This is a genomic window from Breoghania sp. (assembly GCF_030066895.1).
In the GTDB taxonomy this organism is placed as follows: domain Bacteria; phylum Pseudomonadota; class Alphaproteobacteria; order Rhizobiales; family Stappiaceae; genus Breoghania.
On the sequence record NZ_JASJAV010000030.1, the window covers coordinates 1 to 111,740 of the forward strand.

The 111,740-nt window shown below is 60.6% G+C and carries 117 protein-coding genes, 2 tRNA genes and 19 pseudogenes (1 of these 138 running past the window's edge); 59 read left to right on the forward strand and 79 right to left on the reverse strand.

Translation table 11 applies throughout. The features are described 5' to 3' along the window. Positions 1–608: 608 nt before the first annotated feature. From QNJ43_RS22805 to QNJ43_RS22815, 3 genes are read right to left on the reverse strand one after another with little or no spacing between them, the layout of a single operon-like run. On the reverse strand, positions 609–953 hold the full coding sequence (locus QNJ43_RS22805; RefSeq protein WP_300473441.1) for a GGDEF domain-containing protein: 345 nt from the start codon (positions 951–953) through the stop codon (positions 609–611). After that, a complete protein-coding gene (locus tag QNJ43_RS22810) occupies positions 839–1,591 on the reverse strand; it encodes a HAMP domain-containing protein (protein WP_300473444.1) in 753 nt (250 codons plus the stop codon). The genes QNJ43_RS22805 and QNJ43_RS22810 overlap by 115 nt, the downstream gene beginning before the upstream one ends. After that, positions 1,584–2,012: a hypothetical protein gene (locus QNJ43_RS22815; protein ID WP_300473446.1), complete on the reverse strand. Its 429-nt coding sequence runs from the start codon at positions 2,010–2,012 to the stop codon at positions 1,584–1,586. The genes QNJ43_RS22810 and QNJ43_RS22815 overlap by 8 nt, the downstream gene beginning before the upstream one ends. A gap of 276 nt (positions 2,013–2,288) precedes the next feature. Between QNJ43_RS22815 and QNJ43_RS22820 the strand changes: the two genes are divergently transcribed. Then, complete coding sequence (locus QNJ43_RS22820; RefSeq protein ID WP_300473449.1) at positions 2,289–4,373, forward strand: S9 family peptidase; 2,085 nt, start codon at positions 2,289–2,291, stop codon at positions 4,371–4,373. A 241-nt stretch (positions 4,374–4,614) separates the two neighbouring features. Here QNJ43_RS22820 and QNJ43_RS22825 read toward each other — a convergent pair whose 3' ends face one another. Beyond that, entirely contained in the window at positions 4,615–5,244 is a 630-nt protein-coding gene (locus QNJ43_RS22825; RefSeq protein WP_300473451.1) for a glutathione S-transferase N-terminal domain-containing protein, read from the reverse strand. Positions 5,245–5,279: 35 nt separating this feature from the next. Beyond that, a pseudogene (locus tag QNJ43_RS22830) lies at positions 5,280–5,670 on the reverse strand (carboxymuconolactone decarboxylase family protein). Between the two features lie 379 nt (positions 5,671–6,049). On the opposite strand from QNJ43_RS22830, the gene QNJ43_RS22835 reads away from it, so the two are divergent. The 4 genes from QNJ43_RS22835 (at position 6,050) to QNJ43_RS22850 (ending at position 7,927) form a co-directional block, all read left to right on the forward strand. Further along, positions 6,050–6,592 (forward strand): YceI family protein, encoded by a 543-nt coding sequence (locus QNJ43_RS22835; protein WP_300473452.1) that lies wholly within the window; start codon positions 6,050–6,052, stop codon positions 6,590–6,592. Between the two features lie 111 nt (positions 6,593–6,703). Next, the gene (locus QNJ43_RS22840; protein WP_300473455.1) at positions 6,704–7,282 is read left to right on the forward strand and encodes a cytochrome b; all 579 of its coding nucleotides are present in this window, start codon (positions 6,704–6,706) and stop codon (positions 7,280–7,282) included. A gap of 51 nt (positions 7,283–7,333) precedes the next feature. Next, the gene (locus tag QNJ43_RS22845) at positions 7,334–7,513 is read left to right on the forward strand and encodes a hypothetical protein (protein WP_300473458.1); all 180 of its coding nucleotides are present in this window, start codon (positions 7,334–7,336) and stop codon (positions 7,511–7,513) included. 24 nt (positions 7,514–7,537) lie between these two features. Next, on the forward strand, positions 7,538–7,927 hold the full coding sequence (locus tag QNJ43_RS22850; protein WP_300473810.1) for a YceI family protein: 390 nt from the start codon (positions 7,538–7,540) through the stop codon (positions 7,925–7,927). 204 nt (positions 7,928–8,131) lie between these two features. Here the strand turns inward: QNJ43_RS22850 and QNJ43_RS22855 are convergent, their stop codons facing one another. Then, positions 8,132–8,737, reverse strand: coding sequence for a J domain-containing protein (locus tag QNJ43_RS22855; protein ID WP_300473461.1), 606 nt, complete (start codon positions 8,735–8,737; stop codon positions 8,132–8,134). Between the two features lie 150 nt (positions 8,738–8,887). Here QNJ43_RS22855 and QNJ43_RS22860 point away from each other — a divergent pair, with 150 nt between their 5' ends. After that, positions 8,888–9,148, forward strand: coding sequence for a BolA family protein (locus QNJ43_RS22860; protein ID WP_300473464.1), 261 nt, complete (start codon positions 8,888–8,890; stop codon positions 9,146–9,148). A gap of 223 nt (positions 9,149–9,371) precedes the next feature. Here the strand turns inward: QNJ43_RS22860 and QNJ43_RS22865 are convergent, their stop codons facing one another. From QNJ43_RS22865 to QNJ43_RS22875, 3 genes are read right to left on the reverse strand one after another with little or no spacing between them, the layout of a single operon-like run. Then, complete coding sequence (locus QNJ43_RS22865) at positions 9,372–10,697, reverse strand: HlyC/CorC family transporter (RefSeq protein ID WP_300473466.1); 1,326 nt, start codon at positions 10,695–10,697, stop codon at positions 9,372–9,374. Then, the gene (gene aroB, locus QNJ43_RS22870) at positions 10,697–11,854 is read right to left on the reverse strand and encodes a 3-dehydroquinate synthase (RefSeq protein ID WP_300473468.1); all 1,158 of its coding nucleotides are present in this window, start codon (positions 11,852–11,854) and stop codon (positions 10,697–10,699) included. Before aroB ends, QNJ43_RS22865 begins: the two co-directional genes overlap by 1 nt. Before the next feature lie 19 nt (positions 11,855–11,873). Beyond that, a complete protein-coding gene (locus QNJ43_RS22875; RefSeq protein WP_300473812.1) occupies positions 11,874–12,437 on the reverse strand; it encodes a shikimate kinase in 564 nt (187 codons plus the stop codon). A gap of 391 nt (positions 12,438–12,828) precedes the next feature. Between QNJ43_RS22875 and QNJ43_RS22880 the strand changes: the two genes are divergently transcribed. From QNJ43_RS22880 to QNJ43_RS22900, 5 genes are all read left to right on the forward strand, one after another. Beyond that, positions 12,829–12,981, forward strand: a complete 153-nt coding sequence (locus tag QNJ43_RS22880; protein WP_300473470.1) for a hypothetical protein — start codon at positions 12,829–12,831, stop codon at positions 12,979–12,981. Positions 12,982–13,039: 58 nt separating this feature from the next. Then, on the forward strand, positions 13,040–14,008 hold the full coding sequence (locus QNJ43_RS22885; RefSeq protein WP_300473473.1) for a site-specific tyrosine recombinase XerD: 969 nt from the start codon (positions 13,040–13,042) through the stop codon (positions 14,006–14,008). Positions 14,009–14,132: 124 nt separating this feature from the next. Continuing rightward, positions 14,133–14,339 (forward strand): hypothetical protein, encoded by a 207-nt coding sequence (locus QNJ43_RS22890; RefSeq protein ID WP_300473476.1) that lies wholly within the window; start codon positions 14,133–14,135, stop codon positions 14,337–14,339. Further along, positions 14,336–14,788 (forward strand): NAD-dependent epimerase/dehydratase family protein, encoded by a 453-nt coding sequence (locus tag QNJ43_RS22895; protein ID WP_300473478.1) that lies wholly within the window; start codon positions 14,336–14,338, stop codon positions 14,786–14,788. The genes QNJ43_RS22890 and QNJ43_RS22895 overlap by 4 nt, the downstream gene beginning before the upstream one ends. A 111-nt stretch (positions 14,789–14,899) precedes the next feature. Continuing rightward, positions 14,900–15,313: a hypothetical protein gene (locus QNJ43_RS22900; RefSeq protein WP_300473480.1), complete on the forward strand. Its 414-nt coding sequence runs from the start codon at positions 14,900–14,902 to the stop codon at positions 15,311–15,313. 228 nt (positions 15,314–15,541) lie between these two features. On the opposite strand, the pseudogene QNJ43_RS22905 reads toward QNJ43_RS22900, so the two are convergent. The 3 genes and pseudogenes from QNJ43_RS22905 to QNJ43_RS22915 all read right to left on the reverse strand — a co-directional run bounded on the left by QNJ43_RS22905 (position 15,542) and on the right by QNJ43_RS22915 (position 18,348). Further along, a pseudogene (locus tag QNJ43_RS22905) lies at positions 15,542–16,321 on the reverse strand (DUF2332 domain-containing protein). 40 nt (positions 16,322–16,361) lie between these two features. Further along, positions 16,362–16,715, reverse strand: coding sequence for a DUF2332 family protein (locus QNJ43_RS22910; protein ID WP_300473483.1), 354 nt, complete (start codon positions 16,713–16,715; stop codon positions 16,362–16,364). Next, positions 16,708–18,348 (reverse strand): fumarate hydratase, encoded by a 1,641-nt coding sequence (locus QNJ43_RS22915; RefSeq protein ID WP_300473485.1) that lies wholly within the window; start codon positions 18,346–18,348, stop codon positions 16,708–16,710. The genes QNJ43_RS22910 and QNJ43_RS22915 overlap by 8 nt, the downstream gene beginning before the upstream one ends. A gap of 240 nt (positions 18,349–18,588) precedes the next feature. Here QNJ43_RS22915 and QNJ43_RS22920 point away from each other — a divergent pair, with 240 nt between their 5' ends. From QNJ43_RS22920 to QNJ43_RS22940, 5 genes are all read left to right on the forward strand, one after another. Further along, on the forward strand, positions 18,589–19,536 hold the full coding sequence (locus QNJ43_RS22920) for a DUF4405 domain-containing protein (protein ID WP_300473488.1): 948 nt from the start codon (positions 18,589–18,591) through the stop codon (positions 19,534–19,536). A gap of 85 nt (positions 19,537–19,621) precedes the next feature. Beyond that, positions 19,622–20,608 (forward strand): cobaltochelatase subunit CobS, encoded by a 987-nt coding sequence (gene cobS / locus QNJ43_RS22925; protein WP_300473490.1) that lies wholly within the window; start codon positions 19,622–19,624, stop codon positions 20,606–20,608. Positions 20,609–20,631: 23 nt separating this feature from the next. Continuing rightward, positions 20,632–22,530: a cobaltochelatase subunit CobT gene (gene cobT, locus QNJ43_RS22930; RefSeq protein ID WP_300473493.1), complete on the forward strand. Its 1,899-nt coding sequence runs from the start codon at positions 20,632–20,634 to the stop codon at positions 22,528–22,530. After that, entirely contained in the window at positions 22,527–23,555 is a 1,029-nt protein-coding gene (locus QNJ43_RS22935) for an esterase-like activity of phytase family protein (RefSeq protein ID WP_300473495.1), read from the forward strand. Before cobT ends, QNJ43_RS22935 begins: the two co-directional genes overlap by 4 nt. Positions 23,556–24,036: 481 nt before the next feature. Then, positions 24,037–25,374 (forward strand): DUF2778 domain-containing protein, encoded by a 1,338-nt coding sequence (locus QNJ43_RS22940; protein ID WP_300473497.1) that lies wholly within the window; start codon positions 24,037–24,039, stop codon positions 25,372–25,374. 195 nt (positions 25,375–25,569) lie between these two features. Here QNJ43_RS22940 and QNJ43_RS22945 read toward each other — a convergent pair whose 3' ends face one another. Both QNJ43_RS22945 and QNJ43_RS22950 read right to left on the reverse strand, forming a co-directional pair. Continuing rightward, positions 25,570–26,193 carry a LysR substrate-binding domain-containing protein gene (locus QNJ43_RS22945; RefSeq protein ID WP_300473500.1) on the reverse strand — a complete coding sequence of 208 codons (624 nt, stop codon included), beginning with the start codon at positions 26,191–26,193 and terminating at the stop codon, positions 25,570–25,572. Further along, complete coding sequence (locus tag QNJ43_RS22950) at positions 26,151–26,483, reverse strand: LysR family transcriptional regulator (protein ID WP_300473503.1); 333 nt, start codon at positions 26,481–26,483, stop codon at positions 26,151–26,153. The genes QNJ43_RS22945 and QNJ43_RS22950 overlap by 43 nt, the downstream gene beginning before the upstream one ends. 135 nt (positions 26,484–26,618) lie before the next feature. Between QNJ43_RS22950 and pcaH the strand changes: the two are divergent. From pcaH to QNJ43_RS22965, 3 genes and pseudogenes are all read left to right on the forward strand, one after another. Continuing rightward, positions 26,619–27,319, forward strand: a pseudogene (pcaH, locus tag QNJ43_RS22955) (protocatechuate 3,4-dioxygenase subunit beta). Positions 27,320–27,324: 5 nt separating this feature from the next. Then, entirely contained in the window at positions 27,325–27,648 is a 324-nt protein-coding gene (locus tag QNJ43_RS22960) for a hypothetical protein (RefSeq protein ID WP_300473506.1), read from the forward strand. Positions 27,649–27,657: 9 nt separating this feature from the next. After that, positions 27,658–27,900 carry a hypothetical protein gene (locus QNJ43_RS22965; RefSeq protein WP_300473508.1) on the forward strand — a complete coding sequence of 81 codons (243 nt, stop codon included), beginning with the start codon at positions 27,658–27,660 and terminating at the stop codon, positions 27,898–27,900. A 99-nt stretch (positions 27,901–27,999) separates the two neighbouring features. On the opposite strand, the gene QNJ43_RS22970 is transcribed toward QNJ43_RS22965, so the two are convergent. Further along, positions 28,000–28,416: a hypothetical protein gene (locus QNJ43_RS22970; protein ID WP_300473511.1), complete on the reverse strand. Its 417-nt coding sequence runs from the start codon at positions 28,414–28,416 to the stop codon at positions 28,000–28,002. 393 nt (positions 28,417–28,809) lie between these two features. On the opposite strand from QNJ43_RS22970, the gene QNJ43_RS22975 reads away from it, so the two are divergent. After that, positions 28,810–28,980 carry a hypothetical protein gene (locus QNJ43_RS22975; protein WP_300473513.1) on the forward strand — a complete coding sequence of 57 codons (171 nt, stop codon included), beginning with the start codon at positions 28,810–28,812 and terminating at the stop codon, positions 28,978–28,980. Positions 28,981–29,843: 863 nt separating this feature from the next. On the opposite strand, the gene QNJ43_RS22980 is transcribed toward QNJ43_RS22975, so the two are convergent. Then, complete coding sequence (locus QNJ43_RS22980; protein ID WP_300473815.1) at positions 29,844–30,425, reverse strand: TIGR00730 family Rossman fold protein; 582 nt, start codon at positions 30,423–30,425, stop codon at positions 29,844–29,846. Between the two features lie 45 nt (positions 30,426–30,470). After that, positions 30,471–31,834: pseudogene (locus QNJ43_RS22985) on the reverse strand (M20/M25/M40 family metallo-hydrolase). A 97-nt stretch (positions 31,835–31,931) separates the two neighbouring features. On the opposite strand from QNJ43_RS22985, the gene QNJ43_RS22990 reads away from it, so the two are divergent. From QNJ43_RS22990 to QNJ43_RS23000, 3 genes are all read left to right on the forward strand, one after another. Then, entirely contained in the window at positions 31,932–32,501 is a 570-nt protein-coding gene (locus tag QNJ43_RS22990; RefSeq protein WP_300473515.1) for a hypothetical protein, read from the forward strand. Continuing rightward, positions 32,482–32,868 carry a hypothetical protein gene (locus QNJ43_RS22995; RefSeq protein WP_300473817.1) on the forward strand — a complete coding sequence of 129 codons (387 nt, stop codon included), beginning with the start codon at positions 32,482–32,484 and terminating at the stop codon, positions 32,866–32,868. Before QNJ43_RS22990 ends, QNJ43_RS22995 begins: the two co-directional genes overlap by 20 nt. A gap of 489 nt (positions 32,869–33,357) precedes the next feature. Next, on the forward strand, positions 33,358–33,657 hold the full coding sequence (locus QNJ43_RS23000) for a hypothetical protein (protein WP_300473518.1): 300 nt from the start codon (positions 33,358–33,360) through the stop codon (positions 33,655–33,657). A gap of 431 nt (positions 33,658–34,088) precedes the next feature. Here the strand turns inward: QNJ43_RS23000 and scpA are convergent, their stop codons facing one another. Together scpA and QNJ43_RS23010 are read right to left on the reverse strand one after the other, a co-directional pair. Beyond that, positions 34,089–36,251, reverse strand: a complete 2,163-nt coding sequence (gene scpA, locus QNJ43_RS23005; RefSeq protein ID WP_300473521.1) for a methylmalonyl-CoA mutase — start codon at positions 36,249–36,251, stop codon at positions 34,089–34,091. A gap of 82 nt (positions 36,252–36,333) precedes the next feature. Beyond that, the gene (locus QNJ43_RS23010; RefSeq protein ID WP_300473524.1) at positions 36,334–38,379 is read right to left on the reverse strand and encodes a methylmalonyl-CoA mutase family protein; all 2,046 of its coding nucleotides are present in this window, start codon (positions 38,377–38,379) and stop codon (positions 36,334–36,336) included. A gap of 333 nt (positions 38,380–38,712) precedes the next feature. Here QNJ43_RS23010 and QNJ43_RS23015 point away from each other — a divergent pair, with 333 nt between their 5' ends. The 4 genes and pseudogenes from QNJ43_RS23015 to QNJ43_RS23030 all read left to right on the forward strand — a co-directional run bounded on the left by QNJ43_RS23015 (position 38,713) and on the right by QNJ43_RS23030 (position 42,291). Next, entirely contained in the window at positions 38,713–39,423 is a 711-nt protein-coding gene (locus QNJ43_RS23015; RefSeq protein ID WP_300473525.1) for a helix-turn-helix transcriptional regulator, read from the forward strand. Between the two features lie 199 nt (positions 39,424–39,622). Then, a pseudogene (locus QNJ43_RS23020) lies at positions 39,623–40,666 on the forward strand (TIGR03808 family TAT-translocated repetitive protein). Positions 40,667–40,691: 25 nt separating this feature from the next. Further along, on the forward strand, positions 40,692–40,970 hold the full coding sequence (locus QNJ43_RS23025) for a hypothetical protein (protein WP_300473527.1): 279 nt from the start codon (positions 40,692–40,694) through the stop codon (positions 40,968–40,970). Between the two features lie 398 nt (positions 40,971–41,368). Continuing rightward, positions 41,369–42,291: pseudogene (locus tag QNJ43_RS23030) on the forward strand (pirin family protein). 95 nt (positions 42,292–42,386) lie between these two features. Here the strand turns inward: QNJ43_RS23030 and QNJ43_RS23035 are convergent. Together QNJ43_RS23035 and QNJ43_RS23040 are read right to left on the reverse strand one after the other, a co-directional pair. Next, positions 42,387–43,572: pseudogene (locus QNJ43_RS23035) on the reverse strand (aminotransferase). Positions 43,573–43,666: 94 nt separating this feature from the next. After that, positions 43,667–44,521, reverse strand: coding sequence for a class I SAM-dependent methyltransferase (locus tag QNJ43_RS23040; protein ID WP_300473529.1), 855 nt, complete (start codon positions 44,519–44,521; stop codon positions 43,667–43,669). Between the two features lie 140 nt (positions 44,522–44,661). On the opposite strand from QNJ43_RS23040, the gene QNJ43_RS23045 reads away from it, so the two are divergent. The 6 genes from QNJ43_RS23045 (at position 44,662) to QNJ43_RS23070 (ending at position 47,424) form a co-directional block, all read left to right on the forward strand. Beyond that, positions 44,662–44,871, forward strand: a complete 210-nt coding sequence (locus QNJ43_RS23045; RefSeq protein ID WP_300473531.1) for a glycosyltransferase family 2 protein — start codon at positions 44,662–44,664, stop codon at positions 44,869–44,871. 373 nt (positions 44,872–45,244) lie between these two features. Then, on the forward strand, positions 45,245–45,559 hold the full coding sequence (locus QNJ43_RS23050) for a hypothetical protein (protein WP_300473534.1): 315 nt from the start codon (positions 45,245–45,247) through the stop codon (positions 45,557–45,559). A 60-nt stretch (positions 45,560–45,619) separates the two neighbouring features. Next, entirely contained in the window at positions 45,620–46,150 is a 531-nt protein-coding gene (locus tag QNJ43_RS23055; RefSeq protein WP_300473536.1) for a sulfotransferase, read from the forward strand. A 129-nt stretch (positions 46,151–46,279) separates the two neighbouring features. Beyond that, positions 46,280–46,471, forward strand: coding sequence for a hypothetical protein (locus QNJ43_RS23060; RefSeq protein ID WP_300473539.1), 192 nt, complete (start codon positions 46,280–46,282; stop codon positions 46,469–46,471). A 446-nt stretch (positions 46,472–46,917) separates the two neighbouring features. After that, positions 46,918–47,187, forward strand: a complete 270-nt coding sequence (locus QNJ43_RS23065) for a hypothetical protein (protein ID WP_300473542.1) — start codon at positions 46,918–46,920, stop codon at positions 47,185–47,187. Positions 47,188–47,244: 57 nt separating this feature from the next. After that, the gene (locus QNJ43_RS23070) at positions 47,245–47,424 is read left to right on the forward strand and encodes a hypothetical protein (RefSeq protein WP_300473545.1); all 180 of its coding nucleotides are present in this window, start codon (positions 47,245–47,247) and stop codon (positions 47,422–47,424) included. A 125-nt stretch (positions 47,425–47,549) separates the two neighbouring features. On the opposite strand, the gene QNJ43_RS23075 is transcribed toward QNJ43_RS23070, so the two are convergent. The 15 genes and pseudogenes from QNJ43_RS23075 to QNJ43_RS23145 form a co-directional block, all read right to left on the reverse strand. After that, positions 47,550–48,506 (reverse strand): tail fiber domain-containing protein, encoded by a 957-nt coding sequence (locus QNJ43_RS23075; protein ID WP_300473548.1) that lies wholly within the window; start codon positions 48,504–48,506, stop codon positions 47,550–47,552. Further along, the gene (locus tag QNJ43_RS23080; protein ID WP_300473550.1) at positions 48,439–48,705 is read right to left on the reverse strand and encodes a hypothetical protein; all 267 of its coding nucleotides are present in this window, start codon (positions 48,703–48,705) and stop codon (positions 48,439–48,441) included. Before QNJ43_RS23080 ends, QNJ43_RS23075 begins: the two co-directional genes overlap by 68 nt. Then, positions 48,702–48,872, reverse strand: a complete 171-nt coding sequence (locus QNJ43_RS23085) for a hypothetical protein (protein ID WP_300473553.1) — start codon at positions 48,870–48,872, stop codon at positions 48,702–48,704. Before QNJ43_RS23085 ends, QNJ43_RS23080 begins: the two co-directional genes overlap by 4 nt. Before the next feature lie 168 nt (positions 48,873–49,040). Continuing rightward, complete coding sequence (locus QNJ43_RS23090) at positions 49,041–49,484, reverse strand: hypothetical protein (RefSeq protein WP_300473556.1); 444 nt, start codon at positions 49,482–49,484, stop codon at positions 49,041–49,043. A gap of 415 nt (positions 49,485–49,899) precedes the next feature. Beyond that, entirely contained in the window at positions 49,900–50,748 is an 849-nt protein-coding gene (locus QNJ43_RS23095; RefSeq protein ID WP_300473819.1) for a tetratricopeptide repeat protein, read from the reverse strand. A gap of 3 nt (positions 50,749–50,751) precedes the next feature. Further along, positions 50,752–51,168, reverse strand: coding sequence for a tetratricopeptide repeat protein (locus tag QNJ43_RS23100; RefSeq protein ID WP_300473559.1), 417 nt, complete (start codon positions 51,166–51,168; stop codon positions 50,752–50,754). A gap of 311 nt (positions 51,169–51,479) precedes the next feature. After that, positions 51,480–51,701 carry a hypothetical protein gene (locus tag QNJ43_RS23105; protein ID WP_300473561.1) on the reverse strand — a complete coding sequence of 74 codons (222 nt, stop codon included), beginning with the start codon at positions 51,699–51,701 and terminating at the stop codon, positions 51,480–51,482. A 42-nt stretch (positions 51,702–51,743) separates the two neighbouring features. Further along, positions 51,744–52,097 carry a tetratricopeptide repeat protein gene (locus QNJ43_RS23110; protein WP_300473564.1) on the reverse strand — a complete coding sequence of 118 codons (354 nt, stop codon included), beginning with the start codon at positions 52,095–52,097 and terminating at the stop codon, positions 51,744–51,746. Beyond that, positions 52,074–52,142: pseudogene (locus QNJ43_RS23115) on the reverse strand (hypothetical protein); the annotation flags it as partial. The pseudogene QNJ43_RS23115 and the gene QNJ43_RS23110, both read right to left, overlap by 24 nt. Positions 52,143–52,265: 123 nt before the next feature. After that, positions 52,266–52,763: a tetratricopeptide repeat protein gene (locus tag QNJ43_RS23120; protein ID WP_300473567.1), complete on the reverse strand. Its 498-nt coding sequence runs from the start codon at positions 52,761–52,763 to the stop codon at positions 52,266–52,268. Positions 52,764–53,097: 334 nt separating this feature from the next. Then, positions 53,098–53,280, reverse strand: a complete 183-nt coding sequence (locus QNJ43_RS23125; protein WP_300473822.1) for an ASPIC/UnbV domain-containing protein — start codon at positions 53,278–53,280, stop codon at positions 53,098–53,100. A gap of 9 nt (positions 53,281–53,289) precedes the next feature. Beyond that, positions 53,290–53,655: a VCBS repeat-containing protein gene (locus tag QNJ43_RS23130; protein ID WP_300473824.1), complete on the reverse strand. Its 366-nt coding sequence runs from the start codon at positions 53,653–53,655 to the stop codon at positions 53,290–53,292. Between the two features lies 1 nt (position 53,656). After that, the gene (locus QNJ43_RS23135) at positions 53,657–54,151 is read right to left on the reverse strand and encodes a hypothetical protein (RefSeq protein ID WP_300473569.1); all 495 of its coding nucleotides are present in this window, start codon (positions 54,149–54,151) and stop codon (positions 53,657–53,659) included. Between the two features lie 2 nt (positions 54,152–54,153). Continuing rightward, positions 54,154–54,666, reverse strand: coding sequence for a VCBS repeat-containing protein (locus tag QNJ43_RS23140; RefSeq protein ID WP_300473572.1), 513 nt, complete (start codon positions 54,664–54,666; stop codon positions 54,154–54,156). After that, entirely contained in the window at positions 54,626–55,294 is a 669-nt protein-coding gene (locus QNJ43_RS23145) for an FG-GAP repeat protein (RefSeq protein ID WP_300473575.1), read from the reverse strand. Before QNJ43_RS23145 ends, QNJ43_RS23140 begins: the two co-directional genes overlap by 41 nt. Positions 55,295–55,476: 182 nt before the next feature. On the opposite strand from QNJ43_RS23145, the gene QNJ43_RS23150 reads away from it, so the two are divergent. Further along, complete coding sequence (locus QNJ43_RS23150; protein ID WP_300473577.1) at positions 55,477–55,827, forward strand: acyl carrier protein; 351 nt, start codon at positions 55,477–55,479, stop codon at positions 55,825–55,827. 50 nt (positions 55,828–55,877) lie between these two features. After that, complete coding sequence (locus QNJ43_RS23155) at positions 55,878–56,891, forward strand: chlorinating enzyme (RefSeq protein WP_300473579.1); 1,014 nt, start codon at positions 55,878–55,880, stop codon at positions 56,889–56,891. A gap of 931 nt (positions 56,892–57,822) precedes the next feature. Here QNJ43_RS23155 and QNJ43_RS23160 read toward each other — a convergent pair. Further along, positions 57,823–58,164, reverse strand: coding sequence for a hypothetical protein (locus QNJ43_RS23160; protein WP_300473581.1), 342 nt, complete (start codon positions 58,162–58,164; stop codon positions 57,823–57,825). 316 nt (positions 58,165–58,480) lie between these two features. Here QNJ43_RS23160 and QNJ43_RS23165 point away from each other — a divergent pair, with 316 nt between their 5' ends. Continuing rightward, positions 58,481–58,792, forward strand: a complete 312-nt coding sequence (locus QNJ43_RS23165) for a hypothetical protein (protein WP_300473584.1) — start codon at positions 58,481–58,483, stop codon at positions 58,790–58,792. Between the two features lie 219 nt (positions 58,793–59,011). Here the strand turns inward: QNJ43_RS23165 and QNJ43_RS23170 are convergent, their stop codons facing one another. The 4 genes from QNJ43_RS23170 to QNJ43_RS23185 all read right to left on the reverse strand — a co-directional run bounded on the left by QNJ43_RS23170 (position 59,012) and on the right by QNJ43_RS23185 (position 61,490). After that, entirely contained in the window at positions 59,012–59,911 is a 900-nt protein-coding gene (locus QNJ43_RS23170; RefSeq protein WP_300473586.1) for a hypothetical protein, read from the reverse strand. A 46-nt stretch (positions 59,912–59,957) separates the two neighbouring features. After that, positions 59,958–60,623 carry a hypothetical protein gene (locus tag QNJ43_RS23175; protein ID WP_300473589.1) on the reverse strand — a complete coding sequence of 222 codons (666 nt, stop codon included), beginning with the start codon at positions 60,621–60,623 and terminating at the stop codon, positions 59,958–59,960. A 98-nt stretch (positions 60,624–60,721) separates the two neighbouring features. Next, positions 60,722–60,871, reverse strand: coding sequence for a hypothetical protein (locus QNJ43_RS23180; protein WP_300473591.1), 150 nt, complete (start codon positions 60,869–60,871; stop codon positions 60,722–60,724). A gap of 28 nt (positions 60,872–60,899) precedes the next feature. Then, positions 60,900–61,490 (reverse strand): hypothetical protein, encoded by a 591-nt coding sequence (locus QNJ43_RS23185; RefSeq protein WP_300473593.1) that lies wholly within the window; start codon positions 61,488–61,490, stop codon positions 60,900–60,902. A gap of 31 nt (positions 61,491–61,521) precedes the next feature. Between QNJ43_RS23185 and QNJ43_RS23190 the strand changes: the two genes are divergently transcribed. Further along, positions 61,522–61,683 carry a hypothetical protein gene (locus QNJ43_RS23190; RefSeq protein ID WP_300473596.1) on the forward strand — a complete coding sequence of 54 codons (162 nt, stop codon included), beginning with the start codon at positions 61,522–61,524 and terminating at the stop codon, positions 61,681–61,683. Positions 61,684–61,760: 77 nt separating this feature from the next. Here the strand turns inward: QNJ43_RS23190 and QNJ43_RS23195 are convergent, their stop codons facing one another. From QNJ43_RS23195 to QNJ43_RS23220, 6 genes are all read right to left on the reverse strand, one after another. Then, entirely contained in the window at positions 61,761–62,390 is a 630-nt protein-coding gene (locus QNJ43_RS23195) for an SIS domain-containing protein (protein ID WP_300473598.1), read from the reverse strand. Between the two features lie 83 nt (positions 62,391–62,473). Continuing rightward, positions 62,474–62,755 (reverse strand): hypothetical protein, encoded by a 282-nt coding sequence (locus tag QNJ43_RS23200; RefSeq protein ID WP_300473600.1) that lies wholly within the window; start codon positions 62,753–62,755, stop codon positions 62,474–62,476. Between the two features lie 94 nt (positions 62,756–62,849). Next, positions 62,850–63,224, reverse strand: a complete 375-nt coding sequence (locus QNJ43_RS23205) for a hypothetical protein (RefSeq protein WP_300473603.1) — start codon at positions 63,222–63,224, stop codon at positions 62,850–62,852. 116 nt (positions 63,225–63,340) lie between these two features. Further along, on the reverse strand, positions 63,341–64,231 hold the full coding sequence (locus QNJ43_RS23210; protein WP_300473605.1) for an HAD-IIIA family hydrolase: 891 nt from the start codon (positions 64,229–64,231) through the stop codon (positions 63,341–63,343). Next, entirely contained in the window at positions 64,201–64,656 is a 456-nt protein-coding gene (locus QNJ43_RS23215; protein WP_300473608.1) for a nucleotidyltransferase family protein, read from the reverse strand. Before QNJ43_RS23215 ends, QNJ43_RS23210 begins: the two co-directional genes overlap by 31 nt. 559 nt (positions 64,657–65,215) lie before the next feature. Continuing rightward, positions 65,216–66,331 (reverse strand): M10 family metallopeptidase C-terminal domain-containing protein, encoded by a 1,116-nt coding sequence (locus QNJ43_RS23220; protein ID WP_300473611.1) that lies wholly within the window; start codon positions 66,329–66,331, stop codon positions 65,216–65,218. Between the two features lie 222 nt (positions 66,332–66,553). Here QNJ43_RS23220 and QNJ43_RS23225 point away from each other — a divergent pair, with 222 nt between their 5' ends. Both QNJ43_RS23225 and rfbA read left to right on the forward strand, forming a co-directional pair. After that, entirely contained in the window at positions 66,554–66,691 is a 138-nt protein-coding gene (locus QNJ43_RS23225) for a hypothetical protein (RefSeq protein ID WP_300473613.1), read from the forward strand. Between the two features lie 522 nt (positions 66,692–67,213). After that, a pseudogene (gene rfbA / locus QNJ43_RS23230) lies at positions 67,214–68,066 on the forward strand (glucose-1-phosphate thymidylyltransferase RfbA); the annotation flags it as partial. 477 nt (positions 68,067–68,543) lie between these two features. Here rfbA and rfbD read toward each other — a convergent pair. From rfbD to QNJ43_RS23260, 6 genes and pseudogenes are all read right to left on the reverse strand, one after another. Further along, a complete protein-coding gene (rfbD, locus tag QNJ43_RS23235; RefSeq protein ID WP_300473616.1) occupies positions 68,544–69,410 on the reverse strand; it encodes a dTDP-4-dehydrorhamnose reductase in 867 nt (288 codons plus the stop codon). After that, complete coding sequence (locus QNJ43_RS23240) at positions 69,407–70,429, reverse strand: SDR family oxidoreductase (protein WP_300473619.1); 1,023 nt, start codon at positions 70,427–70,429, stop codon at positions 69,407–69,409. Before QNJ43_RS23240 ends, rfbD begins: the two co-directional genes overlap by 4 nt. A 65-nt stretch (positions 70,430–70,494) precedes the next feature. Continuing rightward, a pseudogene (gene rfbC, locus QNJ43_RS23245) lies at positions 70,495–71,052 on the reverse strand (dTDP-4-dehydrorhamnose 3,5-epimerase). 198 nt (positions 71,053–71,250) lie between these two features. Further along, entirely contained in the window at positions 71,251–71,580 is a 330-nt protein-coding gene (locus QNJ43_RS23250; protein WP_300473622.1) for a hypothetical protein, read from the reverse strand. Beyond that, on the reverse strand, positions 71,544–72,041 hold the full coding sequence (locus tag QNJ43_RS23255; RefSeq protein WP_300473623.1) for a hypothetical protein: 498 nt from the start codon (positions 72,039–72,041) through the stop codon (positions 71,544–71,546). Before QNJ43_RS23255 ends, QNJ43_RS23250 begins: the two co-directional genes overlap by 37 nt. 376 nt (positions 72,042–72,417) lie before the next feature. Beyond that, positions 72,418–73,305: a cation diffusion facilitator family transporter gene (locus tag QNJ43_RS23260; protein WP_300473626.1), complete on the reverse strand. Its 888-nt coding sequence runs from the start codon at positions 73,303–73,305 to the stop codon at positions 72,418–72,420. 83 nt (positions 73,306–73,388) lie between these two features. On the opposite strand from QNJ43_RS23260, the gene QNJ43_RS23265 reads away from it, so the two are divergent. The 3 genes from QNJ43_RS23265 to QNJ43_RS23275 all read left to right on the forward strand — a co-directional run bounded on the left by QNJ43_RS23265 (position 73,389) and on the right by QNJ43_RS23275 (position 74,771). Beyond that, positions 73,389–73,748 carry a hypothetical protein gene (locus QNJ43_RS23265; RefSeq protein ID WP_300473628.1) on the forward strand — a complete coding sequence of 120 codons (360 nt, stop codon included), beginning with the start codon at positions 73,389–73,391 and terminating at the stop codon, positions 73,746–73,748. A 123-nt stretch (positions 73,749–73,871) separates the two neighbouring features. Continuing rightward, positions 73,872–74,504 (forward strand): EamA family transporter, encoded by a 633-nt coding sequence (locus QNJ43_RS23270; protein WP_300473632.1) that lies wholly within the window; start codon positions 73,872–73,874, stop codon positions 74,502–74,504. A gap of 6 nt (positions 74,505–74,510) precedes the next feature. Next, positions 74,511–74,771, forward strand: a complete 261-nt coding sequence (locus QNJ43_RS23275) for a hypothetical protein (protein ID WP_300473635.1) — start codon at positions 74,511–74,513, stop codon at positions 74,769–74,771. Positions 74,772–75,024: 253 nt separating this feature from the next. Here QNJ43_RS23275 and QNJ43_RS23280 read toward each other — a convergent pair. Beyond that, positions 75,025–77,457 (reverse strand): annotated as a pseudogene (locus tag QNJ43_RS23280) (Tex family protein). Between the two features lie 454 nt (positions 77,458–77,911). On the opposite strand from QNJ43_RS23280, the gene QNJ43_RS23285 reads away from it, so the two are divergent. Then, on the forward strand, positions 77,912–78,196 hold the full coding sequence (locus tag QNJ43_RS23285; RefSeq protein WP_300473637.1) for a hypothetical protein: 285 nt from the start codon (positions 77,912–77,914) through the stop codon (positions 78,194–78,196). A 106-nt stretch (positions 78,197–78,302) separates the two neighbouring features. Here QNJ43_RS23285 and QNJ43_RS23290 read toward each other — a convergent pair whose 3' ends face one another. Both QNJ43_RS23290 and QNJ43_RS23295 read right to left on the reverse strand, forming a co-directional pair. Next, a complete protein-coding gene (locus tag QNJ43_RS23290; protein WP_300473639.1) occupies positions 78,303–79,538 on the reverse strand; it encodes a hypothetical protein in 1,236 nt (411 codons plus the stop codon). A gap of 319 nt (positions 79,539–79,857) precedes the next feature. Further along, positions 79,858–80,682, reverse strand: a complete 825-nt coding sequence (locus QNJ43_RS23295) for a phosphate ABC transporter ATP-binding protein (RefSeq protein ID WP_300473640.1) — start codon at positions 80,680–80,682, stop codon at positions 79,858–79,860. A 352-nt stretch (positions 80,683–81,034) separates the two neighbouring features. On the opposite strand from QNJ43_RS23295, the pseudogene QNJ43_RS23300 reads away from it, so the two are divergent. From QNJ43_RS23300 to QNJ43_RS23315, 4 genes and pseudogenes are all read left to right on the forward strand, one after another. Further along, a pseudogene (locus QNJ43_RS23300) lies at positions 81,035–81,821 on the forward strand (L,D-transpeptidase). 605 nt (positions 81,822–82,426) lie between these two features. Next, positions 82,427–83,293, forward strand: coding sequence for a hypothetical protein (locus tag QNJ43_RS23305; protein ID WP_300473645.1), 867 nt, complete (start codon positions 82,427–82,429; stop codon positions 83,291–83,293). Positions 83,294–83,588: 295 nt separating this feature from the next. Beyond that, the gene (locus QNJ43_RS23310) at positions 83,589–84,119 is read left to right on the forward strand and encodes a hypothetical protein (RefSeq protein WP_300473648.1); all 531 of its coding nucleotides are present in this window, start codon (positions 83,589–83,591) and stop codon (positions 84,117–84,119) included. After that, positions 84,025–84,789, forward strand: a complete 765-nt coding sequence (locus QNJ43_RS23315; protein ID WP_300473650.1) for a methyl-accepting chemotaxis protein — start codon at positions 84,025–84,027, stop codon at positions 84,787–84,789. Before QNJ43_RS23310 ends, QNJ43_RS23315 begins: the two co-directional genes overlap by 95 nt. 331 nt (positions 84,790–85,120) lie before the next feature. On the opposite strand, the gene QNJ43_RS23320 is transcribed toward QNJ43_RS23315, so the two are convergent. The 3 genes from QNJ43_RS23320 to QNJ43_RS23330 all read right to left on the reverse strand — a co-directional run bounded on the left by QNJ43_RS23320 (position 85,121) and on the right by QNJ43_RS23330 (position 86,784). Then, complete coding sequence (locus QNJ43_RS23320) at positions 85,121–85,480, reverse strand: hypothetical protein (protein WP_300473652.1); 360 nt, start codon at positions 85,478–85,480, stop codon at positions 85,121–85,123. Positions 85,481–85,720: 240 nt separating this feature from the next. Then, a complete protein-coding gene (locus QNJ43_RS23325) occupies positions 85,721–86,017 on the reverse strand; it encodes a hypothetical protein (protein WP_300473655.1) in 297 nt (98 codons plus the stop codon). A gap of 149 nt (positions 86,018–86,166) precedes the next feature. Continuing rightward, the gene (locus QNJ43_RS23330) at positions 86,167–86,784 is read right to left on the reverse strand and encodes a hypothetical protein (protein WP_300473657.1); all 618 of its coding nucleotides are present in this window, start codon (positions 86,782–86,784) and stop codon (positions 86,167–86,169) included. Between the two features lie 58 nt (positions 86,785–86,842). Between QNJ43_RS23330 and QNJ43_RS23335 the strand changes: the two genes are divergently transcribed. Then, complete coding sequence (locus tag QNJ43_RS23335) at positions 86,843–87,088, forward strand: hypothetical protein (RefSeq protein ID WP_300473659.1); 246 nt, start codon at positions 86,843–86,845, stop codon at positions 87,086–87,088. 203 nt (positions 87,089–87,291) lie between these two features. Then, positions 87,292–88,701 (forward strand): mannose-1-phosphate guanylyltransferase/mannose-6-phosphate isomerase, encoded by a 1,410-nt coding sequence (locus tag QNJ43_RS23340; protein WP_300473662.1) that lies wholly within the window; start codon positions 87,292–87,294, stop codon positions 88,699–88,701. 185 nt (positions 88,702–88,886) lie between these two features. Here the strand turns inward: QNJ43_RS23340 and QNJ43_RS23345 are convergent, their stop codons facing one another. The 3 genes from QNJ43_RS23345 to QNJ43_RS23355 form a co-directional block, all read right to left on the reverse strand. Then, positions 88,887–89,666 carry a methyl-accepting chemotaxis protein gene (locus QNJ43_RS23345; RefSeq protein WP_300473664.1) on the reverse strand — a complete coding sequence of 260 codons (780 nt, stop codon included), beginning with the start codon at positions 89,664–89,666 and terminating at the stop codon, positions 88,887–88,889. Beyond that, the gene (locus tag QNJ43_RS23350; protein WP_300473667.1) at positions 89,663–90,376 is read right to left on the reverse strand and encodes a PAS domain-containing protein; all 714 of its coding nucleotides are present in this window, start codon (positions 90,374–90,376) and stop codon (positions 89,663–89,665) included. The genes QNJ43_RS23345 and QNJ43_RS23350 overlap by 4 nt, the downstream gene beginning before the upstream one ends. A gap of 270 nt (positions 90,377–90,646) precedes the next feature. Continuing rightward, positions 90,647–90,721 (reverse strand) — tRNA-Gln (locus tag QNJ43_RS23355). Positions 90,722–91,044: 323 nt separating this feature from the next. Here QNJ43_RS23355 and QNJ43_RS23360 point away from each other — a divergent pair. Then, positions 91,045–91,121, forward strand: a tRNA-Pro gene (locus QNJ43_RS23360). Positions 91,122–91,210: 89 nt separating this feature from the next. Here QNJ43_RS23360 and QNJ43_RS23365 read toward each other — a convergent pair. The 17 genes and pseudogenes from QNJ43_RS23365 to QNJ43_RS23445 all read right to left on the reverse strand — a co-directional run bounded on the left by QNJ43_RS23365 (position 91,211) and on the right by QNJ43_RS23445 (position 104,687). Next, entirely contained in the window at positions 91,211–91,408 is a 198-nt protein-coding gene (locus tag QNJ43_RS23365) for a hypothetical protein (protein ID WP_300473670.1), read from the reverse strand. 460 nt (positions 91,409–91,868) lie between these two features. Then, positions 91,869–92,105: a hypothetical protein gene (locus tag QNJ43_RS23370; RefSeq protein WP_300473672.1), complete on the reverse strand. Its 237-nt coding sequence runs from the start codon at positions 92,103–92,105 to the stop codon at positions 91,869–91,871. Positions 92,106–92,111: 6 nt separating this feature from the next. After that, positions 92,112–93,353 (reverse strand): annotated as a pseudogene (locus tag QNJ43_RS23375) (amidase). Positions 93,354–93,481: 128 nt separating this feature from the next. Then, positions 93,482–94,141, reverse strand: coding sequence for a polysaccharide deacetylase family protein (locus QNJ43_RS23380; protein ID WP_300473675.1), 660 nt, complete (start codon positions 94,139–94,141; stop codon positions 93,482–93,484). Continuing rightward, a pseudogene (locus QNJ43_RS23385) lies at positions 94,141–94,839 on the reverse strand (cyclase family protein). Before QNJ43_RS23385 ends, QNJ43_RS23380 begins: the two are co-directional and overlap by 1 nt. A 19-nt stretch (positions 94,840–94,858) precedes the next feature. After that, positions 94,859–95,956 (reverse strand): TRAP transporter large permease, encoded by a 1,098-nt coding sequence (locus QNJ43_RS23390; protein WP_300473678.1) that lies wholly within the window; start codon positions 95,954–95,956, stop codon positions 94,859–94,861. 21 nt (positions 95,957–95,977) lie between these two features. Then, the gene (locus QNJ43_RS23395; protein WP_300473681.1) at positions 95,978–96,136 is read right to left on the reverse strand and encodes a hypothetical protein; all 159 of its coding nucleotides are present in this window, start codon (positions 96,134–96,136) and stop codon (positions 95,978–95,980) included. Positions 96,137–96,163: 27 nt separating this feature from the next. Beyond that, positions 96,164–97,258: a sigma 54-interacting transcriptional regulator gene (locus QNJ43_RS23400; RefSeq protein WP_346433106.1), complete on the reverse strand. Its 1,095-nt coding sequence runs from the start codon at positions 97,256–97,258 to the stop codon at positions 96,164–96,166. A 302-nt stretch (positions 97,259–97,560) separates the two neighbouring features. Next, positions 97,561–97,866, reverse strand: a complete 306-nt coding sequence (locus tag QNJ43_RS23405; RefSeq protein ID WP_300473684.1) for a ferredoxin family protein — start codon at positions 97,864–97,866, stop codon at positions 97,561–97,563. After that, positions 97,863–99,167: an FAD-dependent oxidoreductase gene (locus QNJ43_RS23410; RefSeq protein WP_300473687.1), complete on the reverse strand. Its 1,305-nt coding sequence runs from the start codon at positions 99,165–99,167 to the stop codon at positions 97,863–97,865. Before QNJ43_RS23410 ends, QNJ43_RS23405 begins: the two co-directional genes overlap by 4 nt. 25 nt (positions 99,168–99,192) lie before the next feature. Then, positions 99,193–100,290, reverse strand: coding sequence for an electron transfer flavoprotein subunit alpha/FixB family protein (locus QNJ43_RS23415; protein WP_300473690.1), 1,098 nt, complete (start codon positions 100,288–100,290; stop codon positions 99,193–99,195). Continuing rightward, positions 100,283–101,163 (reverse strand): annotated as a pseudogene (locus QNJ43_RS23420) (electron transfer flavoprotein subunit beta/FixA family protein). The gene QNJ43_RS23415 and the pseudogene QNJ43_RS23420 overlap by 8 nt, the downstream one beginning before the upstream one ends. 178 nt (positions 101,164–101,341) lie before the next feature. Continuing rightward, positions 101,342–101,695, reverse strand: coding sequence for a nitrogenase stabilizing/protective protein NifW (nifW, locus tag QNJ43_RS23425; protein WP_300473693.1), 354 nt, complete (start codon positions 101,693–101,695; stop codon positions 101,342–101,344). Between the two features lie 64 nt (positions 101,696–101,759). Beyond that, positions 101,760–102,647 (reverse strand): serine O-acetyltransferase, encoded by an 888-nt coding sequence (gene cysE, locus QNJ43_RS23430; RefSeq protein ID WP_300473696.1) that lies wholly within the window; start codon positions 102,645–102,647, stop codon positions 101,760–101,762. A gap of 14 nt (positions 102,648–102,661) precedes the next feature. Next, positions 102,662–103,932: pseudogene (locus QNJ43_RS23435) on the reverse strand (aminotransferase class V-fold PLP-dependent enzyme). A 69-nt stretch (positions 103,933–104,001) separates the two neighbouring features. Continuing rightward, complete coding sequence (locus QNJ43_RS23440; RefSeq protein ID WP_300473699.1) at positions 104,002–104,154, reverse strand: NifU family protein; 153 nt, start codon at positions 104,152–104,154, stop codon at positions 104,002–104,004. A gap of 212 nt (positions 104,155–104,366) precedes the next feature. Then, on the reverse strand, positions 104,367–104,687 hold the full coding sequence (locus tag QNJ43_RS23445) for an iron-sulfur cluster assembly accessory protein (protein ID WP_300473702.1): 321 nt from the start codon (positions 104,685–104,687) through the stop codon (positions 104,367–104,369). 237 nt (positions 104,688–104,924) lie between these two features. Here QNJ43_RS23445 and QNJ43_RS23450 point away from each other — a divergent pair, with 237 nt between their 5' ends. The 9 genes and pseudogenes from QNJ43_RS23450 to QNJ43_RS23490 all read left to right on the forward strand — a co-directional run. After that, the gene (locus tag QNJ43_RS23450; protein WP_300473705.1) at positions 104,925–105,806 is read left to right on the forward strand and encodes a SufD family Fe-S cluster assembly protein; all 882 of its coding nucleotides are present in this window, start codon (positions 104,925–104,927) and stop codon (positions 105,804–105,806) included. Next, positions 105,796–106,875 (forward strand): annotated as a pseudogene (locus QNJ43_RS23455) (aminotransferase class V-fold PLP-dependent enzyme). The gene QNJ43_RS23450 and the pseudogene QNJ43_RS23455 overlap by 11 nt, the downstream one beginning before the upstream one ends. Before the next feature lie 64 nt (positions 106,876–106,939). Next, positions 106,940–107,233 (forward strand): iron-sulfur cluster assembly protein, encoded by a 294-nt coding sequence (locus QNJ43_RS23460; protein WP_300473707.1) that lies wholly within the window; start codon positions 106,940–106,942, stop codon positions 107,231–107,233. A 51-nt stretch (positions 107,234–107,284) separates the two neighbouring features. Next, the gene (locus QNJ43_RS23465) at positions 107,285–107,800 is read left to right on the forward strand and encodes a transcriptional repressor (protein ID WP_300473710.1); all 516 of its coding nucleotides are present in this window, start codon (positions 107,285–107,287) and stop codon (positions 107,798–107,800) included. 55 nt (positions 107,801–107,855) lie between these two features. Continuing rightward, positions 107,856–108,400: pseudogene (locus QNJ43_RS23470) on the forward strand (peroxiredoxin). Positions 108,401–108,711: 311 nt separating this feature from the next. Continuing rightward, a pseudogene (locus QNJ43_RS23475) lies at positions 108,712–109,233 on the forward strand (homocitrate synthase); the annotation flags it as partial. A 10-nt stretch (positions 109,234–109,243) separates the two neighbouring features. Next, the gene (locus QNJ43_RS23480; protein WP_300473827.1) at positions 109,244–109,858 is read left to right on the forward strand and encodes a hypothetical protein; all 615 of its coding nucleotides are present in this window, start codon (positions 109,244–109,246) and stop codon (positions 109,856–109,858) included. A 488-nt stretch (positions 109,859–110,346) separates the two neighbouring features. Further along, positions 110,347–111,243: a DUF3089 domain-containing protein gene (locus tag QNJ43_RS23485; protein WP_300473713.1), complete on the forward strand. Its 897-nt coding sequence runs from the start codon at positions 110,347–110,349 to the stop codon at positions 111,241–111,243. Positions 111,244–111,334: 91 nt separating this feature from the next. Then, positions 111,335–111,740: the 5' portion of a ParA family protein gene (locus tag QNJ43_RS23490; protein WP_300473715.1), read on the forward strand. It continues 197 nt past the right edge of the window; only the first 406 of its 603 coding nucleotides appear in the window; its start codon is at positions 111,335–111,337; the stop codon falls past the right edge of the window.

The following is a 111,740-nucleotide window of genomic DNA, read 5'->3' on the forward strand; positions in this document are numbered from 1 at the left end:
CAGTTACATAAAGAAATATTATAAATAAAACCATAAATTTATTAACTATTATTACACTTACTACCAAGAATAGTAAAGACGCATTAATAGCGAACCATCTATATAGACGCCCGGACCAAGGGCTCATCGGCTCTACGGTGCCATCAACAACACTGTCATTCTTTTTGTATTCTAGAAGAATTATAATCGGTTCAGTATATAATTTTTTTTAACTTGTCGTGATAATACGAAAAAATCGAAATGCCAATTGCAGTTCAAATTTAGAATTACTATGATCAATACTTCTTAATATTTTAATAATTTTACATCTCTGCGCCCGCCGTTTCCCCTTCCCAGATATCGTCAACCCCAAGCATACTCCGTTGAATACCAATCCAGCCAAGGCAAATTCTTGGATAAGATCCAGAAAAACAATGAGCAATGGAGCACCTTTCGTTCAATCGCAACGAATATTTCCCTTACGGCATCACCATGAATATAAATCAAATAGGGAATTTTTCACTCTTTAAAACTTTGTCTGGCAACGCTAACCCTTCTCTTAGACCAATGCAGTTCTCTCCCAGCGTGCCACCGTCCCGTCAAGGTGCTATCACTTAGTTGAGCGGGCCTTATCCCACCTTGCGCCAGATATCGTTGGCGCAGGCGAGCTGGATGCGGTTGCGGCCGTTGGACTTGGCCAGATAGAGCGCTTCGTCGCCGCGTTGCAGGATCTCGCTCTGCGAGCGCCCGTTTTCGGGATAGACCGCAACGCCCGCGCTGATCGTCACCGAGAAGGCGTTGCCGTCATTGTCGACGAAGGGCATGCGGGCCACCGCCTCGCGCAGGCGTTCGACGACCGTCAACCCGGTTTCGCACCCCTCATCCGGCAGGCAGACGACGAATTCCTCGCCGCCCAGGCGAGCGGAGAAATCGCCCGCACGCAGACAGTTGCGGATCGTATCGGAGATAGCCACCAGCACCTGATCGCCGACCGCATGGCCGTAGCTGTCATGACCTTCTTGAAATGGTCGACATCGACCATGACGACCGCCATCTCGCGCTGCGCCGCCTCCGCCTGTTTCAGGTGGAGGTCGAACCGCGGATCGAAGCTGCGCCGGTTCAGCATGCCGGTCAGAGGATCGCGCTCGGTGAGCGAGGACAGGTGCGCGTGGGTCTGCTCGATATTGGCCGCCATTTCGTTAAAGGCGTTGGCGAGCGCGCCGATCTCGTCGGTCCGCTTCACGCCGGTACGGGCGGAATAGTCGCCGCGGCGAAACTCGGTGATCGAGCCCACGATGTCGTTGACAGGATCGACCACGTAACGGGCAAGGCGCAGGTTCACATACATGATGAACAGGATCACCATCAGCCCGATGGCGACCGTCAGCCCGTAGATGCGCTGGCTGGAGAGGCGCCCCGCCGTCAGCCGGGCATTCACGTCGTCCGTGACTGCGGAGATCATGTCCTCGATGCGCGCACTGAGAACGGCGACATCCGTATCGAAGGTCTCGGCGGTGCGGGCGCCCCCGGGGACGGCTTCTATCGGATCAAGGCGCAGGGAAAGGTTGCGGAAGCCGGTATCGGGCGATGCGTCGTCAGATGCGTCAGCCACCCTCGTTCGACAGGAGGCATCGGCAAGGGCGCGGGCCTGATCGCGGACGTCCAGCCATCGGGCATAGACCCGATATGTCTGTTCCTGCACCGAGGGCCATTCGCCGACCGCCCTTCCTTCGGACGACAGCAAAACTGCTCTGGACCTTGTCGAAGGACTCTTCCAGTTCATTGCGCGCCTTTTCCGGATCGTCACGGTGTTCCGACAGGAACCACATCTGGACGATGAGAGCGGAATGCAGCACCGCCACCTGAAGATCGCGCATGGCGTTGGTGGCGTGCACGTAATAGGGCACCTTGGCAACGTCCCGGCTGAGCGGGAGATAGCCCCACAGCGAATTCGACAGGAAGACGACGAGCAGCGGCACCACCACGGCGGCACCTGCAATAGCAAAGCTGCGTCTCAGTTTTCCTGCAGTCATCTTGCGGTACTACCCCTTGGATCCCAGCCTGCGGACTCGATATGACCACTTGGGGGCCAATAAGGCCTTGCCTCTCTAAAGGCGCTTGAAATGGAATGATAAAATTGAACATACCACGTACATGATCCGTCCATTTTCCGCACAAAGCCGCGATGAACCCCGGCTCCTTGCGATTTCTACGGGGTCCAATTTCTTAACCCTGTCCCCAACTGTCCGCAGACCGCTTCGGCAGGTTGGCTCTTGTTATTGCCTGCGGGCGGGATTACCTCCCAATCCATGACCAAGACCCAGACGCCCCCGCGCGCGCTCAAGCGCCCCGCCGCCGCCGCCCATCACGGCATCACCAAAACCGATGACTACGCCTGGCTGAGCGCCGACAACTGGCAGGAGGTGATGCGGGATCCTTCCGTTCTGGACGCGGATATTCGCGCCTATCTGGAGGCCGAGAACGCCCACACGGATGCGGCGATGGCCGATACCGAGGCCTTGCAGAAGACGCTCTTCGAAGAGCTGAAGGGACACATCAAGCAGGACGATTCTTCCGTCCCCGCCCCCGACGGCCCCTATGCCTACGCGACGCGCTACGAGACCGGCGCGCAGCACCCCAAGATCGTGCGCACCCCGCGCGAGGGTGGCGAGGAGACCGTATTGCTCGACGCCAATGCGCTGGCCGAGGGTAAGGCCTATTTCCGGCTGGCCGATGCCGACCATTCCACCGATCACAAGCTCGTCGCCTGGTCGTGCGACGAGGCAGGCTCCGAATTCTTCACACTCAGGATCCGCGACGCGGAGACGGGCGAGAATCTTGCCGACGAAATCCCGGAGACGAGCGGCAGATCGGTCTGGGCCAATGACGGCAAGACGCTGTTCTACGTCTGGCTCGATGCCAACCACCGTCCGTGCAAGGTCTTCCGTCACACGGTCGGCACACCGCGCGAGGACGACGTCTGCATCTACGAGGAGAAGGATCCCGGCTTCTTCGTCGGCGTCGGCAAGACCCAGTCGGGGCGCTACATTGCCATCGACATCCACGATCACGAGACCGCCGAAGTCCGGCTGATCGACGCCGATCAGCCGACCGGCGCACCGAAGCTCGTCGCCCCGCGCAAGACGGGCGAGGAATACGACATCGACCATCGCGACGACACGCTTTACATCCTCACCAACGCCGACGAGGCGGAGGATTTCAAGATCGTCACCGCGCCGATCGCAGCGCCGGGACGCGAGAACTGGTCGGATCTCGTTCCCCACAAACCCAGGCGGCTGATCCTGTCGCTGACTGTCTACCAGAACCACATGATACGGCTGGAGCAGGAGAATTCGCTGCCGCGCATCGTCATCCGCCGCCTTGCGGACGGCGTCGAGCACGCGATCGCCTTCGACGAGGAAGCCTATTCGCTGGGAGCCAGCGGCGGCTACGAGTTCGACACTGCCACCATGCGCTTCTCCTATTCCTCGATGACGACGCCGACGCGGGTCTACGACTACGACATGGACACGCTCGAGCGCACCTTGCGCAAGGAACAGGAAGTGCCCTCTGGCCACGATCCGGACGCCTATGTTACCCGCCGGGTGATGGCGACGGCGCAGGACGGCGAGACGGTACCGGTCACCCTGCTCTATGCCAAGGACACGCCACTCGACGGCTCCGCGCCGTGCCTGCTCTACGGCTACGGGTCCTACGGCATTTCCATTCCGGCGAGCTTTTCCACCAACGTGCTGTCGCTGGTCGATCACGGCTTCGTCTATGCGGTGGCGCATATTCGCGGCGGCAAGGACAAGGGCTTTGCCTGGTACGCCAACGGACGGCGCGAGCACAAACTCAACACCTTCACCGACTTCATCGCCGCCGGCGAGCATCTGGCGAAGGAGAAGTTCACCTCACGCGGCAAGATCATCGCGCATGGAGGATCGGCCGGCGGCATGCTGATGGGCGTCGTCGCCAACCGGGCGCCGGATCTGTTTTCCGGCATCATCGCGGAGGTGCCCTTCGTCGACGTACTGACCACCATGCTCGACGACACGCTGCCGCTGACGCCGCCGGAATGGCCGGAATGGGGCAACCCGATCGCGGACAAGGCAGCCTATGAGTACATCGCCGCCTATTCGCCGATCGACAACGTCACGAGCCAGGCCTATCCGGCGATCCTGGCGGTCGGCGGGCTCACAGATCCGCGCGTGACCTATTGGGAACCGGCCAAGTGGGTTGCGAAGCTGCGCGAAAAGAAGACCGACGACAATCCGGTCCTCTTGAAGACCAACATGGATGCGGGCCATGGCGGCGCATCGAGCCGCTTCGACCGGCTGAAGGAAGTCGCCTTCAACTGGGCCTTCGCTCTGAAGATTGCGGGCAAGGCCTGAGGAAACGGACGACGGAGGTGTGACGAATGTCTCGCTTCCAGTTCCCTCACTCCGGACTGAGCCTGCCGCTCGAAGCTACGTGGCTTCCGCACAATCCATCCGTCGTCATCCCCCGGCGAAGTCCGGGAGATCCATCATCCTCAGCATATGCCGCTGTCTGCTGAATTACCCGGACGAAGCAGGGCAATGACGGTGGAGAGTGTCGGCCGTAACGGGGGCTAACCGCGCCCCTGTCGGCGCCTCACGGCATCGGCACGGAGCCGACTTCACGGGGCACGTTGTAGCCGCGCTGCACCGCGGGGTGGGCGGCGACCGTCTCGTACCAGCGTTTCACATACGGGAACTCGTTCATGTCGATGTTCTGCCACTCGAAACGCGAGGCCCACGGCCAGATCGCCATGTCGGCGACGGAATAGTCCCCGGCCACGTATTCGTGCTGCGAAAGCTGGTGGTCGAGCACGCCGTAAAGACGCGTGGTCTCCTTGCCGAAACGCTCTTCCGCATAATCCGACTTGCCCGGATTGAAGTGCAAGAAATGGTGCGTCTGGCCGAGCATCGGGCCGAACCCGCCCATCTGCCACATCACCCATTCCACGACACTCCACTTGACCGCCTCGTCACAGGGCATGAACCGGCCCGTCTTGCGCGCCAGATACATCAGGATCGCGCCCGACTCCATCAAGGACATGCCGGTTTCCCGATCCACGATGGCCGGGATCTTGGCGTTGGGCGACACTTTCAGGAAATGCGGCTGGAACTGTTCGCCCTTCAAGATGTCGACGGCGAAAGCCTCGTATTCGAGGCCGCATTCTTCCAGCATGATAGAGACCTTGCGCCCGTTGGGTGTGATCCAGGTATACAGATCGATCACGAGATTACTCCCCCCTGTCAGCGCCGAAGTCGAGCTCAGCCCTTGGACTTTTCGTATTCGGCGACCGTCTGGGCGGCTTCCTTGAAAGCAGTGTTGGCGGCAGGAACGCCGCAATAAATGGCACTCTGCATGAGGATTTCCTTGATGTCCTCCGGCTCCAGCTCGCCTTCGAAGAGAGTTGTGCGCACATGCATGACGAATTCTTCCCAGCGTCCCAGCGACCATCATCGTCAGCACCAGGAGCCATCGCGTCTTGTGATCGAACCGTTTTCGCGTCCAGATCTCACCCCAGGCATAGCGGGTAATGAGATCTTGGAAATCCGACGAAAAATCCGTTTTACTGGCCTCAGCCCGGTCCACATGGGTATCGCCCAGCACCGTGCACCGCGTCTTCATCCCCAGATCATGCTGCTCGCCTTCGTCCATGGACACATTCCTCCTTGTTGATCTTACGGATGAAAAGGTGGAGCGGCACCCTGACGCCAGCGGCGGCTGCGGTCAACCGGCAAGCGATGCCTCACGAAGTCGCCCCCACGCTCCGATCACGAAAATGTTGGCTTCTCCCCTCGCGTTCTCAAGCGCGTGTGAGTTCGGCACAAGTGATTGTCGCAAATGAGAAAAAATCGAGCGCACGGCAAACATTCCCGCATTGGTGCGCTGGCGGTGAACGGTCCGTCCAATGGACGCTGCCCGGCCTCTCTTCCTAGATGCATCGCGCCGCAACATGTGCGCGCCGGATCGAGGATGCGCCATGACGAAACGCAGCAATCTGCCCAAGCCTGCCAAACCACCTGAAGGAGTTATCATGGTCCGCCTTGCCGCCCGCGCCATTACCGGTATTGCCACCGCCGGTCTTGCAGCCAGCCTCATCGTCAGTCTGGCCGCCGCCGAGCCTGTCGCCTACACGGTCGACAAGAGCCACAGCTCGATCTTCTTCTCCGTCCAGCATCTCGGCTTCTCCACCATTCACGGTCACTTCTCCGACTACGACGCCGACATCGTGCTAGATGAAGACAACCTGGCCAACTCCAAGGCCAAGATCACCATCAACATGGGAAGCCTCGACACCTTCTGTGATCCGCGCACCGAGCACCTGAAGACGGCCGACTTCTTCGATGTCGAGAAGTTCCCGAAGGCGACCTTCGTCTCCAAGACCTTCAAGAAAACCGGCGACGACACCGTCGCGGTGACCGGCGATCTGACGCTGCACGGCAAGACCAAGGAAGTCACGCTCGACTTCACCGTGAAGAAGGTCGGCCAGAACCCGATGGCCAAGGTCAAGGCGATCGGCCTGGTGGGCACGACGACGCTGCTGCGCATCGACATGGAACTGGATCAGAAGCAGTAAGTGTCGACCTGACACGCCTGCTTGCGCCGGGCTGAGCGCCCTCCCCGCGTACGACGTGCCGCTTGCCCGGCCCGTCGTCCCGGCCCGGCGAACTTCCCAAGAGGTTTCGCGATGCTTCGCAATACCCCCAACGGCTACGGTCTCATCTCCATCGTCTTTCACTGGGCGATGGTCCTGCTGATCCTGGCGCTCTTCGGCCTCGGCCTTTACATGACGGGCCTGCCGCAGACCGAGTCCGGCACTTTCGCGCTCTACCAGTTGCACAAGTCGCTGGGCTTCACCGTTCTGGCGCTCGTCGCGGTGCGGCTGTTGTGGCGTCTGGCCAACCCGGTCCCGCGCCTGCTCGACGTGATGCCCGGATGGGAGCGTGCAGGCGCCCATGCCGGACATTTAGCGCTCTATTTCCTGATATTCGCGATCCCGCTTTCCGGCTGGCTGATGGTGTCGGCCTCGCCCTGGGGGATCCCGACGGTGCTCTACGGCGTGCTGCACGTGCCGCATCTGCCGGTGCCCGCAGCGCTTGGCGACAAGGCGGCTGCGGAAGGAACCTTGAAGGGCGTGCACGAAATTCTCGCCTGGGCGGTGATTGCTCTGGCCGCCTTCTATGCCGCTGCCGCATTCAAGCACCATCTAATCTCTCGCGACGATACGCTGCGCCGCATGATTTCCACGCGCCCAGCGCGCACCTAACATCGCGCGCCTGAGATATCGCGCACCTCAAGACCTTCCGGAGTGATCCCGATGAACAAACTGATCGCGGCCGTCGCCGCGCTTGCCGCTCTCGCCGTCCCGGCCCTTTCGGCCACGGCTTTCACCGCCACCGCGGCCAATGCCGCTGACGCCACTGAATGGACGGTCGACCACGATGTCTCCAAGCTCATCTTCAAGGTGCGCCAGGGCAAGAAGGTGATTACCGGCTAGTTCGGCAAATGATGGGATGCCGCGATCAACATGGATCCCGCCGCCCCCGAAACCGCCACCATCAAGGTAACGATCGATACGGGCAGCGTGGCCACCGACGACGGCCAGATGGGTCAGACGCTCACGGGCTATGCGTGGCTCAACTCCGGGTCCTTCCCGACGGCCACGTTCACCTCCGATGAGATCGTCTCCACCGGCGAGGGTACGTACGACGCCTTGGGCACGCTCACCATCAAGGACATCGCCATGCCGATGACCCTGCCCTTCACGCTCAAGGTCGACGGCGACACCGCGAAAGCCCAGGGCGGCAGCACACTGGAACGCCAGGACTACAAGATCGGTTCTGACGTCGACGAAGAGACGCTCGACGGAACGGTCAAGGTCGCGTTCGATCTGGTGGCGAAGAAGAGCTGAGGCAGCTGGACTGCGTTCACTCCCAGCCGTCATTGCCCGGCGCAGTCCGGGCAATCCAGCAGCCAACGGCATATGCGGAGAGTGTTGGATCCCCCGTACTTCGCCGGGGGATGACGACGGGTGTGTTAGCGGATGAAAGGCCCGGCCCTCACAACGACCCGGCCGCATCTGGCGTCGTCGCCTCAGTGGCTCAGCACAAGTCAGTCAGCACAAACCGGACTGGCGCAGGATGTTGTAGGCCTGGATGATCTGGCGCAACTGCTCTTCGGTGGAGCGGTCACCGCCGTTGGCGTCCGGGTGGAGCTGCTTCACCAGTTCCTTGTAACGCGCCTTGATGGCGGTGGAATCCGCCCTCTCGTCGAGATTGAGCTTGTTCAGCGAGCGCTTTTCGAGCGCCTTGATCTTGCGCCGACGCGGCGGCTCGCGGTGGGCCTTGGCTTCCCCGTCGAAAAACTGAAACGGATCCTGAGCATCCGCATTCCAGGTGCGGCGGAAGGGCTTGTGCTCGTCTGGGCCCTTGTTGGTGCCCATCTTCCAGGTCGGACGATGGCCGGTTAGGGCGTCCTTCTGATAGGCGCGCACCTGGGTGTCGTCCATGCCTTCGAAATAGTTGTAGCTCTTGTTGTAGAGGCGCACGTGATCGATGCAGAAGTGCAGGTATTTGCCTTCCGCGCCACGTCCACACGGAGCCTTGTGGGTGCCGGGACGCGTACACCCTTCCCACTGACAGCGCGGCACATCATCGGCGCGCGCACGCTCCTTGTCCGGCTTGATCCGGATGCTGTCGAAGATCTTTGAATCGAGTTTCATCGCGTCCAAGTATGATCCCGTGACACAGGGCCGACAACCATGGCACCCGCGCGATCGAAGGCTATATAGGAACGGTTCGCCCCGAATCCACACGCGCCGACGCAGGCAATCGAGGCAGGCTAGTCAGACAGGGTTACCAACGGATCAACCATGACAACCAAGGCGACAATCGAGGAAAAACTCACCAGGGCTTTTTCCCCCACATCTCTCACCGTCATCGACATTTCGGATCGTCATGCCGGACATGCGGGCTGGAAAGAAGGAGGAGAAACACATTTCAGAGCTGAGGTGGTGTCGCAAGCCTTTGCCGGCAAGTCCCGGATTGAAACCCACCGGATGGTCAACGAAGCGTTGGCCGAGGAGCTCAATAATGGCGTTCACGCCCTCATGATCAAGGCCCGAGCCGAGTAGCGCGCATCTTTTTTGTCCGCGGTGCAAAAACCGGGGAGAAACCAGGGCGGATGGCTACCCCTCCGGGCCCCATTTCTCTCGTTCGTCATCCCCCGGCTTCGTCCGGGAGATCCAGCACTCTGCGGGCGTGACGCTGCCCGCCGAATTGCCCGAACTTCGCCGGGCAATGACGGTGGAGAGATTGGCCGGGACGGACAACGTCCCACGGCAGGCAGCCTCCCGCCTACTCCCCCGTCTTCGCCACGTTGGCCAGCGGCAACAGCTTGAGCCGGATGATGCGGTTCTTCTCCTTGTGCAGCACCGTGAAGCGAAAGCCGTAGAAGGTGAAGGCCTGACGCTCCTCCGGGATCATGCGTGCCTCGTGGATGACGAGGCCCGCAATCGTCGTGGCCTCCTCGTCCGGCAACTCCCAGTCGAACGCGCGATTGAGGTCGCGAATTGGGACGGCCCCATCCACCACGACCGATCCGTCGTGCTGCGGGCGCACGCCCTGGACGACCACGTCGTGCTCGTCGGAAATGTCGCCGACGATCTCCTCCAGAATGTCTTCCAGCGTCATCAGCCCCATCACCTCGCCGTACTCGTCGACTACGATGGCGAAATGGAACTTGCGCTTCAGGAAAGCATTGAGCTGGTCCTGCAGCGTGGTCGTGTTGGGCACGAACCACGGCGGGGTGGAGATCTGCTTCATGTCCACCTGCGAGAGATCGCCGTCCACCTCGCGCACCGCGCGCAGAACGTCCTTGGCGTGGACGATGCCGATGATGTTGTCCGGGCTCTCGCGCCACAGCGGCAGGCGGGTATAGGGGCTCGCCAGAACCTGATCGACCAGTTCGGCAGAACTGTCGTCGGCGTTCAGCGTCTGCATGTTGGTGCGGTGGATCATGACGTCGGAGACTTCCAGATCCGCCAGATCCAGCAGACCGCCCAACCGGTCGCGATCCGCCTTGACGAGACCGCCCTCCAGATGCTGCAGGTCGACCGCGCCGCGCAGCTCGTCGCGCGCCGACAGCACGTCCGCGCCCTCCTCCACCGACACGCCGAACATGCTGAGAAGCTTGCGCACGAAGATCTCGATGGCCGCAATGGGCGGACCGAACACCGCCACGCAGAACCGCACCATCGGCGAGACAGCAAGCGCGAAACGGTCAGGCTCGCCGATCGCCCAGGTCTTCGGCAGAACTTCGGAGAAGATCAGCACCAGAAGCGTCATCACCAGCGTCGCGTAGGCGACGCCGCCGTCGCCGATCGACAGGAACAGCGACGTGGCCAGCGAGGAGGCCAGGATGTTGACGAGGTTGTTGCCGAGCAGCAGCGCGCCGATCAGCCGCTCGCGCGAGAAGATCAGCTTGGCGACGATGCCCGCACGCTTATCCCCCGACTTCTCCATCTGGTGGATGCGTGCCCGCGAGACGGCGGTGAGCGCTGTCTCCGAGCCGGAGAAGAACGCGGAGAACACCAGAAGCACCAGAATCGCGACAACGGTTATCCAGAACTCGCTGCCGAGCCCCGGGATCACGTCCAGCACGCCGTCCAACCTGTCAAGCATCACGCTTTGTCGCCGCTTCGCTCAAGAAATCCTTCCACCGCATCCCGGTCCACGTCCTTTTCGATGAAGGATCGACCGATGCCGCGTGTGAGGATAAACGTGAGCGCGCCGCGCGAAACCTTCTTGTCCTGCGCAATATAGCGCATCAATTCGGGAATCCCGGGCAGTTGACCCGGGATGTCCGACATATGGGTGGGCAGGCCGACCTTTGCCAGATGTTGCTCCACACGTTCCGCATCGGCTTCAGAGCACAGGCCTTGTTCGGCGGAGAAACGGTGCGCCAGTACCGTGCCGATGGCAACTCCCTCGCCGTGCACCAGCAGCGCGCCGTCATAGCCCACGCCGCGCTCCAGCGCATGACCGAAGGTGTGACCGAGATTGAGAAGGGCGCGTACCCCGTCTTCGCGCTCGTCCATCGCCACCACACGGGCCTTGGCCTCGCACGAATGGGCAACGGCCTTGATGCGCGCCGGGCCGCCTTCGAAAATGCCCGACCAGTTTTCCTCCAGCCAGGCGAAGAAGTCAGGATCGTCGAGCAGCCCGTATTTGGCGATCTCAGCATATCCGGCGCGGAAATCGCGCGGGGTAAGCGTGTCGAGCACCTTGGTATCGGCCAGCACCAAGGCGGGTTGGTTGAAGATGCCGATCAGGTTCTTGCCGTGGCGGGTGTTGATGCTGGTCTTGCCGCCAACAGAGCTGTCAACCTGGGCCAGCAGCGTGGTGGGCACCTGCACGAAGGGCATGCCACGGCGCACGACACCGGCCACGAAGCCCGCCAGATCGCCGATCACGCCACCGCCGAGCGCGGCCACCACATCACCGCGCTCAAAGCGGGCGGCAAGCAGCCGGTCGCACAGATCCTGAAAGACGGGAAACGACTTGGAGCCCTCGCCCGGCTTGACGGTGAAGGTCTCGTGCTCGAGGCCCACCGCCTCCAGCGAGGCCTCGAAGGCGGGCAGATGGTGTTTCGCCACCGTCTCGTCGATGACGATGGCGACGCGGGAGCCGGGGAAGAGCGCGGCGATGCGCGCGCCCGATTCCGCGATCAGACCGTCGCCAATGACGATGTCATAGCTGCGCTCACCAAGATCGACGCGCACGGTCCGGCATGTCTGCGTATCGATCACGCCGTCTGCTGCAATCGAACCTTCGCTCATGGCGCCACCTTGTTGCTGATTAGCGATCATCGTTTTCGCGCAGATGCGCATTCATCGCCACCACGACCTCGCTCACGACCTGTTCGTGCGGAACATTGCGCGAATCGACGGAGATATCGACTTCGGCATAAACCGGCTCGCGCTGCTCCATAAGACGACGCAGGACGCCTGCGGGATCCGGGTTTTGCAGAAGCGGACGGTTCGTGCGGCGGCTGACGCGGTCAAACAGCGTATCGAAATCGGCCCGCAGCCATACCGAGACGCCCGATTGCGCGATGAGGCGCCGGGTATCAGCGTTCATGTAAGCGCCGCCGCCGGTCGCCAGCACCTGCGGCCCCTGACCGAGCAAACGCGCGATCACGCGGTGTTCTCCGGCGCGGAAATAGCTCTCGCCTTGGCGGTGGAAGATCTCCTCCACGGTCATGTTGGCGGCCTGCTCAATCTCGGTGTCGGCATCGACGAAAGGCAGTTTCAGCCGGGCGGCGAGCTGTCGGCCGACGCTGGACTTGCCGCCCCCCATCATGCCGACGAGCACGATCGTGCGCTCGCCCAACCGGGCGCGCAGATCCTGCGCAGCGGCCATCTCCGCGTGCCCGTCGCCCGCGGATTTCGCCTCTTTGGACTTGCGATCGTTTGTTTCCGGCTCTGCCACGCTCACGTGGCGACCCTCCTTGTCAGTCACCGCTTCGATACCCTTGCGCTGCATTCTCCCGCCACCTCCCAGGGAGAACGTCCTAGCTTTGAGCCTACGGCGTGGCGCTCTGTCAAGCGTCGCGGGGCGCCATACGCATCGCAGGCGTGCGCAGGCTGATTTGTCACGCGGACTTGTCACAACGGGCGACTCGTCGGAAAAAAGGACATACGCCGTATCCGGTGATGCAGGGAGGATCGCCGAATTGGGGCGCGTCCGACATCCCGGCAAGCCGAGACACCGACTTGACCAACCTTGCCGGGACCGGCATGACCGGTGATACATGCCGACACTGACACGCTACATTTTCGTTCTTCTCGTCCTTGGCGGGCTCGGCTACGCCGCCGTGTGGGCGCTCGCCAACAAGGTCGAGCCAACACCTCACGAGATCACCATTCGGCTGCCTTCTGACAAGATCGACCAGGCGGACCATTGACGCGCATGGCCCCGTCTTGCGGCGGGATTGCATATTGCCTTGAGGACCATTGCCTGAAATGAGCGCCTCTCATCTGATCGAGACCTTTCTGGAAATGCTGGCCGTAGAGCGCGGGGCGGCACTCAACACGCTGGAAAGCTACCGGCGCGATCTCGACGATTATTCGGAATTCCTGATTTCCCGCGGCACGGATGCGAAAAAGGCGCTGAGCGAGGACATCTCCGCCTATCTCTCCGATCTCACCGGACGCGGTTTCGCCACCACCACGCAGGCCCGACGGCTGTCGGCGCTTCGCCAATTCTACAAGTTTCTCTACGCGGAAAACATGCGAGGCGACGATCCAACCGGGCCGATCGCCGCGCCGAAATCGCGTAAGAGCCTGCCCGGCACGCTCAGCGAGGCGGAGGTCGACCGGCTGATCGAGGCGGCCCGCTTCAACGCGTCGATCAGCGGCCAGAGCACCGCGCGCGAATTGCGCGCCCACCGGCTCTACACGATGCTGGAGCTTTTCTACGCTACGGGCCTGCGCGTTTCCGAACTGGTCAACCTACCGATCGGGGCGACGCGCTCGGGCGCGAAGATGATCATCGTGCGCGGCAAGGGCGGGCGCGAACGCATGGTGCCGCTGTCAGAGCGCGCCAGCGCGGCAATGCGCGAATACACGACACTGAGGAATGCGGCGGGCGCCTATTCGGGCAGCCCGTGGCTTTTTCCCTCCTTCGGCAAGACCGGTCATTTCACCCGTCAGGCCTTTGCGCGCGACTTGAAGGCGCTGGCCGTCGGCATCGGCATTCAGGCCAACAAGGTATCGCCGCACGTCCTGCGTCACGCCTTTGCCAGCCACCTTTTGCAGAACGGCGCCGACCTGAGGATCGTGCAGCAATTGCTGGGGCACGCCGATATCTCCACCACGCAGATCTACACGCACGTTCTGGACGAGCGGTTGCGCAAGCTGGTCGATGAGCATCATCCGCTGGCCAAGCGCAAGGGATCAAGGTATAGGGTACGCAGACAATCGGCGTCTTGAGCAAACGTCCCTCGCCCCTAAAATATTGTCATACCCGCGAAGGCGGGGATCCAGAATTCCAGAGACACCGGTTTTATATCCAAAGGCGAGATCATGGGGTTACTGGATCCCCGCCTACGCGGGGATGACAATCGTTCTGGCGGATACATGGTGGACAGAATCAAAAACCTTGCTGCCATTCCATTATTTTACCGCTCAAGGCTACCGCCCCGGGATCACCGGAGAACGCGGCGTCGCCGCCTTGCGCCTGTCTGTTTTCTCAAGAGTATTGAAACGGTTTTGCGCTAGCTTGGACATCACATTTCCAAAAGGACTTGTCTGGCGCACATGACTTCCTCGACCGCAATCGTTTTCGGCGGAGCCGGTTTTATCGGTACGCACCTTCTTCGACACCTCGTGGCGCGCGGTGACTACGCGCATGTCATGTGTGCCGACATCCGCGATCCCAAGCGTCTGGTTGCCGGCGTCGAGTACCGGACCTGCGACGTGCGCGAGGCGATTGATGCGGACAAGTTCGGTCCGGCCTCGATCATCTACAACCTCGCAGCCGTTCACACCACGCCGGGTTACGAGGACTGGGAGTACTACTGGACCAACGTTCTGGGCGCCACGCATGTGTGCGACTACGCGCGAGCTGTGGGCTGCGAAACGATGGTATTCACCTCCTCCATCTCCGTTTACGGCCCCTGCGAGGACGCCAAGGACGAGCACTCCGCGCTGGAGCTCAATTCGGCTTACGGCCGCTCCAAGTATCAGGCGGAAGAGATCCACCGCGCCTAGACACATGCGGACACGACGCGTCGGCTTCGGATCGCACGCCCGGCGGTCGCCTTCGGCCCCGGCGAGGGCGGCAACTTCACCCGGCTTGCGGGGCTAATGAAGAAAGGTCGGATGATCTATCCGGGCCGCAAGGACACCATCAAGGCCTGCGGTTATGTGGGCGAGCTGATCCGCATGTTCGATTTCGCGCTCGAGCGCGAAGAAACCGAGATCACGTTCAACTTCGCCTATCGCGAACGCTACACGACGGAACAGATCTGCAATGCCTTCCAGCGGGTCGCAGGCTTCAAGGCGCCGATCGACGTGATCCCGCTTCCGCTCATGATGATGGGCGGGTTCGCCTTCGAGGTGCTGAACCTTCTGGGCAAGAAGACCTCGATCAACCAGGCGCGGGTGATGAAGCTGGTGAACTCCACCAACATCGTGCCGACCGTATTGCCCGATATGGGTTACGAGTACGAGACGGACCTCGAAGAGGCCCTGAGGCGCTGGCAGCAGGCGGAGTCGACTGGCGAATTCGTCTGAGGGCGGGCGGAGGATTAAGAAGCCCGACGGAACGCGGTGCCGTTTGTCCCGGCAAGCGTCACAGTGACGGTCATCACTGGCAAGCCCCGCGTATGCCCCAGCAAAATGCCTCTGGCTCGATTGTCATCCCCGCGCAGGCGGGGAACCCAGTAACCACAGGATTTCGCTCACGGAGCAGGGACACCAGCCTCACGAAGTGCTGGATCCCCGCCTGCACGGGGATGACAGTCAGGGGCAAAAAGTGCCTCTTCCGCACTCTCCGCTCGAAGTACCATCGAGCGTGCAGTCACCACGACACCATTCCCCTACTCTTCTCCCCACCGAACCCAGCGCCCGTGGAAAGTCGGCGCGGGCAAGCGTTCTGTGCTCATTCCCCGGCCACAAGGTGAGCGTCACGGCGCAGCCCGGTGATTTGCCGTCGGCCTCGATGGCGAGCCAGGCGATCGGAGATGCCTTGCCCGCGCGTTCGCCTGCCTGCCTGACGATCTCGGCAAACCGCTCCCGGTCCGCATCCGGCAGGTATTGCAGCACGATGGAATGGTAGATGACGCGACACCGGCCCGGCTCGGGCCTAGCAAGCTGGCGTTCCAGCTAGTCGAGCGCATCCGCGTTCTCGATCTCCAGCGAAGCCTCGCCTGCCAGCGCGAGCGCCTTGTTCAGCCGCTCCATCCGGTCGATCTGATCGGGCCAAGTGTAGGATTTCAGCCGCAGGACATCGTCCGCCCGATTCGGATCCAGCGGATTGTGATCGCAGCCGCGCCGCGCGACGATCCTCGGCACGACGGCAAGCGGCGTCGGGTCGTGCCATTCGGGCGCAAGCGTCACCGGCAAGGCGGAGTTGCCCGCAACGACGTTCTTCATCTCGTGTCGATAGAGATCGGGGCAGAGATTGAGCCCGGCGCTGGAACCGATCTCCAGAAGGCTCAACGGCAAGGCGATCGCCGCCGTGACCTCCATCAACCCGGCCATCACCATCGAGGATCGGCGCACCTCGTTGATCTGCGGCAGGCGGTCGAGATAGTCTCACACAGGAACCGCTCATGCTATTTCACCGGCGCTTCACCGCCGCCACCAATGCGGGGCGCAGGCGGTCGGCATCGAAACCGTCGGCCTGAGGCGGATAGTAGGCGGCAAGCTCGCGCGCCACACCGTCGAGAACGAGACGATGGAGAGCACCTGCAAGGCGCAGCGGCACCGCATCACCCTTGAACGAGGGATCGCCGAACCAATCGGCGATCCGCGTTCTCAAGGCGCCTTCGGGCAGCCCCTCTTGCGCAAGCATATCCATCAGCCCGCCCATGAAGGGCGAGCCGAGATCGCGACAGAAGCCCGCCTGACGGGCAAATGAGGCGCGGATCTTCTCCGGCCAGACGCTGTTCGAGGTCGGACGGACCTCACCCAAGGTTGAGTTCCTTGAAGAAGTCGTTGCCCTTGTCGTCGATGACGATGAAGGCGGGGAAGTCCTCGACCTCGATCTTCCAAACCGCTTCCATGCCGAGTTCCGGATATTTCAGACACTCCACATGCTTGATGCAATCCTGGGCGAGACGCGCGGCCGGGCCACCGATGGAACCCAGATAGAAGCCGCCGTGAGCCTGACAGGCGCGGCGCACCTGGGCCGGCCGGTTGCCCTTGGCGAGCATCACCATGGAGCCGCCCGCGGCCTGGAACTGGTCGACGAAACTGTCCATGCGGTCCGCCGTGGTCGGGCCGAAGGAGCCGGACGGCATGCCTTCCGGCGTCTTGGCCGGACCGGCGTAGTAGACGGGATGGTTCTTGATGTAGTCGGGCAGCGGCTCGCCGTTTTCCAGCCGTTCGCGCAGCTTGGCGTGCGCCGCATCGCGGGCCACGATCAGCGGGCCGGAGAGCGACAGCCGCGTCTTGATCGGGTGCTTGGTCAGTTCGCCGAGGATTTCCGACATGGGACGGGTGAGATCGACCTTCACCACGTTGTCGGACAGGTGATCGTCGGTCACCTCCGGCATATATTTCTCGGGATGCATCTCGAGCTGTTCGAGGAAAATGCTATCCTTGGTGATTTTGCCGGTCGCCTGCCGGTCGGCCGAGCAGGACACACCAAGACCGATCGGCAGCGAGGCGCCGTGGCGCGGCAGGCGGATCACACGCACATCGTGGCAGAAATACTTGCCGCCGAACTGAGCGCCGACGCCGGAGGCCTGGGTCAGCTTGTGGATCTCGGCTTCCATCGCACGGTCGCGGAAGGCGTGGCCGAGCATCGAGCCCTGTTCGGGCAGGTTGTCGAGATAGCGGGCCGAGGCGAGCTTCACCGTCTTGAGGTTCAGCTCCGCGCTGGTGCCGCCAATGACGATGGCCAGATGATAGGGCGGGCAGGCGGCGGTGCCGATCGTCAGAATCTTTTCCTTCAGGAAATCGATCATCCGGTCGTGGGTCAGCAGCGCGGGCGTGCCCTGGAAGAGGAACGTCTTGTTGGCCGAGCCGCCGCCCTTGGCCATGAACAGGAACTTGTAGGCGTCATCGCCCTCCGCATAGAGCTCGATCTGCGCGGGCATGTTGTTGGCGGTGTTCTTCTCTTCGAACATCGACAGCGGGGCGAGCTGCGAATAGCGCAGGTTCTTGTGGAAGTAGGCATCGCGCGCGCCCTCCCCCAATGCCGCCTCGTCGCTGCCGTCGGTCCAGATGCGTCGCCCCTTCTTGCCCATGATGATGGCGGTGCCGGTGTCCTGGCACATGGGCAACACGCCGGCGGAGGAAATGTTGGCGTTCTTCAGTAGATCGTAGGCGACGAACTTGTCGTTGTCGGTAGCTTCCGGGTCGTCGAGGATCTTGGCCAATTGCTCCAGATGGCCTGGGCGCAGGTAATGGTTGATGTTCTTGAACGCCTCCTCCGCCAGAAGCCTGAGACCTTCGCGCTCCACCACCACGACCTCTTCTCCGCGAAACGTATCGACGGAGACATGGTCAGAGGTGAGCTTGCGATAGGGCGTGGTATCGGCCCCGAGCGGCATCAGTGAGGTGTGGGTATAGGCGGGGGGCGTCGTCGGCTGGACGGTCATGTCGCGTCTCTCTCCCAATTGCGCGAAGATCGGTGAGCCGCGTTTTACGCGCAATGACGCGAGAGGCCAAGAGAAAGCGCAACGTCAGGTCGGGACCGCTATCCCCGTTCAGATTGGGTTCAGCGTAGCGCGCGTAGGAGATCGTCAGGCAGGCCGTTGAGGGGACGGTTCCGCCGGATGCACGTAACCATCTGCAAGTGGCCGATCGGAAAAAGGCCAGCCAGCAACAAGAGATCTCCCATGCCCGCGTTTCTGTCGCGTTATGCTACGCCCTTCACAACAGGCCTGTTTCTCGTCTCCCTGATCTCGGGCATCACCCTGTTCTTCCATGTGGGACAAGGCCTGTTCCACTCCATGCACGAATGGCTGTCGATGGTGCTAATCGTGCCCTTCGTCCTGCATCTGTGGAAGAACTGGCGCCCCCTCCAGAGCTATTTCAAGCGTCCGGGCATGGCCATCGCGCTGGGCCTGTCGCGGGTCGCGGCCGTCACCTTCATGGCGCCGAGCGGCAACGAGAGCAGCGGAAATCCGATGATCGCCGTCCTCGGCAAGATCCAGCAGAGCCCGATCGAAACGGTCGCCCCGATCTTTGGTCTGACCGGCGACAGCCTGGCCGAAGCGCTGAAGGCGCAGGGCTACACGAGCGCTGAAGGCGCAGGGGGCTACACGGCCGTCTCCACCGATACGACGCTCGGGCGATGTGGTCAAGGCGAGCGGCAAGTCGCGTTTCGACATGGCCCGCACGCTCGGATCCCTGTGAGGGAAGCGAATCCGATCGCACCTCACGGCACCGATTTTCAAGAAAATCCCGGTTCGGCCAGTCCGAGCCGGGATTTTTATTGCCGGCTCATCATCGTGTTTGACAGAGTGCGGAAAGCGGCGCCGAACAGCTTCGGGCCGTGCGAAGACGCAGTCAAATGCGCCGTGTTACGGGCCTTGCGCGGCCGTCGCCTGTTATCATCTGCCACACTCGCACCCCATCCCTGCGGAAGGTTCTGCGAGGTGCCGACGAAAACTGTTGTGGCACCGCACACCGGCTCTGGAACTTTTCCGGATCATGCCCTAACTTGGCTCGAACGCCGCCCTCGAATTCGGGCGAGAGCGTGCCGGTTCCCAGAATGGGCGGCTTCCTTCGGCAGGGGGAAGCGCCGACGGGGCGACCGGCCTGACGGCGCTCGAGCCCGGTAAGCGCATTTTTCCCACCCGCGCCGGACGAGAGCCCCAAACAATGGATTTGACCCCAGCCCGCAATCGGCGGGCATGTGGAGGGCCGATGACGGACGAGACGACGACTAGCGCCGAAATGCCAGACATGAAAATCTCGGTTCGCCAGATCTTCGGAATCGAAAGCAATCTGGAAGTTTCCGCCTATTCCAAGACGAGCGAACATGTTCCGGAAATTGATCCCGACTACCTGTTCGACCGTGCGACGACGCTCGCGATCCTTGCGGGATTTGCGCGCAACCGCCGCGTGATGGTCACCGGGTATCACGGCACCGGCAAGTCGACCCATATCGAACAGGTCGCCGCTCGGCTCAATTGGCCGTGTGTGCGCGTCAACCTGGACAGCCACATCTCGCGTATCGACCTGATCGGCAAGGATGCCATCGTCGTGCGCAACGGCCAGCAGGTCACCGAGTTCCGCGACGGCATCCTTCCCTGGGCCTATCAGAACAACGTCGCACTGGTCTTCGACGAATATGATGCGGGGCGTCTCGACGTGATGTTCGTCATCCAACGCGTGCTGGAATCGTCCGGCCGCCTGACGCTGCTCGACCAGTCGCGCGTTATCCGTCCACACCCGGCCTTCCGGCTGTTTGCCACGGCCAACACGGTTGGCCTCGGCGACACCTCCGGCCTCTATCACGGCACCCAGCAGATCAACCAGGCCCAGATGGATCGCTGGTCGATCGTTGCCACGCTGAACTATCTGCCGCACGACAACGAGGTGAACATCGTTCTGGCCAAGGCCAAGCACTTCCAGAACGAGGAAGGCCGCGAGACCGTCTCCAAGATGGTGCGCATGGCTGACATGACCCGCAACGCCTTCGTCAACGGCAACCTGTCGACCGTGATGAGCCCGCGCACCGTCATCACCTGGGCGGAGAACGCGGAAATCTTCGGCGATCTCGGCTACGCCTTCGTCATCACCTTCCTCAACAAGTGTGACGAGATGGAGCATTCCGTCGTGGCGGAGTTCTACCAGCGCTGCTTTGGCGTTGAACTGCCTTCATCCTCGGCCAACGTGGTACTGAGCTAAGCGCTGGGCGGGGATTTCAGGCTATGGCGTCGAATTCGGGACACGGCAAGGGCGAAGGCTGGAACGAACCGTTCAAGCGGGCGGTCGCGGCCACCATGCGTGCCATATCGGGCGAGGAGGAGCTGGAGGTCATCTTCTCCTCCGACCGCTCCTCGCTGGCCGGACAGAAGGCGCGGCTGGCCGAGTTGCCGCGCAAACCCAGCGCGCGCGATCTCGCGGTAACGCGGGGCCAGGGCGATGCCATGGCGCTACGGCTTGCCTGTCACGATGCCAAGGTGCACCGGCAATTCGCGCCTCCGGGCCAGGAAGCGCGCGCTATCTACGAGGCGGTGGAGCAGGCGCGCTGCGAGGCCATCGGCGCGCGCCGCATGACGGGTGTCGCCGAAAATCTCTCCGCCATGCTGGACGAGCGCTACGTGCGCGCGGGCTATCAGGATGTGAGCGAGCGTTCAGAAGCCCCGCTGGAAGAAGCGCTGGCGCTGCTGGTGCGCGAAAAGCTGACCGGCGCGCAGCCGCCGGAATCGGCCAAGCCCGTCGTCGATCTGTGGCGGAGCTGGGTGGAGGACCGAGGCGGCGCGGCGCTCGACGACCTGCTCTCGCGCATCGACGACCAGAAAGATTTCGCCGCAGGCGTGCGCTCGCTGCTCGCCGCTCTCGATCTGGCCGAGGATTTCCGCAAGGAGAGCGAAGACGAGGGCGAGAACCAGCAGCCCGAGGAAGGCGAGGACGAACGCTCGGAGACCTCCACCGGCGACAGCGACGAGGCGGAGGGCGAAGACTCCATCGAGTCGCAGGAAACCGAGATGCCGGGCTCCGAAGAGCAGACCGGCGAGACGGAGGCCGGCGACACCTTCGCGGACGATTTCCACGAGCAGGAAGGCGATACGGAAGCCGAGGATGCGGGCGGGGCACAGCGTCCCGATCAGCCGCTCAGCAATCAGCCACAGCCCGACTACAAGGTCTTCACTACCCGTTTCGACGAGGTCGTGCACGCAGAGCACCTGTGCGAGACGGAAGAACTCGACCGGCTGCGCGCTTTCCTCGACAAGCAGCTCGTCAACCTGCAGGGCGCAGTCTCGCGGCTTGCCAACCGCCTTCAGCGCTGCCTGATGGCGCAGCAGAACCGTTCCTGGGATTTCGATCTGGAAGAGGGCCTGCTCGACACAGCGCGCCTGCCGCGCCTGGTCATCGACCCGATGCAGCCGCTCGCCTTCAAACAGGAAAAGGACACCAATTTCCGCGACACGATCGTCACGCTGCTCCTGGACAATTCCGGCTCCATGCGCGGACGGCCGATCACGGTGGCGGCGACGTGTGCCAACATTCTGGCGCGTACGCTGGAGCTCTGTGGCGTGAAGGTGGAAATCCTGGGCTTCACCACACGGGCCTGGAAGGGCGGACAGTCGCGCGAGGCGTGGCTTGCAGCGGGCAAGCCGGTAACGCCCGGCCGCCTCAACGACCTGCGCCACATCGTCTACAAGGGGGCCGGCGCTCCCTGGCGGCGGGCACGGCGCAATCTCGGCCTGATGATGCGCGAGGGGCTGCTGAAGGAAAACATCGACGGCGAGGCGCTGGAATGGGCGCACACGCGGCTTCTCGGCCGCCCCGAACAGCGCCGCATCCTGATGGTGATCTCCGACGGTGCCCCGGTCGACGACAGCACGCTGTCGGTCAATCCAGGCAATTATCTGGAGCGTCACCTGCGCCATGTCATCGAGGCGATCGAGACGCGCTCGCCGGTGGAGCTGATCGCCATCGGCATCGGCCATGACGTAACGCGCTACTATCAGCGCGCGGTTACCATCGTCGATGCAAAGGAACTGGCCGGCGCCATGACCGAGCAGCTCGCCGCACTGTTTGAGGAAATGCCCCATCAGGGCGGCGGTCGGGGCGGTCGCGGCCGTCACCGCAGACACGCGTGAGAAAGTATCGCACCGCAGCGGCGAGCGCAGTCGCGGCAGGTCTTTGCCTCGTGCTCGTCGCAACCGGTTTTGCACTCGGGGCTGACCGCTGCACGCTTGCGCCCGGGCGGCACGATCTCACGGTTCGTTATGAGCCCCTTCCCTCCTTCAAGGTGCGCGATCACGCGCTCACCCGCTTCGGTGCGCTGAGGTGGCTGGGCGGTGGCGTATTGACCTCCCCCAATCCGCATCTGGGCGGGCTGTCGGGCATCAAGAGGTTCGACGGTAGCAAGAGGCTGCTTTCCATTTCCGATAACGGGCTGTGGTTCTCGTTCTATCTGAAGATCGACGACACCGGCGCGCCGGTCGGTATCGGCAAGGCGTGGGTCGGGCCAATGCTGGATCAGGCGGGCCAGCCGATGATCCGCAAGTCGGAGGCGGATTCGGAAGGACTGGCGCTGCGGCCGCGCGCCGACGGGCGCACCGACTATCTTGTTTCCTTCGAAGGCAGGCCGCGCATTTTCGTCTATCGCGACGAGGCGGCCGCCGCCGACAGAAAGCCCCTGCCGCTTCCCGCCGATATCCGCCGTTATCTTGGCGGCAACCGCGGACTGGAGGCCCTCGCCCATGCGACAACCGGCTGCCGGGCTGGATCATCTCGGCGGACGGCCACATCACGCAGTTCACGCTTCAGGCCAGCGACAACTACGCGGCGACCGATGCCACCTTCCTGCCTGACGGCGATCTCGTGTTGCTGGGAACGGCGCTTCAATCTCTCCCAGGGCGTCGGCATGCGCCTGCGCCGCTTTCCCACCGCGTCCTTGCGAAAGGCCGACGGGCTAACAGGAACGGTTCTTCTGGAGGCCGACCTCTCCTATCAGATCGATAACATGGAAGGTCTGTCGATCGACGTGGACAAGGCCGGGCGGGTGCTCTTCACCATCATCTCCGACGACAACCGCTCCATTCTGCAACGCACGCTGCTGTTGCGCTTCCAGCTGATGGATGCAGAGACGGCCGCGCCGACGGCGAAGCCTGCGCGCTGAGGCAAACCGACGGTCACAAGTTCCCCTCTCCCATTGGGAGAGGGTTACGGTGAGGGATGTCGACCTCTCATGGATACTGACAACTCTCATCCCCTCACCCGGCGCATGCGCGCCGACCTCTCCCCATGGGAGAGGTGATGAGGGCTCGGAAGCCCCGTTAAAATACGAATGCCGCACGCCATCTGGCCAAACCGCGACGTCACATCGCGGCTTTCCGGCGAAGTTTTTGAAATACCGGGCGTATCGCCGTTTACACTCCTCGAAGGGCCGCACCTTGCGAGTGGAATTTCCCCTGAAATGGCTCAAATATCGGAAATCCGCCACTTTTGAGGTGTTCCGTTACGCCGTTACACAGGCTTGTAAACGTCTTGTTTACCACGATATCCGAAAGTCGTCGCTGCAGTCAGCCGCGATCGCCGGGTACGGGAGGCGTTCCCTCCCGGCGTCGAGTGTCGAGTAAACAGGGCCGAACGGCCGCCAGATGCAAAATGTCTGGACCCGCATGCTTTTGAGCAAGAAGCCTTCCGGCTTATCCTGCCCGCCATCCGGTGGGCCTCGTGCACACACTTCGCACACCGGGCTCGCCCTCACCGCAGTTACGGCTTCCGGCTTCGTCTTCGCCGGGCTTCTGGCGGACGATGTAACGACCTTTCTCACGATTTCATCCGAGCATCACATGGTCGCCAGCGCGCATCCCTATTTCGATGCGGTAACGCCCTTGCGCGATGGTGCACGTCCGATGCAGCTAACCTCCGCCGAACGCGCCGCGCTCTACCGAGTGCAGCGCATGAAGGAGGCGAGGCTGGAGCCCGCAACAGGCGCGGATGACGAGGGAGCGGATTTTTCCGACCTCAGAACGCGCCTGCATGCGGAAACCGCACAGATCGAGCGTCCCTTTTCCGTTCAAAAGCGGGCGGAACTCGCGCTCGCCACGGAACTCGCCAAGCGCGTTCTGACCCGTCATCTTCTCGCGCCGCGCACCGGAATGGCGGTCGCTGCGCAGTCTGAAGACGGCGACCAGCCCGAACAGGCGCCGATCCAGCTCGCCTCCCTGGAGGAGGATGGATCCGACGGTGACGTGATCGTCCTGGAGCTGCTGCCCGCACGCCCGGACGTTCCCGAAACGGCCAGCGATCCCGCGCCCAAGCCCGTCCTTCTGGAAGGCGAAGCGGACGATACCAACGACGCGGTCGTGATGGAGGAGGAGCCGACAGTGGCCGACCTCCTGCCGGAAATCTCCCTCGTCCCCACGCGGCGCCCGGGAGGCGTGCCCAGCCGCTCCGTTCGGACTCGCAATTCCGGCTCAGCGCTTGCCTATGCGCGGGCGGAAGAGCCGGAGGACGACGACAACGGCATCTTCAGCGACCTGAAGAAGGTGTTCAATTCGGGCAAATCCGGCCTGCCGGGGCGCGGCAGCGGCATCGCGGTCTATGATATCGCGTCCGCCACCGTCTACATGCCCGACGGCACGAAGCTCGAAGCCCATTCCGGCATCGGCCACATGAAGGACAACCCGGATTATACCGACCATCGCATGGTCGGGCCGACACCGCCGAACATCTACAATCTGCGCATGCGCGAGGCCCGCTTCCACGGGGTGGAGGCGATCCGCATGCTGCCGACGGACCACGCCGCAATGAAGGGGCGCAACGGCATTCTCGCCCATACCTACATGCTGCGCGGGACCAACGGCTCGAACGGGTGCGTGGTCTTCAAGAACTACAATCGCTTCCTGACGGCCTTCAAGGCCGGCCGGGTGAACAAGATGATCGTGGTTCCGGACCTCTCCCACCTGCAGACCTACATGGCCTCGCTGTAAGAGCGAGGCCCGTCGCCTTCTCACCTAGCTGCTAACGTCTCCACCGTCATTACCAGGCTTTGTCCGGGCAATCCAGCAGGCAGCAGCATATGGGGGACGTGCTGGATCCCCCGGACTGCGCCTGGGGATGACGACCGAGACAAGAGCATCCCTATGCTCGCCCCCCCTTCGCTCCCCTACCCCTCGGCGCGAATTTCAGCAGACATCTCGCGGATCGCAGCAATCGCGAGACCGACGAGCGGTGTCGGAACCATGTCGGAGCGCATGATCAGGCCGATCGTGCCCTGAAGCTGGCTGCGGTCGATCGGCAGTTCGGCCAGCAATCCCGCCTCGATATCCCCCATGACCGCCCCGCGCGGCACCACCCAGATCGCATCGCTCGACAGGACATGGCGCCCGGCCGAAGGTGATGGAGATGGTCTCCACCCGGTCCGGCGAGGGCCTGAGCCCGTGGGCGAGGAAGAAGCGGTCGATATCGCCGCGAATGACCGTGCCCGCATTGGGCAGGGAGATGGGATGGCGCGACAGCGCGGCAAGATCAAAGGGGCAACGGGCCAGGGCGAGCGGATGCCCGGCGCGCACCACCAACGTCAACGGCTCGGAATAGAGGTGCTCGAAGGACAGCCCGACCATGTCGGCGGGATCGACGAGGCGGGCGATCACCAGATCGAGGTCGCCGTCGCGCAACTCGTTCAGCATTTGCGCGTTGGAGCCGGTGGTCACGCGCACGACCGTTTCCAGCGCCGAACGCTTGAAACGTGACACCACGCCCGGCATCAACCGCGCGCCCACATTGGGCAGCGCGCCGACCGTGACCACGTGTCCGCCACACTCTCACGTGCGGCCGACACGCTCTCCACACCTTCGCGGATCGCCATGACGGCGGCCGACGCATGGCGCAGGAACGCCTCGCCGAAGCGGGTCAGGCGAATGCCCCGGCGGCTGCGCTCAAACAGCGGGATGGCGAGAATTTCCTCCAGCTCGCGCAACGTCTTGGAGGCGGCGGGCTGGGTGACGCCCAACGCCTCGGCCGCCCGGCTGATGCTGCCGCGGCGTGCGATTTCCAAAAAACACTGCAGGTGCCGGAACTTGATGCGAGGATCGATCATGTCTCAATATAACCATATGGTTATGCCAAATAGCTAAAATTTTTATTTTACATAACCGGATGGTCGATACATCTTGCGCCGATGACGAATGGCCCCGTGCGGAGGTATGAGCGGGGCCGAGGAGGGAGTCACCCCATGAACAAGCCCTACAATTCGCGCGACTGGATGTCCCATCCCGCGTATCTGCATGCGCCGTACAAGTCGACGATCCTGCACTCCCCGACCAAGCCGCTGATCCCGATCAAGCAGTCGCTGTCGGAGCGCACGGGCCCCGTCTACGGACATGAGAAGGTCGGCGTGCTGGATTCCGATCTGACCAAGAACGGGGCGCACAACGGCGAGCCGCTGGGCGAGCGCATCATCGTGACCGGCCGCGTGCTCGACGAGGACGGCCGTCCGGTGCGCAACACGCTGGTGGAGGTGTGGCAGCCAATGCGGCCGGGCGCTACATCCACAAGGTCGACCAGCACAACACCCCGCTCGATCCGAACTTCTTCGGCGGCGGGCGCTGCGTGACCGACGACGAGGGCCGCTACACCTTCCGCACGATCAAGCCCGGCGCCTATCCGTGGGGCAACCACTTCAACGCCTGGCGGCCGAACCACATCCACTCCTCGCTGCTGGGTCCCTCCATCTCCACCCGGCTCGTGATCCAGATGTATTTCCCCGGCGATCCGCTGCTGGATCTCGACCCGATCTATCTCGGCACGCCGGAGGGAGCGCGCGAGCGGCTGATCTCCAAGTTCTCTATGGACGTGACCGAACCCGACTTCTCGCTCGGCTACGTCTTCGACATCGCCCTGCGCGGACGCAACAAAACCCCGATGGAGGATTGATCGACATGAGCGAGCCCCTCAAGCAGACCCCCTCGCAGACCGTCGGCCCCTATTTCGCCTACGGACTGAGCGCGCAGCAATACGGCTACCAGCACACGGCGATCGCCGACAGCACGCTGACGGATGCGGAAACCGAAGGCGAACGCATCCACGTGGAAGGCATCGTCTATGACGGCAACGGCGACCCGATTTCCGACTCGATGGTCGAGATCTGGCAGGCGGACGCGGAAGGCCGGTTCAAGCATCCCGAAGACACCCGCCGCCCCAACTCCCATTTCGAAGGGTTCGGGCGCTGCGGCACGGGCACGGATCCGGAAAACAAATTCTGATTCGACACGGTGAGGCCGGGTGCAACCGAAGAGGGCGAGGCCCCGCATCTCAACCTGATGCTCTTTGCCCGCGGCATGCTGGTGCACGCCTATACGCGCGTCTACTTCTCCGACGAACCGCAAGTCAATGCGGCCGACGAGGTGATACAGAGTGTGCCGGAAGGCTGTTGCGCCACATTGGTTGCGGGAGCGCCGCGAGACGCCGACCGGCCCGGTCTACCGCTTCGACATTCACATGCAGGGGCAGGATGAGACGGTCTTCTTCGACGTGTAACGAAAAACGTCCCGGAGGCGATGCCGCCTCCGGGACGATCCGATCTTCTCAAATTCTCGCGGTGACGGGCGCACGGCTTACTTGGGCAGGCCGCGCTCGACGCGTTCGCGTTCGATGAAGCTCAGCTTCTCCGACGGCATGTGGATCGACAGAACGCCTGCCGCCGAAAGCGCGCCGATGAGGCTCGCGATGAAATCCACCACCAACATGTCCCGGTAGCCGGTCATCCCCTGAAGGATCTCCCCGCCTCCGGCCAGCACCGTCGCCAGGATCAGCACCGGCAGGGCGCGGCCCTGGAAGAAGCCGGACAGCGAAATCGTCAGCAGCGCGAAGAAGACGCCGTGCAGGGTCCGGTCATAAGGATGGGCAAGTCCTAGCGGCAGGCCAAAGCCGAGGGCGGCTCCGACGGCCAGCAGAAAGATGGTGGAGCTTAGCGTTGCCGGCGGCACCCTGCGCAGCAGTGCGGAAAAACGGGTGGAGAGGAAATTCAGCATGACAGCGACCTCTACTCCATAGCGGTATTGCCAACCGCAGGATTCGTTACGCTCAGTCTTGCGGCCTATTCATTTACGAATGGTTAACGAAAGGTTGCCAGATCACCGCGCAGCCCTTGCGCGCAGCCAAAAGCAGCCCTCATGCGAAGCCAAAAAAGAGGCGTTCAGACGGGGGAATCTGAACGCCTCACGGTACTCGGCATATATGACCGCCAGGATTAGCGCCTCGAGCGGGGCACAGGGGTGTTTCCGCATTCCCCGCTGGCTCCGCGGTGCGCCGGCGCCCCGGAGAGTGATCGGTCGTCCGGCGGCCGCTCCTGGTGCGGTCGCGACCGGTCTCGGACTGGCCAATCTCCCCGTACCGCAAGGGAGTCACAGAGAGAAAGGAACGACGTGCAGTACGGCCGCCCCGCTCAGTGGTGCAACGGCACGGACCCGTTCGATTTGGAGGAAAGCTCGGCGGGCATGTTCGCGGCGGAGAACATGCTCGGGCTCACCCTCTCGCCCGGCGGCGGCGCAATACGCACCAACGGCAACAACAATGTTTCACGCTTGCGCGGATGATGCCGGTGAGCGAGCAGACGCAAGGCATCACGAAACAGCGGATGTAGTATCTTCAAACTGTTTCGATCGAAGACCTGAAGGTTTTTCCGCAAGCGACGGTCCGCTTTAAAGGACTCAGAGCTGTTAGTACCGCCAAACATCACAATCTCCTCACCCACCTTGAGAAAATACTTTACGGCATTAACTCCCCAACAAAAAGCTATTAATCCACAGAAAAATATGTATTGTAGACTGAGACACAAAGGCGCCATTATGACTTGTTATTTCTATTTATTTTCCTATCAATCATTTTTAACGCTACGTCATTTGTTGTGGATAACACTTTGTTAACGATAAAATCTGCCTTGACCCGCAGCTTTGACGAACCACGAGAGATCGGCAGTCAAGGTCTTGTAAAATATGTGTATATACTGCCTATTACGGATCATCAAAAACACCCTCAAGTTATCGTCGGCCTGTTCTTGGGGGCCCTCCGAAACTTGCGTATAACCGCATGACCATAACCTGCGAACGCCCCCTTGCTGGTCGAAGACGGACTCGCCCCCGACTTTCGGGCCGCTATCGAAAAATACTTATCTGGCAGGGAATTGCCGGATAGTTGCCGATCACACCCGCTGAATTCATCCGGACACGCAATGCAAGCGATGGTGCGGAGTTCAAAAATTTCCGCGACCGTCAAGCCCCGGGCAGCGATACACCGGCCCATGCGCGCGCTGTAACAACTTTCCAGGAGGGTATGAACGCCCATGGCGAGGCGCGCCGTGGCGATGGCTTTTTCTAGCCGCGCGCACGCTCTTCTTCGCGTCATCCGTGAAACATGGGAGGCGGGACAAGTGCCCGAAGGAAGGCAGGCGGGAGAGTGCTCACACGTCGGAGCGCTCAACCCATTTCGTCACGTGCGGCGGCTCGTAGGCGGCGAAGGCATCGAGAAGCTCGGACGGATCGGCAGCCACCGCCAGCATGGCGCGGTGCTCCGCGCGCACGAACCCTTCCGTGATCTGGCGGTCGAGAAAGGCGGTGAGCCCGGAATAGTAGTCGGCCACATTGAGCAGGCCACAGGGCTTTTCGTGGTGGCCGAGCTGCGCCCAGGTCCACACCTCGAACAGTTCCTCCAGCGTGCCGATGCCGCCGGGCAGCGCGATGAAGCCGTCGGAGAGATCGGCCATCATCTTCTTGCGCTCGTGCATGGAGGGAACGACGTGGAGCTCGCTCAGGCTCTTGTGAGCGATCTCGCGGTCGGCCAGAGCCTTCGGCATGATGCCGACAACCTCGCCGCCCGCGGCGAGTGCCGCATTCGCCACGCGCCCCATGAGGCCGATTTCGGCCCCGCCATAGACGAGCCGCAGGCCCCGGCGGGCAATGAGCCCGCCCAGAGCCTCGGCTGCAGCCAGATAGTCCGGCCGGTTGCCCGGATTGGATCCGCAATAGACGCAGATCGCCGTCAAGTCGCGCATGCTCGTTGCCGGGCCCTCAACCGGAGCCTTCCCCTGTTATTTCGCCAGTTCGTCCAGAATCCGCGCCCACGAATGGATGCCATGATGGAAGCTCGTCATGTTGTACTTCTCGTTGGGCGGGTGGATCTGATCGTCCTCGACACTGAAGCCGATCAGCAGCGTATCCATGCCGAGTTTCGTCTTGAAGTCACCGGCAACGGGGATCGATCCGCCCGATCCGACGGTGGGTGCGGGCTTGTTCCACTCCGCTTCCAGCGCCAGGCGCGCCTTGGCGAGCGAGGGGCTGTCGAAATCGAGCCAGAGCGCGGGCGAGCCGCCATTCTCGGCAAACTTCACCTTGCAGTCCTCCGGGCACCTTGGCGCGCACATAGGCGCGGAAGGTCTCGCGGATCTTTTTCGGATCCTGATCGCCGACAAGCCGGAAGGAGACCTTGGCCGATGCCTTGGAGGCGATCACGGTCTTGAAGCCCGCGCCCTGGTAGTCGCCGGAAATGCCGTTGATCTCGCAGGTCGGCCGCGTCCAGATCTTTTCCAGCGGGGTGCGATCGTTTTCGCCGGCCGGGATCTTCAGACCGATATCTCCGAGGAAGGCGTCGCCGGAAAAGCCGATTTTGTCCCACATCTCCATGACTTCGGCAAACATCTCGATCACGCCGTCATAGAAATTCGGCAGCGTGACGCGGCCGTTTTCGTCGTGCAGGCCGTCGAGGATATCGGCAAGGACCTGGATGGGATTGCGCGCCAGCCCGCCATACATGCCGGAATGCAGATCGCGGTCGGTGGCGGTGATGGTGATCTCCTCGCCCACCAGACCGCGCAGCATGGTGGTGATGGCAGGCTTCTCCGCATCCCACATGCAGGTGTCGCACACGAGCGCCAGATCGGCCTTCAGCTCTTCCGCATTGGCTTTCCAGGAAGGGTTTGAGTGAGGGCGAGCCGCTTTCCTCTTCGCCTTCCAGCATGACGCTGACGGAGATCGGCAGACCCCCGGTTTCCGCGATCCAGGCGCGGGCGACCTCTACGAAGGTCATGAGCTGGCCCTTTTCGTCGGCGGCACTGCGCGCCACGATGATCTTGGTGCCACCCGGCCGGGTGGCGATGCGCGGCGCAAAGGATTAGGTCTCCCACAGGTCGAGCGGATCGACGGGCTGCACGTCGTAATGGCCGTAGAAAAGGACGTGCGGGCCGGATCTGCTCTCGCCCTTCTTGTGCCCGATCACCATCGGGTGCCCCTTGGTCTCGCGCACCGACGCCTCGATGCCGATGCCGGTCAGCTCCTTCGCCAGCCACGGACATGGGACGAATGACTCCTGAAAGAAGAGACGCGTGGCTTTGACATCAAGAGTTAGGCCATCGAGCGGTGCCCGGCAACGCGCGCAGAGCGTCTGGGCATAAACAATCTCACAAGCTGTGCATCGATTGCGTCAGTGTTACTCTCCTCTCCTTGGGACACTGCACCGACCGACTTCAATCGAACGACGCCTCAGCGAGGGGCCGATGGCGCCGTACGACATTCTCAAAAGCCCGCTCTGGCTGGCGGAGATCGCCAAGGGCGCGAAATCGTTCGCGGCCAACCCGATCCTGGGCAACTCCCGGCTCAACGAATGGGGCCTGCACCGCGCCCGCGTGAAGCTTGCCGCGACAATGGCCGACCATCGCCGCGACCGGCTGGCCGAACGTCTCGATACTGCGGAACGCGCGGCCTACGAGCGCGACGGCTATCTGGTGAAGGAGAACTTTATCGATCCCGAGACGTTCCGGCAATTGCGGGACGAAGTGTTCGGACGGTCGTTTCCCGCCCGCGAGATGCGCCAGGGGCGCACGGTCACGCGCATCGTGCCGCTTCCCGCCTCGCTGCTGGCCACCATGCCCACGACAAAGCAGGTGGTGGAGTCCGGCTCTTTACGCGCGGCGATGCATTACATGTCCTCGCGCGGCGGCGAGCCGACCTTCTTCATCCAGACGATTCTGGCCGAAGCCGAAGGCCGATCCGCAGATCAACCTTCACGCCGACACGCTCCATTCCACGGTCAAATGCTGGCTCTTTCTGCAGGATGTCGGTCCTGATGACGACCCGTTCCGTTTCGTGCCCGGCTCGCACCGGGGCACGGACGAGCGGCTTGCCTGGGAATACGAACAGAGCCTCCACGCCACGCAGGTGGGCGGCCATACGGCATTCGGCTCCTTCCGGGTGAAGCCGACGGATCTCGAGGCATTGGGGTTCGATGAACCGATTGCGGTGACGGTTCCGGCCAACACGATGGTGATCGCCAACACCTTCGCCTTCCACGGCCGCACGCCCTCCCCGCATTCCACCATACGCGTGGAGATCAACGGCAACCTGCGCCGCAACCCATTCCTGCCATGGACGGGCCTCGACCCACTGGCGTTCCCGGGCATCCAGCACGACCAGATGAGCCTGAACCTCAAGTAGCTGGATTTCCGCGAGGAGCGATTGGAGAAGAGGAACGTGTGGCGCGATGTGAGGGAGGTGCGAGTTGATGAGCCGGGGAAGGTGTGAGATCTTAAACTAGTTCTAGAACTTCTTAGATTTTTGGGCCCGCTTCCAAACCTCAATTGTATTAGGTCATAATCCAAAAAACCTGATCAAAATCAAAATAATAGCAATAAATTACTACTAATAACGATAATTCTTACTGTTTTTATAACATTTGAATTTACTATATTACTTTTTATGATTTTCAATATTTCACTTTCTTCTCATGAAATTTTATCACAAGATTTTTGGGTTGGGAAAGATGCAATAGGTCAGAAAATACTTGAATCTGCCTATTTTATCTCAGCTAGCATAACTGCCATTGTGGCACTTATGGCATTGTAGTTTTCGGTCCGACAACTCAACCATATGGCGCAACAGAGCGTTCACACAGAGAGCGCTCGTCTCGCACACATATATCTTGAGATGACGAAGATATATAATAGCGTAGAAATGCAAGAATCGAGAAGACATATCCTTGGGATCCGAGAAGCCCACAAGAGCCTTATAAAAGACGATAAAACAAATGGTAACATTTCTCAGTATGCGCAAAGAATTATATTAGAGCTTTTGGACAAGCACATTGCATCAGTCAAAGAGGATCCGAGTGCAGAGACAAAGTATAAAAAATCAATAAGCCTACTAGATTTTATCGAAGATATTGGCGTCCTATCTTCAAAAGGATATATACGAAAAAAGATATTTTTGGATTTATGGGAAATCTGACGAAAGTGAGAGCATATACGCCAATGCTCTCCACCTCACGGAAGAGGCTGACGAATACCAAATACAGAACTATGGAGATAAAGTTAGCACTGTTGAGGAGTAATATAACCCCTGATTCGGCCCAAGCCGGACTTGTTACCGCTAACAACAGCTCTCAAGCTCATTTTTACCAAAACGGCTTGTCAATGCAGACTCCAGTCTGGATAGACAACTCGCACCTAGCCACGCGGAGCATTTTAGGCCTCATATACATCTTCAACAAGACCGACAAGACGGCCACGATACGTGCTTACTTTGCGTTGGACATAGTATTCCGTACATGGAAAGGCAACAGGTCAGTTATGCCGACGAGAATATTGGCGCCGCATTTTCCACAAGATCCGAACCATATTGAAATGATCGGAATTTGGATCTAACGTTTAATTCTTCCCCTACTCCGCCGCCTCAGCTCCCCCATAGCCGAGCTTCGCGTTCAGCTTGCCGATCAGTTCCATCGCACTGTCCGCGATCACCGTGCCCGGAGGGAAGATCGCTGCGGCGCCCGCCTCGTAGAGTGCTGCGTAGTCCTGCAGCGGGACGACGCCGCCGACGACGATCAGGATGTCCTCGCGCCCCTCATCAGCCAGCGCCTTTCTGAGTGCGGGGATCAACGTCAGGTGACCGGCGGCGAGCGAGGAGACGCCCACGGCGTGAACGTCGTTTTCGACCGCCTGGCGCGCAGCCTCCTCCGGGATCTGGAACAGGGGGCCGATATCGACGTCAAAGCCGAGATCGGCGAAAGCCGAGGCGATCACCTTCTGGCCTCGGTCGTGACCATCCTGGCCCATCTTGGCGATCAGGATGCGCGGACGACGTCCGTCGTTCTCCTCGAAGGTCGCGACCATCTTCGCAACCTTTTCGACCGCTTCCGACATGGCTCCGACCTCGCGTTTGTAGACACCGGAAATCGACTTGATCTCCGCCTTGTGACGCCCGAAGACCTCTTCCATCGCGTTCGAGATCTCGCCGACCATTGCACCGGCGCGCGCCGCATCGATAGAGAGCGCCAGGAGATTGCCGTCGCCCGTCGCCCCCGCCGTCAGGGCGGCAAGTGCTGCGGTCGTCGCCGCCTCGTCGCGCTCGGAGCGCAGACGCTTCAGCTTTTCAAGCTGCTGGGCGCGGACCTGAGCGTTGTCGACCTTGAGGACGTCGATCTCCTCCTCGCGGGTCGGCTTGTATTTATTAACGCCGACCACCGTCTGCGTGCGGCTATCGATGCGCGCCTGGATCTTGGCGGCGGCTTCCTCGATCCTGAGCTTCGGGATGCCCTTCTCGATGGCCTTGGCCATGCCGCCGAGCTTCTGCACTTCCGCGATATGCTGCAGCGCCTTTTCCGCAAGCTCGTAGGTCAGACGCTCGACGTAGAAAGAGCCGCCCCAGGGATCGATATTGCGGGTGGTGCCGGATTCCTGCTGCAGGAAAAGCTGGGTGTTGCGGGCGATGCGGGCGGAGAAATCCGTCGGCAGGGCCAGCGCCTCGTCGAGCGAATTGGTGTGGAGCGACTGGGTATGGCCCTGTATCGCCGCCATCGCCTCAACGCAGGTGCGGATGACGTTGTTGAAGACGTCCTGCGCCGTCAGCGACCAGCCCGATGTCTGGGAGTGGGTGCGCAGGCTCAGCGATTTCGGGTTCTTCGGCGCGAACTCTTCGCGGATAAGCTTCGCCCAGATGAGACGGGCGGCGCGCATCTTGGCGACTTCCATGAAGAAGTTCATGCCGATCGCCCAGAAGAAGGAAAGCCGCGGCGCAAAGGTGTCGATATCCATGCCCGCCGCGACGCCCGCGCGCGCATATTCGATGCCGTCGGCAATCGTATAGGCGAGCTCCAGATCCGCCGTAGCGCCCGCTTCCTGCATGTGATAGCCGGAAATCGAGATGGAGTTGAACTTCGGCATGTTCTTCGCGGTGTAGGCGAAGATGTCGGAGATGATACGCATGGAGGGCTGCGGCGGATAGATATAGGTGTTGCGAACCATGAACTCCTTCAGAATGTCGTTCTGAATGGTCCCCGAAAGCTTCTCCTGCGCCACACCCTGCTCTTCGGCCGCCACAATATAGAGCGCCAGCACGGGCAGAACGGCGCCGTTCATGGTCATCGACACGCTCATCTTGTCGAGCGGGATGCCGGAGAAGAGCGTGCGCATGTCCAGGATCGAGTCGATCGCCACGCCCGCCATGCCAACGTCGCCGGAAACGCGCGGATGATCGCTGTCATAGCCGCGGTGGGTGGCGAGATCGAAGGCGACCGAAAGGCCCTTCTGTCCGGCAGCCAGATTGCGGCGGTAGAAGGCGTTGGAATCCTCGGCGGTGGAGAAACCCGCATATTGGCGGATCGTCCAGGGCTGCTGGACATACATGGTCGGATAAGGCCCGCGCAGGTAGGGCGGCTTGCCCGGCCAGGTGTCGAGGAAATCGAGACCGTCGAGATCACTGGCGCGGTAAACGGGCGCGACCTCAATCTCCTCCGGCGTCTTCCAGATAGCATCGGGCCTGGGCTTCGCGGCGGGCGCGACATCCGCGTATTCGATCTCGGAAAAATCCGGAATTCGGGTCATTGCTGTTCCTCCGGGCCCTTGGGCCCCCATCTGCCGAACGAAACACGCCGCCGCCGGGCTCCCCCTCGCGGCGCAGTTCTCGTCAATCTTCTTCCCCGTCCAGCTCTCTCACGCCCAGATTATCATGGATTGCCTGCAAGGCAGTCAGCACGTCGCAGCCCTCGTAAAGTGCCATCTCCACACCGGCGGCCGCCAATGCATCCTCCGCATCGGCCGGTTTGCCCGCGATATAGATATGAGAGGCCCCGGCCTGGCGCAACGCCGACGCCATTTCCGCCGCCAGATCCGCGTAGACCTCATCGGAAGAGCACAGACACGCGATGTCGGCGGTTGCCTCGCGGAAGGCGTATTCCGCGCTTTCCCCGTCGGTGAGCGCTTCGCTCGGCTGGGCTGTGATCCCTCCCGCCTCAAAGAAGTTCTTTGCCCAGGTGGAACGCGCCGTGAAGTCCGAAACCCGGCCGATATTGGCGAGCAGAACCGTCGGCCAGCGCCCGTGCATCTCGTGATAGGCATCGCAGGCATCGCGCAGCGCCTCGAACGGCGCTGCAACGCGGTAGGGCTTCAGCACCGAAGCCTCCACGCGCTGCAGAACATCGCGGGCCCGAGCCAGATCGGCAACCGTCGCCCCCGAAGCCGCCTTGTTCACCAGCACGCGCGTCAGTTCTCCCTCGCCGGGCGGCGGCAGAACGATATCGGCACTGGAGCGCCCGATATCCGGCTCACTGACCTTCAGGACGGAAACCGGCTTCTCGGTAAGATTGGGAAAGCTCGACGTGCCCGTCAGCGGTTCCCGGCGCTTGGCGATTGCCTTAGCGCGCGCGGTGCGGGTCTTGTCGATCACCGCCTGCACTGAACCGCTGCAATAGGCGTTCAGAATGCCGCCGGCTTTCTCCGTGGCACGGAAAAGCTTCCAGGCCTCGCCCGCCAACTTGTCGGTGAGCGCCTCCACGGTGCCCGATCCGGCAGCGGGGTCGGCGACGCGGTAGAGGTTCGATTCCTCCAGAAGGATCGTCTGGGTGTTGCGGGCGATGCGGCGAGCAAACTCGTCGGGAACGCCCAGCGCCTCAGTGAAGGGCAGCACGGTGACACTGTCGGCTCCGCCGACCCCGGCAGCGAAGGCTGCGACCGTGGTCCTCAGCATGTTCACCCACGGATCGCGCTTCGTCATCATCCGCCAGGCAGTTTCGGTGTGGATCACCAGCGGGGTCTGTTCCAGTCCGCTTGCATCCAGAACACGCGCCCACAGCTTGCGCATGGCGCGCAGCTTGGCGATCGTGGCGAACTGATCCGCATCGGCAGCCAGCACCACTTCCACCCGCTTTTGCGGCGGCACGGTCCCGTCTCTCTGCCCGTCGGCATCGACCAGCATGCGCAGATAGACAACGGCGCTCGCCAGCGTATAGGCCAGTTCCTGCGCCTCGCTGGCGCCTGCGGCATGCCACACGCGCCCGTCGGCGCAGGTCAGCGGCCCCTTGAAGCCGATATCCTCGCAGAAATGGATCAGATCCCTGAGCCGCGGCGCCATCGCCTCCAGAGATCCGGAAATCCAGCCGTTCGCCGCCAGACTCCCCAAGGGATCGATGACCGCGCGCAGATCGAGTTTGGCCGCGTCCAGCCCGCGCTTTTCGGCCAGCGCCAGAAGCATGGAAAAGGCGATACGCGTCTGGTAGCCGCCGTCGAGCCGAAACGTCATGAGATCGAGATAGACCCCGTCGAACAACCGCTCCATGTCGTCGATCGTATCAGGCGCCAGACCGGCGCCGCGCGCATGCTTTGAGGAGGCGAAGACGAGGTCGATGCCGCTCGCCCCGTTTTCCAGTTCCTCCAGCATCATCTTGTTGGCTTCGCCCAGTTCGGGATGTTCCACCCGGGCCATCACCGTCCACGACAAACCGGCCGTGCGTCCGGCAAGCGCTTCCGCATCGCGGCGCCCGCGATAAAGCGGTTCGATGGGAAGACCCTCATAGGTCGAGGAGCGAAGCCGGTCGAACGAGCGCCCCTTCAAGACAGCCTCCACCGCCGCCATCCACTCGGCTTCACCCGCCGCCGCAAATCCTCCCGCCAGCTCGATCACGTCGCTGCCTTCCGCGTTTTTTTCCACCCAAAGCGCGCCTACTCCCGCCAACACGAATACATGATCAGCGTTCGGGCCTGCACCTCGTTTTATAATCGCCCATAAAAACCCGGTGCAACACAACTATTTGGGGAAGAATTAGCAACTCACAGCAGGAACCAGCGATAATACAATCTAGGAAATGCCCATTAGAGTGAATACTAACATAAGGAATTTTGATAGACCTCCTGCCACTTTCAACGTAGGGTAATTGTGCGAGGGTGAATTCGCTCTGCCCTTTTTTGCCAGTGGCGGGTCAGACGTTCGCATTTTGAACGCAATTTCCGGTTTAGCGAACAGTGTAACCGGCATAGCCCGGCATAAGCCAAGATCAGAAAGGCCAAGAAGATGGATGGAATAAGCGACCTTTTTGACATCACCCGCAAACTCAACCGGGCGACGGATCCCGGTCTCGTTCTGGACGGGCTGGAGTCCCAGCTGCGCCAATACGGGGCGACGCACATTCTGATCACCGGTCTACCCATGCCCAACCGTCCCATTGATCATCTGGTCCTCCGGATGAACTGGTCGGACAAGCGGCGCGACGGGGCAGAGCTGACAAGCATTCAGCCCTCCGACAATGTGCTGCTGGCATCGCTCACCGCCATACGACCCTTCATCTGGAAGAGCGGGGCGGACGACACCGCGCATTCGGAACTTCTCGAAGCAGCGGACGCAGGGCGCGGAGATATCAACGTACTGCTCGTGCCCGTGGACGAGATCGACCCGTTCCAGGCGACAATCATCTGCGCGGGGCCCAATCTGGAGCTATCGCCTCAACAACTGTCCGGCCTCAGCATGTTGGCCACGGTGACCTTCCGCAGGCTGATCCAGCTCGGCGTCGTCTCCACCGATCGCCCCGGCGATCTTTCGGCACGCGAACGGCGCGTTCTGGAACTGACCGCGCTCGGCAAGACCGCGGCCGACATCGCCGAGCTTTTGAAGATTTCGCAGCGCACGGTTCATGCCCATCTGCAGAATGCGGGCTCCAAACTCAACGCTTCCAACAAGACCCACACGGTCGTGGAAGCCTTGCGCTACGCCCAGATCCGTCTCTGACAGCCCAGTAGTGCCGATGAAACCCCGGCAAGGCCTCCTTCCCCCTCTCCGAATTACCCCCGGAGAGGGGGGGGGTTATGTCTGAACGTCCCATTCCGGCACATTTGCCCTCGGCACGAAGCTTGCCATTCATCCTTCGTTAACGATCAGGTATCCCGCGAAACGCGTTTTCGCGGACCCCCTTCGTTTCGGAGGTGTCATGCATCGCCGCGCGTTTCTCGCCGGTTCTCTCGCAGCTTTCGCCGTGCCGCAGCTGACCCGTTCAGCCCGGGCTGCGATCCAGCTCACCGATCTGCGCGGATCCTTCGGCGCGGAAGTGACGGACCTGCGCCCCGAAGCGCCCGACGATCAAAGCCGCGCCCTGCAGAAGGCGATCGATACGGCGGCAGCCAAAGGGCGGCCGCTCTTTCTGCCCGCCGGGAGCTACACCGTCTCCAACCTGCGGCTTCCCAACGGGGCGCACCTTGTCGGCGTTCCTGGACAGACGCGGCCCGTCTATCGCGGCGACGGGCATCTGATTTTCGCCGAGGATTGTCAGAATATCGGGCTGGAAGGACTGCTTTTCGACGGGGCCAACAGGGCGCTCGGCGACTATGCGCCCGGACTTGCCCATATCAGCCGGTGCACGAACACGATCATCACCGATTGCGAGGTTCAGGGCAGTACCGCCAGCGGTATCGTGCTGGAACGCTCTTCGGGGCGGGTGGAGAACAGCATCGTTTCCGGCGCGGCCAAGGCGGGCATCCGTTCGATGGAGGTACGCGGGCTGACGCTGCGCGGAAACACGGTCACCGATTGCGCCAACGGAGGGATTCTCGTTCATCGCTGACAGGCGGGTGAGGACGGCACCATCGTCACCAGCAACCGAATCACGCACATCGCCGCGCGCGACGAAGGTTCGGGGCAGAACGGCAACGGCATCAACGTCTTTCGTGCCCACGAGGTGATCGTCTCAAACAACTCGATCACCGATTGCGCCTTCACGGCGGTGCGAGTAAATGCGAGTTCCGACGTGCAGATCACCGGCAACACCGCGCTACGTTCCGGCGATACGGAGCTTTTCGTAGAATTCGGCGCACAGGGCGCCATCGTCTCGTCCAACCTCGTCGACGGGGCCTCGATCGGCATCTCGATTTCCAATTTCGACCATGACGGACGGCTCGCCGTGGTGAGCGACAACATCGTCCGCAACCTTTTGCCACGACGATCCCTCACAGGGGCGCGGCATCGGCATTGCAATTGAGGCGGATACGACGGTCAGCAGCAACGTGGTGGAGAACGCGCCCAATTTCGGCATGATGCTCGGATGGGGCCCGTACCTGCGCGACGTGGCAGCGACCGGCAACATCATCCGCAAGGCGGATGTCGGCATCGCTGTCTCAGTCGTCGACGGTGCACGCTCGACGGTCATTTCCGGCAATATTCTGTCGGACGTGAAGAACGGGGCGATCGTCGGCTATCGCTGGCGGGAGCGGGCGAGCGACGATCTTGCCAAGGATCCCGGCACCTGGCCGCATCTGAGCGTCACGGCCAATCGCGTCAGCTAGGACGTGGCATGTCCTGAGTGGTGCAGATTGCCCATTCTTCGAGACGCGCTCTGACGAGCGCTCCTCTGGATGACGTTATCGTCCTCAGCGTTTTCTCACTCGATATCAAACTGTCATCCCCACGCCGGCGGGGATCCAGCATTCCAGAGGCGTGAGCGGTTCGTGCATGACAACCGGATCTTGTGGTTACTGGTTCCCCACCTGCGCGGGGATGACAATTGTTCCTGTGTTGTTTTGCATGGGCATACGTGAATATCACCGCCGACGAGACGGAACCTCCTCCCCCACACCCCGCATATTTCAGTGAACGGTGCGTTCAAGCTTCCTGTGGCTGGCATCCGGCGTTTTGTGCGCCATCTTTAGGGCCACGCAACATTCATGACGATCGGAGGTGGCCCATGTCCATCCGTCCTATCAAGCAGATTTCCGGCACCAAGCAGACGCTGGAAGGTGCGGGCGTCAAGCTCAACCGCGTCTTCGGCTTCGGCGATACCTCGCTGACCGATCCGTTCCTGATGATGGACGATTTCCGTTCCGACCGGCCGGAGGATTATCTGGCCGGTCTTCCGTGGCATCCCCGCCGCGGGATCGAGACCATCACCTACGTGCTGGCAGGCTCCGTCGAGCACGGCGATAGTCTCGGCAATCGCGGGCGACTTGGGGCCGTTGACGTCCAGTGGATGACGGCTGGCAGTGGCATCCTGCACCAGGAGATGCCCGAGGGCAACGCCCAGGGCCGCATGCACGGGTTCCAGCTTTGGGCGAATCTGCCCTCATCGCTGAAGATGACCGATCCGCGCTACCAGGACCTCCCGGCAGGTGAAATTCCGGAGATCGTCGACGACGACGGCACCACGGTGCGCGTTGTGGTGGGCGACTTCTGGGGCAAGCGCGGTCCGGTCGACGGGATTGCCGCAGAGATCCGCAGTATCTCGATATCTTCGTGCCGCCGGGCCGTCGCAAGGTCTTTCCCGTCGACACCTATCGCCAGGCTTTCACCTACATCTTCGAAGGCTCCGGCAGTTTCCGCGATGCGTCCAACCCGTTCGGCGTACTGATCGAAAATCAGGTCAATGGCGAAGCGGTGCATCTGCGCGATGAAAGCGGCAACCGCACGCTGGTCGTGTTCGACAGTGGCGACGAGGTCGTCGTCCAGGCCGGAGATCAGGGCATCCGCTTCCTGCTCATCTCCGGCGCGCCCATCAAGGAACCCGTCGCCTGGCACGGCCCCATCGTGATGAACACCCACGAGGAACTCGTCCAGGCCGTGCGCGACCTGCAGAACGGCACGTTCATCAAGGACAATGCGATCATTCGCTGAAGAAGGCCGTCCTTCTTCGCACGACCAAAAACGAAACGGGCCGCATACGACATCGTATGCGGCCCGTTTTTCGTCAAACGTCTGTCGGCGCGAACTTATCCGCCGATGACCTCACGCTTTTCGCCGTGCAGCCAGGCGGAAAGCCGCGCAACGACCTCGTCCAGCACCTCGTTCTTCTTGCAGAAGCACAGGCGGATGAAGCTCGTCGGCGCATCGCCGCCGTAGAAGGCAGAGACGGGAACCGCCGTCACGCCCGCTTCAACCGTCAGTGACGGCAGATCTCCACGTCGTCCAGCCCCGGCACCAGGCCGGAGGCATCGCAGATCACGAAATACGTGCCGGCACATGGCAGCACGGCAAAGCCAAGCTTGGACAGGCCTTCCGACAACCGATCGCGCTTGGCCTGAAGATCGCCGGCCAGCGTCTCGAAATAGATATCGCCCTTGGCAAGACCGTAGGCGACCGCCTTTTGCAGGTTCGGCGCCGTGGTGAAGGTGACGAACTGGTGCGCCTTGGCGATCAGGTCGAGCAGATCGGGGGCGGCGGTGATGTAGCCAACCTTCCAGCCGGTGAGCGAGAAGGTTTTGCCCGCCGATCCGATGCGCACCGCACGCTCGCGCATGCCCTCGAACGTCATCAGCGGCCGGTTCTGAGCCCCGTCGAAGACCAGGTGCTCATAGACCTCGTCGCAGATCGCATAGAGATCATGCTCGACGCAGATCCGGGCGATCCCAGCCAGTTCCTCGTGAGAGAAGATCTTGCCTGCCGGATTCATCGGGTCGTTGATGAGGATCGCCTTGGTGCGCGGAGTCGCGGCTGCGGCGAGCGCGTCGAGATCAAGCGCCCATTCAGGCGGCGTCACGCGGACACGCACCGGCGTGCCGCCCGCCAGCTTCACCATCGGCAAATAGCAGTCGTAGAGCGGCTCGATCAGGATGACTTCGTCGCCCCCGGCTCGATCCGCGCCATCAGACTGTCGGCAATGGCCTCAGTGGCGCCGGAGGTCACCAGAACCTCACGCTGCCAGTCGATATCGAACCCGTAGAAACGCTTGTTCGCACTCGCCACGGCCTGACGCAATTCCGGTACGCCCAGCATGGGCGGGTACTGGTTCGGCCCCGTCATGAGCGCGACAGAGGCTTGCGCGCGAACATCTTCGGGGCCGTCCACGTCAGGAAAACCCTGGCCGAGGTTGATGGCGCCGTGTTCAACCGGCAAACGCGACATGGTTTCAAAAACTGTCGTGGGCAGATCGGTAAATATGGAATTCGTAGTCTTCATGGGTTGCAGTTCCCTTTTTATATGGGGCGCACAATAGCCGACGAAGAATTCACGCGACAATGGAAGAAAGCACCGATGCACATTAACGCCACGCTCAACCCGCGAACGCTTGCCACCAATTGTGTTCGGTAACCGTCGCCAACGCCTTCAAACGCGAACGATCAACAAGCCGCGCCACCACGAAAAGGTCGCGTTCATTGCATTCGGGGAAGTTGCCCAAAAAACTGCAAGCGAAACCGAGGCGCGTGAGCAGACTCTCAATGATGTCGGGCGACATCCATTGGAAATGCCCTCCAACGACTCCGCACTGCCGGAAAACGCCGGGCGTATTGTGCATGAGCTTGGCAAAACCGTAGTCGGATGTCGCATCAGCCACATTGAAGATCAGCACCCCGCCTTCGCGCAAGACAGCGGCGGTGGTCGCGACATAGAGCGCCAGCGTATGCAATTCGACATGAACCATTGCGTCGAATGAGACCACAGCATCGATTCGCCCCTCAAGGCCGCGACCGCGCAGTGTCTTCAGCATCCGTTGCGGGTCTTCATCCAACAATGTGGAAAAAAGCCGTTTCGAACTGACATCATCGGCGAACCGATGATTCAGCTTTTCCAGAAACGCTTCCGATACATCGAAACAATGCACGCTTGCAGTCTGACAATGTTCCAGCAGATGGAAGGTATATCGGCCCGCCCCTGAACCAATCTCGCATAACTGATCGGCTTCCCGGCCCAGTGTTTCAAATAGGCAGCGCTGCAGGACCGTTAGAATGTCTTCCTTTGCGCCCCATTCGTCTCCAGGCCAAACGTATTGACCGTCCGTATGGTTCAAGACCTGCCAAGCCTTCAGATCCTCCTTGGAACGAGGACGTCCGGATTGAATTTTCGGGAACACGTTTTGTACGTAATTATCCCATGTATTGGCATATGCCGATTTGAATTTTGATTCCATACACCCCCGCTTCTCTGGCCTTGTAACCATATATATCTACCAACAGCGATCTTATCCTAATATTGTAGCGAGCCTATCGCGCCACATTACGTTGATTGAATGCATCTCCTTCTACGGAAGGTTCACTCCCGAGAGGATCGATGAAGCTCGTCATGAACCTCCTTATCCGCGACGAAGCGGACGTCATTCGCGAAAACCTCGAGTTTCATTTTGAGCGCGGCGTCGATCACGTCATCGTCACCGATAACGGATCGGAAGACAGAACGCGCGACGTGCCTGCGGAATTCGAGCGCATGGGGGTGGCGACAATCATCGGTGAGCCTGAGCAGAATTATGCACAAGGCAAGTGAGTCACCGCATGGCGCTGCGCGCGCGAGAGGAACTGGGCGCGGACTGGCTGATCAACAACGATGCCGACGAATTCTGGCACGCGCGTGAGGGCAATCTGAAATCCGCGCTCGATGAGGCCGACGGCAGCATATTCACATGTCCGCGACTCAACATGATCTACCCGCACGATGGGGAGGATGGCTCTTCCTGGCAAACGCGCCTTGTCTACCGGATCACCGACCCCGTTTTGCCTTCAAGCCACCGGAAGACCGTTTGCGCGACTCGTTACCCGCCCCTTATTTCTATCTTGCACTGCTCCCCAAGGTTCTCGTGCGGACAGAGGGGCTTTGCTCCATCTCACAGGGCAATCACTATGCTCTGTACGAGGAATAGATGGAAAGGTGTCCGGGCGATATCACGATCTACCATTTCCCTGTGCGCTCAGCCTCCCAATTCCGGCGCAAGGTAGTGCAGGGCGGAGCCTCCTATGCCCGCAACACGGAGCTGCCCGAGACCCAAGGGTGGCATTGGCGGCGTTGGTACCAGTTGATCACCGAAGGTCGGAAGGCTGAAGCACTGCCCGACAAGGGTCGACTAGCGGAAGATTTGAAAGCCGGAACCGTCGTGCACGACACGACCGCTCAAACCTTCTTTGACGTGGCAACCGGCCTTCCATCTATCAAGAGCACAGCAAACCGTTTTGCTTGACACTCCCCGAACAGGTGAAGACCTTTTCACGCGAACGATTTTGCATCTGGAAAGATGAACATGCGTTTCTTTGTCATCGGCACCGGAGGTAGCGGCACGACGCTACTGCAGAAGATGATGACCCTGCATCCGGACACCCTCGTCTTTCCCGAAACTCACTGGATTCTGAAACTGGTCGAAGTCTTCGGCCGACAGAGCGTTCCCGTGGGCGCCTTGCTCGATATCGTCGAGCCGACCACCCACGTGACCAGCAAACAGACAACCGCGCTGGATCGCGCCCGCTTTCTCGAGCGGGTCGGAGCGGATGCGCAGATGACGGTTCGGGATTTCTGCGACGCAGTGGGCCGAATGTTCGCAGAGGATGCGGGCAAGCGCCACTGGGCGGACAAGACGCCCGATTACAACGGTTATATAGCCCTGTTCCAGGACTTGTGGCCCGAGACCCGCTTTATCCATATCCTGCGGCATGGCTCCAGAGTTGCAAACTCCATGATGCACCACCCCGGCTTTCGCGTCATGGCTGCGCTCAACGAAATCGCCTGGTGCCCGATCAGTTACAACGGCTACCATCAGCTGGCCCGGGACCAGTAGACCGAGCCCGCAGATTTCACTGCTTTATGGCATAACTGGCTACGCCGCACACCTGATGAAGCGACGCGAATTCCCCCCAAGCACTATCTGGAGGTTCGTTTTGAGGACCTTGTCGACGAACCACACCGTATGCTGGAACGGCTCACGGCCTTTCGCAGGATATCCAACGATGCCGACTGGCTGACAACGGCCACGGCCCTAATAGACCCTCAGCGGAGCAAACGCACGCCGAAGCCCGAGATCCTGAAAACATTCGGTGCGCGGGAAAACGCCCTTCTGGAACAGATTGGCTATGAGCCTATCTCCTTTCAGGATGCCTGAAATGCAGCATGGCGAAACACGGCCCGCGGACGGCCTCACGCTTCTGTCCGCCCCACCCCGGATCTCGACCGGAGAAATCCTTCTCGTTGCCCGCATCCGCAATGAGAATCTGAGGCTTCCCGGTTTTCTCGACCACTATCGCAAACTGGGGGTCGACCGCTTTCTGATCATCGACAACGCATCGGATGACGGCAGCACTGAGTTCCTGTGCACGCAAGCGGACGTGCACCTCTTCCACACGCGGAAGAACTACGCACAGGCCCAATGCGGGGTTGCCTGGCAAAACGCGCTGCTTGCCCGTTATGCGGTCGGGCACTGGAGCTTCGTGGTCGATGCGGACGAGCTGTTCATCTATCCCGATTACGAGGCCCTACCGCTCGAGCGGTTGATCTCCTGTCTCGAGAAGATCGGGGCTCAGGGCATGCGAGCGCCGCTTCTCGACATGTATGCCCCCCGGCCCCATCGCCAATACCGGCTACTGGCGCGGGGCCCCGTTCCTCGACGCCTGCCCCTGTTTCGACGCCGACACGTACGGCGATGCGGCCGCGCAGCGAAACGGCATCCATCACGGCGGCCCGCGGGAGCGGCTTTTCTGGTCGGGACAGGATCGTGCCTACCTTTCACCGGTTTTCACCAAGATACCTTTTCTGAAATGGCGCGAGGATCTCGCTCTCGACATGTCGCCCCACAATATCGGCGGCATCAAACCGGCGTAGGCGCGGGGGATTCTGCTGCATTTCAAGTTTCTGCAGGATTTCGCGGAACGCGCCCGGATGGAGACCGAGCGCAAGGAGCATTTCGCCGATGGCTGCCAATATGCCGCCTATTGGGATGTCTTTGCCCGCGAACCGGAGCTCAGCGCCCATTTCGAGAGATCGCATCGCTATCGCGACAGTGCACAACTGGTCGACCTGGGATTGGTGACCCGCGCAAACGACTATCCGACGCCCTGACCTTTGGGCCCGACTTCCCTCATCGCGAATTTGCGGTATCCCGACAGATGATGTCCAGAAACGACTGAGCGGGCCGAAAGGCTCGCTCAAGAGAGATTTGCGCGCTCGCTTTGAGGACAACCAGGCTAGTGAGCCTGATAGCGCATTTCCTCGACCAAGCGGCTCAGCTCAGCGATCCGGGCCTCGAGTTCATCGACCTGCCGTTCCTTTTCCACCAGGCGCGAGTTGATCGCCTTGATGGAGGCGAGGGCGACGCCCAACGTATCGATTGTGGCGATCGAGGTGTCATTGATCCCCGTCTCGAACAGCGCGCGGAAGTCCTGCGCCATCGGCCCGATATGGATGACCGACGGATCGGTCTTGTAGGCCCATTCCGAAATATCCAGACGCGCCACCTTGTTCAGGATATCGTCGTTATTGACCCGAACGATGTTCGTCTTCTTGTTGCGATCCGAATTCTGGGTCAGCGTTCCCTCGATGGTCATGCTGCCGGTCGGGGTGATGAACGCCTGAATGCCGGTATTGCCGAAATGGGTCCAAATAAAATTCGAACTGGTGTCGAGGCCGATATTCCAGATGTTGTCGGCAATGGAGCTGTCGTTGAACTGCATGCAGAGCGTGCCGTTCTTCTTGAGCTCAAGCTGAACGCCAAAACTGGAGCTCGTCTCCTCCACCAGCACGTTGCCCGTCGCGTCGTCGCTCAGGATGTGCAACGCCTTGGTCGGAGCGTTCGTGCTGATCCCCACAAAGCCAGCGCTGGTGACGATGAAGTCGTCGGTGGTGCCGGATCCGTTCTCGACCTGAAAGGAGCCATCCGGGGTCGCGGTGCCGAGGCCCACATCACCGTCAGCGGCAATGAACAGAGAGTTGCTGGGCGCGGAGGGAACGATCCGGAAGGGGAGCTTGCTGGCATTCGTCACGTCGCGAATGAAGAAGTTGGTCTCGTTGCCAGCCACATCCCAGGTCTGCGAGGAGAAGCCGCTGGAGCCGTCCTGTTCCAGCCGGAGAGCGGGACTATTGCCGCTGAACACATGCAGATCGACCGCAGGCGAGGCGGTCTTGATGCCAACGCGCCTGGCCAACGAGAGATAGAGGAGATTGTTCGGGGAATTGGCCTGAATCCAAACCGGCTTCGTGCTGTTGGTGGATCTCGATAGCGAACATGTTGGCGCCGCCATTCGAGGTCTCGTTGGCTATCAGGCGCCAGTCCACATTGGGAAAGGACGAGGAAGCGCTGGTGTCATTGAAGAAGATACGGAGGTTGTTTTCCTTCAGGATCACCGTGTCGAAGCCGAAGACTCGCCATTCACGCAGTCCACGCCGACACACAGGCTTCCCTGCACGATCACGTCCTGAATGAAGACTTCATCGGCCCGGGCGGAGCCCACCGAAAGCGCGGAGGTCATCAACAGACCCGCGGCCAGTCCCAATCCAGCATGTTTGTTCATCGAAATTCTCCCCTAACGCCCCGCGGGCACGCATCAACCGTCTTCCATCCGATTTCCACCACCCCGGCCTCAGCCGGAAATCTCTGCATTCCGAAACCGCATCCTCGACATGCAGCTCAATCTTCAAATTTTCCGATCTCAGCGGTTCCGGCACAGGATCTCGCGACCTCAAGCGCTGAGGGAGCGCGCTAGCGCTCTTCCATTCCCTGTGGCTGGAAAATCACACCGCCCTTGATCAGATAAGGAGCCGCTCGCGGAAACGCCCGCATATTGCTCGTTCTTGGCGGAATCACCCCGACCGTTGTCGAGTTCGGTGCGAACCGCGATCCGCTTCGAGGTCACCGCGCTGAGCTGATAGCTGCAGCGACCGTCTTCGACCTTGCAGCGACCGTCTTCGACCTTGCCGAACTTGCGCAGATTGATCACCGGGGCCGTGCGCTTGGACCGCGCCATCACGGTAAAGCCGTTAGGTTCCGTGATCGTCAGCGTCACATTGCGGTAGTCGCCGCCCAGATCAAAACCGACGGTTGCTTCGGAAAAACGATTGGTCGCAACCAGTTCGTCGCCGCCGGCCAGGGCTGCACCGGTCAAGAAGATCCCGGTTGCGAGCATAGCCGCCGCCAAGGACACCGCCCCACGACGTCCGGCACAGAACCGATCCCTCACCCTCTCGCGCCTCATATACCGCGCCCTCCGCAAAGCCGTCCCAAGTCACTCGTCCGCCGGACACCCGTCCATGGTTCAAGCCCCCGCATTGCGCACCTTACCCCCATGGGTTGAGGCGGGAAGAGCGAAACCGGAGGACGAAACGCTGCGCGGTTGTAGCCGACAAGTTCCCCAATGCCAACAACGACACTTAAGAAAGCAATGTCAAAAATGTATTTAAAAACAATGGCTAGCTAAAACAGAACATTATTATAAATACATGTTTGACTCACGCCCCTTCATCGCAACGGAGCAATGCATGACGATATCGTAAAATACACGGATTCACCGCCTTTCATACCCCTTTCAAAGACCGTCTTTCTCAGTTTCCCTGCGGTATTTTCGAATCTTCGCGCTTTACGGGAGATTTCGCAGCTGACTGCAACCCGTTGCCGACACTTCGCACACCGGTTGCAGCCCAACGGCCGCTCGCCAGCTTCTGCGCTTCGTTGATCTGGTCGGCCGTCATGCGCGCCTTCAAAGCGGCCCGCAACTTCACCGCCTCGGCATGCCCGCCCGCACTGGCCAGATTGAGCCACATGTAGGCAGTCACGAAATCCTGCGGCATGCCGCGCCCGCGAAAGCTGAGAAGATCGAGATTGGTCACGGCGGGGACGAAACCGGCCGAAGCGGCCTGGCGATAAAAGCCCGCGGCCTTCGAATAATCGACCGGAACACCCAATCCGCGCGCATGGATGTAGCTCAGCAGAAAGGCCGACACCACATCGCCGCGCGCGGCCGCACGCCGGTAGCTCTCAAGGGTCCATCCCCCCGAGTAGGGGGGAGCAAGCCGACTGTCATAGACGGCGGGTATCTCATCCGGGTCGAAATCGTCCGAGATCCGGGCATCGCTCCGGCCGCTGCGGCGGTAGAGGTCGAAAACCTTCGTCTCGCTTAGCGGAACGCCGAAGCCGTTTTCGTACATGACGCCGAGATTGCCCACGGCCGGTTTCAGCCCCTGCTCCACCGCCTGACGAAACAGCGCTACCGCCTTCTCGTAGTCCTGCGCAACGCCCTCGCCGCGCACATAGAGAAGACCGAGATTGTTCTGCGCCTTGGCTTCCCCCTTCTCGGCCGCGACGGACAGGAGTTCGCGGGCACGTTCCGGATCCTTCGCCACGCCGCGATCTTCCAGATAGAGCATTCCGAGATTGGCCTCAGCCTCCGCCAGCCCCTACGCGGCCGCCTTTTCGTACCAGCGCGCGGCCTCAGCCGGATCGGCTTCGATGCCGAGGCCGTTGTCGTACATGACGGCGAGGTCGAACTGATGATGCGGATCGCCCTGGGCGGCGGCAGCCTTGTACCATTCAAGCGCGCGGGCATAGTCACACGCAACGCCCAGCCCGGCGGCATAGTAGACGCCCAGCGCATTCTGGGCATCGGCATTGCCTGCGCTCGCGGCCAACGTGTACCAGCGCGCGACCTCGCCGTAATCCTGCGGCACGCCGGTGCCGCGATGGTAGATCCAGGCAAAGGCGCAACTGGGCCTCGACGGATCCCGCCTGCGCCAGCGGCGTGAGCGCGGCGACGGCTTCAGCGGTATCATTGCACGCCAGCGCCGCATCCGCCCGATGCAAATCGGCCGCTTCATCGGCAAGCACGCTTCCCGTCACAAGGACGGAGAACGAACAGGCGAGGCACAAGATCGCAGCCGATCCGGCGTGCCCTGCCCTGCCGAACGAGGTCTTCTCGCGCCGCACCACGGTTCCTGCGCGCTTGCTTTTCATCAGCCTTTTCATCGCCGGGCGCCCCTCACCGTGACTGCAACGGGCCTGCCGACACGTCGCCTTCAGATCCCTGGGCCAGATGCTCGGCATCCCACTGGCGGGCCCGGCGCTGGGCTTCGCTTACCTGTTCCAGCGTCATCAGGCTCGCGAACAATGCGCGCGACTTGATCGCCTCCTAATTTCCGTCGGCCGCCGACAGATTCACCCATTTGTGGGCCTCTACGTAATCCTGCTCCACCCCTTCGCCGCGCGCGTAGAGCAGGCCGAGCTGAAGCTGACAATAGGGACCGCCATGCTCCGCCCCGTCGCGAAACAATTCAAGCGCGCGCGCTCCATCCGGACTCCGACCACCGACCCCCTTGGCGAGGAGATCGGCAAGCCGCCAGCACGCCGTCATCGCTCGCCTTTTCCAACCAGGCGGTGGCACTCGCATCTCCATTCAGCGCCGCCTCGTGAACCCACGGCACCGCCGCCGCCCTGTCAGTGACCTCGAACGTGCCATGGGCATAAAGATTGACCGAGGCGCTGCTCGGCGGTCTTGAGCCCCGCCCTTGGCGGCCTGGAGATACCATTGCTCCGCGGCCGCCATGCTCTTCTTGACGCCGCGCCCTTCCGACAGCATCAGCGCGAAGGCCGCCTGAGCGCGCGGCAAACCTCTCTCTGCCGCCTGATTGTAGAGCTTGGCGGCGACCGCATCGTCCTGCTTCACACCGGAACCGGTGGCGTACATGTAGGCTAGGTTGGTCTGCGTGTTCGCATCACCGCCTTCGGCTGCCCGCGAGAACCAGATCAACGCTTCGCCCGGATCCTTAGCCAGCCCGCCTTCGCCTGCGAAATAGAGCGAGCCGAGCGTACTCTAAGCGGACACATATCCCGCTTCCGCCGCCTTTCGATAAAGCTTCAGCGCCTTGTCATCATTGCGCGCGATGGCACCGCCGCGCGAAAAATTCTGCGCCAGGGTTTATTGCGTCAGCGGCAGGCCGGATTCGGAGGCCATTTCCAGCCAATGCAGGGATTCCACCTCGTCCGCCGTCACCCCCTGCCCTTTGCCGAAGATGACCGCAAGTTCGTACATGGCTTCCGCCACACCCTGCCGGGCAGTGGCCTGCAGCCAGGTCAGGCCCTTGAGCTGATCCTGGGCAATGCCCGCGCCATTGCGGTACATCTTGCCGATGAAGAACTGCGCTTGCGCATTGCCCTTCTCCGCAGCCCGCGTGAAGAGACGGGCGGCGGTGGGCAGGTTCTGCTGAACGCCGGCACCTTGCAGATAAAGCTGGCCCAGCAATGTCAGCGCATCGACATTGCCCTTGTCGGCCGATTGCTTCAGCAAGGAGGCGGCTCCGGAAAGAGCCTGCGGCCCGCCCTTGCCGCGCACCATCAGGAAGGCCAGCCGGAAGAGCGCCTTCGGATCGCCGGGGACACCAGTTTTCCAGCTCCGCCCGTGCGGTCGCGAAATCACCGCGCTTGTAGACCTCCTCGGACGCTGTCATGTCGACGGAACTGCCTTCCTTCGCCTCGCCCGCCGCCGCCGACTTGGCAGGAGCACCGTGTGCACCGCTTCCCCCGGCAGGAACCCCCCGGCAGGAACCGCGCCCTGCGCGGGGGCCTGCCCATCACCAGCAAGGTCTTCAGCCTGCATGCCCCCGGAGCCGATCGACACGGTCATCGCCGCAACAATTAGGAAAACGGCGATTTCTTTCGCCACCCGTTGCGAAATACGCAAGGCAGTCCCACGCGTCATAGTTTCTCCTGATATTGCTTACTCCGGTGCACCACAGCCTCAAGACACCGCCTCAATTCAGCGTTCCGCCCCGACGCTCGATCAAATACCGGGCTCCTGCGGGAAGCGGCCCGTCTATGGTCGTTTCCCCGCCGTCGGCCCAATGCACGGTGACGCTGTCCAGCGCCTCCACATCGCCCAGCCCGATATGCGCCTCGGCGACATCGAACGACATGAACCTGCCGCCGAGCTGGATCTCACGGCTCTACATCCGCTCCCCCACCTTGGCGACGATGCGGTTGCCGATGCCGAAGCGGTTGCCGATGCGGTCCCCGAAAGCGAAAACCATCGCGTTGCCGGTGGCGGAATTGTTGATGAAGTTCATCACCGGCCCATTGACCGGCGCAATGAGAAAATCGAGATCGCCATCATTGTCGAGGTCGATCTCGCTCGCCGCAGCCGTGATCAGGTAATCGGTCAGGCCGAAGGCGTCCGTCGCCTCCTCGAAGGTGCCGTCGCCGCGATTGCGGAAGAACAGGTTGGAAGGGCTGACCTCGTTCGGCACCCATGTACCGTTGACGATGTAGACGTCCTGAAAGCCGTCATTGTCGAAGTCGCCGAACTTTGGTATCCTAGCTCCAGCTGCCGGCGTCGAGCCAGAAGTTCCGGAAGCATGTTGCGGCGCAGAATCTGCGGCACGATCTTCTCCATCGCGGCCTCGCCGGGCTTGTCGAAGGGGAGGAAATGCACCTCGTAAAGCTGGCGCGCACACACACGGCGCCCTGCGGGAGCAACTTGCAGATCGAGGGATCGCGGTTCTGAATGGCGAGGTCCTTGACCAGCATCGCCTTGCATTCGGCCTGGTAGCGCCCCTCCAGCTCCTGGCATTTCGAGGCGGAGCTCGGATCGAAGCTGTGGCCGGACTTGTACCAGCGCTTGATGGCCATGTTCTTTTCGCACACGGCCTTGTCCACTTCGCACTCCATGTCGTCGCAATAGAGATCGAGGGAGCGCATCTTGAGCTTCCGGGAGGCCCCGGAGGAGCGGCCTGCAATCTGCGCGGTGTAGATGACGGGCCTGCCCGAGTTGTTCAGATCGCCGGTCTTGATCACCATGGTCGTGGTCATCGTCATAGACCTCCGCCGTCCCCTCGAAGAACGGCGCCGGGCTGGAATGGTTGATGAAGACCGCCCTTGCCGTCGCCCAGATAGAACATGTCGGGCATCTCGAAGTCGTTGCCGACAAGCAGATCGGCATTGCCGTCGACATCGATATCGGAAAACAGGATCGACAGTGTCTCTCTGGGGAGCCCCGGCAGATCGCGATAGGTCGCGCCGCTCAAAATCCCGTTCTCGTTGAAGACGACGCGGTTGCGCGCCTCCTCGCCCGACGCGGTGCTATACCAGCCCGCCGCCCAGTTGCCCAACGCCAGATCGAGGTCGCCGTCACGGTCGATATCGCCGAAGTCGGCGGCAAGCGTCAGGATGGCATCGTCGCGGTTTCGCATCTCGCTCAGGTTGGAAACATCGAAGCGGCCGCCCTCGTTCTTCAGGACATAGTTGCCTTGCTGATAGGTGGTGAGGAACAGATCGAGCCAGCCGTCATTGTCGATATCGACCAGCACGGCGTTGAAGACCAACATCTCGGCAACCTTGCCGATCTCGAAGTCTTGCGGTCGAAACCCGCCCTTGCCGTCGCTCTGATAGAAGTAGAGCCACCTTTTCGGTGGAGTCGAAGACGAGATCCGTGTCGCCGTCGCGGTCATAATCACCGGCAGCAATGCTGCGTCCTTCCCAGAAGAGCGGCCACATGTCGGCAAGCGAGAACTCGGTCGGCTTGTCGATGCCGAGATGCCAGGCCTCCTTGCGGGTAAATGACTTCTCGCCGACGGGTGATCGGGGGGCGAACTCGGATCTGGTGAGCGAGATGACCGCGCCCTCGGCCCGTATCGTCCTGAAAGGCTTGGCCGCGGGCATCTCCTGCGCATGGGCGGAGCCGATCGAAGAAAACTCCCAGCCGGTCAGCATGCGCAGGGCGCACTCCGTCTGCCAGGAGTGATACTGCGATACGCCGAAACCAGCGAGAACGCCGACGACGAAGATCGTGCCGCCCAGCATGAAGGCGGAGCGCCATGAGATCGCGGTCGCCACGATGAAGAACGAATAGATGGAGAAGATGCCGAGCGTGAACAGCAGCGCCATCACGTAGCCCGGCGCCAGCCCCGCCTGCATGAGCGCCCCGGAGGCCACCACATCGAGCCCGATCAGCACGGGCAGGAAGGTGCCGATCAGCGCCGCGCCGACCAGACCGACCGCTTTGTAGAAATAACTTTAGCCACGAAATTCGAAAAACCAGTGATTTATTATAGTCGGATTTTTCGGAATTCGGATACTGGATTTATGTGACTGATTTATTTTCGATAATAGATGAACACTCAAATATCTATATATATATGTTCTCCTCCAACATTTCTTGGAGGCAAGGAGATTTGTGTGCGAACCGATTATTCAAATCCAACTTCAAAACAAAACTGGAGGACGGTGCCATTAGTACTGAAGCAACTGTGATCCGTGTCTTGGAAGACGTGGTCGGAGCCAAGAATCTAAGTGCGGATTCGCGGTTCCTGGATATCGGCGGGAACTCGTTGAACCTGATCGAGGTCCTGAAGCAGCTGCGCGAGAAGACCGGCGTGGCCCCCTCGCCGCGCATCTTTTTCGACAGGCAAAGCTCCTCGGTGGCGGCAATTTCCGCGGCTATCGATACCCAGCTTCATACAAGCGAGCTTGCCGAGACCGCGGGCTGAGCCCGCACATCGAGCACGCCAAAAGCATTTTTCAAGGGAGATTTTTCCCGATGCAAAAGCACTTTTATCTGACCGAGGAAGAGAAGAAGTTATTCTACGAAAACGGTTTTTCCGATCCCTTCACGCGGTTTGAACCCGACGAGATGACGGAGATCTGGAACGAGATCCGCATGGACCTTCTGGACACCAGCTCCGCGCTGTTCCCCGACAGCAAGCTCAACTACGACCGGCATCTCGACCTGCCCCAGCTCAACCGAATCATTAGCCACCCACGGCTCGTAGACAAGATCTCCTTGATCTTCGGCCCGGATGTCCTGAGCTGGCGCACTGAGTGGTTCCCGAAATACCCTGGCGACGAGGGCACCGACTGGCATCAGGCGGAAAGCTTCGTGGAGTTCGAGGGAACGGAGAAGCTGGAGCCGACGGCTGTGGTGGAAGGTCAGCCCTGGGAGCTAACGGCCTGGATCGCCATGACGAAGACGAACAAGGCCAACGGCTGCCTGAAGCTGATGCCGGGCTCTCACCGGACCTGGTATTTCGACAAAAAGCGCAACGTGAAGTTCGATCCCGACAACATCAACAAGCTCAACACGCGCGGCGAGAAGTCGGGCTTCTACGGCTACGACTACGACGACCTGAAGCTCGACCGCGACATGGAGATCGAGCCGGGTCAGTTCTTCATCTTCACCTCCCGCTGCATGCATAGGTCGAACTCGAATTCCACCAAGGACGACACCCGCTTCGCCTGGGCTACCCGGTTCATTCCCACCCATGTGAAGGTTATGACGGCCAGGATTCCTTCCACCACTTCGGTGAGGTCCTGCCGCTCGATCGCTACTCCACGGTTCTCTCGTCGCCGGCGAGGATCGCTACGGCCACAACCGCGTCCGGATGCCGATGCGCGAGGCCGCGCTGGCCGAATAGGCCCGCGTCGATCATCGGGTCCCCGATCGCCCCCGTTCGCGGACCCGACCACCGATCGGCATCGGGCTGCCGGAGCCTTTCCTGCTGCACCCCCGACCATTTGCAGGGAAGGCTCCGGCCTGACTCGATCGCCCAGTTAGGCAGAGATCGACATGAACAGTCCTTGGCTCGAGTACCCCGAGGACCTGCGCGCTCGCAATGACGCCCGCTTCCGCCTCTTCTGCTTTCCCTAATGCGGGCGGCGGCACCTCGATCTCCCGCCCAAGGTAATCGTGCGCACGGAAGGGCTCGTTTCGATCTCGCAGGGAAATCACGATGCGCGCTTTAGAGGCCGGACGACCAAGCGCACCTCGGATACAGTCATCTACCATTTCCCCGTCAGATCAACCGCACAGTTCCGAAAGAAAATCGTGCAAGGGGGGGGCCGCGCACAAGCGCGCACCCCGGCACTGACGCCCACGTCCGGCTGGCATTGGCGCCGCTGGCACCGGTACATCGAGGAAGGGCGCGGTTACATGGCCCTGGCCGAAGCACTCCCGAACCGCACCCTGTTCGAATATGGCAAGCAGTACAGCGGGTTTATGCGAGATGAGATCATACAGACAGAACTTGCAGCCCAAGAACGATCAGCATGTTCGACCATGCAATGGGCTTTGGCGGAAGCACCGTCATAGCCCTACTTATCGATCGCCTCTTAGGTAAGCGCTTGTATCTTGGTGACATTCCACCCGGAAGTTCGCTACCCCCAGAAACTCACGCCAGATCTTTCCAGAGGACATTAGCCACGCATCCGGCTTCGTTACATACATACCTCGAACATCGCAGCAACCGTTGCTAAAGACAATCCTCAATTCTTCGTGTTTGCACTTCGCACTGAGCAACCACATTAACATTTGGCTTTTTTATAATCGAGTTGCCTGTCCCAAGAAAATCGATGAGCCTGGGCATATTCATGACGACTTTTTCTTCCACATCGGAGACGGCATAGTTTAGAATCTCTACCCACCGCTTAATCCGATTAGCCTTAAGATTAATTGCAATTCGCTCCGCTGTGCGCGGGATCGATTCAAATTAATATACATTACAATATCTATTAACCATACAAACCATCATTACATAACAGCCAGTATAGGCACCAAAATCGAGGGCCACATCGACCCCCGTACACATCCGAAGCCATTCTTTTGCAATCGGATCTTCGTATGCTCCGGTCCAGAAATAATCCCATGCAACAATATCGCCATTAGCGCTAAACATAACGTATTTGACGTTGCCAACAACACAATCTACGAATCCGAAAAAGGAAAATTTCTGATTATAATCATGATAATCATCAACCTCTTCGGCGCCACTTTTTACGCCTTCACGATATTCATCCCTCTTGGCCAGAGCTTTCTTATTCAAGTCAAGCAAAGCTTGACTATCAATTCCTACCCTCGCAGGACCGTCAGATTCTTCAATTCCGAACTCTCGCAGGACTGTCAGGGGGACATAACAAGATGTCCCCTCCGGCTAGCGCCTCAATCTCCGACATATCGGGATTACTTCAAATTCGACAGGAAATTTACGCTCTACACACGCATTCTTAACCTGGTTACCGAAATCCGATTTGAACAGATTATAGGAGATCCTCAGATTATATTTTGCAACAACGTTCTTACATTCGAAAAACTCGAAATCGAAGCTATGAAAATTCAGGAAAAAGCGCTCAGGATCAGGGATCCAAACCGTGAATCGCATCATACATCTGATCTGTAATGCAGATACGGGGCAGGTTCTTCATCAAGAGATTGCGGGCAAAACCTTTTTCAAAGAAGACGTTAGTATGGCGTACGTTCTGAATAATATGTGCAACTTGGATATCCGGAAATCCCAAATTCTCTGCACGCGTGACGATATTCTTGAAATTGGAAGGCAACGAAAACAGTACGATATCACCATCACGGAACTCAGCTTCCTTGAGGAGGCAAAAATTCACGTCTTTTATGTGATCGCCGGTAATAAAGCTTCTCTAGCAAACTCCCGCCTTTTTGATCGTTAGTCACTGTCGTGAACCAGACCTCAAAGGCTGCATGCAGCGCATAATCAAGCATCTTGGCGGCCCCACCGACGGAACGGTAATTGAGGACCAGAGAGAGAAAGCGCCGCTTGTTACTCACCGCGCCAGCTCCTTTTCCTTGTAAGAAGTTCTTTCATGGCATTCGCGACCTCCGAAAGCGGCGTTTCATACTCACCTGCAACGGCACGCTCCAGGACCTTATCAAGATAGGTTGGCCAGATCTGCCGGCGCACCTAATTCGCCAGGAAAATTAGGGAAAACGCCGTCGAACCCGGTACCACGGTTGTGGAATACGGGCGTTCCCATAGAAATCGAATGGACCGTTCGCACCGACGTCGCGAAACTCCTCTCCTCATTCAGCCGACTTAAACCAACAAATAAATGGGATCGACTAATTACGTCCACCAATTGTTCGAATGGCAGAGAATTCAAGACTGACACATTGGGCAAGCCCATGAGACGGCTGACGCCTTTTGCATGGCGGTCAGTCACGCCGTTTACTTCTCCCAGAAAGAAAAATCCGCGCTTGTCAGGATTGGCTTCGAAATATTCTCCGATTGCATAAAAACTTTCACTGTAGTCGATCCAGGAATGGACCCCCCCGAATGCCAACGTCATCTTTTCGCGCTTAGATCTCCGCTCGGGCCAGAAAGAAAATGGATTATAAGCAGTATCGTGATCATAATTTGACTTTATATGGTCCCACAATTTCGGAGAAGTATACAAGATCACATCGGCATGGTCCATATATACCTTCTCTGTCGCCACATATATTTTGTGTAGATCAGCGCGCTGCATAGCAGCGAATTCCAGATCTTTGCGCGCGATGCAATCGAGGATGACCCGGTGTCTCTTGCTCGCGACCTTGAACTCCTGGGGGGAATTAGCCTGCGTAAAGATGAAAGCTGCGGGCTCAATTCGATTAGCAAATTTCGAGAAGATACCCGTAGGGAGGAGCTTCAATGCAGAATGCTTTCGAGCAAGTCCCAGCCCGCTCACCTCGCAGGTCAAAACATACCGCTCTTTGAGCATCAAATACTCGGGATCATACCCCGCGGATTTAAGCTGCACATAGAGTTGACGGGCACGCATTGCCGGCACATTGGCAATGTCCCCAGGGGAGGATCGTTGCATACGATGAAGTACTTCATGCCAATTGTAGCCGCACCAGCGTTTGAGACACGTAATCAACGGAGAAGGTCACCGCGTCTGTAATCATCGGATTTCGTCCTGTGGCGTTGCGGATAAGGCCCATCAACTCAATTGGAGACTCATCGCTGTTCAGGAAGAAGACGTCCTCAAAGTCACAGCACTCGTTGATCCCTTTCTGATCAGTGGAGCAGTCAACCACAAGCGCCGTCGTTTGAATATCGAGGTCATCTTCGAAGAGAAAGTTACCTACTGTGATCATCTTAAAGAGGTTAGGCGCGATCTTTGACCTATAGCGCAGAATATGGAACGGCATTTTTACCTGTTCCGATATATCATAAAGCCTAGGGAACTCCTCACTCCAACGAGCGAGAGAACCACGTTCGCCTAAAAGGTCGTCGAGTTCTTCATAGCTTTCGTTCAATACCACACGAATTGCCGCTTTCTCATTGGAGGACAGGGGCATTTCCCGGTTGAAGAAGACGATGTCATTGATCCCAAGACAATAATTCTGCTGCTGTTGCGCATAGCAGAATGCTTCCACGTCCAAACGCATATCTAGAATGACGGCCTTACGCGATGTAGCGTTCTTCTCAAGCCATTGAAGCGGAACGGTAGCCGGATTGAAAACCGCGATTTCTTCGCCTTCGCTTCCCGGGCCCAACGACGCTTCGGATCGAAGAAAACCATAGGGGTCAGCAGTAGATTCAAACGCAGAAAAAACTGCCTGTCTCTCTTCTGATATGTGAAAACCAACTGCTCTCATAGATTTTTCACTTTTTCAAAGCAGTAGGACAAAATCGGAAAGAAAACCTTAAGCAACCGACCGTAATGGCCGGCACGCATCTTGTCACCGAACATGTCGGCTATTTCTTTGTCGTTCGGCGCAAAAACAGCAGAAGCCGGCGCCACCTTGCCGTTGCCGCTTTGAGTATCCGGATTACCAATACGTCCGAACCCTCTCGAGCTTCAGCCGTTCGTAAGCAGGATTGTCGGTCTTCAAAACGAATTCGTGACGCTCCTTGGCATCATCATCCGAAACCGTGTAGTTCATCAACTCACTCCAAAGATCTTCGCATTGCGCGCGCAGATCGGGACTGATCCTCGGCGGATTGGGCATAGAGCTCTTGAAGTAAGCTTCATCAAACACGATCCCAAACGGGTTATCGGTGAACTCCAACCCGAAGCGCTCATTGATCTGCCGGATTGGCCGGCTCTTCGACCGAAGTCCGTGAATATTTATTACGATTGAGCGATCCGAAATTTTCGAAATGCACTCGATGACGCGCGCCATATGAAGCAACCACGATTCCGCGATGAGGTCCGGGGAGTTCGCTATTTCGAGTTGTCGCTGCCGCCCCTCTTCTCTCATTCTCGCATCTCGAGCGGCACGTCGCTGCACACTGCCAATACAGTACTCGAAATGCCTGAGCGGCACGACATATAATAAGGATTCGACGCGTGCGTGTCCCATAGGTCCCCAAAAGGCACGTGCGAGGATCTTTGAAACCCCAAAGGTCTCGAACGACATCACGATTTGCAAGCAAGCGAAGAGCTTCCTTGTGATCATCACGCCGATAGACAGGATGGAAGGGCGCTTTCGCAAGCCAGTTCTCGCCTACACGCCGCAACATCGCTTCGTGGAGACGAAACATAGCCCGATCTTCAAAATGACCGCGGTGGTTGGTGGCATTTGCCCCAAACAAATCGTCACCGATATGTAAACCGCATTGGTTCAGATAATCGGTAAACAACAAAGTGCCGCTTCGATGGAAGCCGAGAATGATAGCCTGAGTGTTCATTAAAATACGACCGAACCCAATGTGCGTTCTTCGACGTGCAGATATCTGAGATACTGACAGATGATGTGGGCGAGCATCTGGTGCACATCTTCAACGACGCCGTAATTATCCTCAGGCACATAAAGTGCGTGGGTCGCGAGGTCTCTTGCCTTACCTCCGGAAAAGCCCGTGAAGGCGATTATCTCCAGGCCCTTCGCATTAGCTGTGTCCAGCGCCTTGATAATATTGGGAGAATTTCCGGAAGACGAAATCGCCCATAAGACATCGCCGAGTTCGGCGCGCTGGGCGACATGAAAAGAGAACACGTCCTCAAACGAAATATCGTTAGCGATCGCGAAATTGAGTTCGCCGGAAGCATTCAATGAGGTCAGTCGAACGCGCTTACCCGTGGCAAGCCCGAGTAACTTCACATAGTCGCAGGTTACATGGTTGGCGATCGCCGAAAAGCCGCCATTACCACAAACGAAAAGTTCGCGATCGGCCTCGATTGCCTTCTCTAGATAATGCGCAGCACGATCGATCTGGTTGCGATCCACCTTGGAGATAGCCTGAGAAATTTGCTCCCCATAGTCGGTCGCATACTCGCCAGCAGACGAGTACCTTCTATCTGGGAAGCAACACGGCGTCATTCTCTACGATCTCCGCTCCGTCGGGCCAGAATCTGTATTCGAGAGTGGGCAACCCTACCTCCTTCAACTGATTCTTGAAATTCTCATCGTGAAACACTGTGATGACCTCCATTTCCCGCCCCCAGCACCTTGCCTCCATAAGCACCCATCGACAGAAGCTTCTGGTAAAGTGCATCGATGGAATCCTCCCCGATCTTACTCGACAACTGCTGCTTCAATTCCCAGTTGTGGTGCAACAGTCGACCACACTCCTTCGGATCGCGCATCAGCACTGCCTCCTGCATGGCATCCACCATCGCAACGATTTCGTGCTGCCGTTCGACCACGGCCTGATCAGAGCGGATATTCTTGTTCTGCTCTTCCAATGTGGAATTGGCACGCCGCGTTATCCCGGTAAAAACCAGCGACAGATGGTTTTCCAGAAAACGCCCTACCCTACACCAGAGTGCCGATCCTGCGTTACAGTCCCATCGCAATTGAAGTGAAGAGTGTTGTATCCGCCGAGGCAGACCGCATACTGATCCTGCTTGCCGATAGGCTCGCCAAGGCGGTCAATCTCGATCTTGCAGCTGTAGTCAGCCAGATCCTGAGGTCGATGGACTTATCTGTGTAGGCGGCCAGATTGAGCGAGGTCGCGGCGGTGAATGCAGAGGAAGTTCCAAGTCCCATCCCCGCAGGCACATCCGCAAAGGACGCGAAATCGATGAAGGGTACGGGATAGTCGCGTGCGATTTCCCGGATGAGGGGATGTTCGACCTCGGCGAGGGACGCAACTTCCTCCACACGGCTGTAGACGAAGCGATAACGCTTGTGGAAGCTCCGGTTGGTGGCCACATAGACGAACTTGTTGATCGTGAAAGACAGGGTCTTTCACGAAAATCGTTCGTAGTAGGCCGGCAGATCACTGCCTCCACCCATCAGGCTGATGCGGAACGGCGCACGTGTAATGATCATGACGCGTTCCCTTTCGCACCCAAAGCACAGATGTACCGCGCAGCCGCCGACAAGTCGGCGAACATCGCGACTTCACCGACATCGTACTTCCCGTCCTGATCGGCCAATCCGGTGGCGACCATGAGCGGCCTACAGCCAGCGGCAATCGCAGCGGCCGCGTCGACCGTCCGATCCCCCACCATAAAGGAACGGCCGAAATCGATGTTGTAGTGATCACCTGCACGCAGCAGCAGCCCCGGCTTAGGTTTGCGACAATCGCAATCGATCTTCAGTTCCGTTCGCTCACCGGGAAATCCGGTCTCGAGATGGTGCGGACACACATATTTGTCAGTTAGAAACGCCCCCGAATGCGCCAATTGGTCGTCTATTTCGGCATGCACAGCGTGTACGTCACTCCAATCAATGAACCCTTTGGCAATCCCAGGCTGATTCGTTACCAAAATCACCAAATACCCAGCTTCCTGAAGGCGCTTCACCGCCTCTCCCGTTCCTGGCAGCAAGGTCAGGGCTTCGGCGGTACAAGCATCTCCCGCCTCCTTAATCAAGACCCCGTCGCGGTCCAGAAATACGACAAGTTGGGCATTTTCACGATTCCGAGAAGACACCTCGCCACTCAGTATCTTCGCCTCGATTTCCCTCAGCCACTTCAGGGTCCCGACATCCTTGATGAATTCGGCCGTACGATATGCGTGCAGATGCCCCCCGGCCGCGACGACACGAGGAAAAACTGTCAATCCGAAATCTTCGGGTTCATCCGAAATATGCTCAAGGATACCCCGATTGAGGCAATAGGCGGCCGTATTGACGAAATTCTCGTGCTTGTTGTCGGCAGGACGGTTCTTTGAATGAAATGCCGTTATCCGGTCCGTTTCGTCAAAAGCAACCAAATCGCTGTCGAAGGGATGATCGTTGGGATGGACGGCAGCGTCCCGATCGCTCCGCTTTGCCGATGTTCGGCAAAAAAATGATCGAGTTGCATATCCAGAACCACATCGCCGTAGAAAACGAGGAAATCTTCAGAGAGACTGCCGGCGATGGACTTCACCGCCCCGGCTGTACCGAGAGGCCCATCCTCGCGGTGGTAGTGAATCTCAAGACCGAAATGACCACCATCGCCCAGAACCTCAGGAAACATATGACCAAGGTGGCCGGTCAGGATGTGGACGGTGCGGATACCGTAGCGAGCCAACAGATCCAGCTGATGCGCGGTCACCGACTTGCCTGCGATCTCAACAAGCGACTTGGGTCGATCAAGCATCAACGGCGCCAGTCTTGTGCCTTTGCCGCCTGCAAGAATGATTGCCTGATCCACCAACTATGCTCATCCGTGACGTTTCGCGCAGGTATGTTACAGACGCAATTCACGAGGCTTCTCGCCCTTGCATCAAGTTAACCTAACTGTCCAACTTTCGGAGAACTCGGAAACCCAAAGAAACCCGAAAATTTTGACCAAATAGGTAAAATTGAAGCGGACATTTTTGGTGCAAATTCAGCCGTCAGTTTGTGCAGGGTTCAATATCTCAGCCCCTATATGACGTAAACCCCGGTATGGTTGGCATACACCGGTTTAATCGAAGAGCGTGCGAATACACTAGAAAGCCCCAGGTAAATTCAGAAACATAATAAATTATATATAGTTACGAACCGCCATGCGCATTGGGATCGTGGAAATATTTGCGGCTTGTTAAGCTATATCGCAAATGCGAAACGTATCACTAGAACCTGGGGGCACAGATACGTATTTCTCACACATGCGCACAGAATAGTCAGGCGATCAGGAAAATATCATCTTCTACTTGGCTTAGCGTCGCGTTGGCAATGGTCAAATGTCCAGCTGCTCCGAAATCGAAAACATAGGCCCCACTATCCTCCTACCCGTAAGTGGCGATAAGATCTTCAACGGAGCCAAAGCCGAAGGATGAAGAAAAATGGATCTGGTCAAGATCATCTTCGAAATCGCTGATGACGGCAGTATCGAAACCTGTGTTGAAAATGAAAACATCCGCATCAGCACCGACAAAGAGAACATCGTACCCATCGCCCCCTTCCAGGGTATCGTTACCTTCTTCCCACTGCAAAATATCATTACCACTATTTCCAATAAGCTCGTCGTCGCCGAGCCCTCTACGTAAGTTATTATTTATTCCATCCCCTTCAATCCGGTCATCGTAAGACGACCCACGAACATTCTCGACGCAGACGAGGACATCCCCCTCCGCATCGCCGCCGCTCTCCGAAAGCCCGTCCTCCAAGTTCACGTCAATCGCAGAAGACGATCCCGTATAGACGACCCAGTCGGTTCCTGCTCCGCCGTCCAGTTGATCGGCGCCGGTTCCTCCATCCAGAACGTCGTTCCCGATACCACCACTCAGAGCGTCAGCCGCGCCGTTGCCATAGAGCCAGTTGTCGGCATCGTTACCAGTGATGTCGTCCTGCCCTGCGCCGCCGACGGCATTCTCGATAGTGACGTCGAAGGCGATCGCCAGATTGTCCGTCATGCCGAGAACGTCGGAAAAGCTGCCTACGGTCAGATTGACGACCTGATCGTAGCTCGTGCCCGACAAGTCGATAGTATAGGTACCGCCGGCATCCCAGATCGCTATGACCGGTGCCGTATTCATCGTGAAATCAAAAGCATCACGCTCGGCATTGGAATTGTAACCGTAGGTGGTGTCTCCAGTGCGCGTCGACATGTTCGCACCGTAGATGTCCTGAATAGCCGCGATGTCATGCAGCAGAGGGGTTGCCCCGTAGTAGGTGCTCGAACCGGGCTGAGAGTGATCCGCACCGGTATTGTAGATTTGGAAATAGGACATCACCGTGTATTGGCGCGTGTCCTGCGCGTATTCGGACATATCCTCATAAGTCGGCGAGCCGCCGTTATAGGCGCCCGGATGAGAAAGACCGATCTCGTGGATCAGCGTTAGATAGCCGTAATCGCCGTAGTCGAGATAGCTGTTGGCCCAATAGTTGGGATTGACCCACACACCGCCGCCCCAAGTGCCGGAGGACGGGTAGTAGGCCCAGGCAACGCCCGGCCCCGATGTGGTGTTGGAAAACGTGATCTGAGCGCCGGCACCGGTCGTCTCAACGAAATTTACCGCGACGACATCGTTCCAGGCCTGGATCGCGTCGCGCGCCGCCGCCTTCTGGGCCTCCGAAAAGCTCGAATAGCCGGCGCTTCATCGGTCGTGAAATACGGCTCGTAGGTGGGCAAGGAAGTGGTGAAACCGAACGTGATCGTCGTTCCGCTCCACTCCGCATTCGAGCGCGTCAGATTGTCGGAGATCGTGGCGAGATCCCAGACCTCCTTCGTCGCCGCATCCGCGCTAACCGCGTCGGCCTGAAACTGACCGGAACCGGCACATGCCGGACAGGCGCAAAGATCGGTAAAAGAAAGATCGACAGTCATATGCCCTTGTAGATTTCTGTTGGCCTTCAAACCAGAAGGCCCCACCGTCCCTATCGAAATATAAATTTCTCGATCTGCATTAACGGTAAGCATTACATATTTTCTATGTGGCTGTCATTTTCATATATATCCATCCAACTTTTTCTGCCGCATGTTGGATTACTGGAAATAATAAATATGACAAAATTCTAAGTTCAAAATGTTCAGATCAATGAACACTCCGTTCCATAATTTTTCTCCGGTCATCACGCCCCCGCCTTCATGCTGGGCGTTTGATCCGACATGCGGTAATGGTTGGTGCGAAAACATGTGAGAACAAGAGAGTTTCCCCGCGGGGGGAGGAAACGTGACGCGGGCGGGTACGAGGGACGAAAACCCGCCATGTTATCCGGCTTATCATACTGACTGATTCCAGTCGATCACCAGGGGAATCGGCGTTTTGCCGAAACATGATTTCATGAAGGGCATCATTCTTGCGGGTGGGCTCGGAATCCGATTGCATCCTGTCACCCAGATCATCTCCAAGCAGCTTCTGCCGGTCTACGACAAGCCGATAATCTACTATCCGCTGTCGACGCTCATGCTGGCGGGGATCCGGGAAATCCTGATCATCTCCTCGCCGCGCTCGCTGCCGATGTATCGCGAATTTCTGGGGGACGGCCCGTGCTGGGGGGCTATCCATCGACTATGCTGAGCAGCCCAAGCCCGACGGGCTGGCGCAGGCCTTCCTGATCGGCGAGCGCTTCATCGGCGGGCAACCGTCTGCCCTGGCGCTTGGCGACAACATCTTCCACGCCGCCGGCTTCACCCAGGTCCTGCAGCAGGCCGCCCGTCTGGAAAAGGGCGCCAGCGTCTTCGCCTATCCGGTGATGAACCCACGCGACTTCGGCGTGGTGGAAATGGACGAAAACGGCAAGGCCGCTTCGCTTGAGGAAAAACCAGCGAAACCGAAGTCGAACCTCGCCGTCACCGGGCTCTATTTCTACGATGCCGACGTGGTCGATATCGCACGCGACGTGAAGCCTTCGCCGCGCGGCGAACTGGAGATCACCTCGGTCAACGCCGCCTACATGCAGCGCGGCGATCTCAATGTGGTCAAGCTTCAGCGCGGAACGGCCTGGCTCGATACCGGCACGGTGGACAGCCTGTTGGCGGTGGCCAACTACGTGCAGACGGTGGAGCTTCGCCAAGGTTACAAGGTCGCCTGCCCGGAAGAGATCGCCTGGCGGCTCGGATACCTGGCCGGCGAGCAGGTTCTCAAGCTGGCCTCGACGTACCGCAATTCCTACGGCGAGTACCTGAAGAAGGTCATCAAGCAGGAAAGCCCGTCAAGCAGGAAAGCCCGTCGGGCGCCTTCTGAGGCCGGAGAGATGCGGTTGGGGGCGCCGAGGTCTTTCTCGGGGTGCCCATCCTTCGAGACGGCGCTGATGCGCCTCCTCAGTGTCCGACCCGTAAGCCTCCTCAGTGTCCGACCCGTAAATGGTATTGGGCTATTCCAGCTACACTTCTTTCGTCATTGCCGGCTCCGACCGGCAATCCATACCGTGATGCTTCATCTCGATCAGATTCTGATATCGTGAGAATAATCCAAGCGCATGCCCTACCGACAGATCACGGAGTGGATCTCGGCTCGGAGGTCGGGATGCCGAGTGGAGAGCATTGCGGACTACCCTATACCGTTTTTTTTCGGGTCGGACACTGAGAAGGCCCGACAAGCTCGCTCGAAAGCAGGGCCTCCGCACAGCCCCTGCCCGCCTCGGTGCCGGGCGAGCAGATGCCGTCCGCGCTCACCCCTTGCAGGCGGCCATGTAGCGGGCGAGAGCGTCGCGCCAATGATCCGGCGTGCCGATGATCCGCGACAGCTTCGCCGTATCGAGCACCGAATAGGCCGGACGCAGGGCGACCGTCTTGAATGCGGCGCTGGTGGTGGGTTCCACGACCGCGTCCACCCCGGCAAGCTTGATGATCTCGCAAGCGAATTCGTACCAGCTCGCCTGGCCGGAATTCACCACGTGATAGATCCCGGCAGGGGCCTCGGCGGCCAGGAGATCGAGCGTCATTTTCACGATGTCGGCCGTGGCCGTCGGCGACATGACCTGGTCGTTCACCACGGAGAGCTTGCCGCGCTCGCGGCCGAACCTGATCATCGTTTCGACGAAATTGCCGCCCTTGCCGCTCGCCCCGGCGGTGCCGAACAGAGAAGCCATCCGCAGAACGGTCGTCGTGGGATAGCGCAGAACGAGCGTCTCGCCCATTGCCTTGGAAGCGCCGTAGACGTTGACCGGATCCTTCGCCGCAAGCTCGTCATAGGGCGTCTTCCGGCCGATGCCGGAGAAGACGTAATCGGTCGAATAGTAGACGAAAAGCTTGCCCGCCTCGGCACACCACGCCGCGATCGCATCGGCTGCGCGGACATTGACCTGAAAGGCAGGATCGGCGTCGAGCTCTACCGCATCCGTCTTGTGGACGCTGGCGCAATAGAGGACGACGTCGAAGTCCTCACGCTCCAGCGCCAGGCGGATGGCGTCGGTATCGGAAAGATCCAGCCGGTCGCGGCCGAAGGGCAGGAAGGTGAAATCCGCCCGCCCCTTGGCCGCAGCGGCGATGTCAGTACCGAACTGACCGGCAGAACCGAAGGTGAGAAGTCGCGTCATATGTCGAGCATCCCGCCGCGCAGTTCCAGGTCCTTGATGACCCGGTGCCAATGCGCAAGCTCGGAGTACCAGTCGAGCGTGATCGTCTTCACGGTGCGCTCAAGCTCACCGGATTCCAGTTTCTCGCAGATTTCGGAAACAGCACGACCGGCGGTCCACTTCGCCTTGTAGCCAAGCCCCTCGATCTTGTCGAAAGCCGCCCGGTAGGAGCGATTGTCCGCATCGCCGTACCATTCGATTTCAACGTCGCGGGGAACGGCTTCGGCCACAGTCTCGGCCAACGGCCCGATCTGGTAGACGTTTTCCGCCGAGCCCACATTGAAGATCTGGCCGTTGACCTTGTCGGCATCGGCCTCGAGCATGAAGATCTGCGCTGCGGCCGTGTCCTGCACGTGCACCATCGGCCGCCACTGGCTGCCATCGCGCATCAGCGGCAGCTTACCGGTCTTCCTGGCGCCGTAGGTCATGCCGTTGATCGCCAGATCGAAGCGCATGCGCGGCGAGTAACCGTAGACAGTGGACTGGTGCAGAACCACCACGCAGAAGATCTCGTCGACCAGCGGCAGCGTGCCCTGCTCGGCCATTTCGCTGGCCCGCGCATAGATGGTCAGCGGGTTGGTCTTCGTCGTCTCGTCGGCGATCACCTCGGGCGGCTGAAAACCGTAGAGCGAGCACGACGAGGGCAGCACGTAGCGCTTGACCCCGGCCTCCTTGGCCATGTGCGCGGTGCGAATGCGGCTGTCGCGGTTGATCGCCCAGGTGGCGTCCTGAAACTTCTCGCCGGAGGGATCGTTGGAGATGGCGACCAGGTCGATGACCGCATCCACATCGGCGGAATGGTCACTCGTGAGCATGCGCGAATCCTCGCGAACACGCTCAAGCTTCGGCTGATCGTTCAGAAGTTCGGAGCCGAAGACGAACCGGTCAACGGCGCGCACCTCGTAGCCACGCTCCAACAACATCGGCACAAGAGAAGTGCCGATATAGCCTCCTGCCCCGGTAACGAGAATCTTGGTCATTTTTGGAAAACCCCGGTCAGGAGAGCCCGGACTGAGCTGCCGGGCCTAGCCGCATCAGCGCCCGTTCAGAACGGAAGCCTGTCGATGATATCCTTGAACAGCGGCTGATTTTTGTCTTTGTCGGAAAGCGTCAGTTCTTCGGGCTTGAACGGCCAGTCGATCCCCAGATCCGGATCGTCCCAGCGCACGCCCCTGTCGTTTTCGGGCGAATAGAAGTTGGTGACCTTGTAGATGAGCTGTGTTTGCGGCTCGAGCGTCACGATCCCGTGGCCGAATCTGATCGGCAGCAGGATCTGGTTCCACTCGTCTGCGGAAATCTTCGCGCTGACATGCTTGCCGAAGGTGGACGAGCCCTTGCGCAGATCGACGGCGACATCGAGAATCGAGCCGGAAACCACGCGCACCAGCTTGTCTTGCGCGAACGGCGGCGTCTGGAAATGGATACCGCGAAGGACGCGGGTCTCTACGGACAGGGAATGGTTGTCCTACACGAAATCAAGGGAAATCCCGTGTTCTTCGAACATCTTCCGATTGTAGGTTTCCGAGAAAAAACCGCGATTATCTCCAAACTTCTTTGGCCTGATGATTTCAACGTCAGGAATTTCCAGAGAAACAACTTCCATGTGCCGATCATCCGCAGTCAAGTGCGGTAAAACCGCCCGCAAACGTCATACGGCATAGCTCCTGCACATTGACAGTGTCAATCACACCCAAGTTCTATTCAACCGCCCGAGACCATTTGCGCCAGAACGCCCGAGGGCAGGTGTAACAACGTACCGGCGCAAACTGGACCCGGCAGAGCCAGACCGGTGGATGACGGGTCAGACCTCGGCCCGTTCCCGCTCCTCAACCCGCATTTCGCTTCCCAGACGCTCACTCCAGAACCGCCTCTGGGGCGGAGGGTCGTTCAGGATCGCGGCGGCCGCGCGGGCCTTGTTCTGCATGGCGCGCAGTCCCTGCGGATCGGAGATCGCAGCCAAGATCGCATCCACCCAGGCCCCGACCTCGTTCGGCGCCAGCAGTCCGGTCTCGCCGTCGCGAATTTCGTTGGCGAAACACCACTCCTCGCTGTAGAGGCCGACGGCCCCCAGCATCGCGTGTTCGATCACCTTATTTATGGAGCGGCCCCGGTTGAACGGCGTGTCGAGCATCGGATAGAGCGCCAGATGAAACCGCAACCGCGCATGGCGGGCGCGGTGAAGGGCCCAGGGCAACGGCCGGCGCAAGCGCAGGCGCGGTGACCGTCAATCGACATTCCAAGCTTGCCACGCGCGATCATCGTCACCGCCACGTTGCGATGGCTCTCGAGCACCCTTTCCAGCACCGCGCCGACAAACACGCGATCGGCACCGTGGGTGACAGAGCCCAGATAGGCGATATGCAGGGCGCCGCCGCGATCCAGCTTGCTGAAATGGTTGTCGTCAGCCATCGGCCCGGCCCAGATCGGGCCGAGCAGCGCGGTGCGGTGGGTGGCTTCGAATTTCTCCTCCAGAAAGGTCGTCGGCACGACCACGGTCTCGGCCCGTTCCAGCAGCGCGCGGTATTGGCCCTCGTGCAGCCGCTTGAGGCGGGAGCGGTAGTCGGCGGGCAGCGTCTCGTCCCTCGGCGGCATCGAGATCGTCGTTGATCACATAGGTGACACGCAGCGAGGAATCGGAGAGAACGGCATCGACGACGCGCGGCGTATCATGGCGCACGACGACAGCCTGATCGTTGCACAGGAAGCTGTTGGCGCCGATCCGGCGGTTAAGCGGTGCACGGCGGCCCGGTTGGGGGCGAAGCCACTCGCGGCCGGCATTTGCGAAGTAGAGATCCATCGTCGGAATAGCCCGGCTCGCCCGGGCTATCCGGCCCAGATGCTGCCATACGCTGCGCACGAGAAAGCCTCCTTGGGGGTGCGGTCGGTTGTCCTTACCGCCCCTCGTTCGCCAATCTGTAGTCTGTCCCTGTATCACCCGCAAGGCTTGAGCGAGGCCGCAGAACAGGCCTCACACCACCACGATGCCGCTGTGCTTGGCCTTTTCTTCCGGCTCCACGTGAATGGTGATGATGGAGCCCGGCACTTCCGCATACAGGGCTTCCTCGATGCGATCGCAGATCTCGTGAGAATCCGCCACGGCCATGGAGCCGGGCACGACAAGGTGGAAGTCGATGAAGGTTTCCTGACCGGCGCGCCGCGTCCTCAGATCATGCGCCTCCAGCGCGCCCTCGGCATGCTGGGAGATGATCTCGCGGATATGGTTGCGGATTTCCGGTCCGGGCGCCTCGTCCATCAGTCCGCCGACGGACTGGCGCACCAGCCCCCAGCCGGACCACAGGACGTTGAGCGCGACGGCGGCCGCCAGCAACGGGTCGAGGATCATCCAGCCGGTCCATGCGGCAAGCGCGAAACCGCCGATGACGGCCGCAGAGGAGACGACGTCGATCATCAGGTGTTTGCCGTCGGCATAGAGCGCGGGCGAGCGCAGGCTGCGGCTGGAAACGATCAGATAGCGTGCCCAGACGAGGTTCAGCACCCCGGCGGCGGCATTGATCGCAAGCCCCATTCCCGGTTGCGCGAAAACGCGCGGCACCCGAAAGGCGTGCCAAGCTTCGATGAGAATGGCGATCGCAGCCAAAACGATCATCACGCCTTCGAGGACGGCGGCCAGGTATTCGGCCTTGTGGTGGCCGTAGGGATGGTTCTGGTCGGCCGGTTTGGAGGCGTAACGGACCGCGATGAAGGCGGCAAACGCCGCCGCCACGTTGACGATCGACTCCATCGCATCCGAATACAGCGCGACCGACCCCGTCAGCCAGTAGGCTGCGAATTTTAAGGCGAGAACTGCGACGCCGACAATGATGCTGCCGAGCGCAATTTTGGAGACCTGGTTCATGGCGACTTGCGATAAGCAGCCGGAACGGCAAGGTCAATGCGCGCAGGCCCTCATTTCACAGTCACGCGAAAGCTCTGTGCACGATGTTTCTGCCACCATCCGACATCGTAGCTGAAGTACGTAAAGCCGACGGTGAAGGTATCCACACCGCGGAAATCTCTGTCGGGCGTATAGTATATTGCACCGCCCTTGACGACTTTACCTTGGCATTTTCCGGCATTCTTCCCGAGTTTGACCGTGCTTCTGCCGAAGTTCACGTTCCCATGCTTCGGCTTCCGTCGTACCTTGAAGTCTGGAATCACGCCCTGATTGCAGGTACCGCGGTTGTACGTCGCGCCATTGTAGACCCGGTTCTTGTGGCCAGCCCTGACAGTCGTTGTAAGTTCCTCGGCGACATCCGACCGAATTATGGTCATAAATACCAATTACGCGACAAATATTGAAAGACAAAAACGCATGAGCCCTACCTCAAACGACATTGCAATAATTCATATTGGCATCCAATTTCCGCTGCGGCAATCTTGCATTTCCCTTATTCACCTCATCCCAAGAGACATTGATCCGACATGAGCGACGTGATACCGCCTCGCCCCGCCATCGCCCCTGAGAGCGGCCGTCCGATTTTTGCGGCAGACTGGATGTCGTTGGCATTGCTGTACTTTTCGGCGACGGCTATTGGCGGGCGGGAGCTTGCGGGGCATCTCGATACCTTCTCGATCATGTTCTATCGCTCGGTCATCGGCCTTGTCGTCGTGGTCTCGGTACTGGCGGTCACGGGCAAGTTCGAGCAGGTGAGAACCCGGTGCCTCGGCACACATTTCTGGCGCAATCTGGCGCATTTCACCGGGCAGAACCTGTGGTTTTATGCCGTCAGCATCATAACCCTGGCGCAGCTTTTCGCGCTGGAATTCACATCGCCGATCTGGGGGGCGCTGCTGGCGCTTGTCTTTCTGGGCGAGCGGTTCACCGGTTGGCAGGTGGGGACGACGATCGCGGGCTTCATCGGCATCCTGATCGTGGTGCGACGGGGGGTGGCGCACGTCGGTATCGGCGAGATCGCGGTGCTCGCCGCGGCCATCGGCTTTGCAACCAACGTCATGATAACAAAGTCACTTTCGCGCACGGAGACGACGCTTTGCATCGTCTTCTGGATGACCTTGATGCAGGCCAGAATGGCGGCGGTGATGCTGCTCGGCTAGCCGGTCGTGCCCGCATGGGATAAGGTACCGTGGGTGGTGATCGTCGGGCTCAGTGGGCTGATCGCGCATTTCTCGCTGGTGCGCGCCTTCCGACATGCGGATGCCTCGGTGGTGGCGCCGATGGACTTCCTGCACCTGCCGTTGATCGCCGTCGTCGGCATGCTGGCCTATGGCGAACTGCTTGATCCCTTTGTGTTTATCGGCGGTGCGGTGGTGTTTCTCACCAATTACGCCAATGTCTGGCGGGTTCAACGGGCGAAGGGCTGAGGCGGGGGTAAGGGAGATCGGGGGATGCCGGGCGAGATCCCGGATCTGCGGAGCAGCGTTCGCACACTGCGCCGCGTCCGGGATGACGCTAGTGGGGTGAGAAAGGAAAGGGAAAGAGGCTTAAGCCTCTGAAGCCACTCGCCTTCCCGCCCCTTCTCATCATCTGATATAAAATTTCTCGCGGGCTCTCAAAAAGCCCTTGATTTCATTGATCGTTTTTTGAAACCGCGAGCACTCTTTTTAAAACCCGCGACTAGCGCTTGGAGCCGCGCTTCATGGCCTCGGCAAGGGCTGCCGCGAGCGCGCCGTTGCCCGTGTCATTCCCCTTGCCCCGACCGGACTTGTCCCCGCCGCCGCCACGACGTTTATCCCCGCCCTTCGGCGCGGACTTATCCCCGTGCGGACGCCCTTCACCACGGGCCTCGCCACGCCCACCGCGTGCCTCGCGAGGAATGCCGCATACTGGGCCATGGCGTCCTTTTTCATGGAGAGCGCGATGCGCTTTCGCGGAATGTCGACGTCGAGCACCGTGACGCGGACAATGTCGCCCGCCTTCACCACCGAACAAAACGGTCGGCAAGCTGGGAGACGTGGACGAGCCCGTCCTGGTGGACGCCGATATCAACGAAGGCGCCGAAATTGGTGACGTTGGTGACCGTGCCTTCCAGCGCCATGCCGGGTTTCAGGTCCGACAGGGTCTCAACGCCCTCCTGGAAGACGGCGATCTTGAATTCCGAGCGCGGATCGCGGCCGGGCTTTTCAAGCTCCTTGAAGATATCCTTGACCGTCGGCAGGCCGAAGGTCTCGTCGGTGAATTCGGCCGGATCGAGCGACTTCAAAATGCCCGGCTCGCGCATCAGTGTGCGGATATCGCGCCCGCAAGCCTTCACGATGCGTTCGACCACCGGATAGGCTTCCGGGTGGACGGAGGAGACATCGAGCGGATTGTCGCCATCGGTGATGCACAGGAAGCCCGCGCACTGCTTAAACGCCTTGGGGCCGAGGCGGGAGACCTTCAGCAGTTCCTTGCGGATACGGAAGGCGCCGAGGCTCGAGCTCGCAGCGGCGGGAGATGTGCCCTGGGCGAAGCTCTCCGTCAAGCCCGAAATGCGCGACAGCAAAGGCACGGACGCGGTGTTGAGATCGACGCCGACGGCGTTCACCACATCTTCCACCACCGCATCGAGCGCGCGGGCGAGCTTGGTCTGGTTAACGTCGTGCTGATACTGGCCAACGCCGATGGCCTTGGGCTCGATCTTCACAAATTCCGCCAGCGGATCCTGCAGACGTTGGGCGATGGAGGCAGCCCCGCGAAGCGACACGTCTATATCGGGTATTTCACGATCGGGTATTTCACGCGCGGCCAGAGCGGAGGCCGAATAGACCGCGAGGCACCGGCTTCCGACACGGTGAACCTTGGTGGGCTTGGCGCCCGGAATGCACTTGATGAGTTCGGCGGCGAGCTTGTCGATCTCGCTGCTCGCCGTGCCGTTACCGATGGCGATCAGCTCCACCTTGTGGCGCTGGCACAGCGCACCGAGAACGGCGAGCGCACCCTCGACATCATTCTTCGGCTGGAAGGGATAGACGGTGGCCGTATCGACCAGCTTGCCGGTGGCATCGATGACGGCGACCTTGACGCCAGTGCGGATGCCGGGATCGAGGCCGAGGGTCGTGCGTGCGTCTGCCGGGGCGGCCAGCAGCAGGTCCTTCAGGTTGCGGGCGAAAACGCGGATCGCCTCTTCCTCCGCACGCTCGCGCAGGCTCCCCATGAGATCGAGGTGCAGCGCGATCTTGACCCGCCAGGCCCAGTGTGCCGTCTCGATCAGCCAGCCATCAGCCGGACGACCCTTACTCGGCGATGCAAAAGGCACCCGCGACCATGGTTTCCGCCGGAGAGAGCCCCTGCCCTTCCGCCTGTTCGGTGAGGAGATCGAGCGACAGAACGCCCTCGTTGCGGCCGCGGAACAAGGCGAGCGCGCGGTGGCTAGGGATATCGGCCCACTTCTCCGAATAGTCGAAATAGTCGGAGAACTTGGCGCCTTCGATCTCCTTGCCTTCCACCACGTGGGAGGCGACCGTGCCAGAGCGGGCAACATAGTCGCGCAGCTTGCCGACCAGGGTTGTGTCTTCGGAAAAGCGTTCGGTCAGGATCTGACGGGCACCGTCAAGTGCAGCCTTGGTATCGGTCACGCCCTTGTCCGTATCGATGATACTTCGCCGCCTCCGCTTGCGGATCAAGACGTGCATCGCCGAGCAGCGCGTCGGCCAGCGGCTCCAGTCCGGCTTCGCGCGCGATCTGCGCCTTGGTGCGGCGCTTGGAACGATAGGGCAGATAGAGGTCTTCCAGAGCGGATTTGGTGTCGGCGCTCCGGATCTGACCCGCCAGTTCCGTACTCAGCTTGCCCTGCTCGTCGACGGACTTGAGGATCGCGGTGCGGCGCTCCTCCAGCTCGCGCAGATAGATCAGGCGTTCTTCCAGCGTGCGCAACTGCCCGTCATCGAGGCCGCCGGTCGCTTCCTTTCGGTAGCGGGCGACAAAGGGGACGGTGGTGGCGCCGTCGAGAAGGTCCACGGAAGCCGAGACCTACTCCGGCCGGACCCCGATCTCGACCGCGATACGACGGGCGATGGTGGCGGCAACGGCAGCGGGTGTGGGGGCTGCGGCGGGTTGTGCGTCTGTCATGGGCCTCTTCGGAAGCCTCTTTCGCGGCTTTCGCAGTGGAGCGGGGAAACGGGCCCGCGCTCCATTCACGGAAGAGGCGGAAATAGGAGGTCACCGCGATCAACGCCAGTGTGGCCTTTGCGATGCGCACAGTTTGGCGCGGGGGAGACGTGTCGAAGGCGCCGTATCCTTGAGGGATCTCCGCCCCTCACCTTAATTCCCTCTCCCGATGGGAGAGGGAATTAAGGTCACGTCGGGTCATGTTGGTCGCGCCAAATCGCGCAGGCGCTTGCCGTCGTGTTCGAACCGCGTTTCAGGCTGCAATTTTCCATCGAAACTGACGCTGGGACATGCCCCGTTCGGGGGTGAAGGCCCGTATACCGCTGTGCCTAAGCTTCCACGTCACTCCCGTGGTGGCCTACCGACGCTACGGCATTGGCACCCCATGACGAACAAACCAGGAAGCCTACCAACCATGAAATATATCCGTACCATCCTTTCCAGCCTCGCCATGCTGCTTGCTGTTGCGGGAGCTGTTTCACCGAGCATCGCCGCCTCACCTACGGTGCCGATCGTTTCTCCGATCCTTGTTTCCGCGGACGTTACGATGGCGCAGTTTCGTGCCTTTTTGGACGAGGGGAAGGAAATCTACGGCAATTGCAACCGGGCAATCGAGTGCACCAATGATTGCAAACGAGCCGGCGGCAGCACGCATTCATACCGAACGCAATGCGGCTACTACAACGCTTGCATGAAATAATCCGCAAGGGCGAAATGGAAATTGCGGCTACCACCGGAAGGCAGCCGCAATTTCGGTGCGGGTTCATCGGGGCGCCCATCCTTCGAGACGGCGCTCACGTGCCTCCTCAGGAGGACGTTATCGTGTTGTTGATGCAGATCAATCTCTCAACACACACAACGTCATCCTGAGGAGATCGCGTCAGCGGTCGTCTCGAAGGATGGGCGACACAGTGGAAACTAGCGAACGCGCAGAAAACAGAAGCGCTCGACGAGGCGCAGCAGATCCTTCTGGCTGTGCGGCAGCCGGTCTTGTCGAAAACGTTCTTCAGATGCTTGCGGACGGTCTCGTGCGCCACGTTGCGGGCGGGCGCATGGCCGCGGAGGTCTTCGCCTACGGTCAGGACGCCGAGAACGGCGAGCTCGGCAGGGGTGAGGCCGAAGAGCATGCCGAACTGGATAAGCTCGACCTTGTTGGGGGCAGCCTCCGCGTCCAGGGGAATGAGCATGATCGACAGACGCGAGTCGCGACCGTCAACGCCCAGGATCGGCAGGAAACGCACGCCGATCTGCCGACCTGCGTAATCGACAAGCAGGGCGCAGCTTTGGGAAACATGGCCGACCTCCAGCTCATCGCAGCGAACCGCCTCCAGAACCCCGGCAAGCAGACCATCGAGATCCGAGCGATTGAAGACCCGGCGCTTGTAGACGATGCGGACCACTTTTTCTCGTATCAGCCGTTCGGCCGCCTCGTTGACATAGTTGAGCGTCCCGTCGGCATTGAGCAGGAGGAGCGCCCGGCCGGTGCGCGACCACAGATCGCCGAGTTCGGAGACCGCGCCAAAGGCGCTCTGCAAGGAGAGATGGAGCCGCACGGCCTGGCGAATATGCGGCAGCACGAACTGCATGAGCTTGATGGCGTCGGCATCGAAGGAATCGTCTTTACGCGCGCCAAACCCGAGACAGCTCAGTTCACCGCCGACGAACAGCGAGGCCCCGGTCACGTCGTGCAGGCCGTTCGGCTCGAAATATTCGTTGTAGAGTGGGCTTGAGCGCCGCTCCTCGGCGGTCGACAGCGACTGGCCATGCAGGATGCGTCCCGCCGATGCGCTGAAAATGCGCGGAATTCGGAGATCCTTGGAGAGGTAGTCCTTGTAGTAGCCGCGCGGCAGCGACGGATCGAGCCGGGTCATCACCATAACCGATGTCTTCAAGGTCCGCTCGTCGCCGCTGTGCAGGCAACAATTGCTCGCGGAGACAAGATCCGTCACCCACTCCATGGCCGGAGCCAATAATTCCGGCTCTATCGCGGCCTCGTAAAGGCCGCGAACCGCATCCCCGAACTGTTCAATCCCCACGCCCATTGCCCGGTCCCATCGATATCGCAAACCGGTTCCAGGGCCCGGGTTCGATCGACAACTTGGAGTACAACCAACTGACAAGACGCCTTACCGAGCATTCAGGCCGTCATGCGCCGCAACGCGCGCAAGTTTCATCAATCTGCCGGCTGCAATACTTGGGCGTAACGGGAGTTATTCTAAATACTTATTTTATCCGTCGTAAATTACGGTTGTGCGCGACACAATTCCGCACCATCGCGCAAACCTTTATCTGCAACCGACAACTGAGGCATCCATCCTCGCAGCTACGGAATCCTCCGGTCTCTGCGGACGGGGACACGCCCTAGCCGAAGCGGCCGGTGATATAGGCCTGACACATCTCGGTTTCCGGGCGCAGGAAGATCTTTTCCGTGTCCCTCACCTCCAGCAATTCGCCAAAGTGAAAGTAGGCGGCGCGCTGGGAAATGCGGGCAGCCTGCTGGAGATTATGGGTGATGATGACGATGCAATAGGAGTTGGCGAGCTCATCGATCAGCTCTTCCAGATAGGCGGTGACGACCGGATCCAGCGCGGAGGTCGGCTCATCCATCAGGATCACTTCCGGATCGGCGGCGATGGCGCGGGCCACGCAGAGGCGCTGCTGCTGGCCGCCGGACAGCTCCGTTCCCGGCGTGTAGAGATCGTCCTTGACCTCCTCCCATAGACCGGTGCGCTCCACCAGTTCCTCTTCATCCGCGTAGCTGCCGACGAGAGCGTGCAAACGCGGACCGTAGGCGACGTTTTCACGGATCGTCCAGGGAAAGGGATCGGGCTTCTGCGCCACCCAGCCGAAGCGACGGCGCAGCACCGGCGGATCGATCTCGTCGGAATAGATGTCTTCGTCGTCCACCAACACGCGACCGTTCATATGCGTTCCGGAGATCAGCTCGTTGGTGCGGTTGAGGCAGCGCAGAAGCGTGATCTTACCACACCCCGACGGGCCGATCAGGGCGGTCACCTCGCGATCGGAAATATCGAGATTGATGTTGTCGAGCGCCTTCTTGTCGCCGTACCAAAAGTCGAGATTCTCGATCCGGATCTTGGGCGGCGCGTCGCCGTCATGATTGGGGCGCTCGCCCACATGGAGTTCGAAATCAACAATCGTCTTGCGGGTATCGGAGCCTTCCACGTTCCTTCCCCTTTCCTCCCGAACGGACACCGTCGCCCACCCCTCCCGGGAGCTCGCACGTCATCGAGAAACCGCAAGACGAACGGCAGGCGCTCGTCTTCATTGTGCCGACATGTCGTTTCAGGTGAATGCGACACTTTCATAAATCGGACCGGAATCGGCCGAAGACCGGTCAGGGATTGGAAGGCGCGGCAGAGGGCGGGAACCGGCGAGACGCGCGAAACGTTAACGTCCCATGTGAGCCCGCAAAATGAAGACCGGACCGACCCCAAAAAGGGGAAGAGCGTCGCGATGATGCGGATGCCCGAAGGACAAAACTATACCATAGTGGGTGCGTAGTCAGGACACCTACATGATTCGAAAGACTTTTTCCTTCAGCGGCGACGACCGCGACGAAGACGGCGCGTCCTCCGCGCCGACTGGCATGAAGATCACCAGACGCGCCCTGGTGGCCGGACTGGCCGTCGCACTCGCCGGGTGTTCGTCCACCCAGCGCTTCCGTCGCCCGCCGCAGTATCTGCGCCAGTTCGTCGATTATCCGGCGCCGCAGCATGCGGGCACGATCATCATCGATCCGCGCGCGCGCTTTCTCTATCTGGTCTACGGCAACGGCAAGGCACTGCGCTACGGCGTGGGTGTGGGACGGCAGGGTTTCGGCTGGGCGGGAACCGCCGAAATCAAGCGCAAGGAAAAGTGGCCGACCTGGACCCCACCCAAGGAAATGGTGGAACACGACCCGAAGGCCGCGCCTTACAAGGACGGCATGCCGGGCGGCCTCGGCAATCCGCTGGGCGCGCGCGCTCTATCTCTTTCAGGGCAACAAGGACACGCTCTACCGCATTCACGGCACCAACGAGCCGAAGAGCATCGGCAAGGCGGTCTCCTCCGGCTGCATCCGCATGCTCAATCAGGACGTCATAGATCTCTACGACCGCGTGCCGCTCGGCTCGCCCGTGGTCGTGCTGAACGACGCCAACGCCACCCATTACCATGTGACGACCGAGAGCCCTGCGCGGATGTGCAGGTGCGGGATTTCTTCGGGTGGCCCCCCTTCGAGACGGCGCTCACGCGCCTCCTCAGGATGGCGTTGTGTGTGTTGCAGATTTCTTCAAAACCGTCCCCCGATGACGTCATCCTGAGGAGGCCGCGTCAGCGGCCGTTTCGAAGGATGGGCCGCCCAAACCGAAGCTGGCCCCTCCCCGCTCTGCTACCTGCTCTCGCCGCGTTTCGGACCGACTGGCTCAAATTTTTAGGTGCTTAAAATTTTTTCTACTGAATATATTAAAACTGTTCGATCATTCCATCCACACGAAAGATAATAAAGCAATAATTCACACAAACGCGCTCTCGCGATACGGTGTCATTTATTACTTTTATACATAAAACATCCGGGGTGCGACATCCGGTTCAAATGGGATGAAAACTGTGATATCAACCTGCCTCAGGCTTTCCAAGCAAAGCTTCAACTCGGCGATTTTCAAGCCGGAAGTGTGAAGTTCTTGCGCCCCGCGTGTGCAAACGGCGCGCGGGCCCGTTCGTGCAGTCCTGCAAAGCACCCGGATGCCCACCGCGCCCGTAACACGGCGCGCCAGCGGCATCGATCGCCTTCGAGCGGTCGCGCAAGGGCACAGCGCGCAAGAAAATCAGACCACGTTTCGGCCCGACCATGAGGACCTCGTGCGCGACGGTAGCACTACGCCGGCCGCGCCTCACAGACAAACCAACAAACAAAAGGGATGCGAGCATGAACAACGTTGTCATCGAAGACACATACCAAACCAAAACCAACCTGGATCTCGTCAATACCCACGATGATCCGCGCGAGTATTTTCGCGTGTTGCAGCCTTTGGGCTATCGCCTTCTCGATGCCGCGAAACCCGTTCTTGATACGCTGATCAACCGACTGGCGGAGCGCCGCCCCGTACCGGTCAATCTGCTGGACCTGGGCGCTTCCTACGGGATCAATGCCGCGATCCTGAAATACGACCTTTCCTTCGGCGAGCTCTACAGCCACTGGTCGCAGAGCCATCTGGAGCACATCGAGCCCTACGAGATCATCAATCTCGATCACCGTTTCTTCTCTGCCCTGCACAATAAGCGCGACATCACGGTAACGGGCGTCGACATGGCACCAAAGGCCATCGAATTCGCGTTCAAGGTCGGGCTGCTCGATGCGGGCTTCTCCGCCAATCTCGAGGCCGAGGCGCTGCCGTCGAGCGCACGCGACATGCTAGCGGATATCGACCTGATCGTCACGACGGGCTGCGTCGGCACCATTACGGGCCGTAGCTTCGAGCGTCTGCTGGAGGGCGTGACCAAGTCCGAGAAGCCGTGGATCGCGAATTTCGTCCTGCACACCGTTCCCTTCGACGATGTGGCCGCCAAGCTCGCCGAGCACGGCTATGTCACGGAGAAGATGGACGATGCCACCTTCATCCAGCGACGGATCGCCGACCACGACGAGAAGAACCAGATGATGGCCCAGCTCAAGGCGCACGGGCTGGAGCCTCTGCCACTCGAAGAGAAGGGCCTCGTTGCAACCGAGTTCTATCTCTCCCGGCCGAAGAAAGAGGCCGAGCTCTGGCCGCTTGAGACCCTGATGAAGCGCTGAGCCGCACACGATCACGCAAATGGGCCGCACCCTTCCGGGATGCGGCCTTTTTATTGTCCGATTTCCAGTATCCCTGCCACTCACGCCTCCGTTGAGCGGACAGAATTCCCATTTCTGAAACAAGATTGAATATTTATTTTAGAATTAGAACAGAGATATATTTCCGACAGTGTGTCATTTATACGTACGTAAATTATCATATAAATCAATATTAACTGACGCTTCACCGTCTAATTATATTTTCGAATGCGTCCATCTCTTCATGAAGAAATCCCAATTCGCATTCGAGGCACCGATGATCGATCCCCTGGCGCAACGTATTTCCCCGTGGTCCTCCTCGCAACTGAGCCTCGGGCGCAAGGCACTCGATGTGTTGATGCCGCACTTCGAGCCGATGCTGCTCGATACCTACCGCCGTGCGCTGGGTGTCGACTGGGACAAGCTGCCGGACGACGTGGTGCAGAACGAGAAGTTCAAGCTGGGGCGGATCGCGGTCGGCAATTTCGATCAGGATTACTTCGAGCGGCAACGCGCCGTCATCAAGAACGTTGCCGGGATCGCCAACTATTTCGACTGCGTGCTCGCCTATCACGTCTATGCCTCCAATCTGATCGGCACGCTGATGGAGCGGGGCAAGTTCAAGGATTCGGCTGAGCGCTCGCAGGCGATCGAGGCGATTCTGAAGAGTGTCTTCACGGATATGGCGGTCGTCGTCACTTTCTACGTGCTACGTGGATCTCATCGAACAGGAGACCTCGGGCGAGCACGAACGGCTGGCGGAGCAGTTCCAGAGCCAGGTGCAGCAGGCGTTTTCGCAGATGCATGACACCATCGGCTCAATCAAGGGACACTCGGCGGAACTGCGCGAGGAGACGGCTGCGGTGCGCGCCAAGACCGCCAGCAACAACTCCGCGCCGGAACGCGCCATCGAGAACGTGCAGTCGGTCGTGTCATCGACCACGGAAATGTCGGCGACCATCGCCGAAATCTCGAGGCAGCTCGACCAGAGCCTCAAATCCATCACCCAGATCGGCGGTACGGTGAACGAGACCATGTCGACGAAGGATTCCCTGCTCGACGCGACGGACAAGATCGGCCGCATCACGGAAATGATCCAGGGCGTCGCCAATCAGACCAACCTGCTGGCGCTGAACGCCACCATCGAGGCGGCACGCGCGGGCGCGGCAGGCAAGGGCTTTGCGGTCGTGGCGGCGGAGGTGAAGAACCTCGCCAAGGACGCCAAGAACGCCACCGAGGAAATCACGGCGCAGATCGAGGTACTTCGCGTCATCGCCTCCACGGTCGCCACTTCGCTGGAGATGATCGGCACGGCGGTGACGGAACTCGATTCCGGCGCGGGCACCATCGCAGCGGCGCTGCGCGAACAGGAATCGGCGGCCACCGAAATCTCCGAACGCTCCGAGTGCTCCACCGACGAGGTCTCACGCATGGCGGAAGATGCGAAGATGACGGCCACGGTTGCGGAAAGCAGCTAGCAACTGGCCGATCGGAACGCAAAGGACGCAGAGAATGCCGAGGAGCAGGTGACGCAGATCAACAAGGTGATGCAGACTTTCCTGCAGCAGTTGAAGGCCGGCTGAGACGGAACAACGGTCCCGATCGCCGACAGCATTTCAACGTCCTGACGCCCCGACCGTTAGAATTGATCGTCTTGTGTAACTGGCTGTCTTCGCCCCCTCTCCCATGGGGAGAGGGTTGGGGTGAGGGGATGGGATGCCTCGCGGATACGGAGAACCCGACACCCCTCACCCGTGCCTTCGGCCCGACCTCTCCCCATGGGAGAGGTGTTTCCCTCGGCCTTTTCCGTCAAACCATGAACCACCTTATTACGGGTCGTCGGGCAGGATCTTCGGTTTGATCATGGGGGGGTCGGCCACCTTTCGGCGTCGGCATGACGGCCTTTCCGCTGCCGTGCGGCGCGGGTTTGAGAACTCCGTCGCAGGTCTCCAGCCGGTCACCCAGACGGCGGTCGCTCTCGCTTTCCTCGTCCGCTTGCGGATCGACGACGCAAGGAGCTGCATCGGCGGACGGGTCGGCGCGGTTCGAGCGTCCGGGTTTGGCCGCAGGACCATCTGCCGGTTGCGCGGCAGCCGGCACGAGAGACGGAAAGATCAGCAGCGGCGCGATTGCGACGGCGCGTCTGCATGAAGTCGCGAAGTGACGCATGAAGCGGGTCCTCCCATACAGGGTCAAAGGCCCGCTTGCCTTAACCGGGAAACGCAGAGCGAGGGAATCCGTTCCCCCGCGCCCATGTTCCCGTGAACGAGCGATCCTGAGGCCGCGCCCTACGGCCCGATCATGCAGTTTTTCAGAAAACGCGGCACCGGGAGTTTTCTCCCGGCCTACCTTTCGCCGCCCCTTGTGGTTGCGGCGAAGCACGTCCGAGCGCGTCGCCCGGACTGGTGGTCAGATCGAGCAGACAGCCGCAACGCCCATATCTGTGATGGCGATGCTGCCATCCTTCATTTCAACAAATTGCAAGGAGCACAGGTCGGAGAGGGCAGCCTTGAGGGCTTCCTCGTCATAGGCGGGCAGCGCAGTCTTCAGCGCGTTGAGGGGAACGAACTCCGAGCCTTCGGGCAAATCGTGGCGCGAAATTTTCTCGAGCAGTTCGAATTCGCAATCAGTCATCATCATTAGCGCACTCCATACGCTCATCATGATCAATGGCGACCGCAGGACGAGTGTCATCACCCCGCTCATCCGCCTAACCAAGGATGCCGGCTTCCACTCTAATCGTCCGCAATGCAGGACGGCCTGACAGCCGGCGTTTCCGCGCCGTGCTTTCTTAAGTTCTTTCGCCAACTGGGCCGCTGTATCACGCACCCGAGAGAAGGTTGTGCCGATCGCTGTTAACACAGCAGCAAGAATGTGACGCCCGGCGAAGGGGCTTTCACGCCGCAGTGTCCATTTGTCGCAGATGGCAGAATTGCGGGGTTTCCGGCGCTCCTCCCCGCGTCCCCGTCACGGCTGCAGCGTGTGACGCAGGATCGGTCGCGCCATGCGGTACGGGCAGGAGAAGGAAATTCGCAGCCCCTCTCCCGTTCCCTTGAGGCCCGAAGAGAAGCCGCCAAACCATCCGGCCCGACAAAGGCCTCCGCAATCTGACGTCGCGCAACATCGACGCTTCCCGCAAAGCACTGATAGCGGATCTCTCCGGCGGGATAAAAGATCGGCCGACACTCCACGCCGATGGGCGCAACGAGCCGTTCCAGCGCGACCCGTCCCATCTCCCTGCAGCGCCCGCGATTGAAGAACTGATCGACGCAGAACGTCCCCTCCCGCGGCAGGTTGACGAAGGCGAGACGAACCGTGTGCCGGTCGTCGGCAAGGGTGCGGACATCGCGCGCGGTGAGCGGCGCGGACAGGGAAAGCGTCGGGACGAGGCGGGCATAGGGCGGATATGCGGGCGAAAACAGCCCCGCCCATCGCCCCCCGCCCGGAAGCCTGCCGCGTGTAGGCCGGGCCATGGGCGGTCACGGCCGGAGCGGTCGGCTCGTCCGCGCCGAACCAGGCGGAGAACTCGTCGTGAAAGATCAGCGTTCCGGCGACGAGCCCGCCCATGAGCACGACGAGAACAACGTAGACGACAATCGCCCTGTCGATGATCTGCCGGTCCTTCGCCGGTTTGCCGCCTGCGGATCGGCGGGCTTTCCCGAACAATGCTTTCCGCAGATCCGTTGCCCGTTTCGCCGGCCAGTCGCGCGCGCAGCCCTCGCGCAACCGCGAGACGATCTTCGATATGGCACTGTCGAACAATCGCCGCAGGCGTAACAGACCGGTAACGGCCTGTCGGATATCGAAGGGGATACGGGGCAAGGAGTATTCGGTTCTAGCGGATAGGCGTTGGCAGGTTGCGAAGAGGCAGGCGAGCCACTACAGCAACGGGGGCGCGTTGTCTGTGATCGTGCGTTGCTCGCGAATCGGTTTCACTCGGCACGTCCGATCTGAAACAGGCATAGAGGTTTTTCAAAGCCATGATCCATCCTTGCATCCTGTCTGGCGGATCCGGATCGCGGCTGTGGCCACTTTCGCGCAAGGCCTACCCGAAGCAGTTCCTGCAGATCTTCAACGGCGAGAGCCTGTTCGAGAAAACCTGTCGGCGCGTTGCGGCGGCAGAATTCGCAGTGCCCCTTGTGATCTCCAATCAGGACCATCGTTTTCTTTGCGGCGAGCAGATGGCACAGGCCGGACTTTCCGCCGGACGCATCGTGCTGGAGCCGACGGGACGCAACACGGCTGCACCAGCTGCCGTCGCCACGCTGATGATGGAGAAGGAAGATGCCGACGGGCTGATCCTGATGCTGCCCTCCGACCATCTAATTGCCGACGAGGCGGCCTTTCTGGAAGCGGTCAAAGCGGGCGAAGTTGCGGCAAAGGACGGACGGATCGTCACCTTCGGCATCCGCCCGAGCGAACCCAACACGGGCTACGGCTACATCCATCTGGGCGAGGCCGCTGGCGCGACGGGAACGACGCGCGATGTTCTGGAATTCGTGGAAAAGCCCGACTGGGCGCGCGCGGCGAGCTATCTTGCCGATGGCGGTTATGTCTGGAATGCGGGCATTTTCCTCTTTTTCGCCAAGGCGATGCGGGCTGCCTTCGAGGCCCATGCACCGGAAATACTGAAGGGCGCGCAGGCCGCGATCGAGGCGGCTAGCTCCGATCTCGACTTCCTGCGGCTGGACCCGGATGCCTTTGCCGCGATCGAGAACATCTCGTTCGATTACGCGATCATGGAGCGCGCCGACAACGTAGCCTGCGTGCCGATGGATCCGGGTTGGAGCGATCTGGGCTCGTGGTCGGCGGTCCGGGAAATCTTTCCCGCCGATGACGAGGGCAACGCGACGCTGGGCGAAACGTTGTTTCTCGATGCGCGCGACAACTTCGTCTATTCGTCAGAAGCCAGCGTCGCCGTTCTGGGACTTGAGAACGTGCTGGTGATCAATACGCGCGATGCGTTGCTGGTCGCCCACAAGGACAAGGCCCAAGACGTCAAGAAGATCGTGGAGCGGCTGGAAGCGGACAACCGCATCGAGGCGATCGAGCACAAGCGGGTCTACCGCCCGTGGGGCTGGTACGAGGGCCTGAGCGAAGGCGACCGCTTCCAGGTGAAGTGCATCATGGTGAAACCCGGCGCGCAGCTATCCCTGCAAAGCCACATGCACCGCGCCGAGCACTGGGTGATGGTCTCCGGCACGGCGGAAGTGACGATCGACGGCAAAAGCCGACTTCTGACGGAAAACGAGTCCGCCTATATCCCACTCGCCGCCCATCACCGGCTGGCCAACCCAGGCAAGATCCCGACCTACCTGATCGAGGTGCAATCCGGCGCCTACCTGGGCGAAGATGATATCATCCGCTACGAGGACGTCTACGGGCGTTAGAGGGCAGGCAATGGGGCAAGAGCTCGGCGTGTTGCCCATCCTTCGAGACGACCTTCGAACCTCCTCAGGATGACGCCGTGTATGTTGCAGGCTTCCTGCGGACCAACCACCTGATAACGTCATCCTGAGGAGGACGCGCAAGTGACCGTCTCGAAGGATGGGCCCCACACACTCACCCCTTCCCCTCAAAACCTCACACTACCGAGGCGGACGCCTCGCGCACCTTGCGCGTCGCGAGGTCGATCTCGCCGGTCACGTCGGATATGGAGCGCAGATTGGTGGTCAGTGTCGCCACGCCGTCGGAGGCCGTCTGCATGTTGCGCGAGATTTCGGTCGTCACCGCGCTCTGCTCCTCCACGCCGGAGGCGATGCTCGACGAGATGTCGCTGATCTGATTGATCACCTCCAGAATGCCCTCGATGGCACGCACAGCGTGCCTCGGTCGTCGTCTGCACCGTCTCGATCTGGGTGGAGATCTCCTCCGTCGCCTTGCTGGTCTGGGAGGCGAGGCTCTTGACCTCGTTGGCCACCACGGCAAAGTCCCGACCCGCCTCGCCCGCGCGCGCCGCCTCGATGGTGGCGTTGAGCACCAGCAGGTTGGTCTGATTGGCGATGCTGTCGATCAGTTCGATGACGTTGCCGATGGTCTTGGCGTCGTCCGACAGGTCCGACATGATCTCGCTCGACTTGCCCGCCGCCGACACCGCGTGCTGGTAGATATCGAGCGCGGTCTTCACTTGCCGGCTGATTTCCTGCATGGAGGCGACAAGCTCCTCGGTCGCCGTCGCCACGGCCTGAACGCTTTCAGCCGTCGCGGCCGAGGTCGAGGCGGAACTCGTCGCATGTTCGGAGGCCTGGGTCAGGGAGCCGGAAATCTCGTTCAGATCCTGGTCGATGGAGCGCTGGACCTCATGCCGCTTTTGCCACTCGATCACACGCTCGGTAATATCGGTGGCGAATTTCACGACCTTGTAGGGCCGCCCCTCGGCATCGAAGATCGGTTTGTAGGTCGCCTGGATCCAGACGTCGTTGCCCCCTTGCCGATGCGCCGGAATTCGCCGCCCTGGAACTTGCCCGCACGGAGATTATCCCAGAAGCTGCGATAGTCGCCGCTTGAGCACTCGTCCGCATCGACGAAGATGACGTGCTTCTTCCCCTTCACTTCCTCAAGACGGTATCCCAGCGCCTTCAGGAAATTGTCGTTCGCCGTCAGGATGGTTCCGTCCATATCGAATTCGATGATCGCCCGGGAGCGATTCAGCGCGTCGATTTTGGATTTGTTTTCTTTGATGAAGAGACGCTCACTGGCGTCGTTCCACTCCACCACGGTGCCGATACGCTTGCCGTTCCTGCGGATATGGGAGGAGACGAGGTCAAAGACGCTCTCGCCGACCCGGATGGTCGCCGAATGGGTCTTGGTCAGCCCGTCGAGAAGCGCGCGCTGGTGCTCCGGGCGCTTGTGGAACGCGTCGATCGAACGGCCGACCAGCTTGTCGGCATCGAAATCCGGCAGGCTCTTGCGGATGCTGTCCTGGGACGAACGCAGCAGAGACAGGACCGCCGGATTCATCTGGACGATTCTGTAGTTGCTGTCGGCAACCATGACATTCGTCGAAAGCAGGTCGACTGCAGACGCCAGAAGAGAGGCGTTCGGCATACCCAAGAAACCGGCCATTCGCTTACTCTACGTTGTTAAAGACGTTTTCAGTTGATGATATACGTAACACATTAAAAGATCAAAATATATATTAAAATTTATTATATCTTATTTAAGATATGATATGTTAATCAAGATTTCTATCTATAAAACGTCCCGAATATCACATATATTATTCGTTCAGCGGGCAATTTCTGACTTTCGAATGCGGCTCTCAGGCGCGCGCGGATGCGATCCGGACGCACGTTTCGCGCGGCGATCGAGGCAAATGCGGGAGGAGAAGAAAGTTGGCTGGGGCGGCAGGATTCGAACCTGCGAATGGCGGCACCAAAAGCCGCTGCCTTACCACTTGGCTACGCCCCAACTTGCGGCCGGCGGCCGCGGCCCCTTCCTATAGCGACTCGCTGGGCGGGCCGCAAGCCGGTGTGGCCACTCAGGAACATTCGCCGGGGATTTGTCCCCGACTGTCCCCTGCCCCGTCGATTTCGTTGCACGGATAAGCGGAACCGGCGCGAAGCAAGCACATTTCAAGCTTCGCGCGACGGCATGCAAGAAACGGTGGAAAAAGGCATAATTCGTCGCTTGCGGGGGCCGGGCGAGGACGTTATAAGGCCGCGGCTGACAGGGGACGTGGCCGCGTCGGCTTCTACCGCAGGTCGTTTATTTCCCCCCACTCGGAAACATGTCGGAGTGTAGCGCAGCCTGGTAGCGCACCTCGTTCGGGACGAGGGGGGCGCAGGTTCAAATCCTGCCACTCCGACCATTCTTTCCCGCTAAAATCCCCAAAACCGTCTGAACGCAGCGAACGACCCAAGCCGTCAGCCTGCGTATGCGCTCGATTTGCGGGCGAGGTCAGTTTTCGAGCGAGACTGCGATCAATTCCGCAGCCGCGCGGACCGGTTCGATCAGCGGAAGCCATGAACGCGCGCCGATGCGTTGCCGGGCGCCGGAAAGCAGCCCCCCTCCTATGCAGGCCACCTGAGCCCCGGCATTGGCTGCGTCCTGGATCGCGCGGACAAGTTCGGCATTGAGCCGATCCGTATCGGTCATCAGTGAAGCGACATCCGGAGAACCGGTCAGGAACGTTCCGCAGAAGCGGTCGCATATCCAAGGTCGGATGCCCGTCGCTCGATTCGCGCCTTGAGATCCGGTGTCGTGGTGACGACCGCAAAACGGCCGATCGCCGAGATGCCGCAAAGCTTGCCGCGGCAATCCCGGTTACGGGGCAGGAAAGCCGTGCGGCGAGATCATCGGCACCGAGGTCGCCAAAGGCCGAAACAATGACGTCGGAAGGCTCCATTGCGGCCACCTCCCCCGCCAATGCCTCGACCTGTCGGGCGGCATGATCGAGCTGCGTCTCGTTGACGATCAGTGGCGGCCCGTCGCGCACGGTCACGCCCACGACCGGCACTCCCGGCAGATGCTTGCGGGCGACGGAGATCATCAGCTGCGTCGTTGCCGTATTCGTGTTCGGATTGATCAGAACGACGGGCTGCATCACCGGGAGCCTTCAGTGGATCAGAGGTGGCGCAGCATAGCAGAAACCTGCCTCTTCAAGGCTCTGCGCCAGCGCGAAAAGCACCTCCTCGCGACCCGGCGGGACGATGAGCTGGACGCCGAAGGGCAAGGCGCCGGGCGCTCGCGGAGCAGGCAAGGACAGCGCCGGGAACTCGACGAGGGAAATCAGGAAGGTGCAGGCCAGATAGTCGATGATCGATGTCAGCTTCTGACCGCCGACCTCGAGCACCTCCTCCTAATCGTTTGCGAAGGGCAGAACGGCGCAAGTCGGCATGACCAGAAGATCGTAGTTGTCGAAGAAGCGCATGAAGTCGCACCACACCCGAGAGCGCACGGTATCGGCGCGCAGGTAATCCGTCGCCGTCAGTGTCCGCCCCTGCCTGACATTCCAGACGAACGAGGGCGATAGTTCCGTCTCGTGTGCATCGACGAAATCGCCGGAACGGAAGAAGCTTTCCGCCGCACGCATCGTCTTGAGGGCACCGGTCGCGCTCTCCATCGAAGGCTCCGTCCGGCTTACCGGCCCCATCGCCTCCTCCAGGGCTGCAATCGCGTTTTCGAAGGCTTCTGCGACGACGTCATCGACGGGGAAGGAACCGCCGAGATTGAGGCTTGCGGCGATGCGAGGTCGCGCGGGGCGTTCACCGGCAAGATCGAGCGAGCGCTGCGAAAGCGGATCCAGCGGATGTGGGCCCGCCATGGCTTTCAGCATCAGGGCCGCATCGGAGACCGAGCGGGCAAGAACGCCCTGTGTCGCAAGTCCGCTCCAGCCGAGCGAGCGATCCGGCTCGGCGATGGTGCCCGGTGTCGGGCGCACACCGACAATCCCGCAAAAGGAAGCGGGCATACGAACTGAGCCGCCGAAATCCGTGCCTTGCGCAAGCGGCACCATGCCGGTGGCGACCGTCACCGCCGATCCGCCGCTCGATCCCCCCGATGTGCGTGTTTCATCCCAGGGGTTGCGCGTCGGACCGCAGAGCTTGTTGGTGCAGACGGCGCCGAAAGCGAATTCCGACGTGTTCGTCTTGCCGAAGATCACCGCCCCGGCACAGCGCAGACGCGCGACCGATTCCTCGTCACGGTCGGGAACATGATCGGCGAAGATGGTCGAGCCCTACGTGGTGCGCAGCCCGGCCGTTGCCGTGACATCCTTGATGGCGACGGGCACGCCGTGGAGAGGGCCGCAGGGCTTGCCTGCCAACCGTTCCCGATCGCACACCTCCGCGGCGCGACACGCGCCGTCCTCACCGACGGTGATGAAGACATTCAATTGATCGTCCAGCGCGGAGATCCGGCCGAGAGCCGCTTTCGTGGCCTCCAGCGCGCTGATCTCGCCATCGGCGATCCACGCCGCAAGAGAGGCAGCGGTTTCGAAAGGTTCGTTCACGAAACTTCCTCCTGTAACCAGTGTCGCGTAACCAGTGTCGCGCGATTGCATCGCGGTGTGCGATCCACACGCCGTCATGGGCGGCCACATGGTTCATGAAACGCTCAAGGGCGCGCAGGCGCCCCGGGCCGACCCGCAAACCGGCAATGAAGCCCGACCGACATCATCCGCGGCCGCACGGCACCTTCTCGCCACAGCACGTCGAAACTGTCGACCATTTAGTCGAGCCCGGTATCGAAGCCCGGCGCGGAGGCAAACCACATGTCGTTGGTGTCGAACGCATAGAACAGCACCAGATGGCAACCGGGAGACGGAGACTGGGCGGGATACGACACGAAATAGGACGTGTCGTCGTTGTAAGCGTCGGAGTCGTAGAGAAATCCGCCGTGCTCGAGAACGAGACGGCGGGTGTTCATGCTGATACGACCCGTGTACCAGCCCAAGGGCGCGGTGCCGGTGAGCCTGCGAATGGTCTCGACGGTGCGGCGGATGTGCTCGGCCTCGATTTCCTCCGGCACGTCGCGATAGTCGCTCCAGCGCCAGCCATGGGCGGCGACCTCGTGCCCGTCGGCGACAAGGCGCGTCGCGATTGCAGGCACGCGTTTCAGCGCAAGGCCGGTGGCAAAGGCCGTCAGTTTCAGGTCGCGTGAGCGGAAGAGATCGAGAATACGCCAGACGCCGACGCGACTGCCGTATTCGTAGTGGGATTCCATGACCGGGTTTCGCATTCCCGGCCAGGGCGCGGCCTGCATGTCGGAATTGAGATGCTCCGACGCCTCGTCGCCATCAAGGATGTGCCGCTCCCCACCCTCCTCCACATTCAGCACGAAGGATAGGGCGAGGCGTTCGTCCATATCCATGCGGATGAGGCTGGGCATCAGTCGTCTATAAAGGCCAGCGCCCGGACCGGAGAACCCGATGCGCCCTTGATCCGAAGCGGGATGCCCTGGAACTGGAACTCACCGACGCCAATCACCTCTTCCAGGTTCCACATCCATTCGTAGTGGACCATCTCAAGGTCGCGGCAGATGCGGTGGTTGACGAAGAGGTTATCCTCCATCCGGTCGGTCGAGGGACCTTCCACACCGTGAACGCGCGAGCCGTGATCGTGCAGCCAGTGCATGGCGGAGGCCGTGACCTGCGAGTTCATCGTGCAGATGACGGGGTCCGGCCAGTGCCGGGCATTGATGCCGGTGCACATCAAGACGATGTGGCCGTCGACCTTCACGCCCGCCTTGGCAGCAGCTTCTTCCATGTCGTCGGCGGAGATATCGCCCTTGTCGCCGACATGGCGCAGGTCGAGGCAGACGGCCTTTCCCATGAATCATTCGACCGGCATCTCATCGACGGTCAGCCCTTCCGGATTGTTGTGGGACAGCGCATCGATATGGGTGCCCGAATGGTCGAGCATGCCTAGATACCAGGTGTTGAAGGTCAGCAGGTCGTCGGGCGTGCCCTGCTTGTAATTCTTGGAGCTTTCGTGCGTTGTGTGGGGAATGACCACCGGGCGGACCAGTCGGCCGGGGGCTGGCAATCCGTCTTGAAGCGGCAGGGTCAGGTCAACGATACGGGTCATCGAGGTCCCTCTTGAGTTCTCAGTTGTGCATCTGATTGGGCAGCCATGTGACGAGGCCGGGGAACGCGATCAGGATCATCGCGAAGACGATCATCAGCGACACGTAGGGCAAGGCGCCGAGCGCCACATCGCGGAACGGTCCCTTGTCGGCGCGCACGCCTTGGACGACATAGAGGTTAATGTCCACCGGCGGCGTGATCAGCCCCAGTTCGCACATCAGGATGATGAAGATGCCGAACCAGATCGGGTCGATCCCGGCCGCCTTGACGATGGGAAGCGCCACCGGAATGGTCAGCACCATCATCGACAGCACGTCCATGAACATGCCGAGGATGATGTAGAAGACGATGAAGGCGATCAGCAGGCCGACGGCGGGCAGGCCGAGTGAGGCAACCCAGTCGGTCGCGGCCTGCGCGACGCCGCCCAGCGACAGCGTGACGTTCAGCATGAACGCGCCGGTGATGATCAGCAGGATCATGCCGGACGTGCGTGCGGTGTTGACGAAGCACTGGCCGAGGAAGTCGAGCAACATCTTCCCCTTGGCGACGACAATGAGCAGTGCGCCGACGGCGCCTAGGGCCGCCGATTCCGTCGGCGTGGCAAAGCCGGTGTAGATCGAGCCGGTGATAATGGCGAAGATGACGATCGGGCCGATCAGGTGGCGCAGCGATCCGAAACGATCGCCCCAGCTGATTTCGACCATCTCCTGTTCGGTGCCGGGAAAGAGCTTGGCCTCGACCAGAATGTAGAGGGAGAAGAGCGAGGTCAGCAGGATGCCGGGAATGATGCCGGCAACGAAGAGACGGCCGACAGATTCACCAGCCAGCGATCCGTAGATCAGCAGGCTGACCGAAGGCGGGATGAGAATGCCGAGCGAGCGGCGCACCGCATATCCGCGGCTGGTGAGAGCGGGAAGCGACACGGTGGAGATGATGGTCGCAGCGGCCACCGATGACCCGGAGGGGGTGGCGAACAGCGCGGAGGCTCCGATATTGGAGTGCAGCAGCCCGCCGGGCAGGCGGCCGAGCCACAACGACAGCGCCTCGTACATGCGATCCGCGATACCGCTCCTGAGCAGGATCTCGCCCAGCAGGATGAACAGCGGGACGGCGGTCATCACGTTGTAGTTGAGGACGCCTCAGATGACCGATCCCATGGAATCGACCAGCGGCATTCCGTAGAGCAGAAAGCCCCCGACCACGCCGGTGATGGTCATGACGGCGGCTACGGGCAGCGAAAACCGCAGCAGCGCAAGCATCACCACAAAGCCGATTGCGACGATCTGGATATCCATCATGTGTCTGTCTCCGTACCAACTTCGGGCTCAGCCTCGCCGCTTCAGGTCGGCAAGTTCGGCGTCCAGCTCGTCCTTTTCGGCGGAGCTGCCGAGGCGGACATTGACCTTGATGGTCTTCATGCCGCCGACCCGCTCGAATTCACCTTCCTGCAGCACGCGCAGAAGCTTGGCCTGGAATGACGGAGAGATCTCGCCGATTTCATCCAGGAACAGCGTGCCGCCGTGAGCAAGTTCAAAGCGCCCCTTGCACTGGGTCACAGCTCCCGTGAACGCTCCCTTTTCATGACCGAAAAGTTCGGATTCCAGCACGGATTCCGGCAAGACGGCGCAGTTGAGCTTGATGAATGGGCCCTTCTTGCGCTCCGAAAGATCGTGTGTGGCGCGGGCGAACAGCTCCTTGCCGGTGCCGCTTTCCCCGCGCAACAAAACGGTGGAATTGCTGCGCGCGACGACCTTGATCTTCTCCAATACGGAGTGGATGGCCTCGCTCTCGCCGACGATCCCGCCCATCTGCCCACCCGCATCACGGGACGGGCGAACGGTTTCGGAGAGTTCCTTTTCCAGACGACGCTGCTCACCCATCAGCCGCTGGCGATCGCGATTGATGATGTCGTGCAACCGCACCGTCTGACCGACGAGATTGGCGATCATCGCCAGGAACTGAACATCCTCGTCGAAACGGAAGCTGGTGCGGCCGTCTGAAATCCGGTCGATCGTCAAGGTGCCGACGACCTTGTCGCGATCCTTGATCGGCACGCCGATGAACGAGATGCGCGGCTTGCCGCTCCACTCCTCCGCGGCGATCCAGTCCTCAAACAGCGGATCGCTCGCCACATTCTCCACGACGAGCGGCATCTTCGTCGCCACGATCTGACCGATGGCGAGTTGCGGCAGGCGATCGAAATGACTCTTGGTGTTTGTCGCGCTCCAACCGGAACCGACAACGATATTCGGATCGCCGTTTTCGTCGAGCAACGCGATCAGTCCGTGCGACATATCGAGAAAGCTGGACAGCAACGTCAGGACGTTGGACAGCGTCGTTTCGAGGCGCGCCGGGATCGCCAACACCTTCGAAATCTCGTACATGCCATGTAGCGCGACTTCGGCACGCGTGGTGAACACGCCGGCCTGTTTCGCCGCGGACGTTCGGGCTTCCGGGATCAAATCAACAGGCATGGCACCAAATCCATTGACTGGAGGGCGCCTCCCCAGAATTCGCGGGCTTTACGTACTCGTCCCAATAGAGACCCGCTTAAATCGGATTTTTGCAGGTACTACGGCATCGGTCCGCAAGCGTTTTGCAGTTTTTCCTGACCCTGAGTTCTCAAGATTTCGCCGTCTGTTTCTAAATCATAATCAGATACAATGACTTACGGTCGGCCACTTCGCTCGGTGAGCCCCGATCCGTCGACCTGCGCAACCTGTCAGCAAAACTTGTAGAGCACCCCGAAACCGCCGCGCTGGTAGTTCCACTCGATATCCCCGGTCTTGGCGGTCGCGATGCGGCAGGTTCCGCATTCCATGCAGCCTTCGGCGGTGATCTCGGCCTGACCGCGTTCGTTCAGCTCGTAGCACCCCGCCGGGCACAGATGGGTCATAGACAAAAGCGCCTTGGAGGGCGTCTCGTGCGGCAACACCTTGATGTGCGGCCTACCGGCATCGACCAGATAGCGGTTCTGGTAGAACTTCTCCTCGACGCGCATTCCCTTTTCCTGCGGTATGTAGGTCATCGCCATGCCCTCGCGAGTTTGAATGCATCACCGACCAGACCGAGCACACTCCGGCTTTTGCGGAACGAACCGACGATCTGCTTTTCCTCGGAACGCTTATCCGTTCCGTCGACGCGGAACCAGGCCTGAGCCGCATCGGAGAAGAGCTCCGGATAGAGCGTGAAGACGTGATTGTTGGATTCCAGAAAGCCCGGAATCTTGCGGTACTTCTTCAGATCCTTCATCAAGAAGATATCTTCCAGCCGCTTGCGGTACTCGGCGAGATTGGCTTTCGTCATCTCGTCACGGCGCCGATGGAGCCAGACGATCGCCTCGCCCGCAATGCGCCCCGTGGTCATCGCCATGTTGGAACCTTCGCGGTGGACGGAATTGACGGACTGCACCGCGTCCCCGACGACGAGCCAGCCGTCTCCGTAGAGCTCGGGGATGGCGTTGTAGCCGCCTTCCGGGATCAGGTGCGAGGCGTATTCCTTGCACTCGGAACCCTCGATGAGCGGCTTGATGCTCGGGTGGTTCTTGAAGACTTCCAGAAGATCGTAGGGGGTCGTCTCGCTCTCGGCGAAATCGGAGACGATGCAGCCGATGCCGACGGAGATGGACTTCTGGTTGGTATAGAGGAAACCGGTGCCGGTCATGCCATCGGTGATGGTTCCCATCGCCTCGATGACGACGCCCTCGTCGCCCTTGAGGTTGAAGCGGGCCTCGATCACCTCGTGCGGCAGGAAGTGCATCTCCTTGACGGCCAGAGCGACCTGATCGGACTCCACTTCCTCGCGCAGGTCCGAACGCTGGCCGACGAGGCCGTTGACCCCTTCCGCCAGGACGACGACATCGGCAAAGACCTTGCCGGCGTTGCGGTCGGTGCGCACGCCGATGACCCGGCCCGACGCATCGCAGAGTAATTCGGTCACCGTCGTTTCGCACAGGAGCGTGGCGCCGACCTCACGCACCTCGCGCGAAAACCATTTGTCGAACTGCGCGCGGATGATCGTGTAACGGTTCGGCTTTTCCTCGTTGAAGTCGTCGGAGCGGTAGTGCATGCCGACATGGGAACTGTCGCCCATGGTCCACATGCGCTGTTCGATCACGTGACGCTCAAGCGGCGCGTTCTCGCGGAAATCGGGAATGATCTCCTCAAGCGACTTTGCGTAGAGGATGGCGCCCTGGACATTCTTGGAACCGGGATATTCGCCGCACTCCAGTTGCAGAACGTTGAGCCCCTGCTTCGCCATCGTGTACGCGGCGGCGTTTCCGGACAGCCCAGCGCCGACAACGATCGCATCGAAACGGACGTTATTCATGTGAGCCTCCTTGAGCCGAACCCGGTCAGCCGGCCATCCGGTTGACCGAAAGGTGCTTGCGGAACGCTTCGGTCAGCGCCGGCAGCAGCTTCACCGCATCGCCGACGACGGCGAGATGAGCAAAATCCATGATGGGGGCGTTGGGATCGGTATTGATGGCGATGATCAAGTCCGAACCTTCCACACCCACGCGATGCTGGATCGCGTCTGAAATTCCGGTGGCGATGTAGAGCCTCGGCCGGATCGTCTTGCCGGTCTGCCCGATCTGGCGGTCGGCCGGGATCCAGTCCTTTTGCACGAGCGGGCGCGAGCCGCCGTATTTGGCGCCAAGAACTGCGGCGAGGTTCTTCACAAGCTGGAAATTCTCCGCCGAGCGCAGGCCCAGCCCTCCGGCGACGACGATGTCGGCGTAAGGCAATTGAGCCTTGTCGGTGTCGCGATCGGCGACGAACTTCAGCACCTTGGTGATCACCTCATCCTCGGAAAGCCCGAGCGGATGGGAGACGATGCGCCCCGTCCGGCCCGGCTGGATTTCGGGTGCGGACATCACGCGCGGGCGCACCGTCGCCATCTGCGGGCGGAAGTTAAGCGTGAAGATGGTGCACAGCAGCGAGCCGCCGAAGGTCGGACGGGTCGCAGCCAGCGAGCCCTCGTCATCGATCGCCAGTTCGGTGCAATCGGCGGTCAGGCCGGTGAGCAGCGTGGTCGCCACCGAGCCCGCCAGATCGCGACCGAGGTTCGTCGCGCCCAACAGTAGGATTTCCGGCTGGTAGATGTTGACGAGATCGGTCAGCGCCTTGATGTAAGGCTCGTTGCGATAGTGCTCGAGCACCGGATCCACAACGGTGTAGACGACGTCGGCACCATGCTCGAACGTCGCCTGAATCGCATCCGCGATCGCCGCCTCGCTGCCGCCCATGACGACACCGGCAAGCTCCACGCCACGCTTGTCGGCAAGCTTGCGCCCCTCGCCGAGGAGCTCGAACGAGACCGGATGGACAACGCCGTGCTCGACCTCGACGGCGACCCAGACGTGCTTGTAGACCTTGAAGTGTTCGGGCAGCTCTTTCTTGGTGCCGCCGCGACCAACCGTGGGGAAGGGCTTGTTGGGAGCCTCAGCCATGACCGACCTCCTGATCGAACTGGGTGGCTGCGAAATGCAGCAAATCGGTTTCGAGATCGGGCTTGCGCTCGAACAGCGCCGCCATCAGCGAGCTCGCAATCTCGTCCATCGAAAGATCCGTGGTATCGATGTCTTTCGCCTTTTCCGAGCGCGGTTGCGGCGAGAAGATCTTCTTCACGATGGTCGGCGAACCGCACAGGCCACACATGGTGAGATCCTCGATACCGACATCCGCCGCGCTCCAGGTGACGGTCTCCGCCTTGGCGGCGCGCAAGGCATCTTCCAGCGTGCCGCGGCGCATCTCGTTGGAGCCCTCCAGCATCGTAATCAACACCGGAAGCCGGGTGGACAGTACCTGAAGTCCCCCCTCCGCGCGGCGCTCCACCGTGATGGAGCCGGTCTCGGGATCGAGATCATCGATGCGGGAGATGTACGTGAGCTGGTTGAGCTTCAGCCGCTTGGCGATGCCCGGCCCGACCTGGGTGGTATAGCCGTCAATGGTCTGCTTGCCAGTGAAGATGATGGTGGGCGCGCCGAATTCCTCGCCGATCTTCTTGAGCGCCGAGGCCAGCGCGAAACTCGTCGCCAGGGTGTCGGAACCGGCGAAGAAGCGGTCGGTCAGCAGCACGGCTCTCGGTCGGCCCCGAAGGTCAGTGCCTTGTGCAAGCTGTCCTCGGCCATGGGCGGGCCCATGGTGAGCACGGTGACCTCGCCGCCATGCTTGTCGCGAAGCCACAGCGCCTCTTCCAGCGCGAAGAGATCGTAGGGATTGATGATCGTCGGCACGCCCTGGCGCATGATGGTGTTGGTCACCGGATGCACGCGGATCTGAGCGCTGTCGGGAACTTGCTTCACACAAACGACGATGTGCATCGGATCGCACCTGCCCTTTGACCAGTGGGGTTTACTTTCGAAGCTCAATTCACTCTTGAAGCTCCATCGGCAATTCCTGTGCCAAGATCCGAAAGCGCTGAATTGCGCTGTTTCCGATCCCGCCCTACCTGCCGGCTTCGACGAAACACAACGCGCGTGTCGGCTTGCCGACAAAGTGTCAGGTCCCGGAATTCGCGCCGGTGACAGAGGACAACGCGACAAAAGGCTTGGCTGGCTGCGGCTTCGGGCTGGCTGCGTCCTGATGGACCTTGAAGAGACGCTCCTCGATCGGCGAGGAGGCGACGAAATCCTGGTAAGCCTGTTGCAGATGCGTTCTGCAGAGAAGACGGACGGCCTCCTCGTCGAGGGCATCGAAGGCCCCCTCGGCCTCGCTGATCTTCAGGTAATGACCCATGCGCCGCAGGAGATGGAGACGGGCGACATGGACGACGGCGGGTTCATAGGCCACGTCGAGATAGGCGAAAAACTCTTCGGCCGCCGAGAGGCCGGCCAGATCATCCAGAACAGACATGGGAAACTCCTTCGGCTTCTTGTCAGAGACACTGCCACACATCGTGCCTTGTCCCTCCCTCCCCTCAAGAGGAAGGAAGGGAGCGCGCGGGATGATCTGCGCGAACCGCGCATTCGTCCTGCCGCAGCGGGGCGGATATCCGTTCCGCCCTCAGCCGACCCTGCAGGTGATTAACGCGGGTCTCCAGAAACTCGACGCGGTCGATCAACACGGTCAGGACATCGCCGACGGGATTGGGGATGAGATGATGGTCGAGACCGATGCGGCCGTCGGAACGCCACATCACACGCTTCGACTTCACCACCTTTCCGGGGATGCCGATGACGGTCATTTCCGGCGGCACATCCTCGACAACGACGGAATTGGCCCCGATGCGGCAGCCTGCGCCGATCCGGATGGGGCCGAGGATCTTGGTGCCCGCCCCGGCCAGCACCCTGTCTTCCAGCGTCGGATGGCGCTTACCCGCCGACCAGCTCGTGCCGCCCAGCGTCACGCCGTGATAGAGGGTGACGTCATCGCCGACCTCGGCCGTCTCGCCGATGACGACGCCCGCGCCATGATCGATGAAAAAGCGCCGACCGATGGTCGCGCCGGGGTGGATGTCGACATTGGTGAGAACGCGCGCAAACCACGACAGGAAGCGCGCGGAAAAGAGAAATCCCCGCTGCCACAGCCGATGAGCGATGCGATGCCAGATAACGGCATGAACGCCGGGATAGGTGAGCACGATTTTAAGCGTATTGCGGGCGGCGGGATCGCGCGCCCGGACGCAGCCAACGTCCTCGCGCAGCAGCGCGCGGAGCGATGTGGGCGTCTCCCGTGCGACGTCCTTTTCTGGCAGAGAGGGCTCCGACGGCGCCTTGCCGATCCGCTTGTCCGGACCGGACATGGCAAGCAACGCCTCGGCCCCGGAGGTCGGCCCATGGTAATCGTCGCGCAACTCGAAGGGCATGGCGTTCCTCCCGCTCAACCGCTCAGCCCCGCGACACGGGCCAGGTCGCCGCGCCGGTCGCGCCACAGCGGCGATTTCGACTGCACTTCGGCAATGACGGTCGGCAACACGTCGAGGACGCGGTCGATCTCGTCACCCGTCGTTTCGCAGGAAAGGGAGAAGCGGATGGCTCCCTGCTGCGCCGTTGCGGGAACGTCCATGGCGCGCAGCACGTGCGACGGTTCCATCGAGCCGGATGCGCAGGCCGAGCCCGAGGCGACGGCGATACCCGCCTACTCCAGCTTGTGCAGGATGGCCTCGGCATCGAGACAATCGAAGCCAATGTCGCAGGTGTTGGGAAGCCGGTCGACGGCGGCGCCGAGGACGAAACAGTCGCCGATCCCCTGCACGACGCCCTGTTCTAACCGGTCGCGCAAGGAGCGCACACGGATCGTCTCCTCATCCATCCGGGCCAGGGCGATTTCGGCTGCCGCACCGAGCCCGACGATCGCAGACACATTTTCCGTTCCCGCCCGACGGCCGCGCTCCTGGCGCCTGGCGACCGCCGCGCACCATCGGCTTCAGCTTGACGCCCTTGCTGACATCGCCCTTGCTGACATCGCCCTTGCTGACATCGCCCTTGCTGACATCGCCCTTGCTGACATAAAGTGCGCCGATACCCTTGGGCTCGTGCAGCTTATGGCCGGACAGCGAGAGCATGTCGATTTCACTGGCGGCAAGATCGATCGGAACCTTACCGACGGCCTGGACCGCATCGGAATGAAAAAGCGCGCCGACCTCGTGGGCAAGCGCGGCCAGTTCCTCCACCGGATAGAGAACACCCGTCTTGTTGTTCGCCCACATGATCGAGGTCAGTACCGTCTGCTCCGTCAGCGCGGCGCGGTAGGCGTCGATATCAAGACGACCGTTCCCGTCCACCCCGACCACGACCACGTCAACACCGCGGCTTTGCTGAAGATAGGTGGCCAGGGAGAGAACCGCGGGATGTTCAACCGCGCTCGTCACGATCCGGTTGCGCCCGGGCTGCGTCTCGAGAGCCGAGAGAATGGCCGACTTGTCGGATTCCGTGCCCCCGAAGGTGAAGACGATCTCCTGATCGTGCTTCCGCCCCCAAGAGGGCGCGGACCTGTCGGCGCGCCTCGCACAGCGCACCGGCGACCTCCAACCCGAAGGCATGGGAGGACGAGGCATTGCCGAACTGCTCGCTGAAATAGGGCGGCATGGCCGCCACCACATCGGGGTCCGTACGGGTCGTCGCGTTGTTGTCGAGATAGATCGGTCTCACCACAACTTCCTTCCCTCTGGCTTTCCCCCTCGGATCATCCCGCCAGCGTTCGGCCCGCCAGCGTCCGGATCAGGCGGGTACCCCGCCCATGACCGGGACGAGACGGACGAATTCGCCGAGTTCCTCCACCATGCGCGACTGGATGCCCTCGAGCGTCATCGAGGCGAGCTTGCACATGACGCAGGCCCCGCTGAGACGCACCAGCACGCGCTTCCCCTCCACCTTGACGAGGACGCAGTCCCCCCCTCACGCTGGAGGTTGGGCCGGACTTCATCGAGAACGCGGTTGATGACGGCGATGCGTTCGACCTCGCGGCCATCGGGCATTTCGGCGGACGCCTCGGGCGTCGCCTCAGAGATCTGGACCAGCCGGGTCTGCACGGTGTTTCCCTCCTTTGGTATCCTTCGCCCTTTCCCAGTGGCGCGCGCTGCGGCTCAGCCGAACGACTTGCCGCAGGAACAGCTCGAGGTGGCGTTCGGGTTGTCGAAGGTGAAGCCGGATCCTTCCAGGGCGACGACGAAATCGATGGTCGTGCCGTTCAGGAGTTGATGGCTCGTGGTATCGACGAAGACTTTCACCCCGTCGCGCTCGATCACCGTGTCGTCCGGATCGGCGGTATCAACCAGGCTCATCATGTACTTGTAGCCGGCGCATCCGCCGGTCTCGACCATGATGCGCAGGCCGCCGACGGGATCCTTTGCACCGGAAATCGCGGTGCGGACGGCTTCCAGGGCGCTGTCTGTCAGATTAATCATCGCTGCCTTCCCATCGCTACTGATGGTCTTTCTCTGAAGATCTTTCAGCAAGCGCCGTGCCATGGCGTGAAATCTGCAGTTTTCCGCCATTCTGGCCCTTCCAATCGCTGTTGTCTTTGCAACGTTTGTCGGGTTTGCGACAGACAGGTTCTCTCCATCATCCGGGACGCCTCGCCCCCGACCGGAGAAGAGATTCAGCGGAAACCCTCGGCTTTTCCCGGCGGACCCGGTGAAAAGTTGCGCCGTGAGGCAAATCGACAAACCGCTTGCATACGAGGGATCGGACGCATCAACGCGGACGAGCAGAAGGCCCACCCGATCGTCGGGCTCAATACCGCGCTGACGGAGGAAGGCTTCGTCCTCCATGTGCCGAAAGGCGAGACGCTCGCCGCGCCGCTGCATGTGCGCTTCGAGTGGTCGGCCGAGGCCGGTGACCGGCATGTCCGGCTGGCCGATGAAGCGTCACTCACGCATGTGCGCATCGACAGGCTGGGGGCGAGCGGTCGTCTCAGCGCTGTGACCCTCGGCGAGGTGGGCGCGGCGGCACAATACAAGGCGTTCAACCTTTCCGAAGGCGACCATTTCTGCCGCAACGAGGCGCTGTTCGCGCTTATCGGCGAAGGGGCAAACGTGGAGATCGACGGGGCGTTTCCCGTCACCCGCGACAACCATTGCGACAACACCGCCGTGATCATCCATGCGGTGCCGAACACGACAAGCCGCCAGGCCTTTCGCGGCGTGCTGTCGGGCCGCTCGAAGAGCGCTTACCAGGGCTGCGTGAAGGTGGCGGAGGATGCCCAGAAGACCGACGCCTACCAGATGAGCCGGGCACTGCTGCTTTCGCGCGAAGCGCGGATCGCGACCAAGCCGGAACTGGAAATCTACGCCGATGACGTGAAGTGCAGCCACGGCGCAACCGCGGGCGAGATGGACGGCGATGCGCTGTTCTTCCTGCGCTCGCGCGGCATTAGGGAGGAAGAAGCCCGGGCCATGCTGGTCGAGGTGTTCCTGCAGGAAGCGGTGGAGACGATCGAACGGGACGACCTGGCAGCCATGGCGGCGGCCGCGATCCGCGACGGGCTCTCCGTTCACCAAAGCGAGGTCAGCCATGCCGGATAACCGCCTCACCCTCAAGGCCGCAACAGCTCCGGTCGCATTCGACGTGAGCGCCGTGAGCGCCGACTTTCCGCTGCTCGCACGCGAGGTGCACGGCAAGCCGCTCGTCTATCTCGACAACGCGGCTTCCGCCCAGAAGGTGCAGGCGGTGCTGGACGTGATGACCAGCTCCGACACCCAGACCTACGCCAACGTTCACCGCGGCATCCATTTTCTCTCAAGCGAGGCGACGCGCGAGACCGCACGGCGGTTCGTCAACGCCGCACGGCTTGAAGAAATCGTCTTCACCAAGGGCGGGACGGAGGCGATCAACCTCGTCGCCTCCTCGCTCGGGGCGGAGATCGAGGAAGGCGACGAGATCATCGTTTCCGACATGGAACACCACTCCAACATCGTGCCCTGGCATTTCCTGAGGGAGCGCAAGGGCACGGTGCTGAAATGGGTGCCAGTGACCGGGGACGGCTGTCAGGGGCTGGTGCACGAGACCGTCGATGTCCAGGCGCTCGACTGCGATTTCTACGTCGCCACCGCGCACAAGCTCTACGGCCTCTCCGGCATCGGTTTTTTCTATGGAAAGCACGAGCACCTGGAGACGATGCAGCCCTATCAGGGCGGCGGCGAGAGATCGACACGGTGACCCGCGAGGCGATCACCTACGGCGTGCCGCCGCACCGTTTCGAGGCGGGCACGCCGCCCATCGTTCCCGCAATCGGGCTCGGGGCAGCGTTGGCCTACATTGAAGGGATGGACCGCGAGGCGGCCCTCGCGCACGAGGCGGAGCTGCTGGCGCACGCGAGCGAGGAGCTTTCGAAGATCGAGGGTTTGACCATCTTCAGCAATGCGCCCGGCAAGGGCGCGCTGGTGACCTTCGCCATTGACGGCATCCACGCGCAGGACATTTCGACCGGTCGGGGATCGCGGTCAGGGCGGGCAGCCACTGCGCCCCCAGCCGCTGATGGACCATCTGGGCGTGACCGCCACCACGCGCGCATCGTTCTCTCTCTACAACACGCACGAAGAAGTGGAAGCACTCGCAGCCGGGCTGCGCAAGGCGAAGGAGTTCTTCGGATGATGACGCCACCTTGCAGGAACGGCCCTTCGCGGCCGCTCCGGGCTCACCCCGCGAGGATGCCCGGATGGAACATGTCATCACGGCGATCCGGACCGTGCTCGACCCGGAAATCCCGGTCAACGTCTACGACCTGAGGCTGATCTACGACATCGCCATCAATGATGTGAACGTTGCCGAGATCGAGATGACGCTAACCGCGCCGGGCTGCCCGGTGGCCAGAGAACTGGTCGGCTGGGTGCAAAGGGCCGTCAACGATGTCTCCGGCATCGATGCCGTCGTCGTGCGGCTGGTGTTCGATCCGCCCTGGGACACGTCGAGAATGTCGGAGGAGGCCCGGTTGGAACTCGGCTTCATGTGAGCCGGACGTCGGATGGATCAGCTCCCGCAAGTGTTTGAAGGAGAACGCGATATGTCAAACCTCCGCACGGCTCCCGCGCCCTGCCCGGTAGCAACCGACCCGATCAGACTGAAAGACCGGCTGCAAAAGGCGGGGCTCCGGGTCACGCGGCAGCGCCTTGCCCTGGGAAGACTGCTCTTCAACGGGAAGCATCAGCACATCACGGCCGAGAAGTTGCACCAAAGGGCGATCGGAGCGAAGGCGCACCTGACGCTTGCGACCGTCTACAACACGCTTCACCAGTTCAAGGCGGCGGGCCTTCTGCGCGAAGTCGCGGTCAGCGCCTCGACGAACTACTTCGATACCGATTACCTCCGACCACTATCACTATTTCATCGGAGACGACCGGGCCGTGGTCGACATGCCGCTTGCATCGGTCTCACTCGACAGCATTCCGGAAGCCCCCAAAGGCATGGAAGTCACCCATATCGACGTGATCGTCCATGTCAGACGGATCGGTTCCGGCTACCGCGCGGGCTAGGGTGTTGTCCCCTCGCCCGTTCCCTGCCCCAGCACCAGACCAGATAGCCTTTCGTCCGACCTCCCGGAAAGGTCGTCGCCTCGTGAACGGAGATGATTATGCATGTTGAGAAAGGTTCCTGACGTCACCTTCCGCACCCGGGTTCACGACGAGAGCGTCGAAAAACCGAACCCTTAATTGGTGGGACTACAAGACCACGAACGACTACTTCGTCGGAAAGCGCGTCATTCTCTTTTCGCTGCCCGGCGCCTTCACGCCGACCTGCTCGACCTACCAGTTGCCAGACTTCGAGAAGTTCTATCCGGAATTCGAAGCTCTCGGCATCGACGATATCTACTGCATCTCCGTCAATGACGCCTTCGTCATGAACGCCTGGGCGAAAGCGTAGAACCTTGAGAACGTGACGGTTCTTCCGGACGGGTCGGGCGAGTTCACCCGCAAGATGGCCATGCTGGTCGCCAAGGACAATCTCGGCTTCGGCATGCGCTCCTGGCGCTACGCGGCGATCGTCAACGACGGACGGATCGAGCGGATGCTTCGAGGAGAATGGCTTTGCAGACAATTGCGAGACCGATCCCTATGGCATCTCCTCGCCGCAAAACATCCTCGAGGTGCTGAAGGAGATGGAAAAGGAAGAGGCCGCATAAGCGCGGGCCCTTCCTGCCTCATTGCCTGCGTCATTGTCCGGCGAATTGAAGGAAACCCTTGTCGCGTTTGCGACAAGGGTTCGCTTTCCGACATGGCTTGATCATAATAGATCAAACAATATCAATATTTTATTTGCTGGCATGGCTCTTCCTAACGGTCATTTGACACGAACCGCAAGGATCTGCGCCTGACGACCGGTGCCGCAGGTTCCGCCCGAGCAAGGCATGAGCCCATGGACAGCCTCCCCTTTGTCTTCCTGAACGACACGACGCTGCGCGACGGCGAGCAGGCGCCGGGCATCGCCTTTTCGATGCAAGAGAAGATCGACATCGCCGAGGCGTTCGCCTTTGCCGGCGTGCCGGAGATCGAGGCGGGAACGCCGGCGATGGGCGAGGAGGAGATCGAGGCGATCCGCGTAATCTCGGAACTGAAGTGCGGTTTCCGCGTGCTGACCTGGTGTCGGATGACCGCGGGCGCTCTCGGCGCGGCTGTCAAGAGTGGCGCGGACACCGTGAACCTTTCCATCCCGATGTCGGACCTGATTCTGTCGAAGAAGCTCGGCATCGGCCGCGACGAGGCGCTCAAGCGTATCCGGCACCATGTCGCGGCGGCGCGCAACGCGGGGTTCGATGTGGCGGTGGGCGGCGAGGATTCATCCCGCGCGAACCCGGATCACCTCGCCCGGGTGGCGGAAGCCGCTGAAGAAGCCGGCGCCTTCCGACTGAGGCTTGCGGACACGGTCGGCATCCTCGATCCCTTTTCCACGCATGCGCTTGTCGAGCGGGTGGTGCGCTCGGCAAGCGGGCTGGCGCTGGAATTCCACGCCCACAACGACCTGGGCCTTGCCACCGCCAACAGCCTGGCCGCCGTGCGGGCGGGCGCGGCACATCTTCGGTCACCGTCAACGACATCGGCGAGCGCGCCGACAACACGCCGCTCGACGAAATGGCCGTGGCGCTGGGCCGTCTGCACAGGTTCCAGACCGGGATCGACTGGAAGCAGCTCCCCTCCTTGCCGCGGGCGTTGCAGACGCGTCGGGACGGCCGGTCCCCCATGCCAAGGCGATCGTCGGCAGCCATGTCTTCAGCCACGAATCCGGCATCCACGTCGCCGCGCTTCTGAAGGCGCCGGAAACCTACCAGGGGCTGGACCCGGCGGAGATCGGCCGCCGCCACACCATCGTGCTCGGCAAGCATTCGGGAACGGCGGCGCTCGGCAATGCGCTGGCCCGGCTTGGCCACAAATGCGATCCTGCCGTCGCGCCCGTTCTGCTTTCACTGATGCGCCATCACGCGACCAAGCACAAGGGCCCGGTGGGCGACGGCGATCTGGAACGACTGTTTCTGCTGGCGGAGGAATTTCTCGATCTTGGCCCGGAGGACGGCATACCGACAGGAGGGCACGACGATACCGGCAGCATCGCGGGTGTGGCCCCGGAGGGCCGCCTGCACAGCTAGGGCGCTCCCCGTTCAGGCTGACCCGCTCCGGACACGCGGCTCGGTTCGGTGCGTCCGGCATACCCGACACGTCTGCGCCCCCGGAAACGGGGTTTCCGGTTCAATTCGCATGCCCACTAAAGCGAGACACGAACCGTGCCCGAGCGTTTTTGCGCGTCTATACAACCGTATATTTACCTATATCACTGGATTTCCAAGAACCTTCAGATCGAATACGCTGGAACGGCGCCCCGAAATATGATGTACTTTTATCCCTCTCGATGGTTCGATGAATTCTGCACCAAATTATTTCGGGGAAAATCATGTTCCATTTTCCAACGCGTTTTTCTTTGATACTTTTATTTTCTCTGATCGCGGCCCTGGGCGGGGGCGTTTTCATTGCCTTCGGCGAAAACGCGTCGGGAACGGGCACGCCGGAGCTTCCGCCCTTTACGGAAGCCGATGTTCCACCCGCACCGGACTATGAAAAGGCAAGCAGCTGGCTGGACTTGCCTGACAACCCGGACCAGTTCGCCGTTGATATCTTCTGGGTCTATCCGACCGTGCTTCTCGACGATTCAGCCTGGCTGATGAATATCACCGACAAGAAGCTCATTGCCGCGGCCCAGCTCTCCGTCGTCACCGAGGCGCGCGCCTTTTCGAGCCAGGCGAACCTCTATGCCCCGCTCTACCGCCAGATGAACATTTACGGCTTCACGAACGATTCGGAGGAGTGGGAGCCCATCGCCGACTACGGCATGGACGACGTTCATCGGGCACTTGCGTATTACCTGAAGCATTACAACAAGGGACGCCCCTTCATCCTGGCGGGACATAGCCAGGGCTCCTACGATCTCATTCAGATTGTGTTGGCTTCCTGGGGCAAGACGAAGCCCCCGAGCAAGGAGCTTTCCCCGGACGAGCAGCTGATCGCCGATGCCAAAGACCGGCTGATCGCGGGTTATGTCGTCGGCTGGTCTCTCACCCGGCAGGACCTGCGGCTCAACCCGGAAATCAAGGTCTGCGACGAGCCGCATCAGACGGGTTGCTTTGTCAGCTACAACTCGGTGGCGCCGGGCAAACAGAAGGAGTCGCCCGTCATTTTCCCCGGAGCCATCGTCGTCAATCCGCTGATATGGACCCGGGACACGGCTCTCGCGCCCGCCAAGGACAATCGCGGTTCGACCTTCATCAACAAGGACGGCACCTACCAGATCTTGCCGCGGTTCGCCTCCGCCCAGATCGCCGATTTCGGGCTGTCGGTGGTGGCGAAGGACCCGGAGCGGCTCGAAGCGCCCGGTTTTCCCGAAGGCGTCTATCACGGTTACGACTATCCGCTGTTCTACGAGAACATCATGTCAAACGCCTCGCAGCGCATTCAGGCCTATTTCAAGCAGAAGCACTAGGAGAGAGATGCAGTCTCCGTTTCGCGGTTCCGATACGGAGGACAGACCGATTGACGGGAACAATACGGTTAACACGTGGTTTTCCCGGCAGATGAGCGGATCTGTCGTCACCATCGCCTCGCTCAAGGGGGGAAGCGGCAAGACAACCCTTGCCACGTGCCTGGCCGTGCACTGGCACCTGAAAGGCCTCAATCCGCTGCTGATCGATGCCGACCCGCAACGCTCCATCATGCGCCTGGCCGAACGCGACAAGGCGCTCGGCGGCGCGGCGCTGCTGGGACAGGCCGACAAGAACGTCTGGGAGACGATCAAGCAGCAGAACCCGGGATACGGCGTCACCATCGTCGATACGCCGGGTTTCGACAGCGAAATCACGATCGCCGCGCTGGCCGGTCGCCGATCTGGTGCTGATCCCAGTCAAGGCCTCGCCGCTCGACGTCGACCGGATGATGGATACGGTAAAGAGGCTGATGGGATGGGCGCCGACATTTCGCTGT

Bases quoted from the DNA above. Each gene is read 5' to 3' on its own strand.
- QNJ43_RS22815 (WP_300473446.1), bottom strand. From the start codon at position 2,012: ATGACTGCAGGAAAACTGAGACGCAGCTTTGCTATTGCAGGTGCCGCC.
- QNJ43_RS22820 (WP_300473449.1), top strand. From the start codon at position 2,289: ATGACCAAGACCCAGACGCCCCCGCGCGCGCTCAAGCGCCCCGCCGCC.
- QNJ43_RS22835 (WP_300473452.1), top strand. From the start codon at position 6,050: ATGGTCCGCCTTGCCGCCCGCGCCATTACCGGTATTGCCACCGCCGGT.
- QNJ43_RS22840 (WP_300473455.1), top strand. From the start codon at position 6,704: ATGCTTCGCAATACCCCCAACGGCTACGGTCTCATCTCCATCGTCTTT.
- QNJ43_RS22845 (WP_300473458.1), top strand. From the start codon at position 7,334: ATGAACAAACTGATCGCGGCCGTCGCCGCGCTTGCCGCTCTCGCCGTC.
- QNJ43_RS22855 (WP_300473461.1), bottom strand. From the start codon at position 8,737: ATGAAACTCGATTCAAAGATCTTCGACAGCATCCGGATCAAGCCGGAC.
- QNJ43_RS22860 (WP_300473464.1), top strand. From the start codon at position 8,888: ATGACAACCAAGGCGACAATCGAGGAAAAACTCACCAGGGCTTTTTCC.
- QNJ43_RS22865 (WP_300473466.1), bottom strand. From the start codon at position 10,697: ATGCTTGACAGGTTGGACGGCGTGCTGGACGTGATCCCGGGGCTCGGC.
- aroB (WP_300473468.1), bottom strand. From the start codon at position 11,854: ATGAGCGAAGGTTCGATTGCAGCAGACGGCGTGATCGATACGCAGACA.
- QNJ43_RS22875 (WP_300473812.1), bottom strand. From the start codon at position 12,437: ATGGCCGCTGCGCAGGATCTGCGCGCCCGGTTGGGCGAGCGCACGATC.
- QNJ43_RS22880 (WP_300473470.1), top strand. From the start codon at position 12,829: ATGCCGACACTGACACGCTACATTTTCGTTCTTCTCGTCCTTGGCGGG.
- QNJ43_RS22885 (WP_300473473.1), top strand. From the start codon at position 13,040: ATGAGCGCCTCTCATCTGATCGAGACCTTTCTGGAAATGCTGGCCGTA.
- QNJ43_RS22890 (WP_300473476.1), top strand. From the start codon at position 14,133: ATGACAATCGTTCTGGCGGATACATGGTGGACAGAATCAAAAACCTTG.
- QNJ43_RS22895 (WP_300473478.1), top strand. From the start codon at position 14,336: ATGACTTCCTCGACCGCAATCGTTTTCGGCGGAGCCGGTTTTATCGGT.
- QNJ43_RS22900 (WP_300473480.1), top strand. From the start codon at position 14,900: ATGATCTATCCGGGCCGCAAGGACACCATCAAGGCCTGCGGTTATGTG.
- QNJ43_RS22915 (WP_300473485.1), bottom strand. From the start codon at position 18,348: ATGACCGTCCAGCCGACGACGCCCCCCGCCTATACCCACACCTCACTG.
- QNJ43_RS22920 (WP_300473488.1), top strand. From the start codon at position 18,589: ATGCCCGCGTTTCTGTCGCGTTATGCTACGCCCTTCACAACAGGCCTG.
- cobS (WP_300473490.1), top strand. From the start codon at position 19,622: ATGACGGACGAGACGACGACTAGCGCCGAAATGCCAGACATGAAAATC.
- cobT (WP_300473493.1), top strand. From the start codon at position 20,632: ATGGCGTCGAATTCGGGACACGGCAAGGGCGAAGGCTGGAACGAACCG.
- QNJ43_RS22940 (WP_300473497.1), top strand. From the start codon at position 24,037: ATGCAAAATGTCTGGACCCGCATGCTTTTGAGCAAGAAGCCTTCCGGC.
- QNJ43_RS22950 (WP_300473503.1), bottom strand. From the start codon at position 26,483: ATGATCGATCCTCGCATCAAGTTCCGGCACCTGCAGTGTTTTTTGGAA.
- QNJ43_RS22960 (WP_300473506.1), top strand. From the start codon at position 27,325: ATGAGCGAGCCCCTCAAGCAGACCCCCTCGCAGACCGTCGGCCCCTAT.
- QNJ43_RS22970 (WP_300473511.1), bottom strand. From the start codon at position 28,416: ATGCTGAATTTCCTCTCCACCCGTTTTTCCGCACTGCTGCGCAGGGTG.
- QNJ43_RS22990 (WP_300473515.1), top strand. From the start codon at position 31,932: ATGGCGCCGTACGACATTCTCAAAAGCCCGCTCTGGCTGGCGGAGATC.
- QNJ43_RS23000 (WP_300473518.1), top strand. From the start codon at position 33,358: ATGACGAAGATATATAATAGCGTAGAAATGCAAGAATCGAGAAGACAT.
- scpA (WP_300473521.1), bottom strand. From the start codon at position 36,251: ATGACCCGAATTCCGGATTTTTCCGAGATCGAATACGCGGATGTCGCG.
- QNJ43_RS23015 (WP_300473525.1), top strand. From the start codon at position 38,713: ATGGATGGAATAAGCGACCTTTTTGACATCACCCGCAAACTCAACCGG.
- QNJ43_RS23040 (WP_300473529.1), bottom strand. From the start codon at position 44,521: ATGGAATCAAAATTCAAATCGGCATATGCCAATACATGGGATAATTAC.
- QNJ43_RS23045 (WP_300473531.1), top strand. From the start codon at position 44,662: ATGAAGCTCGTCATGAACCTCCTTATCCGCGACGAAGCGGACGTCATT.
- QNJ43_RS23050 (WP_300473534.1), top strand. From the start codon at position 45,245: ATGGAAAGGTGTCCGGGCGATATCACGATCTACCATTTCCCTGTGCGC.
- QNJ43_RS23055 (WP_300473536.1), top strand. From the start codon at position 45,620: ATGCGTTTCTTTGTCATCGGCACCGGAGGTAGCGGCACGACGCTACTG.
- QNJ43_RS23060 (WP_300473539.1), top strand. From the start codon at position 46,280: ATGCTGGAACGGCTCACGGCCTTTCGCAGGATATCCAACGATGCCGAC.
- QNJ43_RS23065 (WP_300473542.1), top strand. From the start codon at position 46,918: ATGCCCCCCGGCCCCATCGCCAATACCGGCTACTGGCGCGGGGCCCCG.
- QNJ43_RS23070 (WP_300473545.1), top strand. From the start codon at position 47,245: ATGGAGACCGAGCGCAAGGAGCATTTCGCCGATGGCTGCCAATATGCC.
- QNJ43_RS23085 (WP_300473553.1), bottom strand. From the start codon at position 48,872: ATGAACAAACATGCTGGATTGGGACTGGCCGCGGGTCTGTTGATGACC.
- QNJ43_RS23090 (WP_300473556.1), bottom strand. From the start codon at position 49,484: ATGCTCGCAACCGGGATCTTCTTGACCGGTGCAGCCCTGGCCGGCGGC.
- QNJ43_RS23100 (WP_300473559.1), bottom strand. From the start codon at position 51,168: ATGAAGCGGCCGATTTGCATCGGGCGGATGCGGCGCTGGCGTGCAATG.
- QNJ43_RS23105 (WP_300473561.1), bottom strand. From the start codon at position 51,701: ATGACGGCGTGCTGGCGGCTTGCCGATCTCCTCGCCAAGGGGGTCGGT.
- QNJ43_RS23135 (WP_300473569.1), bottom strand. From the start codon at position 54,151: ATGACCACGACCATGGTGATCAAGACCGGCGATCTGAACAACTCGGGC.
- QNJ43_RS23140 (WP_300473572.1), bottom strand. From the start codon at position 54,666: ATGTTGGTCTTCAACGCCGTGCTGGTCGATATCGACAATGACGGCTGG.
- QNJ43_RS23150 (WP_300473577.1), top strand. From the start codon at position 55,477: ATGTTCTCCTCCAACATTTCTTGGAGGCAAGGAGATTTGTGTGCGAAC.
- QNJ43_RS23155 (WP_300473579.1), top strand. From the start codon at position 55,878: ATGCAAAAGCACTTTTATCTGACCGAGGAAGAGAAGAAGTTATTCTAC.
- QNJ43_RS23185 (WP_300473593.1), bottom strand. From the start codon at position 61,490: ATGTCGTTCGAGACCTTTGGGGTTTCAAAGATCCTCGCACGTGCCTTT.
- QNJ43_RS23195 (WP_300473598.1), bottom strand. From the start codon at position 62,390: ATGACGCCGTGTTGCTTCCCAGATAGAAGGTACTCGTCTGCTGGCGAG.
- rfbD (WP_300473616.1), bottom strand. From the start codon at position 69,410: ATGACGCGACTTCTCACCTTCGGTTCTGCCGGTCAGTTCGGTACTGAC.
- QNJ43_RS23240 (WP_300473619.1), bottom strand. From the start codon at position 70,429: ATGACCAAGATTCTCGTTACCGGGGCAGGAGGCTATATCGGCACTTCT.
- QNJ43_RS23250 (WP_300473622.1), bottom strand. From the start codon at position 71,580: ATGCTCGACACGCCGTTCAACCGGGGCCGCTCCATAAATAAGGTGATC.
- QNJ43_RS23255 (WP_300473623.1), bottom strand. From the start codon at position 72,041: ATGCCGCCGAGGGACGAGACGCTGCCCGCCGACTACCGCTCCCGCCTC.
- QNJ43_RS23260 (WP_300473626.1), bottom strand. From the start codon at position 73,305: ATGAACCAGGTCTCCAAAATTGCGCTCGGCAGCATCATTGTCGGCGTC.
- QNJ43_RS23265 (WP_300473628.1), top strand. From the start codon at position 73,389: ATGTTTCTGCCACCATCCGACATCGTAGCTGAAGTACGTAAAGCCGAC.
- QNJ43_RS23270 (WP_300473632.1), top strand. From the start codon at position 73,872: ATGAGCGACGTGATACCGCCTCGCCCCGCCATCGCCCCTGAGAGCGGC.
- QNJ43_RS23285 (WP_300473637.1), top strand. From the start codon at position 77,912: ATGAAATATATCCGTACCATCCTTTCCAGCCTCGCCATGCTGCTTGCT.
- QNJ43_RS23290 (WP_300473639.1), bottom strand. From the start codon at position 79,538: ATGGGCGTGGGGATTGAACAGTTCGGGGATGCGGTTCGCGGCCTTTAC.
- QNJ43_RS23305 (WP_300473645.1), top strand. From the start codon at position 82,427: ATGAACAACGTTGTCATCGAAGACACATACCAAACCAAAACCAACCTG.
- QNJ43_RS23310 (WP_300473648.1), top strand. From the start codon at position 83,589: ATGATCGATCCCCTGGCGCAACGTATTTCCCCGTGGTCCTCCTCGCAA.
- QNJ43_RS23320 (WP_300473652.1), bottom strand. From the start codon at position 85,480: ATGCGTCACTTCGCGACTTCATGCAGACGCGCCGTCGCAATCGCGCCG.
- QNJ43_RS23325 (WP_300473655.1), bottom strand. From the start codon at position 86,017: ATGAGCGGGGTGATGACACTCGTCCTGCGGTCGCCATTGATCATGATG.
- QNJ43_RS23330 (WP_300473657.1), bottom strand. From the start codon at position 86,784: ATGGCCCGGCCTACACGCGGCAGGCTTCCGGGCGGGGGGCGATGGGCG.
- QNJ43_RS23340 (WP_300473662.1), top strand. From the start codon at position 87,292: ATGATCCATCCTTGCATCCTGTCTGGCGGATCCGGATCGCGGCTGTGG.
- QNJ43_RS23350 (WP_300473667.1), bottom strand. From the start codon at position 90,376: ATGGCCGGTTTCTTGGGTATGCCGAACGCCTCTCTTCTGGCGTCTGCA.
- QNJ43_RS23365 (WP_300473670.1), bottom strand. From the start codon at position 91,408: ATGACCGATACGGATCGGCTCAATGCCGAACTTGTCCGCGCGATCCAG.
- QNJ43_RS23380 (WP_300473675.1), bottom strand. From the start codon at position 94,141: ATGCCCAGCCTCATCCGCATGGATATGGACGAACGCCTCGCCCTATCC.
- QNJ43_RS23390 (WP_300473678.1), bottom strand. From the start codon at position 95,956: ATGACCGCCGTCCCGCTGTTCATCCTGCTGGGCGAGATCCTGCTCAGG.
- QNJ43_RS23395 (WP_300473681.1), bottom strand. From the start codon at position 96,136: ATGATGGATATCCAGATCGTCGCAATCGGCTTTGTGGTGATGCTTGCG.
- QNJ43_RS23405 (WP_300473684.1), bottom strand. From the start codon at position 97,866: ATGACCTACATACCGCAGGAAAAGGGAATGCGCGTCGAGGAGAAGTTC.
- QNJ43_RS23410 (WP_300473687.1), bottom strand. From the start codon at position 99,167: ATGAATAACGTCCGTTTCGATGCGATCGTTGTCGGCGCTGGGCTGTCC.
- QNJ43_RS23415 (WP_300473690.1), bottom strand. From the start codon at position 100,290: ATGGCTGAGGCTCCCAACAAGCCCTTCCCCACGGTTGGTCGCGGCGGC.
- nifW (WP_300473693.1), bottom strand. From the start codon at position 101,695: ATGTCTGTTCTGGATGATCTGGCCGGCCTCTCGGCGGCCGAAGAGTTT.
- cysE (WP_300473696.1), bottom strand. From the start codon at position 102,647: ATGCCCTTCGAGTTGCGCGACGATTACCATGGGCCGACCTCCGGGGCC.
- QNJ43_RS23445 (WP_300473702.1), bottom strand. From the start codon at position 104,687: ATGATTAATCTGACAGACAGCGCCCTGGAAGCCGTCCGCACCGCGATT.
- QNJ43_RS23460 (WP_300473707.1), top strand. From the start codon at position 106,940: ATGGAACATGTCATCACGGCGATCCGGACCGTGCTCGACCCGGAAATC.
- QNJ43_RS23465 (WP_300473710.1), top strand. From the start codon at position 107,285: ATGTCAAACCTCCGCACGGCTCCCGCGCCCTGCCCGGTAGCAACCGAC.